This is a genomic window from Lelliottia jeotgali, from assembly GCF_016771845.1.
GTDB classification, from domain to species: Bacteria; Pseudomonadota; Gammaproteobacteria; order Enterobacterales; family Enterobacteriaceae; genus Enterobacter; species Enterobacter jeotgali.
Map to the genome: position 1 here is coordinate 1 of NZ_JAENMQ010000009.1, position 115,343 is coordinate 115,343.

The 115,343-nt window shown below is 53.3% G+C and carries 106 protein-coding genes, 3 tRNA genes and 2 rRNA genes (1 of these 111 running past the window's edge); 57 read left to right on the forward strand and 54 right to left on the reverse strand.

Annotation, left to right across the window (positions count from 1 at the left end; translation table 11 throughout):
• Positions 1-3 precede the first annotated feature (3 nt).
• The 3 genes from rrf (JBO43_RS15870) to rrf (JBO43_RS15880) all read left to right on the forward strand — a co-directional run bounded on the left by rrf (JBO43_RS15870) (position 4) and on the right by rrf (JBO43_RS15880) (position 366).
• Positions 4-119 (forward strand): 5S ribosomal RNA (rrf, locus tag JBO43_RS15870).
• A gap of 14 nt (positions 120-133) precedes the next feature.
• Positions 134-209 (forward strand) — tRNA-Thr (locus JBO43_RS15875).
• 41 nt (positions 210-250) lie between these two features.
• A 5S ribosomal RNA gene (gene rrf, locus JBO43_RS15880) occupies positions 251-366 on the forward strand.
• Positions 367-465: 99 nt separating this feature from the next.
• Here the strand turns inward: rrf (JBO43_RS15880) and JBO43_RS15885 are convergent.
• The 7 genes from JBO43_RS15885 to JBO43_RS15915 form a co-directional block, all read right to left on the reverse strand.
• A complete protein-coding gene (locus JBO43_RS15885; protein WP_202674699.1) occupies positions 466-1,224 on the reverse strand; it encodes an amino acid ABC transporter ATP-binding protein in 759 nt (252 codons plus the stop codon).
• Positions 1,225-1,231: 7 nt separating this feature from the next.
• A complete protein-coding gene (locus JBO43_RS15890) occupies positions 1,232-2,335 on the reverse strand; it encodes an amino acid ABC transporter permease (protein ID WP_103947075.1) in 1,104 nt (367 codons plus the stop codon).
• A 9-nt stretch (positions 2,336-2,344) separates the two neighbouring features.
• Complete coding sequence (locus JBO43_RS15895) at positions 2,345-3,526, reverse strand: amino acid ABC transporter permease (RefSeq protein ID WP_103948822.1); 1,182 nt, start codon at positions 3,524-3,526, stop codon at positions 2,345-2,347.
• A gap of 68 nt (positions 3,527-3,594) precedes the next feature.
• Complete coding sequence (locus tag JBO43_RS15900; RefSeq protein WP_095283646.1) at positions 3,595-4,620, reverse strand: amino acid ABC transporter substrate-binding protein; 1,026 nt, start codon at positions 4,618-4,620, stop codon at positions 3,595-3,597.
• A 478-nt stretch (positions 4,621-5,098) separates the two neighbouring features.
• The gene (locus JBO43_RS15905; protein WP_059177272.1) at positions 5,099-5,320 is read right to left on the reverse strand and encodes a lipoprotein; all 222 of its coding nucleotides are present in this window, start codon (positions 5,318-5,320) and stop codon (positions 5,099-5,101) included.
• A 236-nt stretch (positions 5,321-5,556) separates the two neighbouring features.
• Positions 5,557-8,667, reverse strand: a complete 3,111-nt coding sequence (locus JBO43_RS15910; RefSeq protein ID WP_103948823.1) for an efflux RND transporter permease subunit — start codon at positions 8,665-8,667, stop codon at positions 5,557-5,559.
• A gap of 11 nt (positions 8,668-8,678) precedes the next feature.
• Complete coding sequence (locus JBO43_RS15915; protein ID WP_095283644.1) at positions 8,679-9,818, reverse strand: efflux RND transporter periplasmic adaptor subunit; 1,140 nt, start codon at positions 9,816-9,818, stop codon at positions 8,679-8,681.
• 391 nt (positions 9,819-10,209) lie between these two features.
• Here JBO43_RS15915 and envR point away from each other — a divergent pair, with 391 nt between their 5' ends.
• A complete protein-coding gene (gene envR, locus JBO43_RS15920; protein ID WP_103947071.1) occupies positions 10,210-10,857 on the forward strand; it encodes an acrEF/envCD operon transcriptional regulator in 648 nt (215 codons plus the stop codon).
• Here envR and JBO43_RS15925 read toward each other — a convergent pair.
• The 13 genes from JBO43_RS15925 to acuI all read right to left on the reverse strand — a co-directional run bounded on the left by JBO43_RS15925 (position 10,852) and on the right by acuI (position 22,945).
• Positions 10,852-12,936, reverse strand: coding sequence for a putative bifunctional diguanylate cyclase/phosphodiesterase (locus JBO43_RS15925; protein WP_202674700.1), 2,085 nt, complete (start codon positions 12,934-12,936; stop codon positions 10,852-10,854). The two genes, envR and JBO43_RS15925, sit on opposite strands and share 6 nt — an antisense overlap.
• A gap of 145 nt (positions 12,937-13,081) precedes the next feature.
• Positions 13,082-13,246, reverse strand: a complete 165-nt coding sequence (locus JBO43_RS15930; protein ID WP_103947069.1) for a DUF2556 family protein — start codon at positions 13,244-13,246, stop codon at positions 13,082-13,084.
• A 180-nt stretch (positions 13,247-13,426) separates the two neighbouring features.
• Complete coding sequence (fis, locus tag JBO43_RS15935; RefSeq protein WP_003855228.1) at positions 13,427-13,723, reverse strand: DNA-binding transcriptional regulator Fis; 297 nt, start codon at positions 13,721-13,723, stop codon at positions 13,427-13,429.
• Between the two features lie 25 nt (positions 13,724-13,748).
• On the reverse strand, positions 13,749-14,714 hold the full coding sequence (dusB, locus tag JBO43_RS15940) for a tRNA dihydrouridine synthase DusB (RefSeq protein ID WP_095283640.1): 966 nt from the start codon (positions 14,712-14,714) through the stop codon (positions 13,749-13,751).
• A gap of 397 nt (positions 14,715-15,111) precedes the next feature.
• The gene (gene prmA / locus JBO43_RS15945; protein WP_095283639.1) at positions 15,112-15,993 is read right to left on the reverse strand and encodes a 50S ribosomal protein L11 methyltransferase; all 882 of its coding nucleotides are present in this window, start codon (positions 15,991-15,993) and stop codon (positions 15,112-15,114) included.
• A gap of 11 nt (positions 15,994-16,004) precedes the next feature.
• Complete coding sequence (gene panF / locus JBO43_RS15950; protein ID WP_095283638.1) at positions 16,005-17,456, reverse strand: sodium/pantothenate symporter; 1,452 nt, start codon at positions 17,454-17,456, stop codon at positions 16,005-16,007.
• Positions 17,446-17,688 (reverse strand): YhdT family protein, encoded by a 243-nt coding sequence (locus tag JBO43_RS15955; protein WP_103948824.1) that lies wholly within the window; start codon positions 17,686-17,688, stop codon positions 17,446-17,448. Before JBO43_RS15955 ends, panF begins: the two co-directional genes overlap by 11 nt.
• Positions 17,689-17,756: 68 nt before the next feature.
• Positions 17,757-19,106 (reverse strand): acetyl-CoA carboxylase biotin carboxylase subunit, encoded by a 1,350-nt coding sequence (accC, locus tag JBO43_RS15960; RefSeq protein ID WP_095283636.1) that lies wholly within the window; start codon positions 19,104-19,106, stop codon positions 17,757-17,759.
• 10 nt (positions 19,107-19,116) lie between these two features.
• Positions 19,117-19,584: an acetyl-CoA carboxylase biotin carboxyl carrier protein gene (gene accB, locus JBO43_RS15965; RefSeq protein WP_095283635.1), complete on the reverse strand. Its 468-nt coding sequence runs from the start codon at positions 19,582-19,584 to the stop codon at positions 19,117-19,119.
• Positions 19,585-19,605: 21 nt separating this feature from the next.
• Positions 19,606-20,058, reverse strand: a complete 453-nt coding sequence (aroQ, locus tag JBO43_RS15970; RefSeq protein WP_095283634.1) for a type II 3-dehydroquinate dehydratase — start codon at positions 20,056-20,058, stop codon at positions 19,606-19,608.
• Between the two features lie 234 nt (positions 20,059-20,292).
• Positions 20,293-20,892 (reverse strand): protein-methionine-sulfoxide reductase heme-binding subunit MsrQ, encoded by a 600-nt coding sequence (gene msrQ, locus JBO43_RS15975; protein WP_202674701.1) that lies wholly within the window; start codon positions 20,890-20,892, stop codon positions 20,293-20,295.
• A complete protein-coding gene (msrP, locus tag JBO43_RS15980; RefSeq protein WP_202674702.1) occupies positions 20,892-21,893 on the reverse strand; it encodes a protein-methionine-sulfoxide reductase catalytic subunit MsrP in 1,002 nt (333 codons plus the stop codon). Before msrP ends, msrQ begins: the two co-directional genes overlap by 1 nt.
• Positions 21,894-21,970: 77 nt before the next feature.
• Positions 21,971-22,945, reverse strand: coding sequence for an acrylyl-CoA reductase (NADPH) (gene acuI, locus JBO43_RS15985; RefSeq protein ID WP_095283631.1), 975 nt, complete (start codon positions 22,943-22,945; stop codon positions 21,971-21,973).
• Between the two features lie 195 nt (positions 22,946-23,140).
• On the opposite strand from acuI, the gene csrD reads away from it, so the two are divergent.
• The 8 genes from csrD (at position 23,141) to tldD (ending at position 35,294) form a co-directional block, all read left to right on the forward strand.
• Positions 23,141-25,081: an RNase E specificity factor CsrD gene (gene csrD / locus JBO43_RS15990; protein ID WP_202674703.1), complete on the forward strand. Its 1,941-nt coding sequence runs from the start codon at positions 23,141-23,143 to the stop codon at positions 25,079-25,081.
• A gap of 170 nt (positions 25,082-25,251) precedes the next feature.
• On the forward strand, positions 25,252-26,295 hold the full coding sequence (gene mreB / locus JBO43_RS15995; RefSeq protein WP_000913396.1) for a rod shape-determining protein MreB: 1,044 nt from the start codon (positions 25,252-25,254) through the stop codon (positions 26,293-26,295).
• Positions 26,296-26,353: 58 nt separating this feature from the next.
• Positions 26,354-27,370, forward strand: a complete 1,017-nt coding sequence (gene mreC / locus JBO43_RS16000) for a rod shape-determining protein MreC (RefSeq protein WP_095283629.1) — start codon at positions 26,354-26,356, stop codon at positions 27,368-27,370.
• Positions 27,370-27,858, forward strand: a complete 489-nt coding sequence (gene mreD, locus JBO43_RS16005; protein WP_095283628.1) for a rod shape-determining protein MreD — start codon at positions 27,370-27,372, stop codon at positions 27,856-27,858. Before mreC ends, mreD begins: the two co-directional genes overlap by 1 nt.
• Positions 27,859-27,867: 9 nt before the next feature.
• Positions 27,868-28,461 (forward strand): Maf family protein, encoded by a 594-nt coding sequence (locus JBO43_RS16010; RefSeq protein WP_103947063.1) that lies wholly within the window; start codon positions 27,868-27,870, stop codon positions 28,459-28,461.
• Positions 28,451-29,920, forward strand: coding sequence for a ribonuclease G (gene rng, locus JBO43_RS16015; protein WP_095283626.1), 1,470 nt, complete (start codon positions 28,451-28,453; stop codon positions 29,918-29,920). Before JBO43_RS16010 ends, rng begins: the two co-directional genes overlap by 11 nt.
• Positions 29,921-29,963: 43 nt before the next feature.
• Complete coding sequence (yhdP, locus tag JBO43_RS16020; RefSeq protein ID WP_202674704.1) at positions 29,964-33,761, forward strand: AsmA2 domain-containing protein YhdP; 3,798 nt, start codon at positions 29,964-29,966, stop codon at positions 33,759-33,761.
• 87 nt (positions 33,762-33,848) lie between these two features.
• Positions 33,849-35,294, forward strand: coding sequence for a metalloprotease TldD (gene tldD, locus JBO43_RS16025; protein WP_095283624.1), 1,446 nt, complete (start codon positions 33,849-33,851; stop codon positions 35,292-35,294).
• Between the two features lie 62 nt (positions 35,295-35,356).
• Here the strand turns inward: tldD and JBO43_RS16030 are convergent, their stop codons facing one another.
• Together JBO43_RS16030 and aaeR are read right to left on the reverse strand one after the other, a co-directional pair.
• Complete coding sequence (locus JBO43_RS16030; RefSeq protein ID WP_103947061.1) at positions 35,357-35,971, reverse strand: YagU family protein; 615 nt, start codon at positions 35,969-35,971, stop codon at positions 35,357-35,359.
• A gap of 153 nt (positions 35,972-36,124) precedes the next feature.
• Positions 36,125-37,051, reverse strand: coding sequence for an HTH-type transcriptional activator AaeR (aaeR, locus tag JBO43_RS16035; protein WP_095283622.1), 927 nt, complete (start codon positions 37,049-37,051; stop codon positions 36,125-36,127).
• Between the two features lie 181 nt (positions 37,052-37,232).
• Here aaeR and aaeX point away from each other — a divergent pair, with 181 nt between their 5' ends.
• The 5 genes from aaeX (at position 37,233) to JBO43_RS16060 (ending at position 42,261) form a co-directional block, all read left to right on the forward strand.
• Entirely contained in the window at positions 37,233-37,436 is a 204-nt protein-coding gene (gene aaeX / locus JBO43_RS16040) for a p-hydroxybenzoic acid efflux pump operon protein AaeX (protein WP_095283621.1), read from the forward strand.
• A 7-nt stretch (positions 37,437-37,443) separates the two neighbouring features.
• On the forward strand, positions 37,444-38,376 hold the full coding sequence (gene aaeA, locus JBO43_RS16045; protein WP_095283620.1) for a p-hydroxybenzoic acid efflux pump subunit AaeA: 933 nt from the start codon (positions 37,444-37,446) through the stop codon (positions 38,374-38,376).
• 5 nt (positions 38,377-38,381) lie between these two features.
• The gene (aaeB, locus tag JBO43_RS16050) at positions 38,382-40,349 is read left to right on the forward strand and encodes a p-hydroxybenzoic acid efflux pump subunit AaeB (RefSeq protein WP_095284396.1); all 1,968 of its coding nucleotides are present in this window, start codon (positions 38,382-38,384) and stop codon (positions 40,347-40,349) included.
• Between the two features lie 136 nt (positions 40,350-40,485).
• On the forward strand, positions 40,486-41,940 hold the full coding sequence (locus JBO43_RS16055; RefSeq protein WP_202674705.1) for an NAD-dependent succinate-semialdehyde dehydrogenase: 1,455 nt from the start codon (positions 40,486-40,488) through the stop codon (positions 41,938-41,940).
• A 48-nt stretch (positions 41,941-41,988) separates the two neighbouring features.
• Positions 41,989-42,261, forward strand: a complete 273-nt coding sequence (locus tag JBO43_RS16060) for a barstar family protein (protein ID WP_095283618.1) — start codon at positions 41,989-41,991, stop codon at positions 42,259-42,261.
• Positions 42,262-42,328: 67 nt separating this feature from the next.
• On the opposite strand, the gene yhcN-B is transcribed toward JBO43_RS16060, so the two are convergent.
• The 3 genes from yhcN-B to argR all read right to left on the reverse strand — a co-directional run bounded on the left by yhcN-B (position 42,329) and on the right by argR (position 43,814).
• On the reverse strand, positions 42,329-42,595 hold the full coding sequence (yhcN-B, locus tag JBO43_RS16065) for a DUF1471 family stress response protein YhcN-B (RefSeq protein WP_095283617.1): 267 nt from the start codon (positions 42,593-42,595) through the stop codon (positions 42,329-42,331).
• A gap of 106 nt (positions 42,596-42,701) precedes the next feature.
• Entirely contained in the window at positions 42,702-42,965 is a 264-nt protein-coding gene (yhcN, locus tag JBO43_RS16070; RefSeq protein ID WP_095283616.1) for a peroxide/acid stress response protein YhcN, read from the reverse strand.
• Between the two features lie 378 nt (positions 42,966-43,343).
• On the reverse strand, positions 43,344-43,814 hold the full coding sequence (argR, locus tag JBO43_RS16075) for a transcriptional regulator ArgR (RefSeq protein ID WP_095283615.1): 471 nt from the start codon (positions 43,812-43,814) through the stop codon (positions 43,344-43,346).
• A 405-nt stretch (positions 43,815-44,219) separates the two neighbouring features.
• Here argR and mdh point away from each other — a divergent pair, with 405 nt between their 5' ends.
• On the forward strand, positions 44,220-45,158 hold the full coding sequence (mdh, locus tag JBO43_RS16080; RefSeq protein ID WP_095283614.1) for a malate dehydrogenase: 939 nt from the start codon (positions 44,220-44,222) through the stop codon (positions 45,156-45,158).
• Between the two features lie 57 nt (positions 45,159-45,215).
• Here mdh and degS read toward each other — a convergent pair whose 3' ends face one another.
• The 3 genes from degS to zapG form a co-directional block, all read right to left on the reverse strand.
• Positions 45,216-46,283, reverse strand: coding sequence for an outer membrane-stress sensor serine endopeptidase DegS (gene degS, locus JBO43_RS16085; RefSeq protein ID WP_095283613.1), 1,068 nt, complete (start codon positions 46,281-46,283; stop codon positions 45,216-45,218).
• An 88-nt stretch (positions 46,284-46,371) separates the two neighbouring features.
• Complete coding sequence (gene degQ, locus JBO43_RS16090; RefSeq protein WP_095283612.1) at positions 46,372-47,739, reverse strand: serine endoprotease DegQ; 1,368 nt, start codon at positions 47,737-47,739, stop codon at positions 46,372-46,374.
• Between the two features lie 170 nt (positions 47,740-47,909).
• Entirely contained in the window at positions 47,910-48,308 is a 399-nt protein-coding gene (gene zapG / locus JBO43_RS16095; protein WP_095283611.1) for a Z-ring associated protein ZapG, read from the reverse strand.
• Positions 48,309-48,497: 189 nt separating this feature from the next.
• On the opposite strand from zapG, the gene zapE reads away from it, so the two are divergent.
• The 10 genes from zapE to nanQ all read left to right on the forward strand — a co-directional run bounded on the left by zapE (position 48,498) and on the right by nanQ (position 57,050).
• Entirely contained in the window at positions 48,498-49,628 is a 1,131-nt protein-coding gene (gene zapE / locus JBO43_RS16100) for a cell division protein ZapE (protein WP_202674706.1), read from the forward strand.
• A gap of 289 nt (positions 49,629-49,917) precedes the next feature.
• Positions 49,918-50,346 (forward strand): 50S ribosomal protein L13, encoded by a 429-nt coding sequence (gene rplM / locus JBO43_RS16105; RefSeq protein ID WP_095283609.1) that lies wholly within the window; start codon positions 49,918-49,920, stop codon positions 50,344-50,346.
• A 15-nt stretch (positions 50,347-50,361) separates the two neighbouring features.
• The gene (gene rpsI, locus JBO43_RS16110) at positions 50,362-50,754 is read left to right on the forward strand and encodes a 30S ribosomal protein S9 (RefSeq protein ID WP_064543072.1); all 393 of its coding nucleotides are present in this window, start codon (positions 50,362-50,364) and stop codon (positions 50,752-50,754) included.
• Between the two features lie 313 nt (positions 50,755-51,067).
• Complete coding sequence (sspA, locus tag JBO43_RS16115) at positions 51,068-51,706, forward strand: stringent starvation protein SspA (protein WP_015960645.1); 639 nt, start codon at positions 51,068-51,070, stop codon at positions 51,704-51,706.
• A 5-nt stretch (positions 51,707-51,711) separates the two neighbouring features.
• Positions 51,712-52,209 (forward strand): ClpXP protease specificity-enhancing factor, encoded by a 498-nt coding sequence (sspB, locus tag JBO43_RS16120; RefSeq protein ID WP_095283608.1) that lies wholly within the window; start codon positions 51,712-51,714, stop codon positions 52,207-52,209.
• A gap of 111 nt (positions 52,210-52,320) precedes the next feature.
• Positions 52,321-53,103: a transcriptional regulator NanR gene (gene nanR, locus JBO43_RS16125; protein WP_095283607.1), complete on the forward strand. Its 783-nt coding sequence runs from the start codon at positions 52,321-52,323 to the stop codon at positions 53,101-53,103.
• 122 nt (positions 53,104-53,225) lie between these two features.
• A complete protein-coding gene (nanA, locus tag JBO43_RS16130; RefSeq protein WP_202674707.1) occupies positions 53,226-54,119 on the forward strand; it encodes an N-acetylneuraminate lyase in 894 nt (297 codons plus the stop codon).
• 113 nt (positions 54,120-54,232) lie between these two features.
• The gene (locus tag JBO43_RS16135) at positions 54,233-55,720 is read left to right on the forward strand and encodes an MFS transporter (protein ID WP_103947057.1); all 1,488 of its coding nucleotides are present in this window, start codon (positions 54,233-54,235) and stop codon (positions 55,718-55,720) included.
• Positions 55,717-56,592 (forward strand): N-acetylmannosamine kinase, encoded by an 876-nt coding sequence (gene nanK, locus JBO43_RS16140; protein ID WP_103947056.1) that lies wholly within the window; start codon positions 55,717-55,719, stop codon positions 56,590-56,592. The genes JBO43_RS16135 and nanK overlap by 4 nt, the downstream gene beginning before the upstream one ends.
• On the forward strand, positions 56,589-57,050 hold the full coding sequence (gene nanQ, locus JBO43_RS16145; protein ID WP_202674708.1) for an N-acetylneuraminate anomerase: 462 nt from the start codon (positions 56,589-56,591) through the stop codon (positions 57,048-57,050). The genes nanK and nanQ overlap by 4 nt, the downstream gene beginning before the upstream one ends.
• Before the next feature lie 32 nt (positions 57,051-57,082).
• Here the strand turns inward: nanQ and JBO43_RS16150 are convergent, their stop codons facing one another.
• Positions 57,083-58,501 carry a glutamate synthase small subunit gene (locus tag JBO43_RS16150; protein WP_095283602.1) on the reverse strand — a complete coding sequence of 473 codons (1,419 nt, stop codon included), beginning with the start codon at positions 58,499-58,501 and terminating at the stop codon, positions 57,083-57,085.
• Positions 58,502-58,510: 9 nt separating this feature from the next.
• Positions 58,511-62,971, reverse strand: coding sequence for a glutamate synthase large subunit (gene gltB / locus JBO43_RS16155; protein WP_202674709.1), 4,461 nt, complete (start codon positions 62,969-62,971; stop codon positions 58,511-58,513).
• A 684-nt stretch (positions 62,972-63,655) separates the two neighbouring features.
• Here gltB and JBO43_RS16160 point away from each other — a divergent pair.
• Entirely contained in the window at positions 63,656-64,600 is a 945-nt protein-coding gene (locus JBO43_RS16160; RefSeq protein WP_157738433.1) for a tRNA modification radical SAM protein MnmL/YtqA, read from the forward strand.
• Here JBO43_RS16160 and JBO43_RS16165 read toward each other — a convergent pair.
• Positions 64,577-66,079 carry a helicase HerA-like C-terminal domain-containing protein gene (locus tag JBO43_RS16165; RefSeq protein ID WP_095283599.1) on the reverse strand — a complete coding sequence of 501 codons (1,503 nt, stop codon included), beginning with the start codon at positions 66,077-66,079 and terminating at the stop codon, positions 64,577-64,579. The two genes, JBO43_RS16160 and JBO43_RS16165, sit on opposite strands and share 24 nt — an antisense overlap.
• Positions 66,080-66,216: 137 nt before the next feature.
• Here JBO43_RS16165 and JBO43_RS16170 point away from each other — a divergent pair, with 137 nt between their 5' ends.
• Entirely contained in the window at positions 66,217-67,854 is a 1,638-nt protein-coding gene (locus JBO43_RS16170; protein WP_202674710.1) for a dihydroxyacetone kinase subunit DhaK, read from the forward strand.
• Between the two features lie 92 nt (positions 67,855-67,946).
• On the opposite strand, the gene ahr is transcribed toward JBO43_RS16170, so the two are convergent.
• The 5 genes from ahr to pepA form a co-directional block, all read right to left on the reverse strand.
• The gene (ahr, locus tag JBO43_RS16175; RefSeq protein ID WP_202674711.1) at positions 67,947-68,966 is read right to left on the reverse strand and encodes an NADPH-dependent aldehyde reductase Ahr; all 1,020 of its coding nucleotides are present in this window, start codon (positions 68,964-68,966) and stop codon (positions 67,947-67,949) included.
• A gap of 83 nt (positions 68,967-69,049) precedes the next feature.
• Complete coding sequence (locus JBO43_RS16180; RefSeq protein ID WP_202674712.1) at positions 69,050-69,553, reverse strand: GNAT family N-acetyltransferase; 504 nt, start codon at positions 69,551-69,553, stop codon at positions 69,050-69,052.
• Positions 69,554-69,676: 123 nt separating this feature from the next.
• Positions 69,677-72,532, reverse strand: a complete 2,856-nt coding sequence (locus JBO43_RS16185) for a valine--tRNA ligase (RefSeq protein ID WP_103948838.1) — start codon at positions 72,530-72,532, stop codon at positions 69,677-69,679.
• Positions 72,532-72,975 (reverse strand): DNA polymerase III subunit chi, encoded by a 444-nt coding sequence (gene holC, locus JBO43_RS16190; protein ID WP_095283594.1) that lies wholly within the window; start codon positions 72,973-72,975, stop codon positions 72,532-72,534. Before holC ends, JBO43_RS16185 begins: the two co-directional genes overlap by 1 nt.
• Positions 72,976-73,093: 118 nt before the next feature.
• Positions 73,094-74,605 (reverse strand): leucyl aminopeptidase, encoded by a 1,512-nt coding sequence (gene pepA / locus JBO43_RS16195; RefSeq protein ID WP_095283593.1) that lies wholly within the window; start codon positions 74,603-74,605, stop codon positions 73,094-73,096.
• A gap of 266 nt (positions 74,606-74,871) precedes the next feature.
• On the opposite strand from pepA, the gene lptF reads away from it, so the two are divergent.
• The 5 genes from lptF (at position 74,872) to mtgA (ending at position 81,131) form a co-directional block, all read left to right on the forward strand.
• Positions 74,872-75,972 (forward strand): LPS export ABC transporter permease LptF, encoded by a 1,101-nt coding sequence (gene lptF, locus JBO43_RS16200; RefSeq protein ID WP_095283591.1) that lies wholly within the window; start codon positions 74,872-74,874, stop codon positions 75,970-75,972.
• Entirely contained in the window at positions 75,972-77,054 is a 1,083-nt protein-coding gene (gene lptG / locus JBO43_RS16205; RefSeq protein WP_095283590.1) for an LPS export ABC transporter permease LptG, read from the forward strand. The genes lptF and lptG overlap by 1 nt, the downstream gene beginning before the upstream one ends.
• A gap of 136 nt (positions 77,055-77,190) precedes the next feature.
• Positions 77,191-79,524, forward strand: a complete 2,334-nt coding sequence (gene arcB / locus JBO43_RS16210; RefSeq protein ID WP_103948839.1) for an aerobic respiration two-component sensor histidine kinase ArcB — start codon at positions 77,191-77,193, stop codon at positions 79,522-79,524.
• Positions 79,525-79,755: 231 nt separating this feature from the next.
• On the forward strand, positions 79,756-80,409 hold the full coding sequence (elbB, locus tag JBO43_RS16215) for an isoprenoid biosynthesis glyoxalase ElbB (protein ID WP_202674735.1): 654 nt from the start codon (positions 79,756-79,758) through the stop codon (positions 80,407-80,409).
• Positions 80,406-81,131, forward strand: coding sequence for a monofunctional biosynthetic peptidoglycan transglycosylase (gene mtgA / locus JBO43_RS16220; RefSeq protein WP_095283588.1), 726 nt, complete (start codon positions 80,406-80,408; stop codon positions 81,129-81,131). Before elbB ends, mtgA begins: the two co-directional genes overlap by 4 nt.
• A gap of 8 nt (positions 81,132-81,139) precedes the next feature.
• On the opposite strand, the gene npr is transcribed toward mtgA, so the two are convergent.
• The 11 genes from npr to JBO43_RS16275 all read right to left on the reverse strand — a co-directional run bounded on the left by npr (position 81,140) and on the right by JBO43_RS16275 (position 89,059).
• Entirely contained in the window at positions 81,140-81,412 is a 273-nt protein-coding gene (gene npr, locus JBO43_RS16225) for a PTS phosphocarrier protein NPr (protein ID WP_095283587.1), read from the reverse strand.
• Positions 81,409-82,263: an RNase adapter RapZ gene (rapZ, locus tag JBO43_RS16230; protein WP_095283586.1), complete on the reverse strand. Its 855-nt coding sequence runs from the start codon at positions 82,261-82,263 to the stop codon at positions 81,409-81,411. Before rapZ ends, npr begins: the two co-directional genes overlap by 4 nt.
• 45 nt (positions 82,264-82,308) lie before the next feature.
• On the reverse strand, positions 82,309-82,800 hold the full coding sequence (gene ptsN / locus JBO43_RS16235; RefSeq protein WP_095283585.1) for a PTS IIA-like nitrogen regulatory protein PtsN: 492 nt from the start codon (positions 82,798-82,800) through the stop codon (positions 82,309-82,311).
• A gap of 82 nt (positions 82,801-82,882) precedes the next feature.
• On the reverse strand, positions 82,883-83,170 hold the full coding sequence (gene hpf, locus JBO43_RS16240) for a ribosome hibernation promoting factor (protein WP_095283584.1): 288 nt from the start codon (positions 83,168-83,170) through the stop codon (positions 82,883-82,885).
• Between the two features lie 22 nt (positions 83,171-83,192).
• Positions 83,193-84,626 (reverse strand): RNA polymerase factor sigma-54, encoded by a 1,434-nt coding sequence (gene rpoN, locus JBO43_RS16245; protein WP_095283583.1) that lies wholly within the window; start codon positions 84,624-84,626, stop codon positions 83,193-83,195.
• A 47-nt stretch (positions 84,627-84,673) separates the two neighbouring features.
• Positions 84,674-85,399, reverse strand: a complete 726-nt coding sequence (gene lptB / locus JBO43_RS16250; protein ID WP_059177326.1) for an LPS export ABC transporter ATP-binding protein — start codon at positions 85,397-85,399, stop codon at positions 84,674-84,676.
• 6 nt (positions 85,400-85,405) lie between these two features.
• Positions 85,406-85,960, reverse strand: a complete 555-nt coding sequence (lptA, locus tag JBO43_RS16255) for a lipopolysaccharide ABC transporter substrate-binding protein LptA (RefSeq protein WP_095283582.1) — start codon at positions 85,958-85,960, stop codon at positions 85,406-85,408.
• Positions 85,929-86,504, reverse strand: a complete 576-nt coding sequence (gene lptC / locus JBO43_RS16260) for an LPS export ABC transporter periplasmic protein LptC (protein ID WP_095283581.1) — start codon at positions 86,502-86,504, stop codon at positions 85,929-85,931. Before lptC ends, lptA begins: the two co-directional genes overlap by 32 nt.
• Positions 86,501-87,067 (reverse strand): 3-deoxy-manno-octulosonate-8-phosphatase KdsC, encoded by a 567-nt coding sequence (kdsC, locus tag JBO43_RS16265; RefSeq protein ID WP_095283580.1) that lies wholly within the window; start codon positions 87,065-87,067, stop codon positions 86,501-86,503. Before kdsC ends, lptC begins: the two co-directional genes overlap by 4 nt.
• Positions 87,068-87,081: 14 nt before the next feature.
• Positions 87,082-88,068, reverse strand: a complete 987-nt coding sequence (gene kdsD / locus JBO43_RS16270) for an arabinose-5-phosphate isomerase KdsD (RefSeq protein WP_095283579.1) — start codon at positions 88,066-88,068, stop codon at positions 87,082-87,084.
• Positions 88,069-88,081: 13 nt separating this feature from the next.
• Positions 88,082-89,059 (reverse strand): calcium/sodium antiporter, encoded by a 978-nt coding sequence (locus JBO43_RS16275; protein WP_202674713.1) that lies wholly within the window; start codon positions 89,057-89,059, stop codon positions 88,082-88,084.
• A gap of 227 nt (positions 89,060-89,286) precedes the next feature.
• On the opposite strand from JBO43_RS16275, the gene mlaF reads away from it, so the two are divergent.
• The 7 genes from mlaF to murA all read left to right on the forward strand — a co-directional run bounded on the left by mlaF (position 89,287) and on the right by murA (position 94,079).
• On the forward strand, positions 89,287-90,099 hold the full coding sequence (gene mlaF / locus JBO43_RS16280) for a phospholipid ABC transporter ATP-binding protein MlaF (protein ID WP_095283577.1): 813 nt from the start codon (positions 89,287-89,289) through the stop codon (positions 90,097-90,099).
• A gap of 6 nt (positions 90,100-90,105) precedes the next feature.
• The gene (mlaE, locus tag JBO43_RS16285) at positions 90,106-90,888 is read left to right on the forward strand and encodes a lipid asymmetry maintenance ABC transporter permease subunit MlaE (RefSeq protein ID WP_095283576.1); all 783 of its coding nucleotides are present in this window, start codon (positions 90,106-90,108) and stop codon (positions 90,886-90,888) included.
• Positions 90,889-90,892: 4 nt separating this feature from the next.
• A complete protein-coding gene (mlaD, locus tag JBO43_RS16290) occupies positions 90,893-91,456 on the forward strand; it encodes an outer membrane lipid asymmetry maintenance protein MlaD (RefSeq protein ID WP_202674714.1) in 564 nt (187 codons plus the stop codon).
• A gap of 3 nt (positions 91,457-91,459) precedes the next feature.
• On the forward strand, positions 91,460-92,095 hold the full coding sequence (gene mlaC / locus JBO43_RS16295; protein WP_095283575.1) for a phospholipid-binding protein MlaC: 636 nt from the start codon (positions 91,460-91,462) through the stop codon (positions 92,093-92,095).
• On the forward strand, positions 92,095-92,388 hold the full coding sequence (gene mlaB / locus JBO43_RS16300) for a lipid asymmetry maintenance protein MlaB (protein ID WP_103947048.1): 294 nt from the start codon (positions 92,095-92,097) through the stop codon (positions 92,386-92,388). The genes mlaC and mlaB overlap by 1 nt, the downstream gene beginning before the upstream one ends.
• A gap of 125 nt (positions 92,389-92,513) precedes the next feature.
• Positions 92,514-92,768: a BolA family iron metabolism protein IbaG gene (gene ibaG / locus JBO43_RS16305; RefSeq protein WP_095283573.1), complete on the forward strand. Its 255-nt coding sequence runs from the start codon at positions 92,514-92,516 to the stop codon at positions 92,766-92,768.
• Positions 92,769-92,819: 51 nt separating this feature from the next.
• Positions 92,820-94,079 carry a UDP-N-acetylglucosamine 1-carboxyvinyltransferase gene (gene murA / locus JBO43_RS16310; protein ID WP_095283572.1) on the forward strand — a complete coding sequence of 420 codons (1,260 nt, stop codon included), beginning with the start codon at positions 92,820-92,822 and terminating at the stop codon, positions 94,077-94,079.
• Between the two features lie 63 nt (positions 94,080-94,142).
• Here murA and sfsB read toward each other — a convergent pair whose 3' ends face one another.
• Both sfsB and ispB read right to left on the reverse strand, forming a co-directional pair.
• Positions 94,143-94,430: a DNA-binding transcriptional regulator SfsB gene (sfsB, locus tag JBO43_RS16315; protein ID WP_095283571.1), complete on the reverse strand. Its 288-nt coding sequence runs from the start codon at positions 94,428-94,430 to the stop codon at positions 94,143-94,145.
• Between the two features lie 229 nt (positions 94,431-94,659).
• A complete protein-coding gene (ispB, locus tag JBO43_RS16320) occupies positions 94,660-95,631 on the reverse strand; it encodes an octaprenyl diphosphate synthase (protein WP_095283570.1) in 972 nt (323 codons plus the stop codon).
• A 257-nt stretch (positions 95,632-95,888) separates the two neighbouring features.
• On the opposite strand from ispB, the gene rplU reads away from it, so the two are divergent.
• From rplU to cgtA, 4 genes are all read left to right on the forward strand, one after another.
• Complete coding sequence (gene rplU, locus JBO43_RS16325; RefSeq protein ID WP_095284390.1) at positions 95,889-96,200, forward strand: 50S ribosomal protein L21; 312 nt, start codon at positions 95,889-95,891, stop codon at positions 96,198-96,200.
• A gap of 19 nt (positions 96,201-96,219) precedes the next feature.
• Positions 96,220-96,477 carry a 50S ribosomal protein L27 gene (gene rpmA, locus JBO43_RS16330; RefSeq protein WP_004385076.1) on the forward strand — a complete coding sequence of 86 codons (258 nt, stop codon included), beginning with the start codon at positions 96,220-96,222 and terminating at the stop codon, positions 96,475-96,477.
• Positions 96,478-96,573: 96 nt separating this feature from the next.
• Positions 96,574-97,539: a DMT family transporter gene (locus tag JBO43_RS16335; protein WP_095283569.1), complete on the forward strand. Its 966-nt coding sequence runs from the start codon at positions 96,574-96,576 to the stop codon at positions 97,537-97,539.
• A gap of 15 nt (positions 97,540-97,554) precedes the next feature.
• Complete coding sequence (gene cgtA / locus JBO43_RS16340) at positions 97,555-98,733, forward strand: Obg family GTPase CgtA (RefSeq protein ID WP_095283568.1); 1,179 nt, start codon at positions 97,555-97,557, stop codon at positions 98,731-98,733.
• 44 nt (positions 98,734-98,777) lie between these two features.
• On the opposite strand, the gene pmrB is transcribed toward cgtA, so the two are convergent.
• From pmrB to dacB, 3 genes are read right to left on the reverse strand one after another with little or no spacing between them, the layout of a single operon-like run.
• Positions 98,778-99,821 carry a two-component system sensor histidine kinase PmrB gene (pmrB, locus tag JBO43_RS16345; protein ID WP_095283567.1) on the reverse strand — a complete coding sequence of 348 codons (1,044 nt, stop codon included), beginning with the start codon at positions 99,819-99,821 and terminating at the stop codon, positions 98,778-98,780.
• Entirely contained in the window at positions 99,818-100,480 is a 663-nt protein-coding gene (gene pmrA, locus JBO43_RS16350) for a two-component system response regulator PmrA (RefSeq protein WP_095283566.1), read from the reverse strand. The genes pmrB and pmrA overlap by 4 nt, the downstream gene beginning before the upstream one ends.
• A 2-nt stretch (positions 100,481-100,482) precedes the next feature.
• Positions 100,483-101,916 carry a serine-type D-Ala-D-Ala carboxypeptidase gene (dacB, locus tag JBO43_RS16355; RefSeq protein WP_095283565.1) on the reverse strand — a complete coding sequence of 478 codons (1,434 nt, stop codon included), beginning with the start codon at positions 101,914-101,916 and terminating at the stop codon, positions 100,483-100,485.
• Between the two features lie 247 nt (positions 101,917-102,163).
• Between dacB and greA the strand changes: the two genes are divergently transcribed.
• A complete protein-coding gene (greA, locus tag JBO43_RS16360; protein ID WP_095283564.1) occupies positions 102,164-102,640 on the forward strand; it encodes a transcription elongation factor GreA in 477 nt (158 codons plus the stop codon).
• A 151-nt stretch (positions 102,641-102,791) separates the two neighbouring features.
• Here greA and yhbY read toward each other — a convergent pair whose 3' ends face one another.
• Positions 102,792-103,085, reverse strand: a complete 294-nt coding sequence (gene yhbY / locus JBO43_RS16365) for a ribosome assembly RNA-binding protein YhbY (protein ID WP_095283563.1) — start codon at positions 103,083-103,085, stop codon at positions 102,792-102,794.
• Between the two features lie 126 nt (positions 103,086-103,211).
• Here yhbY and rlmE point away from each other — a divergent pair, with 126 nt between their 5' ends.
• The 6 genes from rlmE (at position 103,212) to JBO43_RS16395 (ending at position 108,807) form a co-directional block, all read left to right on the forward strand.
• Positions 103,212-103,838 carry a 23S rRNA (uridine(2552)-2'-O)-methyltransferase RlmE gene (rlmE, locus tag JBO43_RS16370; RefSeq protein WP_095283562.1) on the forward strand — a complete coding sequence of 209 codons (627 nt, stop codon included), beginning with the start codon at positions 103,212-103,214 and terminating at the stop codon, positions 103,836-103,838.
• Positions 103,839-103,940: 102 nt separating this feature from the next.
• Positions 103,941-105,878 carry an ATP-dependent zinc metalloprotease FtsH gene (ftsH, locus tag JBO43_RS16375; protein WP_095283561.1) on the forward strand — a complete coding sequence of 646 codons (1,938 nt, stop codon included), beginning with the start codon at positions 103,941-103,943 and terminating at the stop codon, positions 105,876-105,878.
• Between the two features lie 96 nt (positions 105,879-105,974).
• A complete protein-coding gene (folP, locus tag JBO43_RS16380) occupies positions 105,975-106,823 on the forward strand; it encodes a dihydropteroate synthase (RefSeq protein ID WP_103948842.1) in 849 nt (282 codons plus the stop codon).
• Positions 106,816-108,153 (forward strand): phosphoglucosamine mutase, encoded by a 1,338-nt coding sequence (glmM, locus tag JBO43_RS16385; protein WP_095283559.1) that lies wholly within the window; start codon positions 106,816-106,818, stop codon positions 108,151-108,153. The genes folP and glmM overlap by 8 nt, the downstream gene beginning before the upstream one ends.
• 224 nt (positions 108,154-108,377) lie before the next feature.
• Complete coding sequence (secG, locus tag JBO43_RS16390; RefSeq protein WP_095283558.1) at positions 108,378-108,710, forward strand: preprotein translocase subunit SecG; 333 nt, start codon at positions 108,378-108,380, stop codon at positions 108,708-108,710.
• 10 nt (positions 108,711-108,720) lie between these two features.
• Positions 108,721-108,807: transfer RNA gene (locus JBO43_RS16395), tRNA-Leu, on the forward strand.
• A gap of 171 nt (positions 108,808-108,978) precedes the next feature.
• Here JBO43_RS16395 and argG read toward each other — a convergent pair.
• Positions 108,979-110,325, reverse strand: a complete 1,347-nt coding sequence (argG, locus tag JBO43_RS16400) for an argininosuccinate synthase (protein WP_095283557.1) — start codon at positions 110,323-110,325, stop codon at positions 108,979-108,981.
• Positions 110,326-110,666: 341 nt separating this feature from the next.
• On the opposite strand from argG, the gene JBO43_RS16405 reads away from it, so the two are divergent.
• The 4 genes from JBO43_RS16405 to infB form a co-directional block, all read left to right on the forward strand.
• Positions 110,667-110,743, forward strand: a tRNA-Met gene (locus tag JBO43_RS16405).
• Positions 110,744-110,950: 207 nt separating this feature from the next.
• The gene (gene rimP / locus JBO43_RS16410) at positions 110,951-111,403 is read left to right on the forward strand and encodes a ribosome maturation factor RimP (protein WP_146052591.1); all 453 of its coding nucleotides are present in this window, start codon (positions 110,951-110,953) and stop codon (positions 111,401-111,403) included.
• Between the two features lie 28 nt (positions 111,404-111,431).
• Positions 111,432-112,919 carry a transcription termination factor NusA gene (gene nusA, locus JBO43_RS16415; protein WP_095283555.1) on the forward strand — a complete coding sequence of 496 codons (1,488 nt, stop codon included), beginning with the start codon at positions 111,432-111,434 and terminating at the stop codon, positions 112,917-112,919.
• A gap of 24 nt (positions 112,920-112,943) precedes the next feature.
• Positions 112,944-115,343, forward strand: the 5' portion of a protein-coding gene (gene infB / locus JBO43_RS16420; protein ID WP_202674715.1) for a translation initiation factor IF-2. Its footprint extends 294 nt past the window's final position; only the first 2,400 of its 2,694 coding nucleotides appear in the window; its start codon is at positions 112,944-112,946; its stop codon lies beyond the right edge, outside the window.

A 115,343-nucleotide genomic window follows, 5' to 3' on the forward strand; every position in this document is an offset into this window, starting at 1 on the left:
TTGCCTGGCGGCTTTAGCGCGGTGGTCCCACCTGACCCCATGCCGAACTCAGAAGTGAAACGCCGTAGCGCCGATGGTAGTGTGGGGTCTCCCCATGTGAGAGTAGGGAACTGCCAGGCATCAAATTTAGCGTGCTGATATGGCTCAGTTGGTAGAGCGCACCCTTGGTAAGGGTGAGGTCCCCAGTTCGACTCTGGGTATCAGCACCACTTAATACGTGGTTGAAGTTCGGCAATAGTAAAAGAATTTGTCTGGCGGCTTTAGCGCGGTGGTCCCACCTGACCCCATGCCGAACTCAGAAGTGAAACGCCGTAGCGCCGATGGTAGTGTGGGGTCTCCCCATGTGAGAGTAGGGAACTGCCAGACATCAATTAAGTGAAAAGGCCATCCGAAAGGATGGCCTTTTTGCATTTGTTCCTCTGAAAATTTGCCCAGTAGCAGTACACCACTGAGCAATGAAGACGATTAATGAATCACCTGCGATAAGAATGCGCGTGTACGCTCAGATTTCGGATTAGCAAAGAACTCATCAGGTGGTGCTTGTTCAACAATTTCTCCGCGATCCATAAAGATCACTCTATCTGCAACTGTTCTGGCAAAGCCCATTTCATGCGTAACACAGAGCATAGTCATTCCCGATTGAGCTAAACCAATCATCGTGTCGAGTACTTCTTTAACCATTTCAGGGTCGAGCGCTGAAGTCGGTTCATCAAACAGCATAATTTTAGGTTGCATACACAGTGAGCGGGCAATTGCCACACGCTGTTGCTGCCCGCCCGAAATTTGTCCCGGAAATTTGTTTGCGTGCTCAGCAATACGGACACGTTCCAGGTAATGCATTGCCAGCGCTTCAGCTTCCTTTTTAGGCATCTTCCTGACCCAAATTGGGGCCAGAGTAAGGTTCTGTAACACCGTCAAATGCGGGAATAAATTGAAATGCTGGAACACCATACCGACTTCCTGACGGGCACGTTCGATGTTTCGAATGTCCTCATCCAGCTCTATCCCATCAACGACGATACGTCCTTGCTGATGCTCCTCAAGATGGTTAATACAGCGAATGGTGGTAGATTTTCCTGAACCTGAGGGGCCGCATAAAACAATACGCTCGCCCTGTTTGACCTTCAGGTTGATGTCTTTCAGGACATGAAACTGACCATACCATTTATTCACATTTTCCAGCGTAATCATCGCGTCGGCCGGGGCCATAGTTATTTTGCTCATAAGTTCCTCATTGCGGTGTACGCCCGGTGTTAAAGCGCTTCTCCAGGTGTTGGCTGTAGCGCGACATGCTGAAACAGAAAATCCAGTAAACAAGTGCTGCAAAAACATAACCTTCAGTCGACATGCCGAGCCAGACGGGATCGACTGTGGCCTGTTGTACACTGCTGAAAAGATCAAACAATCCGATAATGATCACCAGACTCGTGTCTTTAAAGAGTGCGATGATGGTGTTCACAAGCCCTGGAATAACCAGCTTCAAGGCTTGGGGTAAGATCACCAGCCCCTGCATTTTCCAGTAACCGAGCGCCAGTGATTCGGCCGCTTCGTACTGACCTTTTGGCAGCGCCTGTAGGCCACCTCTAACCACCTCTGCAACGTAAGCTGACTGGAATAAAACGACGCCCACCAGTGCGCGAATCAGTTTGTCGATTGTTGTGCCTTCTGCCATAAACAGCGGCAGCATGACCGAGGACATGAACAGCACGGTAATCAGCGGTACACCACGCCAGAATTCAATAAAAATAACTGAAAGAGTACGTACTACTGGCATGGCTGATCGACGTCCCAGTGCCAGCAAGATACCCAAAGGTAGCGCCCCGGCGATCCCCACGGAGGCAATGATCAGCGTGAGAGTTAATCCCCCCCATTGGCGAGTTTCGACCCGCTCAAGTCCCAGTATTCCGCCATATAGCAACAACCACACAATCAGCGGATAAATCACTGCCCAACAAGCAATATAGCGTCCACGACGTGGCAGGGTTTTGAAGAACATCGGGGCGATCGACAGCAAACCCGCAATCAGTGCCAGATTGATACGCCAGCGTTGATCATGTGGATACAGACCATACATAAACTGGCCAAAACGCTCATGGATAAACACCCAACAGGCACCCGCTTTGGTACAGTCCGCCCGCGTTGAGCCTACCCAGTTTGCCTGCAAGAAAGCCCAGTTCAGCAGCGGAGGAATCAGCTCCCACATCAACCACAAGCTGACAATTGTCAGCAGACTGTTACTCCAGGAGGAGAACAGATTTTTGCGTGCCCAGGCGATGAAACGCCAGCTTCCGGTGCTGGACGGACGCGAGGGGTGTGACAATACGGCTTTTGTCATCATGGTTCCTTAGCGCTCAACCAGGGCGATGCGACGGTTATAGATATTCATCAGCAATGAAATTGTCAGGCTGATAATCAGGTAGACGGACATGGTGATGGCAATAGTCTCAATCGCTTGTCCGGTCTGGTTAAGTACGGTTCCGGCGAACAGAGAAACCATGTCGGGATAACCAATCGCGGCAGCCAGCGAGGAGTTTTTGACAATATTCAGATACTGGCTGGTCAGCGGCGGGATGATCACACGTAAGGCCTGAGGAATGATCACCTGGCGCAGCGTTACTGGGTTGGGTAATCCGAGTGAACGTGCGGCTTCGTGCTGACCATAAGGAACCGCCTGGATTCCTGAGCGAATAATTTCAGCAATAAAGGCAGAGGTATAAATGGACAGCGCAAGCGTCAGAGCAGCCAGTTCAGGAATAAGGACCATCCCTCCCTGGAAGTTAAAACCTCGCAACTGCGGAATGTCCCAGTGTAAAGCGGCACCGAATACCCAGTGGGCCAGTAGAGGCAAACCAACGATCAGTAATGCCCCGATTGGCCAGGTTCTGCGAAGTTGCCCGGTTTTAATCTGAAGTGAGCGGTTATAACGAAACAGCCCAATCGTAATTGCTACCGCGATAACAAATGCAGCGATAAACGCATACAGACCTTCGCCAGCCAACGGTGAGGGAATATATAAACCCCGGTTGCTCAGGTAAAAGAGATCTAAAGCATCAACGGCCTGTCGTGGTCCGGGCAGATTGCGTAATACGGCGAAATACCAGAAGAAGATCTGCAGTAGCGGGGGGATATTGCGAAACGTCTCGATATAAATTGTCGAGAGTTTACGTAATAGCCAGTTCTCAGAAAGACGCGCAAGCCCGAGAAAAAAGCCCAGCAAGGAGGCAAATACAATGCAGAGAGCAGAGACCAGCAGAGTATTCAGTAAACCGACAAGAAACACCCTGCCGTATGTATCGCCTTCTTGATAATCAATCAAATGCTGCACAATTCCGAATCCGGCACTACGATCCAAAAACGCAAAGCCAGAAGTAATACCGCGATTGCTCAGATTGGTAACAGTGTTATGAATCAAATAAACCGCAACAACAACAACGGCGACGATAGCTATTATCTGGAATAGCCATGCGCGAACCGAGGGATGAGAAAAGGAAAGTTTTCCTTTTACGGCTAAGCGGCGATGGGACATAAAGAAACCTCGGTAACCATGACTCTGGACGGGGCACCGCAAATGCAGTGCCCGTTACAGCTAAATGCTTAACGCACCGGCGGAGCGTACTGAATACCACCGTTATTCCAGAGGTTGTTCTGGCCACGTTTGATCTTCAGCGGGCTTTCCGATCCAACGTTGCGCTCAAAGATCTCTGCATAGTTACCGACATGTTTGATGATGTTATAAGCCCATTTATTATCGAGCTTCAGATCCTTGCCGAAATCACCTTCTTTACCCAGAAGATGCGCCATATCCGGTGTCGTAGGGTTTGCGGCTTTCTCGTCGACGTTTTTAGAATTGATACCCATCTCTTCGGCATTCAGCATGGCGAACAGCGTCCAGCGAACAATGGAGAACCAGTCTTCATCACCACGGCGAACGACCGGGCCGAGAGGCTCTTTGGAGATGACTTCAGGCAGAACAATCCATTCCGCCGGGTTGCTCAGTTTAATTCGCAGGGCATAGAGCTGGGACTGATCGGAGGCCAGCGTATCGCAACGGCCTGACTCCAGGGCTTTTGCTGATTCATCAGAACGGTCGAAAGTCACCGGCGTGTATTTCATGTTGTTGGCTTTGAAATAGTCGGCGACGTTCAGTTCGGTATCGGTTCCCGCCTGAATACAAACGGTTGCTCCGTCGAGTTCTTTCGCGCTCTTCAGCCCCGCTTTGTTGTGGGTCAGGAAGCCGATGCCATCGTAGTAAGTCACACCGGTAAAGGACATCCCCATCCCCGCATCACGTGACGAAGTCCAGGTTGTATTACGAGAAAGCATGTCCACTTCGCCCGATTGCAGCGCGGTAAAACGCTCTTTCGCCGTCAGTGGGGTATATTTTACTTTTGTGTCATCCCCGAAAAGGGCTGCTGCAACGCCACGGCAAACATCGACATCAATGCCAGTGAACTTTCCGTTCGCATCGGCATAAGAGAAGCCCGGTAACCCATCACTAATACCGCATTGGACAAAACCTTTCTTTTTAACGGCATCAAGTGTTGTACCGGCATGAACCTGTCCCGCTACAGCAAACAACATGCCGGCGGCGGCCAGGCTGGCTATCATCGTCTTTTTCATAATGCATCCTGTGTGGCGAAATTTATCGTTATAGAAAGTCGTTTTAAAACGCTTTGACCTGTCTGTGGCGTTGGCCGACGTTTATAAAGCAAACGTAATGCCAATTTTGCGCTCGGCAGAAAAAGGGAGAATTGAACGCATAATGCAGAGTGTAGACAGGGATAAATAAATCGAGCGCCCCGAAATGGTGCGAAATCACAACCTACGCCACAAATCAGAGCAAAAGTTGATAACCCGGAAGCTAATTAAGAGAGGTAGTTTCTGACGTGAATATTGGCAGGATATTAAATGCCATTGAATTGTGAAAAGTATCACGCCTGAAAATGAAATAAACAAATCATCGCAAAAAAGATGTGAGAAGAATCAGACATTAATAAATTAACGCAGAGGGGAATGGGGAGTTTTTTTAACGTATTGAAAAAATACTGCACTGGTTTGAAGCAAAAGCGCGGATTTGCCGCGCTTTTGCAGGAAAACATTATTTAGTTAACGCGACGATACCTAACGTCAAGCCTGCGATAGCCGCAGCACCACCGGCGATTGCCCCTGCAGTCTCCCAGTTATCCTGGGTGGTGCCTTTCATACAGGTATTGGTATGAACCAGACGACCCTGATCGTCATATACCGGCACACACGGAGAGTCGTGCGCACATCCGGCGAGAAGCGCAGCGAGGGTTGCAACGCAAATGAATCTTTTCATGATGTTACCTCAGAATAAAAACTGGCTCGCAATAAAATCGAAAGTGGATTTATCGAGCTGGCGTTTATTTTACCACTACACCCATCTGCACTGACAGGATGAATAATCTCAAAATATGTGGTTTGTAAAAATCGTGGAGGAAATAACTTAGCAGTAAAAATACAATGATAATTCGCGTGCTAATTTTTGAATTAAAGAAAGAAGAAAAGGCGCCGAATGACGCCTTTTGAATTGATTTACTTAGGATTGCGATTAAATCGTCTTCTTACGACCACGAAAAATACAGGGACGAAGAAGATTGCGAGAAGGGTCGCAGACAGCATCCCCCCCATAACGCCTGTCCCTACGGCATTTTGCGCACCGCTCCCTGCACCCTGGCTGATAACCAATGGCAGCACACCGAGGATAAATGCCAGTGATGTCATCAGAATCGGGCGAAGGCGCATACGTGAGGCTTCAAGCGTGGCCTCAATGACTCCTTTCCCTTCTTTTTCCATCAGGTCTTTCGCAAACTCCACAATCAGAATGGCGTTCTTCGCGGAGAGGCCGATGGTGGTGAGAAGCCCTACCTGGAAATAGACATCATTATTCAGCCCACGCAGCGATGCACCAAGTAGGGCACCAATAACGCCCAACGGCACAACCAGCATAACGGAGAACGGAATGGACCAACTCTCGTAAAGCGCTGCCAGGCACAAGAATACGACGATCAGTGAAATAGCGTACAGCGCCGGGGCCTGGTTGCCAGAGAGGCGTTCCTGATAGGACATTCCCGTCCAGTCGAAGCCAATCCCGGAAGGTAGTTTCTGGGCGAGTGACTCCATTAAGACCATCGCTTCGCCGGTACTCTTGCCCGGTGCAGCTTCGCCGAGGATTTCCATGGATGGCATCCCGTTGTAACGCTCAAGTCGCGGCGAGCCTGAAATCCAGCGCGAGGTACTAAACGCAGAGAAAGGCACCATTTCACCGTTTGCACTGCGTACGTAGAGGTTATTGATATCACCTGGCAACATACGGAACTGTGCGTCGGCCTGTGCGTACACTTTTTTCACACGACCATGATCGATAAAGTCATTTACGTATGTACCGCCGAGTGCGGTAGAGACGGTCTGGTTGATATCCGACACGCTGACACCCAGAGCCTGGGCTTTCTCCTGATCAACATCCAGTTTGAACTGCGGCGTATCCTCCAGTCCGTTTGGACGCACACGTTCCAGCAGTTCCGGGTGCTCTTTAACCATACCCAGCAGTTGGTTACGTGCTTTTGTCAGTTCAGTATGACCCAGGTTAGCCTGGTCGATAAGCTCAAAGTCAAACCCTGTCGCCGTACCCAGTTCGATAATCGCGGGCAAGTTGAAGGGGAAAATCATCCCATCTTTAATCTGGCTGAAAGCTTTGGTTGCGCGGCTAACAATGGCTCCCACGCCGTTTTCAGCTCCAGGACGCTCATCCCACGGTTTGAGGCTTACAAAGGCGATACCGGAGTTTTGCCCCTGACCGCTAAAGCTAAACCCGTTAACCGTAAAGACTGATTCTACGTTGGCCGCTTCCTTGGTTTGATAATACTGTTGTACCTGATCCAGTATCTGCTGTGTACGCGTTTGCGTGGCACCAGCTGGCAACTGGACCATGGTCATAAATACGCCCTGATCCTCATCCGGAAGGAAGGAGGTCGGAAGGCGCAAAAACAATACAGCCATTCCACCCACAATCAGTACATACACCACCAGATAACGTCCGGTTTTGCGTAAAATCCCACTCACGCTATTGCTGTAATGCTCCACGCTCTTATCAAAGAGGTTGTTGAACCAACCAAAGAAACCGCCTTTTGCATGATGTTCTTCTGACGGCGGTTTGAGCAGCGTGGCGCAGAGTGCGGGTGTCAGAATCAGTGCGACCAAAACAGAAAGCGCCATTGCCGAGACAATAGTCAGCGAGAATTGGCGGTAGATTGCACCCGTAGAGCCGCCAAAAAAGGCCATCGGGACAAACACCGCAGAAAGCACCATTGCGATACCGACCAGCGCCCCCTGGATTTGCTCCATGGATTTCTGTGTCGCCTCTTTTGGCGGTAGTTTGTCTTCCACCATGACGCGTTCGACGTTCTCAACGACCACAATAGCATCGTCAACCAGCAAGCCTATCGCCAGCACCATCCCAAACATCGTCAGCGTGTTGATTGAAAACCCGAATGCTCCAAGAACGGCAAAAGTCCCTAATAACACGACGGGTACAGCGATCGTGGGGATCAGCGTGGCGCGCAGATTTTGCAGGAACAGATACATGACGAGGAAGACCAGAATGATCGCCTCAAACAACGTTTTGACCACTTCATGAATGGATATCTTCACGAATGGCGTGGTGTCGTACGGATAAACGACTTTCAGTCCTTGTGGGAAGAAGGCCTGTAATTCTGCCAGTTTTGATTTAATCGCAGCGGCGGTGTCCAGCGCGTTTGCGCCCGTCGCCAGCTTGATGCCCAGACCGGTGGCTGCCTGGCCGTTGATCTTCGTGACCATATTGTAGTTTTCACCGCCCAACTCAATACGGGCCACATCTTTCAGATGCACCATCGAGCCGTCCTGATTCACCTTCAGTGTGATCTTGCTGAACTCTTCCGGTGTTTTCAGGCGTGTTTGAGCGATGATCGAGGCGTTCAACTGCTGACCTGGTACCGAAGGCGTACCGCCCAGTTGCCCGGCCGCAATCTGGTTGTTTTGGGTTTTAAGCTGATTGATGACATCCAGCGGCGTCAGCTGATACTTATTCAGGGCGTTGCTGTCGAGCCAGATGCGCATCGCATACTGTGCGCCAAACAGCTGCACATCGCCCACGCCAGAGGTACGACTGATCGCGTCTTTCACGTTGGATGCGACATAATCGGAGATATCATCCTGCGTCAGACTTTTGTTATCTGAAACAAAACCCGCAACCAGAAGGAAGCTGCTGCTGGATTTCTCCACACCGATCCCTTGCTGCTGAACTTCCTGTGGCAGCAATGGCATCGCCAGCTGGAGTTTATTCTGAACCTGTACCTGCGCGATATCAGGATCGGTACCCGACTGGAAGGTCAGAGTGATGGTCACGTTACCGGCAGAATCGCTGGTGGAGGACATGTACATCAGATTATCGATACCGTTCATGTTCTGTTCGATAACCTGTGTAACGGTATCTTGCACCGTTTGCGCATCCGCGCCTGGGTAAACGGCCGTAACGGCAACAGCAGGCGGAGCGATGGTGGGATACTGCGCCACCGGCAGCTTGAGAATTGCCAGTCCGCCCGCAATCATCAGAATGATGGCAAGCACCCAGGCGAAAATCGGCCTTTGAATAAAAAAGTTAGCCATTGATTAATCCCTTAACTGGCTTTAGCGGCGGCGGAATCAGGCGTGGCGACCACAGTGGCGCCGGGATGTGCCTTTTGCAGACCGCTGACGATAACGCGATCACCTTCTTTTAAACCGTCAGTGATCAGCCAGCGATCGCCAATGGCCTGAGGTGCTACAACGCTACGCATTTCAACCTGCTCTTTTGCATTCACCACCAGAACAGTGGCATCCCCGCGTGGTGTACGGGTCACGCCCTGCTGTGGAACCAGAATGGCATTTGGCTGCACACCTTCATCAATGCGAGCACGTACAAACATCCCCGGCAACAGCATATGCTGCGGGTTTGGGAAGACGGCGCGAAGGGTAATGGAACCTGTGCTCTCATCAACGGTGACATCAGAGAATTGCAACGTCCCTTTTTGCGGGTAGGGCTGACCATTTTCCATCAGCAGTTGAACGCTACTGGTGCCATCGCCTTTTTGCAGGCTGGACTGTTTCAGCTGCATAAAATCATTGCTCGACTGCGTTACATCCACATAGATCGGATCAAGTTGCTGCACGGTTGCCAATGCCGAGGATTGACCGTTGGTCACCAGCGCTCCTTCGGTGACGCTGGATTTACCGATTCGCCCATTGATCGGTGATGACACTTTGGTATAGGCGAGATTGATACGTGCGGTCTCGACGCCAGCCTGAGCGGCAATGACGCTCGCATCAGCCTGCCTGGCGTCTGCCACTGCCTGGTCGTATTCTTGTCGGCTGACATATTGTGTGCCAACCAATGGGACATAGCGTTTCACGGTTAAATGAGCGATGTTCGCCGCTGCTTCGGCTTTCCCCAGGTCGCCTTTCGCGCTGTCATAGGCAGCCTGATAGGTCGCAGGATCGATCTGGTAAAGCGAATCGCCAGCTTTAACGTCACTGCCTTCGATAAAGTTACGGCGTAAAACAATGCCATTTACCTGCGGGCGAACTTCAGCCACGCGAAAAGCATCCGTGCGCCCCGGAAGCTCTGTTGTCACCGCCAGCGGAGCACTTTTCACGACATAAACAGTTACCTGAGGTGCCTGTGTGCTGTGTTGCGAGTTATCAGAACCATCACAGCCAGCAAGCAGTGCGGAGCAGACAATAAAACCGGATAAGGGTAAAAGCCTGAAGTGTTTCGTCATTACTGTTCCTTTAAAAAACAATAAACTGATATTTGCCGTGAAGTCGTGAATGAATGTCGCGGGGCAAAGAGTCAGAAATCCAGCGCACATCATAATGAGGTGTGTTGCGGTTGTTTAATTTATAAGTGCGGCGCACGTTTAATTAAGATAAAAACCAGAGCCCGGCATGACGAATCAACGATATAGTGATGAGGAAAAACGCACTGATTTAAATATTATCCAGGGTTACTTATATGTTTCGTGAATTAAATTAGTCTGATTTATTCGTGGTAATTATTGATTCGGTTAATTGACTTTTTTTGTTCAGAATAACCTTTCCTTTTAGGGAATACTCCCACGACTGCGTGTTTTCATTCACGTAGAGAATCGTTCTGGTGACGGGTGAGAATCTATGGCGCGTAAAACAAAAGAAGATGCACAAAAAACACGACAGCAGCTGATAGAAGCCGCCATTGTCGAGTTCTCGACGCGCGGCGTGGCAAGCACTACGCTGACGGATATCGCTGAGGCAGCCGGTGTTACGCGCGGGGCGATTTACTGGCACTTTTCCAGCAAGTCGGAAATCTTTAATGCTATCTGGGATCAGCAACTGCCGTTATGCGACTTAATTTTTGACCAGCTTTCACTGACGAATAATGATGATCCGCTGTGTGTTCTTCGAGAACGGTTTATCGCGGCGTTGCAATATATTTCTCGAACTCCCCGGCAGCGAGCACTTTTACAAATTCTGTATCACAAATGTGAATTTAATAACGAAATGACATCAGAGTGCGAAATTAGACGAAGAATTGGTTTTAATTATGACAATGTCCGTATGCTGCTGGAAAAAGGGCTGGCGTGGGGAATCATTTCTCCACAAATGAATATTGATCTTACGTTGATTGTTTTCCACGGCTTCTTTAGTGGATTAATCAAAAACTGGTTAATGAACAGTGAGAATTATAACCTCTATCAGCAAGCCCCCGCGCTGGTGGATAATATCCTGGCGACGCTAAATATTACACGCGTACCGCCAGTGACTTATCCTGTTGCCTCATGATGGTAGGTGGTATTTTATCTCATCAACATTATTGCACAGCTCTTCGACGGTTTGTGGTGTTACAGGCTTGCCTAACAAATACCCCTGAAGCGTATTACAGCCAAGTTCAGTGAGGAATTGCTGCTGAGCTTCCGTTTCTACGCCTTCTGCGACCACTTTCAGGTTCAGCGTTTTCGCCAGGGCTACAATCGCCGAGACGATAGTGGCATCATCACTTTTCCCGCTCAGATCTTTCACAAACGCACGATCGATTTTCAGCTCGCAGGCGGGCAACTGCTTCAGATACAGCAGGCTGGAATAGCCTGTACCAAAATCGTCAATTGAGGCTTTCACACCGGCATTCGTTAGCGCCGTTAAGATCCTGACACTTTCCTCTGGGTTGTGCATCGCGGTGGTTTCTGTCACTTCCAGAATCAAAGATTCAGGCGGAACGCGATGAAGCGCCAGACAGTCAAGGACAGTATTGACCAGCGTGGGTTGCTCAAACTGAAGCGTGGACAAATTCACCGCCATCGACCAATCTTTGTGACCCTGAAGATGCCACTCGCGGAGCTGGCGGCAGGCTTCGTTTATCACCCAGTTACCCATCGGGATAATCAGCCCGGTTTTCTCTGCCAGTTGCAGGAATACATCAGGAGACAGCAGTCCTTGTTTCGGATGCTCCCAGCGCAGCAAAGCCTCAAAGCCCAATATTGGGCCAGCAGGTGCATGGAATTTCGGCTGATAGTGCAGGCGCAGTTCATCGCGATCGATGGCCAGCCACAGATCGTTCATCAGTTGTAAATGGGTTTGCGCCAGCGTGTTCATCGACGGCTGGAAGAAGTGGTAGCCGTTACGGCCCATGTGCTTAGTGTGATACATCGCCGCGTCGGCGTTAAACATCATTTCGCGATCGGTTTTACCGTCGTGCGGATAAAGGGCAATACCGATACTGATAGTGACGACCAGCTCGTAAGGCTCGACGTTGAAAGGGCTGTCGATGGTACGGACCAGCGCGCTGGCAAGCGAGGCTGCATCATCCGGTCCGCCAACTTCCGCCAGCAGGACGAATTCATCACCGCCGATGCGGGCGAGGGTATACTGGCCTTTCAGCGGCAGCAGAAGCCGCTCGGTGACAGCGATCAAAAGTTTATCGCCAGTATCATGGCCATACGCATCGTTCACCGCTTTGAATCCATCGAGATCCATAAACATCAGCGCGAAGTGTGTGCCTTCACGATCAGCCTTGCTGATTGCCTGATCGAGCCGATCTTCCAGAAGGACGCGATTGGGTAAGCGCGTTAGAGTATCGTGAAGCGCCAGCTGGGCAAGTTCTCGGTTAGCTTCAGCAAGGGATGAGGCCAGCAGAGCGGTTCGGGCCTGGAGCCTGGCATCCAGCATGGAAACCAGTAAAGTGATGCCGAGAATAGAGAGGGCCACTACGCTCACCAGCACCGCCAGCCAGCTGCCGTTAATACCGTGATGGTGTATTAATGTAGATGGCGGGAATTGCGCCGCTTTCATGCCTGCATAATGCATACCCGCAATTGCGATACCCATCGTCACGGCCGCGCCTAGTCGCATCACCGCAACTTGTGCCGCTTCGTGACGCAAACGAAACGTGAGCCACAACGCCGCAAGTGAAGCGGCCAGCGCAATGACAACAGAGATAGCGACCCAGAGGTTGTCCCAGATAATGCCTGGCGTCACTTCCAGTGCAGCCATGCCGGTGTAATGCATGGCGACAATGCCTGCCCCCATAACTAATGCGCCGGGCAGTAAGCGTCGTAATCGCAGTTGTTCTCCGCTGACCAGCCAAAGCGCAAACATCGAAGAACCGATCGCGATGAACATCGAGAGCACCGTCATCACTGGGCTATAGCTCATGCTCATGGAGAGCTCCATCGCCAGCATGCCGATGAAATGCATTGCCCACACGCCGATCCCCATCGCCACGCCGCCACCCGCTAGCCAGACGCGTGCAGCGACGCCCTGACTTCCCGCGACGCGCGCGGCCATATTGAGTGCGGTATAGGCTGCGAGGATGGCAACAACAAAGGAGACAGCAACGAGGATTGGGTTGTATTGGCTAACCAGCATGGTGGGCTTAACTCATTCTCAGTGAGACGTTATGCAATAGCGCCTGAAAAGGGCAGTGACATTATCATCGTATCGGAATGGCGAAAAGGCTTTTAAATCCCCGTTTTTAATGGGTGATAAGCTCTTTATTGCTGATGTTCGCTGCTTAATCGAGGTCTGAACAATTCACCAGTTTGAGCGGGTTCACCGAATTCATATTGCGACACTGATCGGTTTCGGTGCTCAGTAACTCAATCCACTGGATCAGCAGTGCATCAAAGATGAAAACCGTGACAGCAAATACAACCAGCCACCAGTATTTACGAATCATTGTGTCGTTCCGGTCAGAAAGAGGTCCAGTGAGGTGGTGGAAATATACATGAAAAGCAGGCGTTTAAAAGCGGGAGAAGACAGGGTTTACAAACTCTTGACGTTCAGATTTCAGACAATAAAAAAGGCGCGTCCCCATGCCGAGTAGCGCCTTTTTAAACAAGCAGTTAGCTAATCGAAATTAGTTCATGCCGTATTTTTTCAGCTTCTTACGAAGAGTACCACGGTTGATACCCATCATCAGGGCAGCGCGGGTTTGGTTACCGCGGGTGTATTGCATCACCATGTCCAACAGTGGCTGTTCAACTTCAGCCAATACCAGCTCATACAGATCACTAACATCTTGACCATTCAGTTGAGCAAAATAGTTCTTCAGTGCCTGTTTTACCGAGTCACGGAGGGGTTTTTGAGTTACCTGATCCTGAGAGTTAACGGTAGAAACGGTCAGTACGTCAGAATTTACGCGTTGTTCGAACATAGTTCTGTCAGCTCTTTATTTCTGTTTACGCAAAATTTTCGAAGTATGCCTCCAACGCCTCCAGCTGTACGCTGGCATCCTCTATGGCGTTGAATGTGCGCCGAAACTGGTCATTTGGAGCGTGCTCCTGGAGATACCAGGAAACGTGTTTACGCGCAATTCGGTACCCTTTTGCCTGACCATAAAAGTCATGCAGTTCCCGAATATGCGAACAAAGCAAGCGCTTAACCTCTGCCAGAGGCAGGGGAGCAAGCAACTCTCCAGTGTCCAGATAATGCTGGATTTCCCGAAAGATCCAGGGTCTTCCCTGAGCCGCACGTCCTATCATCAGAGCATCTGCCCCTGTATAGTCGAGCACAGCCCTGGCTTTTAGCGGGTCAGTTATGTCGCCATTCGCGATAATCGGAATGGAAACTTTCTGCTTAACTGCCCGAATGCTGTCGTATTCCGCATTGCCGTTGAACAAACAGGCGCGAGTGCGTCCATGAATGGTCAGGGCCTGGATACCACAGTCTTCGGCCAGTTGGGCAATTTCTACACAGTTACGGTGTTCCGGCGCCCAACCAGTGCGAATCTTTAACGTAACGGGAACGTCCACTGCGTTAACCACCACCGACAAAATCGACTTCACCTGATCGGGGTATTGCAACAGGGCTGAACCTGCAAGCTTGCGATTCACCTTTTTTGCCGGGCAACCCATATTGATATCAATAATTTGGGCGCCACTTTCAACGTTAATACGCGCGGCTTCCGCCATTTCTTCAGGATCACTTCCGGCAATTTGCACGGTGCGAATACCTGGCTCATCAATATGCACCATCCGAAGACGGGACTTGTCGCTTTCCCAAACCTGCGGGTTAGACGACATCATCTCGGAAACGGTTAATCCTGCTCCCATCTCGTAGCACAGCGTCCTGAACGGCCGGTCGGTAATACCTGCCATAGGTGCTGCGATCAGTCGATTTCTGAGCTGGTAGTGTCCGATGCGCATGAGTTAAGAAATGACCATACTGTGACTGCAAGGCGGCGTATATTACGCATTTTTTGCACGAGATGAAAGGCCAAACTTTGAACAATCCGCTATTACAGATCAATGAATTGCTGTTCAGCACCTACTGGGAAAATTATTAACTATTTAAATCATTGCCTTAAATGATTGTGACTATTTTATCACCGCTTACAAATTCCCGTAACTTCTCATCATTTCTGCATAAATGAATCACTTATTCGGGATAATCTGCTGTTTTAAGCAGCAGATTGTCGGCCTTCTTTGCGATCGGCGTCTCATTTTAGAACATGATCATGATGAATAAGATGGACGTATTCTGAGCAATTTTAGGGAAACGAAGCAGGCGTGGTCATCGAAAGACCACGCCATAAACACCAACTTACTTTTTACGACCGGTGATGCGGCACCACTCTTCTTTCTCGATGACCGGATCGAGAGCGAAGAGATCGGCGTACGCTTCGCACACGCTCTCAGCCTGGCTGGCAAGAATCCCCGACAGGCCCAGCAGACCGCCCTCAACGGGCAGCACGCTGATTAATGGTGCCAGTTCGCGTAACGGGCCAGCAAGAATGTTAGCAACCACCACATCGGCTTTCATGACCTCTGGCTGGCCATCCGGTAAATACAGCTCAAGGCGATCGGAAACGCCGTTGCGCTGCGCATTATCGCGACTGGCCTGGATCGCCTGCGGATCGATATCGATCCCGATGGCTTTCGCAGCACCCAGTTTCAGGGCCGCAATCGCCAGGATCCCGGAACCGCAGCCGAAGTCGATCACGGTTTTGCCTTCCAGATCCAGCCCGTCAAGCCACTGCAGGCACAGAGAGGTTGTCGGGTGGGTACCTGTACCGAACGCCAGGCCCGGATCCAGCATCACGTTCACGGCGTTAGCGTCCGGCACATCGCGCCAGCTTGGGCAGATCCACAGACGTTTACCGAATTGCATTGGATGGAAGTTATCCATCCACTCGCGTTCCCAGTCTTTATCTTCCAGTTGCTCAATCTTATGCACAAAGCCAACGCCCAGCAGCGGATGATTCTCAAGGATCGCCACCACTTCTTTCATGTCGGTTTCGGCATCGAACAGGCCGATGACATCAGTATCACCCCACAGACGGGTTTCGCCTGGCAGCGGCTCAAACACCGGTGTGTCATGCGTATCCTGGAAAGTAATGGAAACTGAACCCGCTTCCATTAACGCGTCACTCAGTTCTTCGGCATTTGCACCGGTTGTGTTCAGTTTTAATTGGATCCACGGCATGGCAAAACTCTTTATTTATCAGTAGAAATCACGGCTGCCTGTGGGACGGGTTGACCGAAACGGTTCCCCACCACAAACGCCAGCAAACTTAGCAGTAACGAAGGCACAATCGGATGGAAGCCCAGATACTGAATTTTAAACGTGGCGAGCACTGCATACAGTACGCCACCGACAATCATTCCGCTGAGCGCACCCGCAGCATTAGCGCGTTCCCAGTACAGGCCCAGCACCAGCGGCCACAGGAACACCGCTTCCAGCCCGCCGAACGCCAGCAGGTTGAGCCAGATGATCATCTCCGGTGGGCGCCACGCGGCCAGCATCATCAGAATGCCAAGCACCAGCGTTGTCCATGTCGAAATGCGCTTCAGGCGGTGCTCATTGTGTATTTTAGCCGGAGTCGCGCTGAGCCACAGATCTTTAATGATGGTGGCCGATGCCTGCAACAAGTGCGCATTGACGTTGGACATGATCGCCGCCATCGGCGCGGCCAGGAAAAGCCCGGCGGCCCACGGCGGTAGCACCTGCACCATTAACGTCGGGATCACCTGATCAGGCACGGTCAGATGCGGCAAAATGGCGCGACCCAGTGCGCCCGCGAGATGCATTCCCAGCATCAACAGAGACACTACGATCGTACCGATGATTATCCCACGGTGAACGGCTTTGCTGTCTTTATAGGAGATACAGCGCACCGCCGTATGGGGCAGGCCGATGACACCAAAACAAACCAGAACCCAGAATGAGGTCATAAAAGCTGGGGTGAGAATATCGTCGGCACCGTGCGGACTCACCAGTTTCGGGTCAATCTGCTCGAGGGTTTCCACCGCGTTATGCAGGCCGCCCGCCGCGTAAATTACGCCGACCAGCAGCACCAGGGTGCCAATCAGCATCACCATGCCCTGCATCGTGTCGTTGAGTACGCTGGCACGGAAACCGCCAAATGCGGTGTATAGCGCGATGGTAATACCGAAGATCAACAGCCCATTTTCGTATTTGATACCCGCCGCCGTTTCCAGCAAACGCGCGCCGCCGATGAACTGCACGGCAATCGCGCCGACGAAGGCAACCAGCAGGCTGACGCTGGCAATCCACACCACCGCGCGGTTCTGATAGCGGGCCTGCAACATGTCATTCAGGGTAATCGCGTTATAGCGTCTGGCGAGAATGGCGAATTTCTTGCCCAAAATACCGAGCGACAGCCAGATCGTCGGGACCTGAATCATCGCCAGCAGCACCCAGCCGAGCCCGTATTTATACGCCGCACCTGGCCCGCCAATAAAAGAGCTGGCGCTGACATAGGTGGCGGTCAGCGTCATCGCCAGTACAAATCCGCCCATCGAACGACTTCCCAGGAAATATTCACTGAGAAACGAGCCGGTGCTGCGCTTGCGCATGGCGTAAGCCGAGAGGCCAAAGACAACAAAGAGATAGATAATCAGAACGGCGATGATTTCAGTTTGCATCGCTATCCTCCAGAGAGATATCGCGGAAGATAAAACGCACCATCAGCCAGCACAGCAGCGTAAAGACCAAAGGCATCAGCAGACAGGCCATTTCAAACCAGTGCGGCAGGCCGGTGAATCCGGGGGCCGAATCAGGTAAGTAAGCGGTTACTAACCATGCGGCGAGATAGAGAAGGGTCAGCCACAGCGCCCAGCGCGCTTCTTTATGGGCTTGAACAAAACGCTTGTCCATTTTAAGTCCCTTGTGGATGAATAAATAAAAAAGGCCGGAATCTCCGGCCTTTTAACGCTAATGCGGTCTTACTTTTCGTGAAGGCCGAGTTTCTTCTCAAGATAGTGGATGTTAGTCCCACCATTCTGGAAGTTCTCATCGTTCATGATACGAACCTGCAGATCCACGTTGGTTTTAATACCATCGATGATCAGCTCCTGCAGGGCGTTCTTCATGCGGGCAATCGCCACATCACGGTTCTCGCCGTAGCAGATAAGCTTACCGATCATTGAGTCATAGTACGGTGGCACAGTGTAGCCAGCGTAGATATGAGATTCCCAACGCACACCAAAGCCACCCGGCGCGTGGAAACGCGTGATTTTACCCGGGCTCGGCAGGAAGGTGTTCGGGTCTTCGGCGTTAATACGGCACTCGACCGCATGACCTTTCACCACAACTTCTTCCTGCTTGATGGACAGCGGTTGACCCGCCGCGATACGCAGCTGTTCTTTGATCAAGTCAACGCCGGTAATCATTTCAGTCACCGGGTGTTCAACCTGAATACGGGTGTTCATCTCAATGAAGTAGAACTCGCCGTTTTCGAACAGGAATTCGAACGTACCAGCACCGCGATAGCCGATATCGACGCACGCTTTGGAGCAACGCTCGCCGATGTAGCGACGCAGTTCCGGGGTAATGCCCGGTGCTGGTGCTTCTTCGACCACTTTCTGGTGACGACGCTGCATGGAGCAGTCACGTTCAGCCAGATAGATAGCGTTACCCTGACCGTCAGCCAGCACCTGAATTTCGATGTGGCGTGGGTTTTCCAGGTATTTTTCCATGTATACCATGTCATTGCTGAAAGCGGCTTTCGCTTCAGCTTTGGTCATGGAGATGGATTGCGCCAGGTCTGCATCGCTACGTACAACGCGCATACCACGACCGCCGCCGCCGCCGGACGCTTTGATGATAACCGGGTAGCCAATGCGTTTAGCATGAGCGCGGTTTGCATCCATATCGTCGCCCAGAGGGCCGTCAGAACCTGGTACGGTCGGAACGCCTGCTTTTTTCATCGCGGTGATTGCGGACACTTTATCGCCCATCAGGCGGATAGTGTCAGCTTTCGGGCCGATGAAGATAAAGCCAGAGCGCTCAACCTGCTCAGCAAAATTGGCGTTCTCAGAGAGGAAGCCATAACCCGGATGGATTGCCACCGCGCCGGTGATTTCAGCGGCGCTGATGATAGCCGGGATATTCAGATAACTTTTTACGGACGGAGCCGGGCCAATACAGACCGTCTCATCCGCCAGTAATACGTGTTTTAAATCGCGATCCGCGCTTGAGTGCACAGCGACAGTCTTAATGCCCAGTTCTTTACAGGCACGAAGGATTCGCAGTGCGATCTCGCCACGGTTGGCGATGACAATTTTATCCAGCATGTTCGCCTCGTTACTCGATGACGACCAGCGGCTCGTCAAATTCTACCGGCTGACCACTTTCGACCAGAATCGCTTTAACAATGCCTGACTTGTCAGCTTCGATCTGGTTCATCATTTTCATGGCTTCAACGATACACAGGGTATCGCCTGCATTGACTTTCTGACCCACTTCGCAGAACGCTTTAGCGTCCGGGCTTGGCGTGCGGTAGAAAGTACCAACCATCGGGGAACGTACGATGTGACCACTGATTTCTGCGGCTGCTGCAGCCGGCGCTTCTGCGGCCGGAGCGACTGCGTTAGACAGAGCAGGCTGCTGCTGCATCACAGGTGCAGCATAAGCCTGCTGCATGACCGGGAAGCTAGCGGCTGGCGCTGCACGGCTGATGCGTACAGACTCTTCGCCTTCAGAAATTTCCAGTTCGGAGATGCCTGATTCTTCAACCAGCTCGATCAGTTTTTTAATCTTACGAATATCCATGAGTGGGTTCCGTACTCTTGTTTAGTGTGATTGTGACAGGCGTTTTACCGCTGTCTGTAAAGCGTATGAATAACCGTCAGCACCCAGTCCGCAGATAACGCCGGCGGCGATATCCGACAGATACGAATGGTGGCGGAACGGCTCTCGTGCATGCACATTGCTCAGGTGGATCTCGATAAACGGGATGCTCACCGCAAGCAGTGCGTCGCGGATAGCAACACTGGTGTGCGTAAACGCGGCCGGATTAATCAGGATATAGTCCACAGTGTCTTTAGCCTGATGAATACGGTCGATGAGTGCGTACTCCGCATTTGACTGAAAATGGTCAAGACTCACGTCAAGCGCCGCTGCTTCCGTACTAAGACGGTTAACAATTTCGCTTAAGGTCAGCGTGCCGTACTTCTCGGGTTCGCGGGTTCCGAGCATATTCAGGTTCGGTCCGTTCAAAACTAAGATGTGCAACTTTCCAGTCATTGTGCCGCTATCTCCTGCGATTCTCGGGTAAAAAACAAAATATACCTTCGATGCGCAATTGTCACCTTTTCAGGGAGTGAAAATCCCCTTCAGGAAAACCAAGGTCGCACATTATAACGATTTCGTAGCATTTAGCAGCTAAATACTGGTCTTATCAGGGAAGATTATCAACCGCAATTGGAAAAAGATTCGCGGTTGATAAGTAATCTGCGGGAATACGCACAGTTTCGCGAACTATCGCCACCACTGGCGGAACTTCTTGTAACGCCATGCCAAAAGCCCTAAAGCAAGCACAGCGTAGATGATGGGCTGAGGGGATAAAATCTTCACTGACCACAGATAATGTATCGGCGCCAGGATCGCCACAAGATAGACGAAGTTATGCAAAAGTTGCCAGCGGCGGCCCAATTTTCGCTGGGCAAACTGCGTCGATGTCAGCGTCAGCGCCAGTAAAATCACCCAACTGATAATCCCTAGCGTCAGATACGGACGCGATACCAGTTCGCTGCCAAGTAGCGCCAGATTGTTAATCCCCAGCTCCAGCAACGTATAGCTGGTGAGATGTATCGTCGCCCAGGCAAAGCACCATAAACCTAAAAGGCGGCGGGTGCGTATCAATAATGGCTGTTTAGCGTAGCGTGCGAGGGGCGAAATCAGCAAGGAGGCCAGTAAAAATTTCAGAGCCATCCTACCGGTAAAGTGTTGAATATCTTTGGCCGGGTCGGCGCTGAAATAGCCCTGACTGGCAGCCCAGAATAGCCATATAAAAGGAAGCAACCCGGCCAGGTGCAATAGCACTTTGAGCCAGATTACCTGTTTAGCAGTTAAGCGCACTAAAAATTCTCCCGCAAATTGAGCCCGCGATAGAGCGAGGCGACTTCATCGGCGTAGCCGTTAAACAGCAACGTCGGCTGGCGTTTAACGTCCAGCGCACCGCCAGAACCGATAAAGCGCTCGGTGGCCTGGGACCAGCGCGGATGATCCACATGCGGGTTCACGTTCGCAAAGAAACCATATTCATTCGGCGCGGCGAGATTCCAGGTGGTCGGCGGGCGCTCTTTGGTCAGCTTAATGCTGACGATCGATTTGATGCCTTTAAAACCATATTTCCACGGCACAGTTAAGCGGATGGGCGCACCGTTTTGCGGTGGTAAGGCTTTTCCGTAAACGCCAACGGTCAGCAGCGTCAGCGGATGCATCGCCTCATCGAGCCGCAATCCTTCGACATAAGGATATTCCAGCCCGCCGCCGATAAACCGGTCTTTCTGCCCTGGCATTTGCTCCGGTGAGTAAAGCGTCTGGAAGGAGACATATTTAGCATCGCTGGTGGGTTCGGCCATTGCCAGCAGCTTGTGCAGTGGGAAACCGATCCACGGTACTACCATCGACCACGCCTCGACGCAGCGCATCCGGTAAATACGCTCTTCAAGCGGGAAACGGGTAGTGAGATCGTGATAATCAAAGGTGAGCGGTTTGGCGACTTCACCCTCAATTTTTAAGGTCCAGGGATCGGTTTTCATGCTGCCCGCGTTCGCGGCGGGATCGGCTTTATTAAGACCAAACTCATAGAAATTGTTATAGCCCGTGACTTTATCTTCCGGCGTCAGCGGCAGTTTATTTTGCCATTGAGCGGGTTTGGTAAAGGTTAGCGGCTGGCCTGAGGGCGCTTTCGGACGATCGTTGCCTTTAAACCAGTCGAGCAGGTCGGCATGGGCAGTTGGAGAAAGTGAAAGGGCGGTGGCGCTAATGCCAAGCATCTTCAGGATCTGGCGGCGCTGTAACATAAAGACAGATTCGGCCGTAACATCGGCTTCCGTCAGTTTTCTGGTTTTCATGGCATCCTCCGTCATGCATTTTTCTAAGCATGACGGAGGAGTTGAGTTAGCGCGAATATGTCACGAAAATTTGAAGATTACGCAATCTTCACCAGTGCGCGACCGTGGAACTGGTTGCTCATGATTTTGCTGGCGTATTCTGGAGCCTGTTCAAGCGTAATTTCGGTGGCGCTTTGGCTGAAGAACGACTCCGGCAAATCACGTACCAGACGCTCCCATGCCTGCGCACGACGCGCGGCTGGCGTCATCACAGAATCCACGCCCTGTAGACGGACATTGCGCAGAATAAATGGCATCACGGTGGTCGGCAGGGCAAAACCTCCCGCCAGACCACAGGCCGCGACACAACCGCCATAGTTCATTTGCGCCAGCAGTTTTGCCAGTACTTTATCGCCCACGGTATCTACCGCGCCTGCCCAAACCTGTTTTTCGAGCGGACGGGTTTCAGCAAACTCATCGCGTCCCAGAATACGATTAGCGCCTAAGGAGCGCAGATAATCGTGGGTACTTTCGCGCCCGGTAACAGCCGCGACCTGATAGCCTAATTTGTGCAACAGCGTAACAGCCGTACTGCCCACGCCGCCGCTGGCGCCGGTCACGACGATTTCACCGGAGTCGGGGAGAACGCCTGCATCCTCCAGCGCCATCACGCACAGCATGGCGGTAAAACCCGCGGTACCGATAATCATTGCTTTACGGCCGTCCAGGCCTTTCGGCATCGGGACCAGCCAGTCGCCGTTAACACGCGCCTGTGAAGCGAGGCCACCCCAGTGGTTTTCACCGACACCCCAGCCGGTCAACAACACCTGCTGCCCGGCGTGAAAACGAGGATCTTCGCTCGAATGCACACGACCGGCAAAGTCAATTCCCGGAATCATCGGAAAATTGCGGATGATTTTACCGGTGCCAGTGATCGCGAGGGCATCCTTGTAATTCAGGCTGGACCAGTCGATATCCACAGTCACGTTCCCCTCCGGGAGACGGTTTTCCTCAAGGGATTGAACCGACGCCAGAGTTTTGCCGTCTTGCTGTTCTAAGATCAAAGCCTGCATACAGATGTCCTCACTAAGCATGGTGATTGGAAAATAATTTCTGGAGACTATACTCGCTCATTGAAACGCTATGCCGATTTAACGCAATAAATTGCCAGATACACCAGGTTTGGTAGTATGCCCCGACCAAATGCAAGTTAGCACTTACTTGCTCTTTAACTGCTTCCCCCATCAACCAACGGAGTGATCTCAAGGATGCGATTAACGACGAAATTTTCAGCTTTTATTACGCTGCTGACGGGGCTGACTATCTTCGTCACCCTGATGGGGTGCTCGCTGAGCTTTTATATTGCGATTCAGGACAAGCTGGGCAACCGTTTACAGTCCGTAGCATCAGTCATTGATTCGCGTCTTGTGACCTCGACTTTACCTACGCTCTCACAGCAACTGGATGAACTGATGGTGCCGGTGGATATTGTGCACATCGACATCCTTCAGGGTAGCAAAGTTGTTCTGAGCCATGCGCGTCAAGGCAGTTATCGTCCGGCGGGGACTCTGGCGCAGTATCGCGAAATGACGGTCCATTCATTAAAAAGCCCTGGGATGACCATTAGGCTAGTCTATCAGGATCCGATGGCGAACTATTTCCGCTCGCTGATGACGACCGCACCGCTGACCGTCGCCGTGGGCTTTATTGTGGTGCTGATTTTTTTGGCGGTGCGCTGGCTGCGGCGTCAACTCTCCGGGCAAGAACTGCTGGAATCGCGGTCGGTGCGCATCTTAAACGGCGAACGGGGCGCGAAGGTGCGTGGTTCGGTCTACGAATGGCCTTCTCGAACCAGCAGTGCGCTGGATGTTCTGCTCTCGGAAATTCAGTTTGCCAGCGATCAGCGCAGTCGGATGGATACGCTCATTCGGTCATACGCCGCTCAGGACAACAAAACCGGCCTGAACAATCGTCTTTTCTTTGATAATCAACTGGCGACGCTGTTGGACGACACTGAGAAAGTGGGTGCGCATGGCGTCGTGATGATCATTCGTCTACCTGATTTTGATTTATTGCGCGATACCTGGGGCCGAACGGTGGCTGAAGACCATCTCTTTACGCTCATTAATCTATTATCGACCTTTATTATGCGTTATCCCGGAGCGCTACTGGCACGCTATCATCGTAGCGATTTTGCTGTGCTACTCCCGCACCGCACGTTGAAAGAGGCCGAAAGTATTGCCAGCCAGTTACTCAAAGCGGTCGATGCCCTGCCGCCAACCAAAATGCTCGATCGTGATGATATGGTTCATATCGGCATTTGCGCCTGGCGCGGTGGGCAACACACTCTTCAGGTGATGGAACATGCCGAAGCCGCCACGCGTAATGCGGTGCTGCAAGGTGCAAACGGCTGGGCGGTGTATGACGATTCCCTGCCGGAAAAAGGACGGGGTAATGTGCGCTGGCGTACGCTTATTGAGCAAATGCTCAGCCGTGGTGGGCCGCGCATTTATCAAAAACCCGCAGTGATGCGAAACGGGCAGGTTCACCATCGTGAATTACTGTGTCGCATTTTTGACGGTACGGAAGAGGTGGTCTCCGCTGAATATTTGCCGATGGTGCTGCAGTTTGGTCTTTCAGAAGAGTACGACCGCCAGCAAATTACGCGCCTTATTCCATTTTTATCTTTCTGGCCGGAGGAAAATCTGGCATTACAGATAACCGTAGAGTCGCTGATTCGCCCGCGTTTTCAGCGTTGGCTGCGTGATGTGCTGATGCAATGTGAAAAATCGCAGCGAAAACGCATTATTTTTGAACTTGCAGAGGCAGATGTCTGTCAACACATCAGCCGCTTACAACCGGTCGTTCGTCTGATGAACGCACTCGGCGCTCGTGTTGCTGTGACACAAGCGGGTTTAACGCTAGTGAGTACCAGTTGGATCAAGGAGCTGGATGTTGAGCTGTTAAAACTGCATCCGGGGCTGGTCAGGAATATTGAAAAACGCACGGAAAACCAGCTTTTAGTTCAGAGTCTGGTTGAAGCATGCAAGGGAACGCAAACGCAAGTTTTCGCCACGGGCATACGTTCACGTAGCGAATGGCAGATGTTGACGGAGCGCGGTGTGGCAGGTGGTCAGGGGGATTTTATTGCTTCCTCTCAGCCGCTTGACAGCAATGTGAAAAAATATTTGCAAAGATACTCTGTTTGACCTGCCGTTTGATTTGTTTTCACGTAGAATATCGCGCCTGTAGCTCTGAGTATGGCGAGCATAAATTTTCACCGTAGCAGATGATTTTTGCGCCTTGTCGCTGCTGCGTGTGGTTGGTAAAGTAAGCGGATTTCATTTTTCCGCCCCAGCTTTCAGGATTATCCCTTAGTATGTTGAAAAAATTTCGTGGCATGTTTTCCAATGACCTGTCCATTGACCTGGGTACTGCGAATACCCTGATTTATGTAAAAGGACAAGGCATCGTATTGAATGAGCCTTCCGTTGTGGCCATTCGTCAGGATCGTGCCGGCTCACCGAAAAGTGTGGCAGCCGTAGGACATGATGCGAAGCAGATGCTGGGTCGTACCCCAGGCAACATCGCCGCGATCCGCCCGATGAAAGACGGCGTTATCGCTGACTTCTTCGTCACCGAAAAAATGCTCCAGCACTTTATCAAACAGGTTCACAGCAATAGCTTCATGCGCCCAAGTCCGCGCGTGCTGGTCTGTGTACCGGTCGGTGCGACTCAGGTTGAGCGTCGTGCAATCCGTGAGTCCGCTCAGGGTGCTGGTGCGCGTGAAGTCTTCCTGATTGAAGAGCCAATGGCTGCAGCAATCGGTGCAGGCCTGCCGGTTTCTGAAGCAACCGGCTCTATGGTGGTGGATATCGGTGGTGGTACCACTGAAGTCGCCGTCATCTCCCTGAACGGTGTGGTTTACTCCTCTTCCGTGCGTATTGGTGGTGACCGTTTCGACGAAGCCATCATTAATTATGTGCGCCGTAACTACGGCTCTCTGATCGGTGAAGCCACCGCAGAGCGTATTAAGCACGAAATCGGTTCTGCTTACCCTGGCGACGAAGTCCGCGAAATAGAAGTGCGCGGTCGTAACCTGGCTGAAGGCGTTCCGCGCGGCTTTACTCTGAACTCCAACGAAATCCTCGAAGCGCTGCAAGAGCCGCTGACCGGTATCGTGAGCGCGGTGATGGTTGCGCTGGAACAGTGCCCGCCGGAACTGGCTTCCGACATTTCAGAGCGTGGGATGGTTCTGACTGGTGGTGGTGCGCTGCTGCGTAACCTCGACCGCCTGTTAATGGAAGAGACAGGTATTCCTGTCGTAGTTGCAGAAGATCCACTGACTTGCGTAGCCCGTGGTGGCGGCAAGGCGCTGGAAATGATCGACATGCACGGCGGCGACTTGTTCAGCGAAGAGTAGTCGGTATGAGAGGGTAGCGAAGGCTACCCTTTCTCTGACACGAGAATACGCATAGCCTATGAAGCCAATTTTTAGCCGTGGCCCGTCGCTGCAGTTTCGCCTGATCCTGGGGGTGCTGGTAGCGCTTGGAGTCATCATCGCCGATAGCCGCCTTGGTATGTTCAGCCAGATCAGAACATACATGGATACCGCCGTCAGTCCTTTCTATTTTGTATCAAACGGTCCCCGTGAATTACTCGACAGCGTTTCTCAAACCTTGTCGTCACGCGATCAACTCGAGCTTGAAAACCGTGCATTGCGTCAGGAACTGCTGCTGAAAAACAGCGAACTGTTGATGCTGGGTCAATACCGCCAGGAAAACGCCCGTCTGCGTGAACTGCTGGGCTCACCGCTGCGTCAGGACGAGCAAAAAATGGTGACTCAGGTGATCTCCACCGTCAACGATCCGTACAGCGATCAGGTGGTTATCGACAAAGGTAGCGTGAACGGTGTTTACGAAGGCCAGCCGGTCATTAGTGACAAAGGCGTTGTGGGCCAGGTGGTTGCTGTCGCCAAGCTCACCAGCCGCGTCCTGCTGATTTGTGATGCCACTCATGCGCTACCCATTCAGGTACTGCGTAACGACATCCGTATTATTGCAGCCGGTAATGGTTGTACGGACGATCTGCAGCTCGAGCATTTGCCCGCTAATACCGATATTCGTGTGGGGGATGTTCTGGTGACTTCCGGTCTCGGTGGTCGTTTCCCTGAAGGGTATCCGGTAGCGGTTGTCTCTTCCGTGAAGCTGGATACGCAACGCGCTTATACCGTGATTCAGGCTCGTCCGACCGCGGGCTTACAGCGTCTGCGTTATTTGCTGCTGTTGTGGGGCGCCGATCGTAACGGCATTAACCCGATGACGCCGGAAGATGTGCACCGCGTCGCCAATGAACGCTTAATGCAGATGATGCCGCAGGTTCTGCCAGCGCCTGATTCAATGGGGCCACCTGCGCCGGTTCCGGCACCTGCTACCGGATTAACGCAGCCACCTCCGGATGCGCCGCTGCCGCCACAAATCTCCCAGGGAGGGCAGTAGTGGCAAGCTATCGTAGCCAGGGGCGCTGGGTTATCTGGCTCTCGTTTTTTATCGCGTTATTGCTGCAAGTCATGCCCTGGCCGGACGACATTCTCGTTTTCCGGCCAAACTGGGTGCTGCTCATTTTACTCTACTGGACCCTGGCCCTGCCGCACCGCGTAAATGTGGGAACGGGTTTTGTGATGGGTGCCATACTGGATCTCATTAGTGGCTCTACGCTTGGCGTGCGCGCCTTGTCGATGAGTATTATTGCGTACCTCGTCGCACTCAAATTCCAGCTTTTCCGTAACCTCGCGCTCTGGCAACAGGCGTTGGTGGTGATGTTGTTGTCCCTCGCCGCAGATATCATTGTTTTCTGGGCTGAGTTTTTAGTGATCAACGTCTCTTTCCGACCGGAAGTGTTCTGGAGTAGTGTAGTAAACGGTGTGCTCTGGCCGTGGCTGTTCCTGCTGATGCGTAAAGTTCGCCAGCAGTTTGCCGTGCAATAAAAGGTTTCTATGACTGCTTTATATCTTGCCTCTGGTTCCCCGCGCCGTCAGGAGTTACTCACTCAACTGGGTATCACTTTTGAACGTATCGTCCCTGGTATTGAAGAAAAACGGGACGATGGCGAAAGCGCACAGCAGTATGTGTCGCGTCTGGCACGGGAAAAAGCCCAGGCGGGCGTGGCGCAAACGCCGCGTGATTTGCCGGTGCTGGGGGCAGATACCATCGTGATTCTCAACGGTGAAGTACTGGAGAAACCGCGTGACGCTGAACATGCGGCGCGTATGCTGCGCAAATTATCCGGACAAACGCATCAGGTGATGACGGCGGTGGCCCTGGCGGACAGCCAGCAGGTGCTGGATTGTCTGGTGGTCACAGATGTCACGTTCAGAGTGCTTACCGATGAGGAAATCGCCGGCTATATCGCCAGCGGTGAACCTATGGATAAAGCAGGTGCATACGGTATTCAAGGGTTGGGTGGCTGTTTTGTCAGGAAGATTAATGGCAGCTATCACGCCGTAGTCGGCTTACCGCTGGTGGAAACGTATGAGTTGCTGAGCAATTTTAACTCACTGCGTGAGGGAAGGGATAATTATGACGGCTGAATTGTTGGTAAACGTAACGCCATCGGAAACCCGAGTGGCCTATATTGATGGCGGCATTCTTCAGGAAATTCATATTGAGCGCGAAGCGCGACGCGGAATAGTAGGCAATATCTACAAAGGTCGTGTCAGTCGTGTACTACCGGGTATGCAGGCGGCATTTGTAGATATTGGCCTTGATAAAGCGGCGTTTCTGCATGCCTCGGACATCATGCCTCATACCGAATGTGTGGCGGGCGAAGAGCAAAAGCAGTTTACCGTTCGCGACATCTCCGAACTGGTCCGTCAGGGGCAGGATCTCATGGTCCAGGTGGTGAAAGATCCCCTCGGCACCAAAGGCGCCCGCCTGACAACAGACATCACTTTACCCTCCCGCTATCTGGTCTTTATGCCGGGTGCGTCGCACGTCGGTGTTTCTCAGCGCATTGAAAGTGAAAGCGAGCGCGAACGCCTGAAAAAGGTGGTGGGCGCTTACTGCGACGAGCAGGGCGGATTCATCATTCGTACGGCGGCAGAAGGGATCAGCGAAGACGATCTGGCGTCCGACGCAGCCTATCTGAAACGCGTCTGGACCAAAGTCATGGAGCGTAAAAAACGCAACCAGACGCGCTACCAACTGTATGGCGAACTGGCGCTGGCCCAGCGCGTATTACGTGATTTCGCTGATGCACAGCTCGACCGAATCCGTGTGGATTCGCGCCTGACCTACGACGCATTGCTGGAATTTACCGCCGAATACATCCCCGAGATGCCTGGCCTGCTGGAGCACTACTCTGGCCGTCAGCCGATCTTCGATCTCTACGACGTTGAGAACGAAATCCAGCGCGCGCTGGAGCGTAAAGTTGAGCTCAAATCCGGCGGATATTTGATCATCGATCAAACCGAAGCCATGACCACCGTGGACATCAACACCGGCGCATTTGTCGGCCATCGCAATCTCGACGATACCATTTTCAACACCAACATCGAAGCGACGCAGGCCATTGCGCGCCAGCTTCGTCTGCGCAATCTCGGCGGGATTATCATCATCGACTTTATCGATATGAATAACGAAGATCACCGCCGCCGCGTCCTGCATTCCCTGGAGCAGGCACTGAGCAAAGATCGGGTCAAAACCAGTATCAACGGCTTCTCACAGCTGGGCCTGGTAGAGATGACCCGCAAGCGCACGCGCGAAAGCGTCGAACACGTGCTGTGCAACGAATGCCCGACCTGCCACGGACGCGGCACGGTAAAGTCCGTGGAGACGGTGTGCTACGAAATCATGCGTGAAATTGTCCGCGTGCATCATGCTTACGACTCCGATCGTTTTCTGGTCTATGCTTCCCCTGCAGTGGCTGAGGCGCTGAAAGGCGAAGAGTCGCACGCGCTGGCGGAAGTGGAAATCTTTGTCGGCAAACAGGTAAAAGTACAAATCGAACCACTCTACAGCCAGCAGCAGTTTGATGTGGTGATGATGTAAGACGCAGCATAGCTGCAAGAGAACGGCTGACAAGGAGAGATGCGTGAGGCGATTGCCAGGAATTTTACTGCTTACAGGGGCAACGCTTGTCGTCATTGTCGCGTTGCTCGTGAGCGGGCTGCGCCTCGTTTTACCGCATCTCGACAGCTGGCGCCCGCAGGTGCTGGCAAAAATAGAAAGCGCAACCGGCGTTCCCGTTGATGTCAGCCAGCTGAGCGCAAACTGGCAAAACTTCGGCCCGACGCTGGATGTGCGCGATATCAATGCCACCCTGAAAGACGGCGGCTACCTCAAAATTAAACGCGTGACCCTGGCGCTGGATGTCTGGCAAAGTCTGCTGCACATGCGCTGGCAGTTCCGCGATCTCACCTTCTACCAGCTGCAGTTTTTAACCAATACCCCACTGAGCAATAGCGAAGACAGCAAAGGTATTGAGACCAACCGCATCAGCGATCTTTTCCTGCGTCAGTTCGATCATTTCGATCTGCGCGACAGCGAAATCAGCTTCATCACGCTCTCCGGGCAAAGGGCTGAACTGGCGATCCCACAGCTCACCTGGCTCAACGGTAAAGATCGTCATCGCGCCGAAGGGCAGGTCAATCTCTCCAGCCTGAACGGGCAGCACGGCATCATGCAGGTGCGCATGGATCTGCGCGACGACAACGGGTTGCTGAACAAGGGTAAAGTCTGGCTGCAGGCCGATGATGTTGATGTAAAACCGTGGCTCGGTAAATGGATGCAGGACAACGTGGCGCTGCAGCGGGCGAGATTTAGCCTTGAAGGCTGGCTGACGCTGGCCGATGGTGATATTGCCGCCGGTGATGTCTGGTTGAAGCAGGGCGGTGCGGCGTGGAAAGGTGAAAACCAAACCCACGATATGTCCGTCGATAACCTAACTGCCCATGTGACGCGCCAGGGGGCCAACTGGCAATTCACGATCCCGGATACGCGCATCACAATGGACGGAAAAGCCTGGCCGCGCGGTGCGTTAACGATGGCGTGGGTGCCTGAGCAGGAAGTTGGCGGCGTGAATAACAAACGCAGCGACGAGCTGCGCATTCGCGCCAGTCATCTCGATCTGGAAAGTCTCGACGGTTTGCGCCCGATTGCGAACCGCATGTCTTCCGCGCTGGGGGAAGTCTGGCAAGCTACGCAGCCGAGCGGGCAGATTGACACGCTGGCGCTGGATATCCCATTGCAGGCCACTGAAAAGACGCGCTTTCAGGCTTCCTGGAAAGCGCTTGCCTGGAAGCAATGGAAACTGCTCCCTGGAGCCGAACATTTTGATGGCAAGCTTGAAGGCAGCGTTGAAGACGGCAGACTGACGGCGCTAATGACCGATGCCAAAATGCCGTACGAAACGGTTTTCCGCGCGCCGCTGGAAATCGAAAAAGGCGCGGCGACGCTCAACTGGCTGAAGAACGATAAAGGTTTCCAGCTGGATGGCCGTGATATCGACGTCAAAGCGACCGGCGTTCACGCGAGCGGTAATTTCCGCTATTTGCAGCCCGCTGGAGATGAACCCTGGCTGGGCATTCTGGCAGGTATCAGCACCGATGATGGTGGTCAGGCCTGGCGCTACTTCCCGGAAAACTTGATGGGCAAAGCGCTGGTGGACTACCTGAGCGGAGCGATTCAGGGCGGTCAGGCCGATAACGCCACGCTGGTGTACGGCGGTAATCCGCATCTGTTCCCCTATAAACACAACGAAGGTCAGTTCCAGATTCTGGTTCCGCTGCGCAATGCTACCTTCGCCTTCCAGCCGGACTGGCCCGCGCTGAAAAACCTCGATATTGAGCTGAACTTCCTCAACGATGGCCTGTGGATGAAGACGGACAGCGTCGCACTCGGCGGCGTCACTGCCAGCAATCTGACGGCGGTAATTCCTGATTATTCAAAAGAAAAGTTGCTGATCGATGCGGACATCAATGGTCCGGGTAAAGCCGTTGGCCCTTATTTCGAAGACACACCGCTCGACGACTCGCTGGCTGCGGCGCTACAACAGCTGCAAATTGACGGCGATGTGAATGCCCGTTTGCATCTGGATATCCCGCTGGATGGCGAAATGACCACCGCAGAAGGCGACGTGGTTCTGAACAACAACAGCCTGTTTATCAAACCGCTCGACAGCACGCTCAAGAATCTGAGCGGTAAGTTCAGCTTTGTGAATGGCAACCTGAAGAGCGACCCGCTGAAAGCGACCTGGTTTAATCAGCCGCTCAATGTTGATTTCAGCACCACCGAGGGTGAAAAAGCCTATCAGGTTGCGGTGAACATGGACGCGAACTGGCAGCCTGCGCGCATGGACGTCCTGCCAAAACCGGTGGCTGAATCTATCGACGGGACGGTGGCCTGGAACGGCAAAGTGGCTATTGACCTACCGTATCGCGGAAGTGCGCACTATAAGGTCGATGTGACTGGCGATCTGAAGAATGTAAGCAGTCACTTACCTGCGCCGCTGGATAAGAAAACCGGGCAGCCATTGCCGATGCAAATAAACGTACAAGGCGACCTGAACAGTTTCGAGCTGACCGGCAATGCCAGCGGTAAAAATCATTTCAATAGCCGCTGGTTACTCAATCGCAAGTTAACGCTCGACAGAGCTATCTGGACCACGGATAGCCGCACTATTCCCCCGTTACCTGAGCAGCCGGGCGTTGAACTGAATCTGCCGCCAATGGATGGCGCAGAATGGCTGGCGATGTTTAACAAGGGCGTCGGGCAAAATGTCGATCAGGCGGCGCAGTTCCCGCAGCGCATCACTGTCCGTACTCCGGCTCTGACCCTGGGTGGGCAGCAGTGGAATAATCTCAGCATTGTCTCTGAACCGACGCTTAATGGATCGACTGTAGAAGCGCAGGGGCGTGAAATTAACGGCACGCTGACGATGCGTGACAACGCCCCGTGGCAGGCGGCGATTCGTTATCTCTACTATAACCCGACGACGGCAGCGAAAGGGCAAACGGGAACGGATTCGCCATTAGCCGAAGTTTCAAAAGTGGATTTCAGCGGCTGGCCTGATTTACAGCTGCGCTGCGCAGAATGCTGGCTCTGGGGGCAGAAATACGGCCGCATCGACGGTGACTTTAGTATTCAGGGCAATACCCTTAGCCTGGCAGGGGGCCTGATTGATACCGGTTTTGGCCGACTGACGGCAGACGGTGAATGGGTGAACGGTGCAGGCGACCAGCGCACCTCGCTGAAGGGAAAAGTAAAAGGCAATAAGCTGGATGCTGCGGCTAATTTCTTTGGCGTCAGCACCCCGCTACGCGGTTCTTCTTTTGATGTGAATTACGATCTGCACTGGCGCGCTGAGCCGTGGAAGCCGGACGAAGCGTCTCTCAACGGCATCCTGAAAACCAATCTGGGCAAAGGCGAGATCGCCGACGTCAGTACCGGCCATGCCGGGCAGTTGTTACGCTTGCTGAGTTTCGATGCGCTGCTGCGCAAACTGCGCTTTGACTTTAGCGACACCTTCAGCGAAGGGTTCTATTACGATTCCATTCGCAGCACGGCGTGGATCAAAGACGGCGTACTCCACACGGACGATACGCTGGTGGATGGCCTTGAGGCCGATATCGCCATGAAAGGCTCCGTCAATCTGGTGCGCCGAGAGCTGGACCTTGAGGCTGTGGTTGCGCCGGAAATCTCAGCGACCGTCGGCGTCGCAGCGGCGTTCGTGGTGAACCCGATTGTCGGCGCGGCGGTATTTGCCGCCAGCAAGGTGCTGGGGCCGTTGTGGAGCAAAGTATCAATCCTGCGTTATCGCATCACAGGTCCGGTTGATAAGCCGCAGATTAATGAGGTGCTCCGTCAGGCGCGCAAAGAAGCACAGCAATGATTTGACGCGGGCAAGTAATTGCCCCACTCTCATAAATAATGAATTTATTTACCGCCAACTGGCGGCAACGAACGAGTAGCAAAAACGATGAGTCTGAACCTGGTAAGTGAACATTTGCTCGCAGCGAACGGCCTGAGTCATCAGGACCTGTTTTCCATTCTCGCCCAACTGACCGAGCGCCGCCTCGATTACGGCGATCTCTATTTCCAGTCGAGCTACCACGAATCCTGGGTTTTAGAAGACAGCATCATTAAAGATGGCTCCTATAACATCGATCAGGGCGTTGGCGTTCGCGCCGTGAGCGGTGAGAAAACCGGTTTTGCCTATGCCGATCAAATTAGCCTGACCGCGCTTGAGCAAAGCGCCCAGGCGGCACGCACCATCGTACGTGAAACGGGCGATGGCCGCGTGAAAACGCTGGGCGAAGTGCAGCACACAGCGCTGTATACCAGCATCGATCCGCTGCAAAGCATGAGCCGCGAAGAGAAGCTGGATATCTTGCGCCGCGTAGACAAAGTGGCGCGTGCTGCGGATAAACGCGTGCAGGAAGTTTCTGCCAGCCTCAGCGGTGTGTATGAACTCATTCTGGTTGCCGCTACTGACGGTACTCTGGCGGCGGATGTGCGCCCGCTGGTTCGTCTGTCTGTGAGCGTGCAGGTGGAAGACGACGGTAAACGCGAGCGCGGCTCCAGCGGTGGCGGCGGTCGTTTCGGCTATGACTGGTTCCTGGCCGACGAAGACGGTGAAGTGCGTGCGGATGCCTGGGCGAAAGAAGCTGTGCGTATGGCGATGGTCAATCTCAATGCGGTAGCAGCACCCGCCGGTACGCTGCCGGTCGTCCTTGGCGCGGGCTGGCCTGGCGTGCTGCTGCACGAAGCGGTCGGTCACGGTCTGGAAGGCGATTTTAACCGTCGCGGCACCTCTGTGTTCAGTGGTCAGATGGGCGAACTGGTGGCCTCTGAGCTGTGTACCGTTGTGGATGATGGCACCATGACCGATCGTCGTGGCTCAATCTCCATCGACGATGAAGGGACGCCAGGACAGTACAACGTGCTGATCGAAAACGGCATCCTGAAAGGTTACATGCAGGACAAACTCAACGCGCGCCTGATGGGCGTCGCACCTACCGGTAACGGCCGTCGTGAGTCCTACGCGCATCTGCCGATGCCGCGCATGACCAACACCTATATGCTGGCGGGTAAGTCCACGCCGCAGGAGATTATCGAATCGGTGGATTACGGTATCTTCGCGCCAAACTTCGGCGGCGGTCAGGTGGATATCACCTCCGGCAAGTTTGTCTTCTCAACGTCAGAGGCCTATCTGATTGAGAAAGGCAAAGTCACCAAAGCGGTGAAAGGTGCCACGCTGATTGGTTCCGGTATCGAAGCGATGCAGCAGATTTCGATGGTCGGCAACGATCTGAAGCTGGATAAAGGCGTGGGCGTCTGCGGTAAAGAGGGCCAGAGTCTGCCGGTTGGCGTCGGTCAGCCGACGCTGAAAGTGGACAACCTGACCGTCGGCGGTACGGCCTGACCTGAACAATCCTGAAAAAAATGGCGCGCCTCAATAAGGCGCGCCATTTTTTTATGTGACGCTTATCGGACGCTGTTCAGCGGTATCTCAGGATCGGGCTCACGCGTGATGCGGTTGCGTAAATCACGACGAATAATTTCGATCGACCAGAACCAGACCAGGTGTCCCACAATCTCGGAAACGTGTTCGTACCAGGGCAGAGTAAACAGCGGCGGTGTCAGCCCCATCAGCGGGAATGAAATCATATGGACAAAAATCTGCGCTAATGCCCCAGCGAATAACCCCTGCCAGAGTTTTATTTTCGGGAAGACTTCTGCCACAACGCAATAGCCTACAGCGAACACGATGGAGAAAATAATATGTGTTACGCCAACCCAGTTAAATACATGCCCAGCAAATGAATAAACCGCTGCGTTTGGATCGACGACGCCCAGCCAGTCACGCAGGAATACATAGGGAGGATTGAGGAAATTACGCGAGCAATCAATTTGGCTGGCTGCTCTGATTAATTGTTCTGGTCCACATGCAGCGCTGAATAAATCGGTTGGACTGCGTGGAGGAAGTGGGACCTCTGCGCCCCATTTGACAAAGGCCGAGACGATTCCGGCGATCAGCCCAATGAACGCGGCAAGCCCATAGCGCCTGCGTGAAGGCGGTGTTTGTTCAAACAGATTCATTTTTATTCCTTGTTTAAATAATTCCTGAGTAACATTATTTTTATAAAGTATATTTTTAACAAATAAATAACTCCTGATACCCAAATACGATAAATGGCAAATGGCGAAGGTGTCAATTCGCCATTATTAATAGAATTGAGTGAAATATCTTAATTATTCCTTCCTTCTGCCTCGCATTCCCTGATACAACTCCGCCACTTCGACAAAATAATCTGTCAGATAATTAATGCACACCTGAACCTTGAGCGGCAGTTTGTCCTTTTCAGTATACAGGGCATACACCGGGCGCGGGTCGGACTGATAGCGTGGGAACAGGATCTCAAGCTCGCCGCTGTTGATCTCATTGATCACCCACATCAGCGGTACGTAGGCAATGCCCGCACCAGCAACCAGCCAGCGGGAAATGGTCATCGGATCGTTAGTCACAAATCGCCCTTGCGGCAGCAATTTTGTGGAAAGCCCTTCCGGGGCGATCAGCTCAAACTCGTTGTCCGGGCGCACGCTGTATTCCAGCCATGAATGATTGCTCAGATCGGCGGGTTTTTCCGGCACCCCAAACTGCGCCAGATAATTTTTTGAGGCGCAGACCACCATCGGCATACTGCCCAGACGGCGCGAAAACAGGCTGGAGTCCTGTAACGCGCCGACGCGGATCACCACATCCAGTCCGTCGGCGATCAGGTCCGGTGCGGGGATGCCGGTGACTAAATTGACCGCCAGTCCTGGATACTCTTTGAGCATTTCTGCCGTCATACTGGCGAGGACATTTTGTGCCATAGTTGAAGAACACCCGATCCGCAGCGTGCCGATAGGCGTGTTATTGAATGCGTAGAGTTGTTCATGCACGTCCTGGACTTCGTGCAGCATCCGACGACAGCCCTGGTAATAAATTTTGCCTGCCTCCGTCAGCCCAATGCTGCGGGTGCTGCGGTTCAGCAGTTTGACCTGCAGCTCATCTTCCAGTTTTGACACCGTCTGGCTGATGGAGGAAACACTCATTTGCAGCTGGCGGGCAGCGGCGGTAAAGGAGCCAAATTCGACGACTTTGGCAAACACAGACATGCGCTTTAAACGTTCCATTGTTCACTCTGGCTTAAAAGTGATTTAGATCACATATTATAGATAACAGCATAACAGTTACGTTAATATATTATTACTGACATAACAGCTTCACCATTCCCGCCCGGCTTTTCTTGCCCTTCAGCGATGGTGTGAGCTAAACAAAAAACTGTCGCCTGCTCGCTCTCAAATCAAGGTCAACATGAGTCTGTTTCCCGTTATCGTGGTGTTCGGTCTGTCGTTCCCACCGATTTTCTTCGAACTAATTTTATCACTGGCGATTTTCTGGCTGGTGCGCAAGGTGCTGGTCCCGACCGGTATCTACGACTTTGTCTGGCACCCTGCACTGTTTAATACCGCGCTGTATTGCTGCCTGTTTTACTTAATATCGCGCATGTTTGTCTGAGGTAGATGTGAAAACACTAACAAGAAATATCTCCCGTACCGCCATTACCGTGGCGTTGGTAGTCCTGGCGTTCATCGCTATTTTCCGCGCCTGGGTGTTTTATACCGAGTCGCCGTGGACGCGCGATGCGCGTTTCAGCGCTGACGTCGTGGCGATCGCACCGGATGTCGCCGGGCTTATCACTGCGGTTAATGTGCGTGATAACCAGCTGGTGAAGAAAGATCAGGTGCTTTTCACCATTGATCAGCCGCGCTACCAAAAAGCCCTCGAAGAAGCTGAAGCAGACGTCGCTTATTACCGCGCACTTGCCACGGAAAAACGCCGTGAAGCTGGACGACGCAATCAGCTTGGCGTTCAGGCCATGTCGCGTGAAGAGATTGACCAGTCCAATAACGTTCTGCAAACCGTGCTCCATCAGCAGTCAAAAGCAGAAGCCACGCGTGATCTGGCGAAACTGGATCTGGAACGCACAGTGATCCGTGCGCCCTCTGACGGCTGGGTGACTAACCTCAACGTCTACACCGGGGAATTTATCACCCGCGGCTCGACCGCCGTGGCGCTGGTGAAACAGCACTCTTTCTACATTCTTGCCTATATGGAAGAGACCAAACTCGAAGGCGTGCGTCCAGGCTACCGCGCTGAAATCACGCCGCTCGGCAGCAACCGCGTGCTCAAAGGCACGGTGGATAGTGTCGCCGCTGGCGTCACTAACTCCAGCGCGACGCGTGATAGCAAAGGGATGGCAACGGTCGATTCTAATCTTGAGTGGGTTCGTCTGGCGCAACGCGTGCCGGTGCGCATTCGTCTGGATGAAGAGCAGGGTAATCTGTGGCCGGCCGGCACGACCGCGACGGTGGTGATCACGGGCGAAAAAGACCGCGATGCCAACAACGATTCTCTGTTCCGCAAAATCGCGCATCGTCTGCGTGAGATTGGTTGATTGTGATGGGTATTTTTACCATCGCCAGCCAGCATGTACGCTTCGCCGTTAAGCTGGCGTGCGCCATCGTGCTGGCGCTGTTTGTCGGTTTCCACTTCCAGCTGGAAACACCGCGTTGGGCGGTACTGACGGCAGCGATAGTTGCGGCGGGCCCCGCTTTCGCGGCAGGCGGCGAACCTTACTCTGGTGCTATCCGCTATCGCGGTATGCTGCGTATTGTCGGGACCTTTATCGGCTGTATCGCGGCGCTGACGATCATCATCACCATGATTCGCTCCCCGCTGATGATGCTGATGGTGTGCTGTATCTGGGCGGGTTTTTGTACCTGGATCTCTTCCCTGGTCAAAGTGGAAAACTCCTACGCCTGGGGGTTGTCCGGGTATACCGCGCTGATCATTGTTATCACCATCCAGACTGAACCTTTGCTTGCCCCGCAGTTCGCGCTGGAGCGGTGTAGCGAAATTGTCATCGGGATCGTGTGTGCGATTGTCGCCGATCTGCTTTTCTCGCCGCGATCCATCAAGCAAGAGGTCGATCGAGAGCTGGATGCCCTGATTGTTGCCCAGTATCAACTGATGCAGCTCTGCATTAAACACGGCGACAGTGACGAGGTGGATAAAGCCTGGGGCGCTTTGGTTCGCCGCAGCACTGCGCTGGAAGGAATGCGCAGTAACCTGAATATGGAATCCTCCCGTTGGGCGCGCGCTAACCGGCGTTTAAAAGCGCTCAATACGGTATCGTTAACGCTGATTACCCAGGCGTGCGAAACCTATCTTATTCAGAACACACGCCCGGAAGCGATCACTGAGACGTTTCGTGAGCTGTTCGAGGAACCGGTTGAAACGGTGCAGGATGTCCATAAACAGCTGAAGAGAATGCGCCGGGTGATTGCCTGGACGGGTGAGCGCGAAACGCCCGTCACCCTTTATAGCTGGGTCGGAGCGGCGACGCGCTACTTGTTGCTTAAACGCGGGGTGATCAGCAATACCAAAATCAGCGCAACCGAAGAAGAAGTCCTGCGTAGCGAAGTGGTTATCAAGGCCGAGTCGGCAGAGCGTCATCATGCAATGGTTAACTTCTGGCGCACTACGCTGGCCTGTATGCTCGGCACGCTGTTCTGGCTGTGGACGGGCTGGACCTCAGGCAGTGGCGCGATGGTCATGATTGCGGTAGTGACCTCGCTGGCGATGCGCTTGCCCAATCCGCGCATGGTGGCCATCGATTTCCTTTACGGCACCCTTGCCGCGTTGCCCCTCGGCGCGTTCTATTTTCTGGTGGTGATCCCATCAACACAGCAAAGCATGCTGCTGTTGTGTATCAGCCTGGCGGTACTGGCGTTCTTTATTGGTATCGAAGTGCAGAAACGCCGCCTGGGATCGCTGGGTGCGCTGGCCAGTACCATTAATATTCTGGTGCTGGATAACCCGATGACTTTCCACTTCAGTCAGTTTCTCGACAGCGCGTTAGGCCAGCTGGTGGGCTGTTTCCTGGCGATGATGGTGATTCTGCTGGTGCGCGATAATTCGCAGGCGCGAACCGGACGTGTGCTGCTGAATCAATTTGTCTCGGCAGCTGTTTCCGCGATGACGACCAACACCGCGCGTCGAAAAGAGAATCATCTGCCCGCGCTGTATCAGCAGCTGTTTTTACTGCTGACCAAATTCCCTGACGATATCGGCAAGTTCCGCCTGGCGCTGACGATGATCATCGCGCACCAGCGTCTGCGTAATGCGCCTGTACCGATCAACGACGATCTGTCGGCGTTTCACCGTCAGCTTCGTCGCACGGCGGATCATGTGATTTCTGCGTCGAGCGACGATAAGCGTCGCCGCTATTTTGCCCAACTGCTGGAAGAGCTGAACATCTACCAGGAGAAACTGCAGGTATGGGAAGCACCGCCGCAGGTGACGGAGCCGGTACGGCGTCTGACGGATGTGTTGCATCGGTATCAAAACGCGCTCACCGACAGCTAAAGGTGGAGCAGAACCTGTAGGCCGGGTAAGCGCAGCGCCACCCGGCAAACTCCCGCACAAACCGACGCCAAAAGCGTCGGTTTTTTTGTGGCTATACTTAATCTGGCAGGCTCTTAAACCCAGATCAGGAGGACACATGACCACCCAGGCACTCCAGGACAATGCGCTTTTTCAAACCGGATATCTGGTAGACGGCATATGGAAAACGCTGGATACCACCTTTGATGTGCTCAACCCGGCAACGGGCGATGTCGTCGCCAAAGTCGCAAAAGCAGGTAAAAAAGAGACGGAAGAGGCTATCGCAGCAGCGAGCCGCGCCTTCCCCGCATGGCGAGCGAAAACAGCAAAAGAGCGTTCAACGATCCTTTATCGCTGGTACGAACTGATTATTGAGAATAAAAGCTGGCTTGGACGGCTGATGACCACCGAACAAGGCAAACCGCTGAAAGAGGCAGAAGGGGAAGTCGAGTACGCCGCCAGCTTCATTCAGTGGTTTGCTGAGCAGGCGAAACGCGCTAACGGCGAAATCATTCCCCCGATCAAACCTGGCTCGCGCATCCTGGCGACACGTGAACCTATCGGTGTTGTCGCGGCTATCACACCGTGGAATTTCCCGATGGCGATGCTGACGCGAAAACTTGGCCCGGCGCTGGCCGCAGGTTGTACTGGCGTGATCAAACCCGCCAACAACACGCCGCTCAGTGCCTTTGCTCTGCTAACGCTGGCAAAAAAAGCAGGCGTTCCAGACGGGGTTCTCAATGCCGTCGCCGGGAATACTCATGAGATCAGCGATGCGATCATGGCCAGCCACGAGGTGCGCAAAATTTCGTTTACCGGCTCTACCGCCGTCGGCAAAACGCTGGTGCGTAACGCCGCAGAAACCATGAAAAAAGTGTCAATGGAGCTCGGGGGTAATGCACCTTATATCATCTTTGAAGATGCCGATATAGATGCTGCCGTGAAAGGGGCCATCGCCAATAAATTTCGCAATGCCGGACAGGTGTGCGTCAGCGTGAACCGCTTCTTCATTCAGGAATCCGTCTATGACACCTTTGTGGCAAAACTTGCCGAGGCGGTGACCGCGCTGAAAGTGGGCAACGGTCAGGATGAGGGCGTGGTCGTTGGCCCGCTGATTGAACGTGCCGCCGTCGATAAAGTGCGAGAGCACGTGGAAGATGCGGTGGCGAAAGGTGCTACGGTACTGGCGGGCGGTAAACCGCATTCGCTTGGCGGCAACTTCTGGCTGCCGACCGTGCTGGGGGATTGCCACGAAGGGATGAAGCTGGCCGAGGAAGAGACTTTTGGCCCGGTTGCAGCTTGCTTCCGCTTTACGTCTGAAGAGGAGGTCATCCAGCGAGCCAACAACACGCCGTATGGCCTGGCCGCCTATTTCTATACGCAAAATCTGTCGCGCGTTTTCCGCGTTTCGCAGGCCATTGAGAGCGGAATGATCGGGATTAACGAATGTGCGGTATCGACTGAACTCGGCCCGTTCGGCGGGGTGAAAGAGTCGGGCCTGGGTCGAGAAGGCTCGGTGTTAGGGCTGGAGGAATTTCTGGAAGTGAAAACCCTGCATATCGGGGGATTATAATCATCGTCAGGGCGGCGTAAGCCGCCTGTCTGGACGGGGTGGCGGGCAATGAATATCACTACTTTTGATTTTGATGAAATCGACAGTCAGGAAGACTTTTATCGCGAATTTTGTCGTGCTTTCGGCTTAGAACGGGGAAGGGTCACGGACCTGGATTCCCTTTGGGATGTGGTCATTGGCGACGTTTTGCCCATGCCGCTTGAAATAGAGTTTATCCATTTACCGGATAAGCTGCGCCGACGTTTTGGCGCGCTGATTCTGCTGTTTGATGAGGCGGAAGAAGAGCTGGAAGGGCAATTACGTTTTAATGCTCGTCACTGACAGGCAAAATAAAAAAGCCCCTGACAAGGTGTCAGGGGCAAGTCGTATGATGAGATACGACGAGGGTTTATTTGTACAGTTCAGCCGTTGCATGCCAGTGGTCACCTTCGTTCAACTCGGTGACACGATAGCTGCTGGCGCCTGCTTTTTCAGCTTTAGCGGCTAATTCCTGACGGATATCCATCGGAGAGCCTGCTACTGAAGAAACGGAGATGCTACCCATTGATTGCAGATTTTGCGCTTGCTCTGAATTCACCTGATGCACAGCTGCGCTGGCACCGAAAGAGAGAACGGAAGCTAAGCCAAGGGTTGCGATGATTAATTTAGTGTTCATAGTCGTACTCCTAAAATGTGTTTCCTCAACGGCGAGAAGGGTTATACCGCTATTTTTATGCCTGGTGCCGTTGAGTGGATAATGTCGTTACTACACTCGATATAACTTATTTGTACAGCTCAGCCGTTGCGTGCCAATGGTCGCCAGAACGCGCTTCGACGATGCGATAAGAAGACGCACCTTGTTCTTCAGCTTTTTTGTTCAGCATCTCGTGCATGTCCATTGGAGATGTACCGATTGCACCGACAGAAATGGTGCCGATTGCCTGACGGGATTGTGCCTGGTCAGCGTTAATAGAATCGGCAGCAAATGCACCGAATGACAGGACTGACAGGACGCTCAGGGCTGCAACAGTAGTTTTGATTTTCATGATTCTTTACCTCGTCGATTTTATTGGGGTCTTTCGTTTCGTGACCCTCATCACAAAATCAAGTATACACTAGTCACGCCAAAAATTAATACCACGCTAATTGTTTCATGGGTAATTACGTGTTAACCAGTCACGTTTTTATAACCAAATTGCATAAAATCGGTCGTTTTTTCGTCACATAATGCCGATATATCTAAAAAAATCATATGGATATGAAACTTTGATTTTTTGTGCGATTTGTTGATTTATGATTCACTGGATGAATGAAAAGAGGCAGAGAAAAGCACTATTTGCAAAAGTAACGGCAACAGATTAGGGAAGTGAGCGAAGCGGAGGGAGACGATTCCCCGCCGCCTCAGCGGCAGGGTGGGTAGGTGTTTACAGCTCTTGCTCGAACAGCGTCAGGATAGCTTCGTAGAGATCTTTAACGGAGAAACCATTCGCCGGGGTCGTAAAGATGGTGTCATCACCTGCAATGGTACCGAGGATACCTTCCGCTTTACCCAGAGAGTCCAGCAGGCGGGCAATTAGCTGCGCGGCGCCAGGGCTGGTATGGATAACGACCACTGCGTCGTTGAAATCAATATCCAGCACCAGATTCTTCAGAGGGCTAGAGGTGGTCGGTACGCCCAGTTCGGCTGGCAGGCAGTAGACCATTTCCATTTTGGCATTGCGGGTACGTACCGCACCAAATTTGGTTAACATACGGGAGACTTTCGACTGATTAATGTTCTCGAAACCTTGTTCCTGTAAGGCCAGGACAATCTCTCCCTGAGAACTGAATTTCTCTTCTTTGAGCAGCGCTTTAAACGCCTTCACTAATTCTTCTTGTTTTGACGAGCTACGCATAAGTCACCCGGAATATGACGAAAGAAACACCATTATTATGCATGTAAATGAATTTTTATGCAAATTATCTGCCCGGAGTTAGGCTGAATTAATGTTATGAAAGGGAGTGATTTTATCAAATTTCGTTATCAGAAAACATGCCTGGGTCACGGCGCGTAAATAACCTTAAAAGTAAATTAAATGTTATCAAAATGATGTTGTTTTGCTGGCGAGTGAGGGTGTATTGTAACCACCGTCTTGATTGGCTACTTCGTTGCCGCTATTTACTGGAAGCATAGTGGTAGAGGCGAAAGGCGCGTGACCTCAAATTCTTTAGCTACGAAAATTGTAATTATTTACCTGCTGAATTACTGTCGCCGCAACGGAGTAACAGATATTAAAGTTAACCATAATAAGGAGTTTAGGATGAAAGTTGCAGTCCTCGGCGCTGCTGGTGGTATCGGCCAGGCGCTTGCCCTACTACTGAAAACCCAACTGCCTTCAGGCTCAGAACTCTCCCTGTATGATATTGCTCCGGTCACCCCTGGTGTCGCGGTTGACCTGAGCCACATCCCAACAGCTGTGAAAATCAAAGGCTTCTCCGGTGAAAACGCTCGTCCAGCGCTTGAAGGCGCAGATGTGGTGCTGATCTCCGCGGGCGTTGCCCGTAAGCCTGGCATGGACCGTTCCGATCTGTTCAACGTCAACGCCGGTATCGTGAAGAACCTGGTGCAGCAGATCGCAGAAACCTGCCCGAAAGCCTGTATCGGTATCATCACTAACCCGGTCAACACCACTGTGGCTATCGCTGCAGAAGTGCTGAAGAAAGCGGGCGTGTATGATAAGAACAAACTGTTTGGCGTGACCACGCTGGACATCATCCGTTCCAACACCTTTGTTGCTGAACTGAAAGGCAAACTGCCATCTGACATCGAAGTGCCGGTTATTGGTGGTCACTCTGGTGTGACTATTCTGCCGCTGCTGTCGCAGATCCCTGGCGTGAGCTTCTCCGAGCAGGAAGTAGCTGATCTGACTAAACGCATCCAGAACGCGGGCACCGAAGTGGTGGAAGCGAAGGCGGGTGGCGGTTCTGCGACTCTGTCTATGGGCCAGGCTGCGGCTCGTTTCGGTCTGTCTCTGGTTCGTGCGCTGCAAGGCGAGAAAGGCGTAGTAGAATGTGCGTATGTGGAAGGTGACGGCGAACACGCCCGCTTCTTCTCACAGCCGCTGCTGCTGGGCAAAAACGGCGTTGAAGAACGTCAGTCAATCGGCAAGCTGAGCGCGTTTGAACAACAAGCGATGGAAGGCATGCTCGATACGCTGAAGAAAGATATCACCCTGGGCGAAGAGTTCGTTAACAAGTAAGCGAATGCCAGGCGATAAAAAACCGGAGCCATAATGACTCCGGTTTTTTTATGCGGATTAGTTGGTCGCCGGGTATTCCTGAATCGTGACCTGAATCGTCAGCTTCTTATCATTACGCATGACTTCCACCGGTATGATCGACCCAGGACGAATTTCCGCGACCTGATCCATCGTTTCCAGGGCGGACACCGCTGGTGTGCCATTCACCGAAACGATCACGTCATTCACCTGAAGGCCCGCCGCCGCTGCCGGACCGCCTGGCGTAACTTCATTGACGACGATGCCCTGAATCTGATCGATTCCGCCACCCTGCGTATGCAGTGGCGCAATTTCACGCCCACCAATCCCGATATAACCACGGATCACGCGACCGTCGCGGATCAGCTTGTCCATAATTTTGTTGGCCAACTGGAAGGGTATCGCAAAGCCGATACCTTCCGGCGTTTCGCCGTCGTTACTTTTATCAAACGACAGGGTGTTGATACCCATCAGTTCGCCCAGCGAATTCACCAGCGCACCGCCGGAGTTCCCGTGGTTAATGGAAGCATCCGTTTGCAGGAAGTTCTGTCGCCCTGATGGGTTCAGGCCGATACGACCGGTGGCGCTGATGATCCCCTGAGTGATGGTTTGCCCCAGGTTATACGGGTTACCGATGGCCATCACCACATCGCCGATATGCGGCGTGCGTTTACGGTTAATCGGAATCACCGGCAGGCCACCGGTGGCCGTGATTTTGAGCACTGCCAGATCGGTCAGGCTATCGGAACCGACCAGAAGCGCTTCAAAGACACGTCCATCCTGCAGGGCAACAATTATCTGATCGGCGTCGTTGATCACATGCTTGTTGGTAATGATGTAGCCGCGCTCGTCCATTATCACGCCGGATCCGAGCGTGCGGATCTCCAGCTGATTATTCGCCGAGCTGTTGAGGCCACGGTTATAAACGTTCACTACGGCAGGCGCAGCACGGCGAACGGCCTGGTTGTAACTCACCGGCGTCTCATCGGTACTGTCGAACTGCGGCGCCGCCAGCTTATTGAACTGTCGTAAAGAGGGCATTGCAGCCAGTAACAATCCGCCAACGACTAAACCGATGGCGATCGAACGAAATAGCTTAAGAAACATGATGCGGGCGTCGTTAATTTAGGAACGGTTGCAGCATAACATGACTTATCCGGACATCACATGCAGCGGTGATGTCCGGAGGTCAATGCTAGCGTAACAAGATGTAGAGCGTGTCGCTGCCACGGACGATTTGCAAAGCGATGACCGTCGGTTTGCTTTCAAGCACTTTGCGCATTTCTGCGATCGATTGCACGCGGTTGCGGTTCACGCCGATAATCACGTCGTCCTGATGCAAACCTGCCTGCGCGGCCGGGCTGCTCTTTTCGACGCTCTCAATGGTGATACCTTTTGTGCCGTCTTTCAGCTGTCCGTCGCTCAGTGCCGCACCTTGAAGTGCAGGGGCAATAAGCTCGGCGCTGGCCGATGATGACGTGCTTTTATCCAGCGTCACTTCGACGTCCAACGGTTTGCCATCGCGCAGCAGACCGAGTTTCACTTTGGTCCCCGGTTCCGTGGTGGCAATGCGTGAGCGCAGTTCGGCAAAGCTGCTGAGCGGCTTACCGTTCAGGCTGACAATCACATCACCCGATTTCACGCCCGCTTTTGCTGAGCCTGAATTTGCCAAAACTTCGCTGACAAAAGCCCCGCGTTGAACGTTGAGGTTGAACGCTTTAGCGATATCAGCGCTCATCTCCAGGCCTTTGATGCCCAGTAAACCGCGTTTCACTTCGCCGGATTCAATCAGCTGCTGTGCCAGCGTTTTGGCCATATTACTTGGGATAGCGAACCCGATGCCGATACTGCCACCGCCAGGGGCGAGGATGGCGGTGTTAATCCCGATCAGCTCACCGTTAAGGTTCAACAATGCCCCGCCGGAGTTGCCACGGTTAATAGAGGCATCAGTCTGGATAAAGTTTTCCAGCCCTTCGAGATTCAGGCCGCTGCGCCCCAGTGCCGAGACAATTCCTGAGGTCGCTGTTTGGCCTAAACCAAAAGGGTTGCCGACGGCCACGGCGAAATCGCCGACGCGCAGTTTGTCGGAATCTGCGATCACAATTTGCGTCAGATTGCTCGGGTTTTGAATTTGCAGCAGCGCGATATCACTCTGGTCGTCGCCGCCAATTAATTTGGCGTCAAATTCACGACCATCGTTCATCTGCACGCTGATTTTATCGGCCTGGCTGATGACATGGTTGTTGGTTAAAACGTAGCCTTTTGCCGCGTCAATCACCACGCCGGAGCCGAGGCCTTCAAACGGTTGTGCCTGCTGATCCGGACCTTCCTCACCAAAATACTTTTTAAGCTCTTCGGGCACGCGCTGGCTTTGTGCCGCTGTGCCTTCCACCTTCACACTCACTACCGCAGGCAGCACTTTTTCAAGCATAGGCGCCAGGCTTGGAATTGCCGCCGCACCAGGCACCTGCGAAGGAAGCGCAGCGGCCGCAGGCCAGGACGCCGTCAAAGATAACCCGACACTTAACGCTAACGCGCTTAACAGCTGGTTTTTTTTCTTCATTGATGCTGGCTCTCGTTGCCTGGAGTAAAGGAAAAATGGCCCAAAAACAGTTTGATGTTATTGAATTTTAAACCACTGAACAATGAGGTAATTGATTAAATAATAGCTGGGAAGGGAAAGAAAGGACGGGCGCAATGTTTGCGCCCGTGAAATATATTGCAGATGTGCGATTAATCGCGTTTTGCGCCACCGCGCAGCAGGCCAGATGCGCCGTCGGAGTAATCACGCGGCATTTGTACGGGTGCCTGATCGTTACTGGCTTCAGACTCCGCCAGACGGTTGCGGAACGGGTTGGTGTCGCCACTCAATTCCGGCAGCAGGCTGCTGGAGCTTTTTGCCATGTGCTGATACAGCTGGCGGTAATCGGTCGCCATGTTGTCCAGCAGTTCAGCGCTACGGGCAAAGTGACTGACCAGCTCTTCACGGTACTCTTCCAGCTCCGCTTTGTTTTTTTCCAGCTCATACTGCAGCGACTGTTGCTGACGCAATTTGCGATTTCCAAAACGCATGGCCACGGCACCGATGGCGATACCGACGACTAAACCAATTAGCGCATATTCCCAGGTCATGAACTTCTCCCGTTGTCTTGTTGTTCCGTAGGGTAGTGGCTCGGCTCCTGCCTGTGCCTGATTATGCCACTATAACCGCTATTTCTTCAGAAGTGGAATCCTGACGTATCATCGCGTACTGTAGAACGGCCTTTTTTTCGCCAGTCGCGCAGTCTGGCGAGGTTTAATTGAAGGAATAACAACAAGATTATGCAAAACCTGTCCCCCACATCGCGTTACCAACAAGCCCTGGAAGAGGGCACTCACCAGCCCGATGACGTCCAGCGTGAAGCCGTTAATCGCCTGAATGTTATCTATCAGGAATTAATCCACGAAACATCCGCACCTGCTGCCACGCAGAGCGGCGGTCTGAAAGCCGCGTTTGGTCGATTGTTAGGTAAAAAAGAGCCGCAAACTGCCGCGCCGGTTCGTGGCTTATATATGTGGGGTGGTGTCGGTCGAGGGAAAACCTGGCTGATGGACATGTTTTACCAGAGTCTGCCGGGTACGCGTAAACAACGTCTGCATTTCCACCGCTTTATGCTGCGCGTCCATGAAGAGCTGAACGCCCTGCAGGGGCACAGCGATCCGCTAGATATCATCGCCGAGCGATTTAAAGCCGAAACCGACGTTTTGTGTTTCGATGAGTTTTTTGTCTCCGATATCACCGACGCCATGCTGCTGGGCGGCCTGATGAAAGCGCTGTTTGCGCGCGGAATTACGCTGGTGGCGACGTCGAACATTCCGCCGGACGACCTTTATCGCAACGGTTTGCAGCGCGCGCGTTTCCTGCCAGCTATCGAGGCCATCAAAGAGCACTGCGACATTATGAATGTCGATGCGGGCGTGGACTATCGCCTGCGAACGCTGACTCAGGCGCATCTGTGGTTGTCTCCCCTGGATGACGAGACGCGTCATCAGATGGACAAACTCTGGCTGGCGTTGGCCGGGGCGAAGCGCGAAAAAGCCCCTGAGCTGGAGATCAACCATCGCCCGCTGCAAACGTTGGGTGTCGAAAACCAGACGCTTGCCGTCTCTTTCGACACGCTGTGTGTCGATGCCCGCAGTCAGCATGACTATATTGCGCTTTCGCGCCTGTTCCATACGGTGATGTTGTTTGATGTCCCGACTATGACGCCGCTGATGGAGAGTGAAGCCCGCCGTTTTATCGCGCTGGTGGATGAGTTTTATGAGCGCCATGTGAAGCTCGTCGTGAGCGCCGCGGTGCCGCTGTATGAGGTGTATCAGGGGGAACGACTGAAGTTTGAGTTCCAGCGCTGCCTGTCACGCCTGCAGGAGATGCAAAGCGAAGAGTATTTGAAACGTGCTCACATGCCATAAATGCCATCTACTCCCCGTGGGAGAGGGGCTGGGGGTGAGGCCATCAGCCCGCGCAGAGGCTATGCACGAAAACCTTGCGACTAATCACATTTAAGGGTCGATCTTTGACCTCGACTTCTCTATAATCTTGCGACCCCACGTTACGAGAAGGTTTTTTTCCCAAAACTTTCTATGTGCTGGCATAGGCTATTCGAAGGGGTAGGTTTGCCGGACTTTGTCGTGTGAGCCTCAACTTTTAAACGTTTGGGTGTTCACCAACGTGTAACTTATTTATTTGGGTAAGCTTTTAATGAAAACTTTTACAGCTAAACCAGAAACCGTACAGCGCGACTGGTATGTTGTTGACGCGACCGGTAAAACTCTGGGTCGTCTGGCTTCCGAACTGGCTCGTCGCCTGCGCGGTAAGCACAAAGCGGAATACACCCCGCACGTAGACACTGGTGATTACATCATCGTTCTGAACGCAGAAAAAGTTGCTGTAACCGGCAACAAGCGTGAAGACAAGGTGTACTACCATCACACCGGCCACATCGGTGGTATTAAACAAGCGACCTTTGAAGAGATGATTGCCCGCCGTCCTGAGCGTGTGATTGAAATCGCGGTTAAAGGCATGCTGCCAAAAGGCCCGCTGGGTCGTGCTATGTACCGTAAACTGAAAGTTTACGCAGGCAACGAGCACAACCACGCGGCACAGCAACCGCAAGTTCTTGACATCTAATCGGGATTATAGGCAATGGCTGAAAATCAATACTACGGCACTGGTCGCCGCAAAAGCTCCGCCGCTCGCGTGTTCATCAAACCGGGCAGTGGTAAAATCGTAATCAACCAACGTTCTCTGGAACAGTACTTCGGTCGTGAAACTGCCCGCATGGTAGTTCGTCAGCCGCTGGAACTGGTCGACATGGTTGAGAAATTCGATCTCTACATCACCGTTAAAGGTGGTGGTACTTCTGGTCAGGCTGGTGCGATCCGTCACGGTATCACCCGCGCTCTGATGGAGTACGACGAGTCCCTGCGTGGCGAACTGCGTAAAGCTGGCTTCGTTACTCGTGATGCTCGTGAAGTTGAACGTAAGAAAGTCGGCCTGCGTAAAGCACGTCGTCGTCCTCAGTTCTCCAAGCGTTAATCTTTTTTCTGCTTTGGCAGAAAGATTGGCGAAAAACCCGCTTCGGCGGGTTTTTTTATGGATAATCCGACGGTTATCCACAGTATTTATTTGATTCTCAGCTCTTTTTCCGCATTTCCAGAATCCCCTCACCACAAAGCCTGCAAAATCTGGTAAACTATCATCCAATTTTCTGCCCAAATGTCAGTGAATACACGATTTTTGTTCGATTTATGAGCGATGGCGTTTGTTCCTGGGATGGGTAACAAATCACATCTGGCTGGCCCGCGTGGCCGGTAGCAGTAATATTCTGAATATATACCTGGAGGTTTTCATGGCTGTCGCTGCCAACAAACGTTCGGTAATGACGCTGTTTTCTGGTCCTACTGACATTTATAGCCATCAGGTTCGTATCGTGCTGGCCGAGAAGGGTGTCAGTTTTGAGATCGAGCATGTGGAGAAGGATAACCCACCTCAGGATCTTATCGATCTCAACCCGAACCAGAGCGTACCAACGCTGGTGGATCGCGAGCTGACCCTGTGGGAATCCCGCATCATTATGGAATATCTGGATGAGCGATTCCCTCATCCGCCGCTGATGCCGGTTTATCCGGTTGCGCGTGGTGAAAGCCGCCTGTACATGCAGCGTATCGAGAAAGACTGGTACACCCTGATGAACGTTATCGTTAACGGTTCATCATCTGAAGCAGACGCGGCCCGTAAGCAACTGCGTGAAGAGCTGCTGGCTATTGCTCCGGTGTTTGGCCAGAAGCCATTCTTCCTGAGCGACGAGTTCAGCCTGGTGGATTGCTATCTGGCTCCGCTGCTGTGGCGTCTTCAGTCACTGGGCGTAGAGTTCAGTGGTCCTGGCGCGAAAGAGCTGAAAGGCTACATGACTCGCGTATTTGAGCGCGATTCTTTCCTCGCATCTCTGACAGAACCGGAACGCGAAATGCGTCTTGGTCGAGGTTAACGATTGTGGAAATGTCACAGCTGTCTCCACGCCGTCCGTATCTGCTGCGTGCCTTCTATGAATGGCTGCTGGACAACCAGCTTACGCCGCACCTGGTAGTGGATGTGACGTTGCCGGGCGTGAGCGTTCCGATGGAATACGCGCGTGATGGGCAGATAGTCCTGAACATCGCGCCACGTGCGGTGGGTAATCTTGAGCTGGCTAACGACGAAGTGCGCTTCAACGCGCGTTTCGGCGGTATTCCGCGTCAGGTTTCTGTGCCGCTGGCTGCCGTACTGGCAGTGTATGCACGTGAAAACGGCGCGGGTACTATGTTTGAGCCGGAAGCGGCCTATGACGAAGACGTCGCCAGTCTCAACGATGAAGACGGCTCCACCGCCAGCGAAAGCGAAACGGTGATGTCGATTATCGATGGCGACAAGCCGGATCACGATAACGACAACGATCCTGATGACGATCCGCCGCCGCGCGGTGGCCGTCCAGCGTTACGTGTTGTGAAATAACTAAACAGGCCCGATGGGCCTGTTTTGCTTTCAGGGGTTTTCGCCCCGCTAAAAATCCTGTGTTATGATGAATCGTTGTCACTGATTGTCACTCTTCTGACCCGAGTCTTTATGAAACCATTTGATCTTCAGGCGGAAAATTCTACCGAAACCCTTGGCCGCAGTTTGCGTCGTCGCCCGCTGGCGCGTAAAAAACTCTCCGACATGGTGGAAGAAGAGCTGGAGCAGATGATCCGCCGCCAGGAGTTTGCCCAGGGTGAACAACTCCCTTCCGAACGCGAACTGATGGAATTCTTCAACGTCGGCCGCCCTTCGGTGCGAGAAGCACTGGCCGCACTGAAGCGTAAAGGACTGGTGCAAATCAACAACGGTGAACGCGCCCGCGTCTCAATGCCCTCAGCCGATACCATCATCAGTGAACTCTCCGGCATGGCGAAAGATTTTCTCACCCAGCCGGGTGGCATCACTCACTTTGAACAGCTGCGTCTGTTTTTCGAGTCCAGCCTGGTGCGTTACGCGGCGGAATACGCCACGGATGAACAGGTTGAACGCCTGTCGAAAGCGCTGGAAATTAACAGTCAGTCGCTCAACGACAATGCGCTGTTTATCCGTTCTGACGTCGATTTCCATCGGGTGCTGGCCGAAATCCCCGGTAACCCAATCTTCATGGCGATTCATGTCGCATTGCTTGACTGGCTGATTGCCGCCCGACCAAAAGTCTCCGACGCCGAGCTATATCAGCATAACGACGTCAGCTATCAGCAGCATATTGCAATTGTTGACGCCATTCGCCGCCGCGATCCGGACGAAGCCGATCGTGCGCTGCAAACTCACCTCAATAGCGTTTCCGCCACCTGGCACGCCTTCGGCCAGGGATCAAAAAAGAAAAAATAACGATCCTTTAGTGAAGCAGATCGCAATATAAGCGTTCTGTATGGCATTGCTGCATATTTGATCTGGTATAACAGGTATAAAGGTATATCGTTAAAACAGACCAAACATCACTTGAGGTATCTATGGCAAAGCAATTACGTGGCGTAATGGCCGCACTCCTGACTCCGTTTAATGCACAGCAGGCGCTGGATAAAGACAGCCTGCGCCGTCTGGTGCAGTTCAATATTCAACAGGGAATCGATGGCCTGTACGTGGGTGGCTCAACGGGTGAAGCCTTTGTGCAAAGCCTCATCGAGCGTGAGCAGGTACTGGAGATCGTGGCGGAAGAGGCGAAGGGTAAGGTCACGCTTATCGCCCATGTCGGGTGCGTCAGTACAGCGGAGAGCCAGCAGCTCGCGGCGGCGGCCAGCCGTATTGGTTTCGACGCTGTGTCAGCGGTCACACCGTTCTACTATCCCTTCAGCTTTGAAGAACATTGCGACCACTACCGTGCAATTATTGATTCGTCGGATGGTTTGCCGATGGTGGTGTACAACATCCCGGCGCTAAGCGGAGTGAAGTTATCTCTCGAACAAATTAATACGCTGGTCACGCTGCCGGGCGTTGGTGCACTGAAACAGACCTCTGGCGATCTTTTCCAGATGGAGCAGATCCGCCGGGCGCATCCGGATCTGGTGCTTTATAACGGCTACGACGAGATCTTTGCCTCCGGTTTACTGGCTGGCGCGGATGGTGGGATTGGTAGTACGTACAACATCATGGGCGCGCGTTATCAGGCGATCGCCAGCGCGATCCGTGAAGGGGACAACGCCACTGCGCAGCGCCTGCAAAGCGAGTGCAACAAGGTTATTGATTTGCTGATTAAAGTCGGTGTTTTCCGTGGCCTGAAAACCGTACTGCATTACATGGATGTGGTCTCCGTCCCGCTGTGCCGCAAGCCGTTTGCCCCGGTGGCCGAGCAATATCTGCCGGAACTCAAAACTCTCGCAGAGCAACTCATGGCTGAGCAGCGCTAATCCATTGCCGGATGGCGCTTCGCTTATCCGGCCTACAAAAAACATTGCCCGTAGGCCGGATATGGCGAAGCCGCCATCCGGCAATACGCCCAAGAGATCGTCGGGAGAGTGAAATGAGTATTTCTACCCAAAGCATCCCGTGGTACCGCCATCTTTCCCGCCCGCAGTGGCGCGCCTTCTCCGCCGCCTGGCTGGGATATTTGCTCGATGGCTTTGATTTTGTGTTGATGGCGTTGGTGTTAACAGAAGTCAAAAGTGAATTTGGTTTAACGACGGTCGAGGCGGCAAGCCTGATCTCAGCCGCCTTTATCTCGCGCTGGTTTGGCGGCTTACTGCTCGGCGCAATGGGCGATCGCTACGGGCGCAAACTGGCGATGATCACCAGTATCGTGCTCTTCTCCTGCGGCACACTGGCGTGCGGTTTCGCACCCGGCTACATCACCATGTTTATTGCTCGTATGGTGATCGGCATGGGGATGGCGGGCGAATACGGGTCCAGTGCGACCTATGTCATCGAGAGCTGGCCGAAACATCTGCGTAATAAAGCCAGCGGCTTCTTAATCTCCGGTTTTTCCATCGGTGCGGTGGTCGCGGCGCAGATTTACAGCCTGGTCGTCCCCGTGTGGGGCTGGCGCGCGCTGTTCTTTATCGGCATCCTGCCGATCATCTTTGCCCTGTGGCTGCGAAAAAATATTCCCGAAGCAGAAGACTGGAAAGCGAAGCACGAGGGCAAAGCGCCGGTGCGCACAATGGTCGATATTCTTTATCGCGGCAAGCATCGTCTGATCAATATTGTGATGACACTATTCGCGGGAACTGCGCTGTGGTTCTGCTTTGCTGGAGAGCTGAATAATGCCGGTCTGGTAGTGATTCTGGGGCTGTTGTGCGCCTGCGTATTCATCAGCTTTATGGTGCAAAGCAGCGGCAAGCGCTGGCCGACGGGCGTGACCTTGATGGTCGTCGTGCTCTTCGCGTTCCTCTATTCGTGGCCGATTCAGGCATTGCTGCCAACCTATCTGAAAACAGATCTGGCCTATGACCCGATGACGGTTGCGCATGTTCTGTTCTTCAGCGGCTTTGGTGCGGCGGTGGGGTGCTGCGTGGGTGGTTTCCTCGGCGACTGGCTGGGTACGCGTAAAGCGTATGTCTGCAGCCTGTTGGCCTCGCAGCTTCTGATTATTCCGGTGTTTGCCATCGGCGGGTCCAATATCTGGGTGCTTGGCCTGCTGCTGTTCTTCCAGCAGATGCTGGGACAGGGGATCTCCGGAATCTTGCCGAAGCTGATTGGCGGCTACTTCGATACGGATCAGCGTGCGGCGGGGCTGGGCTTTACTTATAACGTCGGCGCACTGGGCGGTGCGATTGCCCCGATAATTGGTGCACTGCTGGCACAGCGTCTTGAGCTGGGTACGGCGCTGGGTTCTCTGTCATTCGGTCTGACGTTTGTGGTTATCCTGCTGATTGGTCTCGATATGCCGTCGCGCGTTCAACGCTGGGTCCGCCCGGAAGCGCTGCGCACGCATGATGCGATTGATGGTAAACCGTTTAGTGGTGCCGTTCCGTTTGGCAGCATCAAAAGCCAGCGCGAGGCGGTGAAATGACCACGTTAGCCATTGATATCGGCGGAACAAAACTCGCAGCCGCGCTGATTGATGATGCGCTGCACATTCGTGAAAGGCGCGAAATGCCGACGCCCGCCAGTAAAACGCCCGACGCGTTGCGCGAAACACTGCAAGCGCTGGTGGAACCGCTAATACCATCGGCGCGGCGTGTGGCGATCGCTTCGACAGGGATTATCCGCGAGGGCACGTTGCTGTCGATTAACCCCCATAACCTGGGCGGTTTACTGCACTTCCCACTGGTGCAGACATTGGAGTCGATAACCGGTTTACCTGCGATGGCGGTGAATGATGCGCAGGCAGCGGCGTGGGCCGAATACCATGCGCCAGAGATAGACGCACAGAATATGGTGTTCATCACTGTCTCAACGGGCGTGGGTGGGGGTGTCGTGCTAGATGGCGAGTTGCTGACGGGCGAAGGAGGGCTTGCCGGACATCTGGGTCATACGCTTGCCGATCCGCACGGCCCGGTGTGCGGCTGTGGTCGCCGTGGATGCGTAGAAGCGATCGCCTCTGGCCGGGGTATTGCCGCCCGAGCGCAGGGCGATCTGGCCGGTCTTGATGCAAAAGCCATTTTCGATCATGCACAGCGCGGGCATCAGCCAGCCCGCGAGCTGGTTGCTCATTCTGCACAGACGCTGGCGCGGCTCATCGCCGATGTCAAAGCGCTGACGGATTGTCAGACCGTCGTGGTGGGCGGCAGCGTCGGGCTGGCAGCGGGGTACTTGTCGCAGGTGGCTGAGTTTCTGGCGCAAGAGCCATCGGTTTATCACGTCAATCTTCGTCCGGCCTGGTACCGCCACGATGCGGGTTTACTGGGCGCGACACTTTTGTCCCAAGGAGCACAACAATGATGATGGGGAAAGCCAGTGCGCTGTCGGGATTGCATCCCGTATTAGCAAATGCACTGACGCAGGCCATCGCAGCCTGGCCGCAGGACAAAGCGCCGGGGCGTTACGAACTGCAGGGCGACGATATCTTTATGAACGTAATGACGTTTGCCACGCAGCTGCCGGAGCAGAAAAAAGCCGAACTGCATGAGCAATACATTGATATCCAGCTGCTGCTGGCAGGAGAGGAGCGCATTCTGTACGGCGTGGCAGGCTCTGCACGTCAGTGCGAGGAGATGCATACTGAGGAGGATTATCAGCTCTGCAGTGCTATCGAAGGGATGCAGCGACTTGATTTGACACCCGGCATGTACGCAGTCTTTATGCCCGGCGAACCGCACAAACCTGGCTGTGTGGTGAAGGAAATGGAAGAGATAAAGAAGGTGGTTGTTAAGGTGCGCGTGAGTTTAATGAGCGCATAAAAAACCGGATGGCATTGCCATCCGGTTCATTTTTACACTTCCAGGTAGTTCATAATCCCGTCAGCCGCTTTACGGCCTTCAGCAATCGCAGTGACCACCAGATCCGAACCGCGAACGATATCGCCACCGGCGAAGATTTTCGGGTTGCTGGTCTGGAAGGCGTTCTCGTTGCCTTCCGGCGCAATCACACGGCCCTGGGAATCCAGCTCAACGCTGTGCTTCGCCAGCCACTCCATGCTGTGCGGGCGGAAACCAAACGCCATGACGACTGCATCAGCCGGAACCACATGCTCAGAGCCAGCCACGATTTCAGCACGACGACGGCCTTTGGCATCCGGTGCGCCCATCTCGGTACGCGCCATCTTCACGCCGCTGACTTTGCCGTTGGCATTCACTTCAATACCCAATGGCTGGACGTTGAACTGGAACTCAACACCCTCTTCGCGCGCGTTTTTCACTTCGCGTTTAGAGCCTGGCATGTTCTCTTCGTCACGACGGTAAGCACAAATCACGTGCGTCGCGTCCTGACGAATCGAGGTACGTACGCAGTCCATCGCGGTATCCCCACCGCCCAGAACCACCACGCGTTTGCCTTCCATAGTGACGTACGGCTCAGCGGCGGTTTCACCGAAGCCCATCATCTGTTTGGTGTTAGCAATCAGGAACGGCAGGGCGTCAAACACGCCCGGTGCGTCTTCGTTTTCCAGCCCACCGCGCATCGACTGATAAGTGCCGACGCCAAGGAAGACGGCATCGTAATCTTTCAGCAGATCGTCGATCTGAATGTCACGGCCCACTTCGACATTCAGTTTGAACTCAATGCCCATGTCGGTGAAGATTTCGCGACGGCGGGTCATCACCTCTTTTTCCAGCTTGAAGGCCGGAATACCGAAGGTCAGCAGGCCGCCGATCTCTGGATGACGATCAAACACCACCGCTTTGACGCCGTTGCGGGTCAGCACGTCGGCACATGCCAGACCTGCCGGACCTGCGCCGATGATCGCCACACGTTTGTCCGTCTGACGCACGCCAGTCATGTCCGGACGCCAGCCCATCTCGAAGGCTTTATCATTGATATAGCGCTCGATGTTGCCGATGGTCACTGCGCCAAACTCGTCGTTCAGCGTACAGGAACCTTCGCACAGACGGTCCTGCGGGCACACGCGACCACACACTTCCGGCAAGGTGTTGGTCTGGTGCGACAGTTCAGCCGCTTCGAAAATACGTCCTTCGTTGGCCAGCTTCAGCCAGTTCGGGATGTAGTTATGTACCGGGCATTTCCATTCGCAGTACGGGTTGCCGCAGGACAGGCAGCGATCTGCCTGTGCCTTGGCCTGGCCTTCTGAAAACGGCTCGTAAATTTCAACAAATTCAATTTTGCGGATCTTCAGCGGTTTCTTTGGCGGATCAACGCGCTGCAGGTCGATAAACTGGTATACGTTCTGACTCATTGCTACCCCTTACTGCGCCTGCACACGCAGCTCTGCTGCGCTACGACTACGGTGACCCAACAGTGCTTTAACATCGCTGGACTTCGGTTTAACCAACGCGAATTTCGCTGAGAACGCTGGCCAGTTCGCCAGGATCTCTTCCCCACGCGAAGAACCGGTATGCTGCACATGCTCAGTAATCAGACCGCGCAGGTGTTCTTCGTGGATCGCCAGTGTGTCAACGTCCAGCACTTCGACCAGTTCCGGGTTAACGCGTTTGCGGAACTCACCGTCTTCGTCCAGGACGTAGGCGAAGCCGCCCGTCATACCTGCGCCGAAGTTAACGCCGGTTTTGCCCATTACGCAGACAATCCCGCCGGTCATGTATTCACAACCGTTATCGCCGATGCCTTCTACGACGGTAATAGCACCGGAGTTACGCACCGCAAAGCGCTCGCCAGCCCGGCCTGCAGCAAACAGACGCCCGCCGGTAGCACCGTACAAACAGGTGTTGCCGATGATGCTGGCTTCATGGCTGCGGAATGCTGAACCGATCGGAGGACGCACTGCCAGTAAACCGCCCGCCATGCCTTTGCCGACGTAGTCGTTGGCATCGCCGGTCAGGTACAGTTCAACGCCACCCGCGTTCCAGACGCCGAAGCTCTGACCCGCAGTCCCGCTGAAGTGCGCGATAATCGGATCGGCTGCCAGCCCCTGATCGCCATGAGTTTGCGCAATATAACCAGAAAGCGTCGCGCCCACAGAACGGTCGGTGTTGCGGATATCAAACCAGAACGTTTTGCTCTGTTTGTCATCAACATACGGTTTCGCCTGTTGCAACAGCTGTGCGTTCAACACGCCGTTATCGAACGGTGGGTTAGTCTCGGTGCAGTAAACGGCTTTGCCTGGATGCGGCTCGGCAGTTTCCAGCAGTCGTGACAGCTCCAGTTTCTGCTGCTTCGCCGTAAAGCCTTCAAGCTCTTTCAGCAGGTCGGTACGGCCAATCAAATCGACCAGACGCTTCACACCCAGTTGCGCCATCAGCTCGCGGGTTTCGCGGGCGATGAATTCAAAGTAGTTGGTCACTTTGAACGGCAGGCCGTGGTAGTGGTTCTTACGCAGTTTTTCGTCCTGAGTTGCCACGCCCGTTGCGCAGTTATTCAGGTGACAAATACGCAGGTATTTACAGCCCAGCGCCACCATTGGCCCAGTGCCGAAGCCAAAGCTCTCTGCACCAAGAATTGCGGCTTTGATGATGTCGAGACCGGTTTTCAGGCCGCCATCCACCTGCAGGCGAATCTTGTGACGCAGGCCGTTGGCCACCAGCGCCTGTTGTGTCTCCACCAGGCCCAGCTCCCACGGACAACCCGCGTATTTCACGGAGGAGAGTGGGCTTGCGCCCGTGCCGCCGTCATAGCCCGCGATGGTGATCAGGTCTGCGTAGGCTTTTGCCACACCGGTGGCGATGGTGCCGACGCCCGGTTCGGAAACCAGCTTCACGGAGATCATCGCTTTCGGGTTGACCTGTTTCAGGTCGAAAATCAGCTGCGCCAAATCCTCGATAGAGTAGATATCATGGTGCGGCGGCGGGGAGATCAGCGTCACGCCCGGCACCGAGTAGCGCAGTTTGGCGATGTACGGCGTGACTTTGTCACCCGGTAGCTGACCGCCTTCGCCCGGTTTTGCACCCTGAGCGACTTTAATCTGAATCACGTCGGCGTTGACCAGGTACGCTGGTGTGACGCCAAAGCGACCAGAGGCCACCTGCTTAATGCGCGACACTTTGTTGGTGCCATAGCGCGCAGGATCTTCGCCGCCTTCGCCGGAGTTGGAGTTACCGCCAATGCTGTTCATCGCCTCGGCCAGCGCTTCGTGCGCTTCCGGGCTGAGTGCGCCGATGGACATCGCTGCGGTATCGAAACGTTTATACAGTTCGCTTGCCGGTTCAACGTCATTAATGCTGACGGTTTCGCCGTCCGGATTCACCGCCAGCAGATCGCGCAGCGTCGCCGCCGGGCGTTCGTTAACCAGTTTTGAATACTGCTGATAATCGCTGTATTCGCCGCTCTGAACCGCCTGTTGCAGGGTGCGTACCACGTCCGGGTTGTAGGCGTGATATTCGCCGCCATGCACGTATTTCAGCAGACCGCCCTGATCCAGAGGTTTACGCGCCAGCCAGGCGCGCTTCGACAGATTCAGCAGGTCCTGCTGGAAGTCTGAGAAACCGGCACCGCCGATACGGCTAATCACGCCCTGGAAGCACAAATCAGCGACGTCATCATGCAGACCGACCGCTTCAAACAGCTTCGAGCAGCGGTAAGAGGCAATCGTCGAGATGCCCATTTTGGACATGATCTTGTACAGGCCTTTGTTGATGCCGTTACGGTAGTTCAGCATCACGGTGCGGTAATCTTTTTCGATCGCTCGACCGTCGACCAGCTTCGCCAGCGTTTCGTACGCCAGGTACGGATAGATAGCCGTCGCGCCAAAGCCCAGCAGCACGGCAAAGTGGTGCGGGTCGCGGGCGCTTGCGGTTTCTACGATGATGTTGGCATCGCAGCGCAGGTTTTTATCCACCAGACGGGTCTGGATAGCGCCCACCGCCATCGGTGCCGGAACCGGCAGGCGATTTTTGGCAATATTACGGTCGGACAGCACCAGCAGAACGGTGCCGTTACGCACCATCTGCTCAGCTTGATCGCACAGGGCTTTCACCGTCTCTTCGAGGCTCGCTTCGGTCACGTCAAAGGTAATATCGAGCGTGTCGGCGCGGTAGTGCTCCTCGGTCATGGTGGTGAGCTGTTTGAAATCGGAGTACAGCAGAATCGGCGACTTAAAGCTCAGGCGGTGCGCCTGGCCTTCGGCTTCGCAGAAGACGTTCATCTCGCGGCCAATGCTGGTGGCCAGCGACATAACGTGGGCTTCACGCAGCGGATCGATTGGCGGGTTTGTCACCTGCGCAAACTGCTGACGGAAGTAGTCGTACACGATGCGTGGCTGGCTGGAGAGCACGGCAAATGGCGTATCGTCACCCATCGAACCGACCGCTTCCTGGCCATTTTCACCCAGTACGCGGATGACGGAATCCAGCTCTTCAGCGCTGTAGTTAAACTGTTTCTGGAAACTGGCGAGCGTATCGTCGTCCATTTCACGGCTGCCAACATCTTCGTCCGGCAGATCTTCGAACGGCACCAGGCGGCGGACGTTTTTCTCCATCCACTCTTTGTAAGGATGACGGATTTTCAGATCATAATCGGTTTCGGCTGAGTGCAGAATACGGCCCGCACGAGTATCGATAACCATCAGTTCGCCTGGGCCGACGCGGCCTTTTTCGACCACTTCGTCAGGCTGGTAATCCCAAATCCCGACTTCGGAGGCGCAGGTGATCAGCTTGTCTTTAGTGATGACGTAGCGCGCCGGGCGCAGACCGTTACGGTCGAGGTTACAGGCTGCGTAGCGTCCATCGGACATCACGATGCCCGCCGGGCCGTCCCACGGCTCCATGTGCATGGAGTTAAAGTCGAAAAATGCGCGCAGATCCGGGTCCATATCTGGGTTGTTCTGCCAGGCTGGCGGAACAAGCAGGCGCATCGCACGCACGATATCCATCCCGCCGGCCAGCAGCAGTTCAAGCATGTTATCCATCGAGCTGGAGTCGGAACCCGTTTCGTTAACGAACGGCGCGGCATCATGCAGATCCGGGATCAGCGGGGTCTGGAACTTATAGGTACGCGCACGCGCCCACTGGCGGTTACCAGTGATGGTGTTGATCTCACCGTTGTGCGCCAGGTAGCGGAACGGCTGAGCCAGCGGCCAGCGAGGAACGGTGTTAGTGGAGAAGCGCTGGTGGAACAGGCAAATGGCCGATTCCAGACGCAGGTCCGCGAGGTCCAGGTAGAAGCGCGGCAGGTCAGCCGGCATACACAGACCTTTATAGATGTTCACCAGGTTCGAGAGGCTACAGACGTAGAACTCTTTATCATCCTGCAAACGTTTTTCGATACGGCGACGGGCAATAAACAGACGGCGTTCCATATCGCGTGGACGCCAGCCCGCAGGCGCATTCACAAAAATCTGTTCAATACGAGGCAGCGAGGAGAGGGCGATTTCACCGAGCACCCCTTCATTGGTTGGCACATTGCGCCAGCCGACAATCGACAGGGTTTCGCGTTGAAGTTCTTCTTCGACGATGCGGCGTGAGGCGGCAGCTTTTTCAGGATCCTGATTCAGGAACAGCATGCCGACAGCGTAGTTTTTGGCTAAACGCCAGCCGCGTTCTTCCGCAACGATTCGGAAGAAACGATCCGGTTTTTGTAGCAGCAAGCCACAACCATCGCCGGTTTTACCATCAGCGAGGATTGCACCACGGTGCTGCATACGGGCCAGTGCGTGTATAGCGGTACGCACTACCTTGTGGCTAGGTTCGCCTTCTATGTGGGCGATCAGGCCGAAACCACAGTTATCCTTCTCAAGGGATTTATCGTACAACATATCAGTGAACCTCCCCAGGCTCTTCGGGATTCCTATCTGGACCGTGGCGCACAGGCACAGAAAGAGCGCGGCGACGGGGTTTGCGTTTCATACGCGCACCTCGCATTCGCCCTCTTCATTTCCATTTCGCACAGGTCAAACAAGTTTGAGGACTTGCTTCAGAGGGAATCTCAATTACTGCATAAATATGATGAGCAGGCTGCTCATCCAGAAAGCTTCCAGCGGATTTCCAACTTATCGGGAATTGATACACAGGTCAAATGGCAATCTTATTTATACAAAAATGTGCTAAAGGGGTATTAGTTAATTGAATATAAAGGAATTTTAACGATTTTTACATCCACAAAAGCCAAGGGGATGCTCCTGGGGAGTGTGATCTGACTCACTATCTGAAAGCGGTATTATCCCTTTACCGTGCTGAATGGCTGAATTTTTGCAGGATAATAATCTGGCGCTGGCGATCAGGACGCATAATCACACTGTTTTACAGCTGTGATGCGATAAGTGAAAAAATCCATCAGAACATAAGGAAAAGTAATTGCCAGGGTGATGAATGAAATTGCAGTAATAGTGAGTTTTTATTCAAATGAATAATAGCCGTCCAGGGCGATTGATCCAGGTCATCGCCGACAGAGGCTAAAAGTGGCAGGCTTGTCCCCTTTCTCCGGGACGGTCTATCAGATTATGCAGTTACAGAAATTAGTCAATATGTTTGGTGGGGATCTTTCACGTCGCTACGGGCAAAAGGTCCACAAGCTCACGCTGCACGGCGGTTTCAGCTGCCCAAATCGCGACGGCACCATCGGGCGTGGTGGCTGTACTTTCTGTAATGTGGCTTCTTTCGCTGACGAGGCGCAGCAGCATAATTCTATTGCGGAGCAGCTCTCTCATCAGGCGAGCCTGGTCAACCGCGCAAAACAGTATCTGGGCTATTTCCAGGCCTACACCAGCACCTTTGCTGAAGTGCAGGTATTGCGCTCGATGTATCAGCAAGCTGTGAGCCAGGCGAATATCGTCGGTTTGTGTGTCGGTACGCGCCCGGACTGCGTACCGGAAGCGGTGCTGGATTTACTCAGCGAATATAAAGATCTGGGGTATGAAATCTGGCTAGAGCTGGGATTACAGACCGCGCATGACAAAACGCTGCACCGCATTAATCGTGGTCACGATTTTGCCTGCTATCAGAAAACCACCCGACTGGCGCGTGAACGCGGGCTAAAAGTATGCTCCCACCTGATTGTCGGCCTGCCGGGAGAAGGGCAGCAGCACGGCCTGGAAACGCTTGAAAGAGTCGTTGAGACAGGCGTGGATGGCATTAAACTCCATCCGCTGCATATCGTGACGGGCAGCACGATGGCGAAAGCCTGGGAAGCCGGGCGATTAAACGGCATCGCGCTGGAGGAGTACACCGTGACGGCTGGCGAAATGATTCGTCACACGCCACCGGAGGTGATTTACCACCGCATTTCCGCCAGCGCTCGTCGCCCAACGCTTCTCGCGCCGCTGTGGTGCGAGAACCGCTGGACGGGGATGGTCGAACTGGATCGCTATCTGAACCAACACGGCGCACAAGGCTCAGCGCTCGGCACGCCGTGGATCTCTCCGCTATCGGCGGCGACCGCCCAGTAAACTTCCCAGCATGCCGCGCACTATCTGATTCGTCACCTGCCGCGCGGCGCTTTTCGCCATCGTCTGCACCACGCCATCGCGTTTACCGCCGCGTGGTCCTGTAGTGCCAAACAGAATATCTTTCAGCCCGCCGAGAATGCCGTCATCCACGGCTACGTTTTCGCCTTTAGTCGCTGGGGATTGCTGCTGTTCGGTGCTCGCCTGAACGCCTTTCTGTAGCCTCTCGAACGCAGACTCTCGATCTACTTCATCCTCGTACTTGCCGTAGACTGGTGAGTGGTTGATTAAGGCGTTACGTTCATCGTCCGTCACCGGCCCCATTCGTGAGAATGGCGCAATCACCATCGCACGCTCAACGACCGACGGGCTGCCTTTGGCATCAAGGAACGAAATCAGCGCTTCCCCAGTACCCAGCGCCTGAATCGCCGCTTCGGTATCAAATGCCGGGTTGGCACGCATGGTTTGCGCCGCTGCTTTGACGGCTTTCTGATCTTTCGGGGTAAAGGCACGCAGGGCGTGCTGCACGCGATTCCCTAACTGCCCAAGAACGTTATCGGGAATGTCGGAAGGGTTCTGCGAGACAAAATAGACGCCAACCCCTTTTGAGCGGATCAGGCGGATTACCTGCTCAATTTTATCCAGCAGCACTTGCGGCGCGTCGCTGAACAGCAAATGCGCCTCATCAAAGAAGAACACGATCTTTGGTTTATCCAGATCGCCCGCTTCCGGCAGCTGTTCATAGAGTTCAGAGAGCATCCACAACAGGCTGGCGGCGTAGAGCTTTGGCATCTGGTAAAGCTTCTCGGCGCTCAGAATGTTGATGATCCCTTTGCCGTTACTGTCGGTGCGCATCCAGTCTTTGATATCCAGCATCGGCTCGCCAAAGAAATGCTCTGCGCCTTGCTGTTCGAGGGTTAGCAGTCCGCGCTGGATAGCGCCTACAGATGCCGGGCTGATGTTGCCGTACTGATTCTGGAAGGATTTGGCGTTATCTCCGATGTACTGAGTAATGGCGCGCAGATCTTTGAAATCGAGCAGCAGCAGGCCCTGATCATCGGCAATGCGGAAGATGATGTTTAACACGCCAGACTGGACGTCGTTAAGATTCAACAACCGCGCCAGCAGCAGCGGGCCAAGATCTGAGACGGTCGCGCGCACCGGATGGCCTTTCTCGCCGAAAATATCCCACACCACCACAGGATTCGCCTGTGGTTGCCAGTCAGTGACACCTATGTTTTTCAGCCGCTCAAGCAGTTTTTCCGACGCCGTGCCCTCTTGGGCCACGCCGGTTAAATCACCTTTTACGTCGGCCATAAAAACCGGCACGCCGTGACTTGAAAAAGACTCCGCCAGTTTTTGCAGGGTGACGGTTTTACCTGTCCCGGTAGCGCCGGTAATCAGCCCGTGGCGGTTCGCCATGCCTGGCAGTAAGAACAGCTCTTTATCCAGCGTCCGGGCAATCAGCAATGGTGTACTCATGGTGCGCGTCCTCTCTTTGTCCTGCGTCGAGTATAGGCAACCTGACGGCAAATTGACTCAGTAAATTCCTGACTTTGCGGCGCATTACCCAGCGCAGACTATGCTTTTGCATACGATTCACAAAAAGTTGGAAGGCTATGTCCAGATTCTTTTTTAATGACCGCAAACAGCTGGTCAATGACGCCATTGAAGGCATACTGATTTCCGCGCCGCACGGTAATTTGGTCAAACTCGATATCGATCCGGCCATCCGAGTGGTGGCACGCAGCGACTGGGATAAAAGTCGGGTGGCGGTGATTTCTGGCGGGGGTTCCGGTCACGAACCCGCCCATGCCGGTTTTGTCGGTAAGGGCATGTTGACCGCTGCGGTGTGCGGCGATCTGTTTGCCTCGCCGAGCGTGGATGCGGTGCTGAACGCCATCGTGGCGGTGACGGGCGATCGTGGCTGTCTGCTGATCGTCAAAAATTACACCGGCGATCGTCTTAACTTCGGTCTTGCAGCGGAAAAAGCCAAACGCTACGGGCTGAAAGTGGAGATGGTGATCGTTGCCGATGATATCGCCCTGCCGGATAACAAGCAGCCACGCGGGATTGCGGGTACGGCGTTGGTCCATAAAATCGCCGGTTATGCGGCGGAAAAAGGTAAATCGCTAAGCGACGTCCGGGCTATTGCACAGCAGGCCTGCGATAACCTCTGGAGCCTGGGCGTGGCGATGCAGACCTGTAATCTACCGGGTAGTGACGACGAAGAGGGGCGTATTAAGCAAGGACATGTCGAGCTGGGTCTGGGTATTCACGGCGAGCCGGGTGCTTCGGTGGTCGATACGCAAAACAGCAAAGCCATTATCGATACGCTGATAGCACCGCTAAAAGAAAAGGCGGGGGATGGGCGGTTTGCTGTGCTAATTAACAACCTCGGCGGCGTGTCGGCGCTGGAGATGGCGCTGCTGACAAAAGAGCTGGCGCATTCCGCGTTGCAGGATCAGATTGCATATTTGATTGGCCCTGCGCCGCTGGTGAGTGCGCTGGATATGAAGGGCTTTTCCCTGTCGTTGCTCAAGCTGAATGAGACCTTCGAGCAGGCGCTGAATGAGCCTGTCGAAACCCTCGGCTGGCAAAAGCCAGTGGCATTTGCACCACTGCGTACGGTGCAGCATACGGCTATTCAGGATCGCGTGGAGTATGCGCCGTCTGAAAATGCTCAGGTGGCAGCATTAGTGGCGGGCGCAACGCAAACACTGGTCGATCTGGAAAATCGGTTGAATGCCCTGGATGCTAAAGTGGGTGACGGCGATACGGGGTCGACCTTTGCGCAAGGCGCGCGGGATATTGCGCAGTTGTTGCAAGAGAAGCAACTGCCGCTCAACGATGTGCCGAAACTGCTGCTGTTAATCGGCGAGCGGCTGGCGACGGTGATGGGCGGATCGAGCGGCGTGTTGATGTCGATCTTCTTTACCGCCGCCGGGCAAACGCTTCATGACGGCAAACCGCTGGCGGAGGCCTTGCTGAGTGGGTTGGCGCAAATGAAGCAGTACGGCGGGGCAGATCTCGGCGATCGTACATTGATCGACGCGCTGCAACCGGCGCTGGAAGCGTTACAAACAGGCGATATTCAGGCTGCAGCTCAGGCGGCGAAACAGGGCGCGGAAGCAACTGCCAGCATGCAAAAAGCCGGAGCTGGGCGTTCGTCGTACGTGAATAAAGAAAATCTGGAGGGTGTCACCGATCCAGGTGCGGTGGCGGTGGCAGAGGTGTTTGCTGTAATGGCGAAGTAGTTAAAAAAATGCCCGGTGGCGCTACGCTTACCGGGCCTACAAAACCTAACCGTAGGCCGGGTAAGGCGCAGCCGCCACACGGCAATTTAGTCTTAGAAGTCCGCTTTCAACACCACGCGGTAACGGGCTTTACCGTCACGTACGTGCTGGATGGCTTCGTTGATTTTCGACATCGGATACAGTTCGGTGGTGGGTGCCACTTTGGTGCGGCCCGCGAACTTCATCAGTTTGCGCAATTCATATGGTGTACCTGTGGCTGAGCCGGACACGCTGCGATCGCCGCCGATCAGGGTGAATGCCGGAACCGGAAGCGGCTTCAGCACCGCACCGACGGTATGGAAATTCCCGCCATAGGCCAGCGCTTCAAAATACGGTTGCCAGTCGAGATCGACGTTCACGGTGTTGATGATCAAATCGAATTGACCTGCCAGGGCTTTCAGCAGTTCAGGGTCGCGGCTATTGACCACCTTATCAGCCCCCATCGCCAGCACTTCTTTCTCTTTCGCCGGATTGGAGCTGAATGCGGTGACTTCGCAACCCATTGCATGCAGCAGCTTAATGGCGATGTGACCTAAACCGCCAATACCAATCACGCCGACGCGGCTGGTGGCGGTGACATGATGCATCAGGAGTGGTTTGAAGACGGTGATACCGCCGCACAACAGCGGACCTGCGGATTCAATATCAATGCTGTCCGGGAGCGGAATGACCCACTGCCAATCGGCGCGCAGCTTGTCGGAGAAACCGCCTTTATTAAGGATGGTGGGAACTGCGCCTTCCAGACAGTTGATCTGGTTGCCGCTGATACAGGCATCGCAATGGCCGCAGCTACGGGCGGTCCAGCCAATGCCGACGCGCTGGCCAATTTTAAGCCCTTTATCCTGAGCAGCGGTACCGAGTGCGACCACGCGGCCGATCACTTCGTGTCCGGCAACCAGTGGATAGCTGGAGAAGCCCCATTCGTTGTCGATCATCGACAGATCCGAGTGGCAAATCCCGCAATAATCGACCTGCACTTCGACGTCTTCTGCCTTCAGCTCGCCCGCATCGTATTCGTACAGTTCAAGTTCTGCACCTGCCTGCGGCGCGGCATAGCTTTTTATCTTCGACATCGTCTTTCCCCTGTTTTGGTGTGAACTGAGAGTGTAGAGCATTCAGTTTACAGCCGCTTAACAGAAGAGGGCAGGAAAGGGATTTACAGAGTTTTCAGCATCCTGACTTCGCAATCGACGTGTCCGGTGCAGCCCAGTGGTGCATCGATATGTTCAAAGCCCAAATGTTCATACAAGCCGATAGCTTCTTTGAGGAAGGCAGTGGTTTCGAGGTAGCAGCGTTTGAAGCCCTGTGAGCGGGCATGATCGAGCGCCAGAAGTGCCAGCTTTTTCGCCAGGCCTTGTCCGCGAACGGTCGGCAGGAAGTACATTTTTTGCAGCTCGCAGATATCCGGCTCACTACAGCTCAGCGGGGCAATGCCGCCTCCGCCGACGACCTGGCCGTTTTGTTCAATCACCCAGTAGGCATGGCCCGGCTGGCTGTAGAGTTTAAACAACTCATCGAGGTTGGGATCGGCAACGGTATAGCCCTTATCGGCCGTAAGACCGTACTCAGCAGACACTTCACGGATAACCGCAGCGATATCGGCGTTGTCTTGCACTGTAATCCGGCGCATAGCCGCAGCGACGGGGGGAATCACGCTCATAGCATTACTCATGACAAAAATTGACACACAACTGCAGTTAATAGCACCGCAGAAAGGGGAGTGCAAGCGAGGATATTTCAGGAAGGATGCCCCTTACCTGCGAACAGGTAAGGGGCAGAGACATTACAGCGCAGCGATAACCGCCTGCTGCTCAATCAGCTTCGCTTTCGCATCGGCGAAGGCCACCAGACGTTCACGCTCTTTGGCGATAACCGCTTCAGGAGCACGGGCAACGAAACCTTCGTTAGACAGTTTGCTCTCGATTTTCCCGATTTCCAGTTCGACTTTGGCGACTTCTTTTGCCAGACGAGCCAGTTCGGTTTCTTTGTCGATAAGCCCTGCCATTGGGATCAGCAGCTCGGCGCCTTCGATGATTTTGGTCACGGAGACCGGACCTTTGTCATCGGCTGGCAGCACGGTGATGCTTTCCAGACGTGCCATGTTCTGCAGGAAGCTGCTGTTCTCGGTCACGCGACGCACCGCGGCTTCGCTGCAACCGCGCAGCAGCAGTTCCAGCGGTTTGCCTGGAGAGAGGTTCATCTCGGCACGAATGTTACGGATTGCCACAATCGCCTGTTTCAGCCATTCGGTATCGGATGCTGCTGCTTCATCAACCTGCGCTGCATCGAATTCCGGGAATGGCTGCAGCATGATGGTATCGGCAGTAATGCCTTTGATAACCTTCACACGCTGCCAGATGGTTTCGGTGATGAACGGGATGATTGGGTGCGCGAGGCGCAGCAAACCTTCCAGAACGGTAATCAGCGTGTTACGCGTGCCGCGCAGTTCCGCTTCGTTACCGCCGTTCATGACCGGCTTGGTCAGCTCCAGATACCAGTCGCAGAACTGGTTCCAGGTGAATTCGTACAGAATACCTGCCGCGATATCAAAGCGATAAGTATCCAGCGCTTCACGGTACGCTTTGATAGTCTGGTTGAATTCCGCCAGGATCCAGCGATCCGCCAGAGACAGGGTCATTTCGCCGCCGTTGAAGCCGCAATCCTGATCTTCAGTGTTCATCAGCACGAAGCGGCTGGCGTTCCACAGCTTGTTACAGAAGTTGCGATAACCTTCCAGACGTTTCATATCCCAGTTGATGTCGCGACCGGTAGAGGCCAGCGCCGCCAGGGTGAAACGCAGGGCGTCGGTGCCGTGTGGCTCGATACCGTCCGGGAATTGCTTCTCGGTGCGCTTGGCGATTTTCTCTGCCAGCTGCGGCTGCATCATGTTACCGGTACGTTTCTCCAGCAGGTCTGCCAGTGAAATCCCGTCAACCATATCCAGCGGATCGATAACGTTACCCTTGGATTTGGACATCTTCTGACCTTCATCATCACGAATCAGACCGGTCATGTAGATGGTCTTGAACGGAATCTGCGGCTTGCCGTCTTCATCTTTGATGAAGTGCATGGTCATCATGATCATGCGTGCAATCCAGAAGAAGATGATGTCAAAGCCAGAGACCATCACGCTGGTCGGGTGGAACTGGCGCAGCGCGTCGGTGTTTTCCGGCCAGCCGAGGGTGGAGAAGGTCCACAGGGCGGAGGAGAACCAGGTGTCCAGAACGTCGTCGTCCTGGCGCAGGGCCACGTCGGCACCCAGGTTGTTTTCCAGACGGACTTCTTCTTCGGTGCGGCCAACGAATACGTTGCCGTCGTTGTCATACCACGCCGGGATACGGTGACCCCACCACAGCTGACGAGAGATACACCAGTCCTGAATATCACGCATCCAGGAGAAGTACATGTTTTCGTATTGCTTCGGTACGAACTGGATATCACCGTTTTCAACCGCTTCAACCGCCGGTTTCGCCAGCACGTCAGCGCGGACGTACCACTGATCGGTCAGCATTGGTTCGATTACCACGCCGCCACGGTCGCCGTAAGGCACGGTCAGATCGTGAGGTTTGATCTCTTCCAGCAGGCCGAGCGCGTCAATAGCCGCCACAACGGCCTTACGCGCAGCAAAACGTTCCAGTTTCTGGAATTCAGCCGGGATGTCAGACGAGTAAACGTCAGACTCTTCGCCTTTGGTATCGTACACTTCCGCGCTTTCACGGATATCACCGTCAAAGGTCAGAATGTTGATCATTGGCAGGGCGTGACGACGGCCCACTTCGTAGTCGTTGAAATCGTGCGCCGGGGTGATTTTCACGCAGCCGGTGCCTTTTTCCATGTCAGCGTGTTCGTCGCCCAGAATTGGAATGCGGCGATTCACCAGTGGCAGAACCACGAACTTGCCGATCAAATCTTTATAGCGTGGATCTTCCGGGTTTACGGCCACGCCGGTATCGCCCAGCAGGGTTTCCGGACGGGTGGTTGCAACCACCAGGTAATCTTTACCGTCTGCGGTTTTTGCGCCATCGGCCAGTGGATAGCGGATGTGCCACATGGAGCCTTTAGACTCGCGGTTTTCAACTTCCAGGTCAGAGATCGCGGTGCGCAGTTTCGGGTCCCAGTTCACCAGGCGTTTGCCACGGTAAATCAGGTCCTCTTTGTACAGACGGACGAAGACTTCTTTCACGGCGTTGGACAGGCCTTCATCCATGGTGAAGCGCTCACGCTCCCAGTCCACGGAGTTGCCGAGACGGCGCATCTGACGGGTAATGGTGCCGCCAGATTCCGCTTTCCACTGCCAGATTTTGTCGATGAACGCCTCGCGACCGTAGTCGTGGCGGGTTTTACCTTCTTCAGCGGCAATCTTACGTTCCACCACCATCTGGGTAGCAATACCCGCGTGGTCAGTACCAGCCTGCCACAGGGTATTTTTGCCCTGCATGCGCTGGTAACGGATCATGGTATCCATGATGGTTTGCTGGAAAGCATGACCCATATGCAAACTGCCGGTGACGTTCGGCGGCGGGATCATGATGCAGAAGGACTCTTTGCTTTCATCGCCATTAGGCTTGAAATAGCCCTGCTCTTCCCAGTGCTCGTAAAGCGGCTGTTCGATATCTCGTGGGTTGTATGTCTTTTCCATTATTTCCAGGTTGCCGTATTCAGGTTAAAACCAGCCAGGCGGTACGCTTTGTAGCGTTCGCGCGCCAGTTGTTTCAGAGAATCTTCGTGAGGGACAAAGTCTACCACTTCTGTGAAAGCGGTGGCAAAATCTGCAAAGCCGATACGCAGGCTGATCAGAATATCGCGCGCGCTGCTGTTACGCTTTTGCGGCCAGGCGATTTCCACCGGTGCGCCGCCGCGCGGACCTTCTCCCGACAAATTATGCGGAACAAAACTTTCGGGCGGCCTTGCCCACAGGGCTTCATCGAGTCGAATCGCCTGCGCTTCATCTTCGCAGGCGATCAGAACGCGTTTACCGCTGCGCCAACGTTCTGCGGCAATTTCACACACCAGCTGCTCGACGGCGCTTAAGCCATCGATGGTGTTGTCGTTGTCCAGAAGGTAGAACGTTGCATTCTTCATATATGGGGCTTCTTTGGGTGACTTTAAACGGGTTGCCCGGTGGCGCTGCGCTTACCGGGCCTACGGTTACGAGCCATATTGTATGCCGGGTAGCGAAGCCGCCACCCGGCATTTAACATCACTCTTCGCCGTTAAAACCGGCGCGGTTGAGCAGGAACTGTGACAGCAGAGCGACCGGACGACCGGTTGCGCCTTTGGCTTTGCCGGAGCGCCATGCGGTGCCCGCGATATCCAGGTGCGCCCAGTTGTACTTGCGAGTAAAGCGCGCCAGGAAGCAGCCTGCGGTAATCGCTCCGCCAGGACGGCCGCCAATGTTGGCCATGTCCGCGAAGTTAGACTCCAGCTGTTCCTGATACTCATCGCCCAGCGGCAGACGCCACGCACGGTCACCCGCTTGCTCGGACGCGCCGATAAGCTCATGAGCCAGCGGATTGTGGTTCGACAGCAGGCCGGTGATGTGATGGCCGAGGGCGATCACACAGGCACCGGTCAGCGTTGCCACGTCGATCACCGCTTCAGGGTCAAAGCGCTCAACGTAAGTCAGTACGTCGCACAGCACCAGACGGCCTTCGGCGTCAGTGTTCAGCACTTCAACAGTCTGGCCGGACATCGTGGTCAACACATCACCGGGGCGATATGCGCGACCGCCTGGCATGTTTTCGCAGCCCGCCAGAACGCCAATAACGTTAATTGGCAGCTGAAGTTCTGCGACCATCCGCATTACGCCGTAAACCGCTGCCGCGCCGCACATGTCGTACTTCATCTCATCCATGCCTTCGGCAGGCTTGATGGAGATACCACCGGAGTCAAAGGTCAGCCCTTTGCCGACCAGCACGATAGGGCGCGCGTCTTCGGACGGATTGCCTTTGTACTCAATGACCGACATCAGCGATTCATTTTGCGAACCATTACCGACGGCGAGATATGAGTGCATCCCCAACTCTTTCATCTGCTGTTCGCCGATGACGCGGGTGACGACGTTTTTACTATAGGTATCTGCCAGCTGACGCGCCTGCGAAGCCAGATAACCGGCGTTGCAGATGTTTGGCGGCATGTTGCCGAGGTCTTTCGCGGCCTTGATACCGGCGGCAATCGCCAGACCGTGCTGAATGGCGCGTTCACCGCTGGTTAGCTCGCGACGAGTCGGGACGTTAAAGACCATCTTACGCAGCGGACGACGCGGTTCGCTTTTGTTGGTCTTCAACTGATCAAAACTGTAGAGGCTCTCTTTCGCGGTCTCAACGGCCTGACGTACTTTCCAGTAAGTGTTGCGACCTTTGACGTGCAGTTCGGTCAGGAAGCAGACGGCTTCCATTGAACCTGTATCATTCAGGGTATTGATGGTTTTCTGAATGACCTGCTTGTACTGGCGCTCATCAAGCTCGCGCTCTTTGCCGCAACCAATCAGCAGAATGCGCTCGGACAGCACGTTGGGAACATGGTGCAGCAACAGCGTCTGCCCAGGTTTGCCTTCCAGTTCGCCACGGCGCAGCAGGGCGCTGATATAGCCGTCACTGATTTTATCGAGTTGTTCGGCGATCGGGGAGAGTCGGCGTGGTTCAAAGACGCCCACAACGATACAGGCACTCCGCTGTTTCTCCGGGCTACCGCTTTTTACACTGAACTCCATGCACTACGCTCCTGAATCTTAAAGACAACGACGGCTGCTACGGATAGAATTGAAACCTTTCGTAACTCATGTCCGCTGTTGTGGTGACTTCGTGTTAATCTTACGTTACTACGGTTTCGACACGTCAAAAATTATCCTGAAGCGCGACACCGCCGGGTTTTTTAATCTTAGCGATGTTTTCGACGACTCAAGAGAATAAATGACGTTTAAGCCATGAAACAAGCAATTTTCCAGCAAAGAGACGGGTTTTTACGGGCGTATTTAAAGTGATAATCATAAGATATCTGGTGCGGGAGACGCTCAAAAGCCAGCTGGCGATCCTTTTCATCTTACTTCTGATCTTTTTCTGTCAGAAGTTAGTCAGGATCCTTGGCGCGGCGGTAGACGGCGAAATCCCAACAAATCTGGTGCTTTCTCTGCTCGGATTAGGCGTGCCTGAAATGGCGCAGCTTATTCTGCCGCTTAGCCTTTTCCTCGGCCTGCTCATGACGCTGGGGAGACTCTATACTGAAAGTGAAATCACGGTCATGCACGCTTGCGGCTTGAGTAAAGCCGTGCTGGTGAAGGCCGCGATGGTGTTGGCGTTATTCACGGGTATCGTTGCGGCGGTGAACGTGATGTGGGCCGGGCCGTGGTCATCCCGGCATCAGGATGAAGTGCTGGCAGAAGCCAAAGCGAACCCTGGCATGGCGGCGTTAGCGCAAGGCCAGTTCCAGCAAGCCACTGATGGCAGTTCGGTACTCTTTATTGAAAGCGTTAACGGTAGCACCTTCAACGATGTTTTCCTGGCGCAAATCCGCACCAAAGGCAATGCTCGCCCATCCGTTGTAGTGGCGGATTCCGGTCAGCTCTCGCAGCGTAAAGACGGTTCTCAGGTGGTGACGCTGAACAAAGGCACCCGCTTTGAAGGCACTGCGCTGCTTCGTGACTTCCGTATTACCGATTTCCAGAACTATCAGGCGATTATTGGCCATCAGAACGTGGCGCTCGATCCGACGGATACCGAGCAGATGGACATGCGGACCCTGATGAATACCGATACCAACCGCGCTCGAGCAGAGCTGCACTGGCGCCTGACGCTAGTATTCACGGTGTTTATGATGGCACTGATGGTCGTGCCGCTGAGCGTGGTCAACCCGCGACAGGGCCGTGTACTGTCTATGCTCCCGGCTATGTTGCTGTATCTGGTGTTCTTCCTGCTGCAAACGTCAATTAAGTCTAACGGCGGCAAAGGTAAACTCGATCCGATGATTTGGACGTGGGTGGTCAACGGCCTGTACCTGTTGCTGGCAGTGGCATTAAACATGTGGGACAGCGTGGCGATGCGTCGCGTGCGTGCCAGCTTCACGCGTAAAGGAGCGGTGTAATGCAGGCGTTTCGCGTTCTAGACCGCTATATCGGTAAAACCATTTTTACCACCATCATGATGACGCTGTTCATGCTGGTGTCGCTCTCCGGCATTATCAAGTTTGTCGACCAGCTGAAAAAGGCCGGGCAGGGGAGTTATGACGCACTGGGCGCCGGGATGTACACCATTCTGAGCGTACCGAAAGATGTGCAGATTTTCTTCCCGATGGCTGCGCTGTTAGGTGCATTGCTGGGGCTGGGCATGCTGGCCCAGCGCAGCGAGCTGGTGGTGATGCAGGCTTCTGGTTTCACCCGTATGCAGGTTGCGATGTCGGTGATGAAAACCGCAATCCCATTGGTCTTGTTGACTATGGCCATTGGCGAGTGGGTGGCACCGCAGGGCGAGCAGATGGCGCGTAATTATCGTGCGCAAGCCATGTACGGCGGCTCTTTACTCTCTACGCAGCAAGGGCTGTGGGCGAAAGACGGTAACAACTTCGTTTATATCGAACGGGTGAAGGGCGATGACGAACTGGGCGGCGTGAGCATTTACGCCTTTAACGAACAGCGTCGTTTGCAGTCCGTGCGTTATGCCACGACGGCGAAATTCGATCCGGCGAAGAAGCTGTGGCGTCTGTCGCAGGTGGATGAATCCAATCTGCAGGACCCTAAGCAAATCACCGGTTCACAAACCGTTTCAGGCACCTGGAAGACCAATCTGACGCCAGATAAGTTAGGTGTGGTGGCGCTGGACCCGGATGCGCTGTCGATCAGCGGTTTGCATCAATACGTGAAGTATCTGAAGTCGAGCGGCCAGGATGCCGGGCGTTATCAGCTCAACATGTGGAGCAAAATCTTCCAGCCGATGTCAGTTGCAGTAATGATGCTGATGGCGCTGTCGTTTATCTTTGGGCCATTGCGTAGCGTGCCGATGGGTGTGCGCGTGGTCACTGGTATCAGCTTTGGTTTTGTCTTCTACGTGCTGGACCAGATCTTCGGTCCACTGACCCTGGTATACGGTATTCCTCCGTTGATTGGCGCGCTGTTACCGAGTGCCTCGTTCTTCCTGATAAGCCTCTGGCTGCTTCTCAGACGCTCCTGATCGTACAGTTTCCTCACTCCCGCATCGCCGGGAGTGAGGCTCTCTCCTGATTCACTCCGCACTTTTTCACACAACCTTCAACGCCTTGCCCCGAATTTGAGTATTATTGAGCGATGAAGTCGTGAAGGGATCCCCTATGAAGCAAATTCGTATGCTTGCGCAGTACTACGTCGATCTGATGATGAAGCTCGGCCTGGTACGTTTCTCACTGCTGTTAGCTCTGGCGCTGGTGGTACTGGCGATTGTCGTGCAGATGGCTGTCACTATGGTGCTGCACGGCCAGGTCGAAAGTATCGACGTTATCCGCTCGATCTTCTTTGGTCTGCTGATCACCCCGTGGGCGGTCTACTTCCTGTCGGTGGTGGTGGAACAGCTGGAAGAGTCGCGCCAGCGTCTATCACGGCTGGTGCAAAAACTGGAAGAGATGCGCGAGCGTGACCTGAAGCTTAACGTCCAGCTCAAAGACAATATTGCGCAGCTGAATCAGGAAATCTCGGATCGTGAAAAAGCAGAGGCTGAACGTCAGGCAACGCTTGAACAGCTGAAGGTGGAGATGAAAGAGCGTGAAGTCACGCAAATCCAGCTTGAACAACAATCCTCTTTCCTGCGTTCTTTCCTCGACGCTTCACCGGATCTGGTTTTCTATCGCAATGAAGATAAAGAGTTTTCCGGCTGCAATCGGGCGATGGAGCTGCTAACAGGGAAAAGTGAAAAACAGCTGGTTCACCTCAAACCGCAGGATGTCTATTCTGAGGAAGCGGCGGCCAAAGTTATCGAAACCGACGAAAAGGTGTTCCGTCACAACGTCTCGCTGACTTACGAACAGTGGCTGGATTATCCCGACGGGCGTAAAGCCTGCTTCGAAATCCGCAAAGTGCCGTATTACGATCGCGTGGGCAAGCGCCACGGGCTGATGGGCTTTGGCCGCGATATTACCGAGCGTAAGCGCTATCAGGATGCACTTGAGCGCGCCAGCCGCGACAAGACCACCTTTATCTCCACGATCAGCCATGAGCTGCGTACACCGCTGAACGGCATCGTTGGCCTGAGCCGTATTCTTCTCGATACTGAGCTGACCAGCGAGCAGGAAAAGTATCTCAAGACCATCCATGTTTCTGCGGTGACGCTGGGGAATATTTTCAACGATATTATCGATATGGATAAGATGGAACGCCGTAAAGTTCAGCTGGATAACCAGCCTGTAGACTTTACCGGGTTCCTCGCCGATCTGGAGAACCTTTCCGGGCTCCAGGCGCAGCAAAAAGGGCTGAGGTTTGTACTGGAGCCTTCGCTGCCGTTGCCGCATAAGGTGGTGACGGACGGGACGCGTCTGCGTCAGATCCTGTGGAATCTCATCAGCAACGCCGTCAAGTTCACCCAGAAAGGGGAAGTGGTGGTGCGTATTCGCTTTGACGAAGGGGATATGCTGCACTTTGAAGTCGAAGATTCCGGCATCGGTATTCCGCAGGAAGAGCAGGACAAAATCTTCGCCATGTATTACCAGGTGAAAGACAGCAATGGCGGTAAACCGGCGACGGGAACCGGGATCGGCCTGGCAGTATCGCGCCGTCTGGCGAAAAGTATGGGCGGGGATATCACCGTATCCAGTCAACAGGGCAAAGGCTCTCTCTTTACGCTGACGGTCCACGCTCCGGCGGTTGCTGAAGAAGTTGAAGACACCTTCGAAAATGACGATTTGCCGTTACCTGCATTGCACGTCCTGCTGGTCGAAGATATTGAGCTGAACGTGATTGTCGCGCGTTCCGTGCTGGAAAAACTGGGCAACAGCGTGGATGTGGCGATGACCGGTACCGCCGCGCTGGAGATGTTCACGCCTGGCGAATATGACCTCGTGCTGCTGGATATTCAGCTACCAGATATGACCGGGCTGGATATTTCGCGCGAACTGACGCGTCGTTACGCTCGCGATGAGCTGCCGCCTCTGGTGGCACTGACTGCCAACGTGCTGAAGGACAAAAAAGAGTACCTCGATGCCGGCATGGACGATGTGCTCAGCAAGCCGCTGGCAGTGCCCGCCCTGACCGCCATGATCAAGAAATTCTGGGACACCTGTGATGAAGAGGAAAACATGATGACGCCTGTAGAGAGTGAAAAAGCACAATCGCTTCTGGATATCGCCATGCTTGAGCAGTACATCGAACTGGTGGGTCCAAAGCTGATTACCGATGGCCTGGCGGTGTTTGAGAAAATGATGCCGGGTTATTTAAGCGTGCTGGAATCCAATCTGACGGCTCGCGACCAGAAAGGCATTGTCGAAGAAGGTCATAAAATCAAAGGTGCTGCTGGATCGATCGGATTGCGCCATTTGCAGCAGTTGGGCCAGCAGATCCAGTCTCCGGATTTACCCGCATGGTGGGATAACGTGGGTGAGTGGGTTGAGGAGATGAAACAAGAGTGGCAAAACGACGTGAATGTGCTGAAAGCGTGGGTGGAAAGTACAAAAAAATGACCCCGGTTAGACCGGGGTGCGCGAAATACTGCGCCAACACCAGGGAAATCGTGGCCGCGCCGGATTTTTTGTGTTTTTTTCGCATGGACGCTGCCTGAAAATTTAGGCCGCACGCAGATAAGATAGCAAATCTTAAATGATTTGTTACGGGAATCAGTGAAATGTGTGAAGCATAGCGTTTTAATCAGAATTATTAATATGCTTCAAACAGTTGAAGAGAAGGGCGGCAAAATGAAAAAGGTGGGTGTAGTACTGAGCGGATGCGGCGTTTATGACGGCGCAGAAATTCACGAATCAGTTCTGACGCTGCTCGCGCTGGCGAAGCAGGGCGCAGAAGCAGTGTGTTTTGCGCCGGATAAAAATCAGCTGGATGTCATCAATCATCTTACCGGTGAGCCGATGTCCGAAACGCGTAATGTTCTGATTGAAGCGGCGCGTATCGCTCGCGGCAATATCCAGCCTCTGGCACAGGCCAGCGCCGATGAACTGGATGCTCTGATCGTGCCTGGTGGTTTTGGCGCGGCAAAAAATTTGAGCAATTTTGCGAGCCAGGGCAGCGAATGTCGGGTCGATGACGGGCTTAAAAATTTAGCCCAGCTGATGCACGCTGCAGGGAAACCGCTGGGTTTCATGTGCATCGCCCCCGCGATGTTGCCTAAAATTTTTGATTTCCCGCTGCGCCTCACTATCGGCACCGATATCGATACGGCTGAGTTGATCGAAGAGATGGGCGGTGAGCACGTGCCTTGCCCGGTGGAAGACATCGTTGTCGACGAGGACAATAAAATCGTCACCACTCCAGCGTATATGCTGGCGCAAAACATCGCGGAAGCGGCAATCGGTATTGAGAAGCTGGTTGAACGTGTACTGGTGCTTTCCCGGTGAGTAAAAAAAGGTCGCCAGTCGGCTGGGTGAAACGCATTTTGCTGCGAGCAGTGCTGGTTCTGGCCGTCTTTTGGGGCGGTGGTATCGCACTATTCAGTATTCTGCCGGTGCCGTTTTCTGCGGTAATGGTAGAGCGGCAGCTCGGCGCGTGGCTGACGGGCGATTTCAGCTATGTGGCGCACTCTGACTGGGTGAGTATGGACGAGATTTCCCCGTGGATGGGGTTGGCGGTGATTGCGGCAGAAGATCAGAAATTCCCGGACCACTGGGGTTTTGATATCTCTTCGATTGAAAAAGCGCTGGCGCATAATGAGCGCAACGAAAACCGCGTGCGCGGCGCGTCGACGCTCTCTCAGCAAACGGCGAAAAACCTGTTTTTGTGGGATGGACGAAGCTGGGTGCGAAAAGGGCTGGAAGCTGGCCTGACGTTGGGCATGGAGACGGTGTGGAGTAAAAAACGCATCCTGACGGTGTACCTGAATATCGCCGAGTTTGGTGATGGCGTGTTTGGCGTCGAGGCGGCAGCACAGCGCTATTTCCACAAACCCGCCAGTCGCCTGACGATCTCCGAGGCTGCACTTCTGGCGGCCGTTCTACCCAACCCAATTCGCTTTAAAGCGAATGCCCCGTCAGGGTATGTCCACAGCCGCCAGGCGTGGATTATGCGCCAGATGCGCCAGCTAGGCGGGGAAGCGTTTATGACGGGGAATAAATTGTATTAGATGAGGACTCAGTCCTCATCAAATCCGGCGTTGAACAGCGCGACCACCGCTGCCAGCGCTTCCACTTCCTGCGGGCCGGTCGCTTCTACTTCAATCTGACGTCCTTTTGCCGAATCCAGCATCAGCAGCGCAATCACGCTATTGGCTTCAGCCTCGGTGCCTTCATCGTTACGCAGCAGCACTTCAGCGTCAAATCCCTGCATCAGTTCAAACAACTTCATCGCCGGGCGGGCGTGCATGCCCAGCTTATTGGTGATTTCAACAGTATGTTTTACGGTCATGTTTTACGTTTTTCCAGCGTGCGATGGCGAGACTGAACGTTTTTACCGCGTGAGCGGAAATAATCAGCCAGCTGCTCGGCAATATACACCGAACGATGTTTACCGCCGGTACAACCAATCGCCACGGTCAGGTAGCTGCGGTTGTTGGTTTCCAGCATAGGTAACCATAGCTCAAGGTAGCTTCGCGTCTGGTAAATAAAATTGTGAACTTCTGTGTGTCGGTCGAGGAACGCGGCCACTGGCTTGTCCAGACCGGTCATCGGACGCAGTTTTGGGTCCCAGTGCGGGTTCGGCAGGAAGCGTACGTCGAACACATAATCTGCATCGATCGGAATACCGTGTTTGAAGCCGAAGGATTCGAACACCATCGTCAGCTCACGCTCGCGTTTGCCCAACAGGCGGGTACGCAGCATTTCCGCCAGCTCATGCACCGACATCTCGGAGGTATCGACAATCAGATCCGCGCGGGAACGCAGCGGTTCCAGCAGGTCGCTCTCTTCGTCGATGGCGCTTTCAAGCGACAGATTCTTGCTAGACAGCGGGTGCAAACGACGGGTGTCGCTGTAGCGACGAATCAGCGTGTTACGGTCAGCGTCCAGGAACAGCAGCTGAGGCGTGAAGTTCTCCGGCAGGCTGTTCATCGCCTGCTCGAAAATTTCCGGGGATTCCGGCATATTGCGCACGTCGATACTGACGGCGGCAGAAATCTGCCGGTCCGCGAGCGTTCGCGCCAGGTCGGGCAGCAGAACCACCGGGAGGTTATCGACGCAGTAAAATCCCATATCTTCGAGCGCTCGCAGGGCCACGGATTTACCCGAGCCAGAACGACCGCTGACGATCATCAGCACCATGTTCCGTTTCTCCTCACGACTGCAGATGTGAAGGCCATCGCCTGGTTACGCATCATCCTGATTGCCTTCCGCTTCGGTGATAATTTGGTACAACTCTTCATCACTTTGGGCTGCGCGCAGACGGCGGCAAATGGTTTTATCTGCCAGACGTTTAGCCACCAGCGAAAGCGTATGCAGATGGGTTTTGGTCTGGTCAGCGGGCACCAGTAACGCGAACAGCAAATCAACCGGCTGGTTATCAATCGCATCAAAGGCGATTGGCGTTTCGAGCTGCACAAAGACGCCCACGGCGCGCAATGTGTCTTCTTCCAGTTTGCCATGCGGAATGGCAATGCCATTGCCGATGCCGGTACTGCCCATTTTTTCACGGGTCAGAATAGCTTCGAACACCACCTGAGGCGGCAGGCTTAACTGTTTTGCAGCCAGTTCACTGATAATTTCCAGAGCCCGTTTTTTGCTCTGACAGTGAACGCCACTGCGGGTACATTCCTGGTTAAGGACACTACTCAATTGAAGCGAGGAATCGTTGTTCATCATAATTTCACCTAAGCGCTAACTGTACAAATGGCCTGTTGTGTTTCACAACAGGCCGCCCTGCACCCGTTAACTGCCCGGACAATTAGTGTTGTTTCAGTTTATCTTTATGTTTATTAAGCTGTCGTGCCAACTTGTCAATCAAGCCGTCGATAGCCGCATACATGTCTTGCCCTTCCGCACTGGCATGGATTTCACCCCCGTTTATATGCAGGGTTGCATCCGAGATATGAGTCACTTTCTCCACTTTCAACACAATGTAGACCTGATTGATCCTCTCGAAATACTGTTCAAGCTTGGCGAATTTCGTATTCACAAAATCGCGTAAGGCTTCAGTGATCTCGACGTTGTGTCCTGTGATGTTGAGCTGCATAGTGTCTTCCTTATCAGTTGGGTCAAACCAGTTGTTTACGCTGGTTAGACGGCGGAATGGATAAAGACTCTCGATACTTCGCAACAGTTCGACGTGCCACCATAATACCCTGGTCGGACAGCATGGTGGTTAACTTACTGTCACTCAGTGGCTTCGCGGGGTTTTCCGCTGCGATCAACTTCTTCACCAGTGCTCGAATAGCCGTTGACGAGGCTTCGCCGCCGCCTTCGGTATTCACATGGCTGGAGAAGAAATACTTAAGCTCAAAAATGCCGCGCGGGCTGTGCAGATACTTCTGCGTGGTCACGCGCGAAATGGTCGATTCGTGCATCTCAACGGCCTGGGCGATATCCGCCAGCACCATCGGTTTCATAAACTCTTCGCCCTTTTCAAAAAACGCCTGCTGCTGTTCCACAATACAGCGACTGACACGTAGCAACGTATCATTTCGGCTCTCAAGGCTTTTGATCAGCCATCGCGCTTCCTGAAGATTGCTACGAATATATTGATTGTCGGAGTCGTTGCGCACGCTGGTGCACATGGAGGCGTACTGCTGATTAATTTGCAGGCGAGGAATGCTGTCGGAGTTCAGTTCTACCGTCCAGCGTTCGTTGTGCTTTCTGACCAGAACGTCAGGAATCACGTATTCAGGTTCGCTGGTCTGGATAGATTGTCCGGGGCGTGGGTCAAGCGACTGAATCAGATTGACCGCCTCTTTCAACACGTCCTCTTTGAGGCGCGTGACACGCATCAGGGATCGGAAATCATGATTCGCCAGCAGATCTAAATGTTCGCTGATGATCAGTCGGGCTTCATCAATCCACGGTGTTTCTTTTGCAAATTGTGAAAGTTGGATCAACAGGCAATCACGCAGATCTTTTGCCGCCACGCCGACCGGGTCAAAACGTTGGATGCGTTTCAGAACCGCTTCGATCTCATCAAGATCGATATCGCCGTTGCCGACGCTCTCAAGAATGTCTTCCAGAGAGACGGTCAAATAGCCCGTATCATCCACGGCATCCACAATGGAGGTGGCAATCGCGCGATCGGTTTCGGTGAAAGGCGTGAGCTCCACCTGCCACATCAGGTAATCCTGTAACGACTGGGTGGTTTCGCCCTGATAAACCGGAAGTTCGTCATCCTGGTAATCAGCACGTGTGCCGGAAGGGGTTCCGGCGGTGTAGATTTCATCCCAGCTGGCGTCTAACGGTAACTCGTCCGGCATCTCTTTTTGTTCGAGAGCATCTGCCGTATCAAGGGATTCGGTGTCCTGCTTTTCCTGGGTATCTACCTCGTCATGAAGATCGGTTTGCTCCAGCAGAGGATTGCTGTCCAGCGCTTGCTGGAGTTCCTGCTGAAGTTCTAACGTGGACAACTGCAACAGACGGATCGCCTGTTGTAGCTGTGGCGTCATCGCCAGTTGCTGGCTGAGCCTTAATTGCAAACCTTGCTTCATGTTCAGAGCGTTTTTCCCCGCTTTGGCGTGACTTAACCTCTACCCTATCAGAGTCTGAAGTCTTCCCCAAGGTACACACGCTTCACATGCTCGTCTTCGAGAATTTCTAACGGAGTGCCGTGGGCGATTAAATGGCCCTGGCTGACGATATAAGCACGTTCACAAACCGCCAACGTTTCACGTACGTTGTGGTCAGTGATGAGCACTCCGAGGCCGCTGTCGCGCAAATGCTCGATAATACGCTTGATGTCGATAACGGAGATTGGATCGACGCCCGCAAAAGGTTCATCCAGCAGGATAAATTTCGGATTTGCTGCCAGGGCACGGGCTATTTCGACGCGGCGGCGTTCACCACCGGAAAGGGCCTGGCCCAGGCTGTCGCGTAAATGTTCGATGTGGAACTCTTCCATCAGCTCATTTGCACGATCCTGACGCTGCTCAGAGGTCAAATCGTCACGGATTTGCAGAACCGCCATCAGGTTGTCGAACACGCTCAGGCGGCGGAAAATCGACGCTTCCTGCGGCAAATAGCCAATACCGCGACGGGCACGCGCATGCAGTGGCAGAAGACTGATGTCTTCATCATCAATGATAATGTTGCCAGCATCGCGCGGGACAATCCCGACCACCATATAAAAGGTGGTGGTTTTACCCGCGCCGTTTGGACCCAACAGGCCAACGATTTCGCCGGAGTTCACGGTCAGACTGACATCTTCCACGACGCGGCGGCCTTTATAGGCTTTGGCGAGGTTCTTTGCAGTTAAAGTTGCCATAACGAATTAGTTACTCTTTTTCTGTGCCGGGGCCTGGTCTTTGTTCTTGTCTTGCAGCTGAGACGGAACCAGAACGGTGGTGACGCGCTTACCTTTGTCGCTGAATGCCTGCATTTTCTGCTCTTTCACCAGATACGTGATCTTATCGCCGGTGATGTTGCTATCCAGCTGTTCCAGATAGGCATTTCCGGTCAGGATGACGAGATCTTTCGCCAGCTCATAGTGCATATGAGATGCATGGCCTTTCACTGGCTTGCCGTTATCCTGCATTTGATAGAACGTTGCCGGATTGCCGTAGCCATCAATAATCTCTTTGCCCTGCTCGCCGCCCGGACGGGTGACAACCACTTTATCGGCATTGATTTTGATCGTGCCTTGGGTCATGACGACGTTGCCAGTGAAGGTGACGACGTTACCCTGCATATCAAGCGACTGCGTGTCAGATTCGATATGAATCGGCTGCTCAGTGTCGCCCGTCACAGCAAGCGCGGGGAGACTGGCGGCCAGCAGCGCGCTGGCAATGATAAATTTAAGGCTGAGTTTGTTTGTTTTGAATTTCATAGGAGGTTCTAACCTTTTCAATCAGCTCGGCGTTTTTGCTGCGTAAGTTCCCGCGCATTCTTAAACCGCTGGAATTAAATGTTGTGCCGTATAACGTCACCAGATCCTGCGACGTGACATCCTGGGTGACCAGGTTTATCTGGGCGTTATCCGTAGTAATTTTGCGCAGTTGAGAGTCTGGCGTCAGAGCATTGACTTCAACATGACCATACAGATAAAGCATACGGTCATTCGTCAATTTTGCCCGGTCAGATTTAATCGACCACGTCGGAATTTTGTTGGTATCAAATGTGGTCATCACCGGTTGGGTGAACCACGAGATACCGTCATCGGAAAAATATTCTACATGCTGCGCAATCAGACGGTAGTTCAGGGCACCTTCCGGGCTATAAACTACCGTATCGCTGTGATCGCTTTTGTAGGTTGGGTCGTTGGTATTAACGACTTCATCGGGCGTATCGTCGCGGTCAGCGATATTCACGCCAATCAGGACCAGCACGGCCAGTGAAAGCAGAATGATAACCCAACGTCTGGTTTTACTCATATCGATTGCCCTTTGGCCTCATCAAGCTTACCCTGCGCCAGCAACAATAAATCGCATACTTCACGAACGGCGCCGCGACCGCCATTGATCCGGGTGACATAGTCAGCGCGCGGGATCAAAAGAGGATGGGCGTCGGCAACGGCGATACTCAAACCGACTTCGGCCATGACTGGCCAGTCGATCAGATCGTCCCCAACATAGGCTACGTTCTCAGGTGCGATGGCAAGCTTCGCCAGTAAATCCCTGAACGCTACCATTTTGTCGGATTGGCCTTGATACAAATGGGTGATGCCCAATGTTTCGCAGCGATCTTCTACCAGTTTAGCCTTACGCCCGGTGATGATAGCAACTTCGATACCGGATGTGATCGCACAGCGAATTCCGTAGCCGTCGCGTACATTAAAGGCTTTCAGCTCTTCGCCATTATTGCCCATAAAAATTAAGCCATCGGACAGTACGCCATCAACATCCAGAATCAGCAGGCGGATTTTTTCTGCCTGCGCCATCATTTGCGTACTGACTGGGCCATAACAGGTTGCAAGGGATGCACCCGCATTACTCATTGTCTTATCCTTCATTACACTACGCCTGCGCGCAGAAGATCATGCATATGTACCACACCCAGCAGTTGGTCGCCATCGGCAACCATGGTTGAGGTAATATGACGAGACTGCATCAGGTTTAGAACTTCAACCGCCAGCGTTCCGGGACGCACCCGGATCCCGCCGGGTGTCATGACGTCGGCGATGCCTAAAGTGCGCACGTCAACGCCCATATCAAACACACGACGTAAATCACCGTCGGTGAAGATCCCTTCGATCTTCATCAGGTCGTCACAGATGACCGTCATACCGAGGTTTTTACGCGTGATCTCCAGTAAGGCATCACGCAGCGAGGCGTCTTTGCTGACGTGAGGGATCTCTGCGCCAGTGTGCATAATATCGTTCACCCGCAACAGAAGTTTACGTCCTAGCGCGCCGCCTGGGTGGGAAAGGGCGAAATCTTCTGGGGTGAATCCACGCGCTTCGAGCAGGGCTACGGCGAGCGCATCACCCATCACCAGCGCCGCGGTGGTACTGGAGGTCGGTGCCAGGCCAAGCGGGCAGGCTTCTTTCGGCACTTTTACGCACAGGTGAACATCCGCCGCGCGCGCCATGCTGCTTTCTGGGCGGCTGGTCATGCAAATGAGCGGAACGTGCAGACGTTTCAGCACGGGGATCAGCGCCAGTATTTCGTTGGATTCGCCGGAGTTGGACAGCGCAATAACCACATCCTGCGGCGTAACCATTCCGAGATCGCCGTGCGCCGCTTCACCTGGATGCACGAAGAAAGAGGATGTTCCGGTACTGGCAAAGGTCGCGGCCATTTTGCGGCCAATGTGACCCGATTTGCCCATCCCCATCACCACGACTTTGCCCGAACAGGAGAATATTTTCTCGCATGCATGAGTAAAGTCCTGATTAATATATTGATCTAACTGCGCCAGACCTTCACGTTCAATCTCCAGAACTTCTTTGCCTGCTTTCTGAAAGTCAAAACCCGGCTGCAATTCTATTTGCGACATAATGCGTTTCCGTTTACCCAGAGAGAAGAGGCGACAGCCAGTACAGCATCGCCATCCATACGATAAAACCACCCGTCAACAAGACGCCAGCCCCTTTGCCTATCTGTTGTTTCCGCCGCCAGCAGAGCAGGGCGAAAATCACGCTGACTAACAGCATCACTCCGTAATCGCGGGAGAAAGCCAGCGGATTAAAGGCCCCTGGCGCAATCAGCGCGGGTAAACCCATTACGATCGCGATGTTGAAGATATTCGAGCCAATGATATTGCCAATCGCAATATCACCTTCGCCTTTGCGTGCGCCCGCTATCGCTGTGGCCAGTTCTGGCAAGCTGGTGCCGATCGCAATCACGGTCAGGCCAATGGTCAGTTCGCTGATTGCGAAATAGTTGGCCAGCACCGTGGCGTTATCGACGACCATGCGGGTGGACATCGGCATAATAATAAGTGCAACACCCAGCCACAGCAGGGCAACGGGCAAAGTGCCTTCACGCGGAAGTTCAGCGACTTGTTCACGTGTCAGGCTGTCATCACCTTGTTTTTCCGCCAGTCGGGCGATTTTAACGATATACAGCAGCCAGATGATCGCCAGCGCCAGCAGTAAAATGCCGTCGTCAAAGGTGAGTTGCCCATCATAAAGCACATACCCTGCCAGCAGGCTGACAATTAACATTAGCGGCAATTCGCGGCGCAGAACATCAGAATCCACGCGAAATGGATGCAGCAACGCAGCGAGGCCAAGAATCAATAAAATGTTAACGATATTAGAGCCGATTGCCGTTCCGATGGCGAGATCGATCTGACCGTGAAGCGAGGCGGAAGCGGAGACGATAATTTCCGGGAGCGATGTTCCCACGCTCACCACCGTCATCCCGATAATCAAAGGCGGTATACCAAAGAGTCGGCAAAGGATGGATGCGGCAAAAACCAAACGGTCAGCACTGTAGACCACCAACAGTAAACCAATTATTAACAGTGCCGTTGCTAAAAGCATCAAAAATCCTTTATTCAGGTATACTCGCCGGTCCACTGAGAATGAATCTCTGGCGCCGCATGCAGTCTGTAGACGTAACGAATTCCTAATTTTGACTTTATGCGCCGGAAAAGTAAAACAAATGCCAGCTTTCGCTAACCTGCGCGGATAATATTCTGTAAAAATGTCGGGTTTAAGGCTGAATTAAGCGCCATGCTTAACCTTAACGGGAAAGAAAGGAACTTTAAATGAGCCAAACGATGGCGAATTTAGTCGATGTCCGTGACGTTAGCTTCTCGCGCGGCAATCGATTGATATTTGAAGACATCACGCTGACGGTGCCACGGGGCAAGATCACGGCGATCATGGGCCCCTCTGGTATCGGTAAAACCACGCTGCTGCGTTTGATCGGTGGACAGATCCCACCGGATCATGGCGAGATTCTCTTCGACGGTGAAAATGTCCCGGCGATGTCTCGCTCACGCCTGTATACCGTCCGTAAGCGAATGAGCATGCTGTTTCAGTCGGGCGCGTTATTCACCGACATGAATGTCTTTGATAATGTCGCTTACCCGCTGCGTGAACATACCCGTTTGCCTCCTGAACTGCTGAAAACGACGGTGATGATGAAGCTTGAGGCGGTGGGCCTGCGTGGGGCAGCAAAACTCATGCCTTCGGAGCTTTCAGGCGGGATGGCGCGTCGCGCTGCGCTGGCGCGCGCAATTGCTCTGGAACCGGACTTAATCATGTTCGACGAGCCCTTCGTTGGTCAGGACCCTATTACTATGGGCGTGCTGGTGAAGCTGATTTCAGAACTGAACAGCGCGCTGGGTGTCACATGCATCGTGGTTTCGCACGATGTGCCCGAGGTGCTGAGTATCGCGGATTACGCTTACATTGTGGCGGATAAAAAAATCGTCGCCCACGGTGGCGCTCAGGCGTTGCAAAACAACAGCGATCCGCGCGTTCGTCAGTTCCTTGATGGGATTGCCGATGGTCCCGTACCGTTCCGCTATCCGGCGGGCGACTATCATCATGATTTACTGGGAATAGGGAGTTAAGCGCTGATGCTGTTAAATGCGTTGGCCGCCCTTGGACACCGTGGCATAAAAACCATCAGGACGTTCGGGCGTGCCGGGTTGATGTTATTCAATGCGCTGATGGGTAAGCCGGAATTCCGTAAGCATTCCCCGCTGCTGATACGTCAACTCTATAATGTCGGCGTGTTATCGATGCTGATTATCATCGTGTCGGGTCTGTTTATCGGCATGGTTCTTGGGCTGCAGGGCTATCTGGTTCTGACGACTTACAGTGCGGAAACCAGTCTCGGTATGCTGGTGGCGCTTTCGCTGCTGCGCGAACTTGGCCCGGTTGTAGCGGCGCTGCTTTTCGCCGGTCGAGCGGGTTCTGCGTTAACGGCTGAAATCGGTCTGATGCGCGCAACGGAACAGCTCTCCAGCATGGAGATGATGGCGGTCGACCCGCTGCGTCGCGTGATTGCTCCGCGCTTCTGGGCCGGGGTTATCTCTCTGCCGCTGCTGACCATCCTGTTTGTGGCCGTCGGCATTTGGGGCGGTTCATTGGTTGGCGTCCAGTGGAAAGGTATTGATGCTGGTTTCTTCTGGTCCGCGATGCAGGACGCTGTCGATCTGCGTATGGACCTGGTGAACTGCCTGATTAAGAGCGTGGCGTTTGCCGTGACTGTGACCTGGATTGCGTTGTTCAATGGTTATGACGCGATACCAACTTCTGAGGGCATCAGTCGCGCCACCACGCGCACTGTGGTTCATTCGTCGCTGGCCGTACTTGGCCTGGATTTTGTGCTCACCGCACTGATGTTTGGGAATTGAGTTCATGCAAACAAGAAAAAGTGAAATTTGGGTAGGTCTGTTTCTGTTGCTGGCACTGCTGGCTGCGCTGTTTATCTGTCTCAGAGCGGCGGATATCACCTCCATTCGGACTGAACCCACTTATCGTCTCTATGCGACTTTCGATAATATCGGGGGTCTGAAGGCACGTTCCCCGGTGCGTATTGGCGGTGTGGTGATTGGCCGCGTCTCAGACATCACGCTGGATGACAAAACCTATCTACCGCGCGTCGAAATGGACATCGAAGAGCGCTACAACCACATTCCGGATACCAGTTCTCTGTCTATTCGTACTTCTGGTCTGCTTGGCGAGCAGTACCTGGCGCTGAATGTCGGCTTTGAAGATCCGGAGCTGGGAACGTCTATCCTTAAAGATGGCGGCGTGATTCAGGATACGAAATCGGCCATGGTGCTGGAAGATATGATTGGTCAGTTCCTTTACAGCGGTAAAGGCGATGACAAAAAGTCCGACGATGCCCCTGCACAGACTGAAGGCCCAACTGACGTCGCGCCGACCCCTGGCACGACGAATTCATCTCAGGAGAAGTAATTCATGATTAAACGACTGTTAATGGTTGCCATGCTGGTGATTGCCCCATTGACCGCAGCGACCGCAGCGGATCTGAGCAACCCCTACAAACAGATGGACGAAGCGGCGCAAAAAACCTTCGATCGCCTGAAAAACGAACAGCCTAAAATCCGTGCAAACCCGGATTATCTGCGTGAAGTGGTTGATCAGGAACTGCTGCCGTATGTGCAGGTGAAATACGCCGGTGCACTGGTGCTGGGCCGTTACTACAAAGATGCGACTCCTGCACAGCGTGACGCTTACTTTGCTGCATTCCGTGAATACCTGAAACAAGCTTACGGCCAGGCGCTGGCGATGTACCACGGTCAGACGTATCAGATTGCCCCGGAACAGCCGTTGGGCGACGCGACTATCGTGCCAATCCGTGTGACGATTATCGATCCGAATGGCCGTCCGCCGGTTCGCCTGGATTTCCAGTGGCGTAAAAACACCCAAACGGGCAACTGGCAGGCGTATGACATGATCGCTGAAGGGGTGAGCATGATCACCACCAAGCAGAACGAGTGGAGCGATCTGCTGCGTACCAAAGGCATTGATGGCCTGACCGCGCAGTTGAAATCAATCTCCAGCCAGAAAATTTCTCTGGATGAGAAAAAGTAATGACGCAGCCCTTTAGCTGGTCGCGCGAAGGCGACAAACTGATGTTGTCGGGTGAGCTCGACCAGGACCTGCTGATTCCGCTGTGGGATGCCCGTCATGAAGCCATGCAGGGCGTTGCGCTGATTGATTTAAGTGGCGTCACGCGAGTGGATACGGCAGGTGTTGCGCTGCTGGTCCATCTGGTCGCTGAAGGTAAAAAGCACGGAAGGGCGGTCTCGCTTTCTGGTGCCAGCGAAAACGTTGTCACGCTTGCGCAGCTGTACAATCTGCCCGAAGACGTTTTACCTCGCTAATATTTTCAGTGCGTTACTTCTGAAAGCCTCGACTGTTTCATCGTCGGGGCTTTTTGCCTGTTTAAGCCTGCGCCACTTTGCTCTAAGATGTTGGGCTTGTTTCACTACCCGATGATTTAGAACCCATGGAAAATCATGAAATCCAGACAGTGCTGATGAACGCACTCTCCCTTAAGGAAGTCCACGTCACTGGCGATGGCAGTCACTTTCAGGTTATTGCTGTGGGTGAGATATTCGACGGCATGAGCCGTGTGAAGAAACAGCAGGCTGTCTACGCGCCGCTGATGGAATACATTGCGGATAACCGCATCCATGCTCTGTCGATCAAAGCCTATACCCCGCAAGAGTGGGAACGCGATCGCAAGTTAAACGGTTTTTGAGCTGAGGGTATTGAGCCCGCAGCACGGTTGAATTCATAAGAGAGCATATTGATGGACAAATTTCGTGTACAGGGGCCGACGCGTCTCCAGGGCGAAGTCACAATTTCCGGCGCCAAAAACGCCGCGCTGCCGATCCTCTTCGCTGCACTGCTTGCGGAAGAGCCGGTAGAAATTCAGAACGTACCGAAACTGAAAGATATCGATACCACCATGAAGTTGCTCACTCAACTGGGCACCAAAGTGGAACGTAACGGTTCAGTATGGATCGACGCCAGTAACGTTAACAACTTCTCCGCACCGTATGATCTGGTGAAAACCATGCGTGCATCCATCTGGGCGCTTGGCCCGCTGGTGGCACGTTTTGGTCAGGGGCAGGTTTCTCTGCCTGGTGGCTGCGCCATCGGTGCGCGTCCGGTTGATCTGCACATCTTCGGCCTGGAGAAATTGGGCGCGGATATCAAGCTGGAAGAAGGTTACGTGAAAGCCTCCGTCAATGGCCGCCTGAAAGGTGCGCACATTGTGATGGACAAAGTGAGCGTAGGCGCGACCGTCACCATCATGTCAGCAGCAACGCTGGCGGAAGGCACCACGGTTATTGAAAACGCTGCGCGCGAGCCTGAAATCGTCGATACCGCGAATTTCCTCGTAGCGCTGGGTGCGAAGATTACCGGTCAGGGTACCGATCGTATCACCATCGAAGGCGTTGAGCGCCTGGGCGGCGGCGTGTATCGCGTTCTGCCAGACCGTATCGAAACGGGTACCTTCCTGGTCGCAGCGGCTATTTCTGGCGGAAAAATCGTTTGCCGTAATGCACAGCCGGACACGCTGGATGCGGTTCTGGCAAAACTGCGTGATGCCGGTGCTGATATCGAAGTCGGTGAAGACTGGATCAGCCTTGATATGCACGGCAAACGTCCGAAAGCGGTTAACGTGCGTACTGCACCGCACCCGGCTTTCCCGACGGATATGCAGGCACAATTTACGCTGCTGAACCTGGTGGCGGAAGGCACTGGTTTCATCACTGAAACTATTTTCGAAAACCGCTTTATGCACGTACCGGAACTTATCCGTATGGGCGCGCATGCAGAAATCGAAAGCAACACGGTCATTTGCCACGGCGTGGAAACACTGTCTGGTGCGCAGGTGATGGCAACAGATCTGCGCGCATCGGCGAGTCTGGTGCTGGCGGGTTGTATTGCGGAAGGCACAACGACTGTGGATCGTATCTATCACATCGATCGTGGCTATGAGCGTATTGAAGATAAACTGCGTGCGCTGGGTGCAAACATCGAGCGTGTGAAGGGCGAGTAATCGTTCCTGCAGCCCCCTGCCAGTATGGCCGGGGGGTTTGCTGTTCCTGCCTGTGTAAAAGCGTCAGATCTGGCGCTCTTTTTCCTCTGCTTTCTTGCGCATCATGCGTGTTCTGTCGATAAATTCGTGCGTAATAGGATCATGGTAACGTGATGGCCAGATCACCCAGGGCTGCGTTTCAAGCGCAGTGGCAATAATCAATTCTCCTTTTGGCCACGGGCGGGTTAACGCGTTTGCAAGCGTTGAAGAACTTAACCCACTGCGCCGTGATTCTGCTGCCAGAGAGGTCCCTCTTTTCCGCAGGGCGGCAATAATGTCGGCAGAATGCCAGTCAATAAACTTCCTATCCATAAGCTGTTCCCTGATTCAAATGCGTCCACGTCATTTTGGCTGGACTGACGGTGGCTATTATACCTTCTTCGAACAACGGTTCTAAAAAGTTCGCATAATAGAAATCAATATTCAGATTATGACAGGGCTTTATTCATGCGGCCTGTAAGCTGATTATTTAACGTGAATAGATGCTTTGCTGGAGCTTATTGGAAGCTCCCCGCTAATTTAACGGGGAGCAAAGAGGGGGTTAACGATCGCGCTGAACAGCAATGTGAGCGAGCCCAATAAGTGCATCACGCCACGGGCTGTCTGGTATCACCTGGATGGCGGCGATGGCTTTATCCGCTTCTTCTTCTGCACGCTGGCGCGTCCATTCAAGCGATCCACAGATTGCCATTGTTTCCAGTACAGGTTCCAGAAGGTGTCGGCCGTTTCCTTGTTCGATAGCCTCGCGGATGAGCTTCGCTTGATCCGGCGTTCCGTTGCGCATGGCGTGCAACAGCGGCAGAGTCGGTTTGCCTTCATTCAGGTCATCACCGACGTTTTTACCGAGGGTTTCGCCATCCGCACTGTAATCAAGCAAATCATCAATCAGCTGGAACGCGGTGCCCAGATAGCGACCATAGTCCTGCAGTCCACGCTCTTGCTCCTCAGAGCAGCCTGCCAGAATGCCGGAGCACTGAGCAGCGGCTTCAAACAGACGCGCAGTTTTGCTGTAAATAACGCGCATGTAGTTTTCTTCGGTGATGTCCGGGTCATTGACGTTCATCAGCTGCAGGACTTCGCCTTCAGCGATAACGTTGACGGCCTCTGACATCACTTCCAGCACTTTCAGCGAGCCGAGACGAGTCATCATCTGGAAAGCGCGGGTATAGATAAAATCGCCCACCAGAACGCTGGCTGCGTTGCCAAAGGCGGCATTCGCGGTGGCTTTACCGCGACGCATGTCGGATTCATCCACCACGTCATCATGAAGCAGCGTCGCGGTGTGGATAAACTCAATCAGGGCCGCAATATTGACGTGAGCATTACCTTGATAGCCAACGGCCCTCGCGGCCAGTATGGCAATCATTGGGCGGATACGTTTACCGCCGCCACTGACGATGTAATAACCCAACTGATTGATGAGTTGAACATCAGAGTTGAGTTGCTCCAGGATTGCTGCATTCACACCCGCCATATCTTGCGCGGTTAACTCGTTGATTTTTTCTAAATTCATCGCAAAAGCCGGGCTTCTTATTCTGTTTAGCGCATGACTACTGGGCTAACGAAGGTTTCGGTTTATCAATAGTATTGTTGATTGTACTGAAAAAACGGCTCAGATAAACGTTAGCGTACGCGTTGTGTTTTTTTTCTTCATGTATTGATGGTAGCACTTGTCAAAGGCTCGCGTTTTGCGTAATATTCGCGCCCTATTGTGAATATTTATAGCGCACTCTGAATCACACGAGGATGTGCGCGGAAGCGGAGTTCTATATGTACGCGGTTTTCCAAAGTGGTGGTAAACAACACCGAGTAAGCGAAGGTCAGACCATTCGCCTGGAAAAGCTGGACATCGCAACTGGCGAAGCTGTTGAGTTCGCTGAAGTTCTGATGATCGCAAACGGTGAAGAAGTCAAAATCGGCGTTCCTTTCGTTGATGGCGGCGTTATCAAAGCTGAAGTTGTTGCTCATGGTCGTGGCGAGAAAGTTAAAATCGTTAAGTTTCGTCGTCGTAAACACTACCGTAAGCAGCAGGGCCACCGTCAGTGGTTCACTGATGTGAAAATTACTGGCATCAGCGCCTAAGACCTGAGGAGAGATTTAAATGGCACATAAAAAGGCTGGCGGCTCAACTCGTAACGGTCGCGACTCAGAAGCTAAACGTCTTGGCGTTAAGCGTTTCGGTGGCGAATCTGTTCTGGCGGGTAGCATCATCGTTCGTCAACGTGGTACCAAATTCCACGCTGGCAACAACGTAGGTTGCGGTCGTGACCACACTCTGTTTGCTAAAGCAGACGGTAAAGTGAAATTTGAAGTTAAAGGCCCGAACAACCGTAAATACATCAGCATCGTTGCTGAGTAAGTTTTTCGTGGTCCGGTAACGGATTAAAGCCCCGCAACGTGTTGCGGGGCTTTTTACATTGAAAGGCTGCAAAAATTTTCTGCAGGGAAAATGGGCATGAAACAGCAGGCTGGCATCGGCATTATTCTGGCACTCACTACAGCGGTGTGCTGGGGAGCGTTGCCAATCGCCATGAAGCAGGTCCTCGAAGTGATGGAGCCGCCTACGGTGGTGTTTTATCGCTTCCTGATGGCCAGTATTGGCCTCGGCGCGATTCTGGCGATAAAAGGTCGGCTGCCACCTCTGCGGATTTTCCGTAAGCCGCGCTGGCTGGTGCTGTTAGCTATCGCGACAGGGGGTCTGTTCGGGAACTTCATCCTGTTCAGCTCTTCTCTGCAATATTTAAGCCCTACAGCGTCTCAGGTGATTGGCCAGCTTTCGCCGGTCGGTATGATGGTGGCCAGCGTCTTTATCCTCAAAGAGAAGATGCGGGGCACTCAGGTCATCGGGGCAATTATGTTGCTGTGCGGTCTGGTGATGTTTTTCAACACCAGCCTGTTTGAGATATTTACCCGACTGACGGATTACACCTGGGGTGTGATCTTTGGTGTCGGGGCAGCAACGGTCTGGGTGAGTTATGGCGTCGCGCAAAAGGTGTTATTGCGCAGACTTGCCTCACAGCAGATCCTCTTTTTGCTGTACACTTTGTGTACGATAGCACTACTGCCTTTAGCGAAACCGGGAGTCATTTCCCAGCTTAGCGACTGGCAACTGGCGTGCCTCATTTTTTGTGGACTGAACACGCTGGTCGGTTATGGCGCGCTGGCCGAAGCGATGGCGCGTTGGCAGGCAGCACAAGTGAGCGCGTTGATTACGCTCACACCGCTGTTTACGCTGTTATTTTCAGATTTGTTATCAATGGCCTGGCCCGATTTCTTCGTCAAACCGATGTTAAACCTGTTGGGTTATCTCGGTGCGTTTGTCGTGGTTGCGGGCGCGATGTATTCCGCCATTGGTCATCGTCTTTGGGGACGTTGGCGCAAAAGTGAAGCGGTTGTAGTTGTCCCCCGCTCAGGCGAATGATTTACGGAGAGTAAGATGAAGTTTGTTGATGAAGCAACGATCCTGGTTGTTGCAGGTGATGGCGGTAATGGTTGCGTAAGCTTCCGCCGTGAAAAATACATTCCTCGTGGCGGCCCTGATGGCGGCGACGGTGGCGACGGTGGTGACGTGTGGTTAGAGGCGGATGAAAACCTCAACACGCTGATCGACTACCGTTTTGAAAAATCTTTCCGCGCCGAGCGTGGTCAGAATGGTCAGAGTCGTGACTGTACTGGTAAACGCGGTAAAGACGTGTCGATCAAAGTACCGGTCGGTACGCGCGTTATCGATCAGGGTACGGGCGAAACCCTGGGTGACATGACCAAACACGGTCAGCGTCTGATGGTGGCGAAAGGGGGTTGGCACGGTCTGGGTAACAGCCGTTTCAAATCTTCCGTTAACCGTACTCCGCGTCAGAAAACGATGGGTACACCGGGTGATAAGCGCGACCTGCAGCTTGAGCTGATGCTGCTGGCGGATGTGGGTATGCTGGGCATGCCAAACGCCGGTAAATCGACCTTCATTCGTGCGGTTTCTGCGGCTAAACCGAAAGTGGCGGATTATCCGTTCACGACCCTGGTGCCAAGCCTGGGTGTTGTCCGTATGGATAACGAAAAGAGTTTTGTGGTTGCAGACATTCCGGGTCTGATCGCGGGTGCTGCTGAAGGTGCGGGTCTGGGTATTCGCTTCCTGAAACACCTTGAACGTTGCCGCGTGCTGTTGCACCTCATCGATATCGATCCAATCGACGGTTCTGACCCGGTTGAGAATGCGCGGATCATCATCGGTGAGCTGGAAAAATACAGCGACAAGCTGGCTGAAAAACCACGCTGGCTGGTCTTTAACAAGATCGACCTGATGGATAAAGCGGAAGCTGAAGCCAAAGCGAAAGCCATTGCTGAAGCGATGGGCTGGGAAGATAAGTTCTATCTGATCTCCGCAGCAAGCCAGATGGGCGTGAAAGATCTTTGCTGGGACGTGATGACCTTCATCATCGAAAACCCAATCACTCAGGCAGAAGAAGCCAAGCAGCCTGAGAAAGTTGAGTTTATGTGGGATGACTATCATCGTCAGCAGCTTGAAGAACAAGAAGTTGAAGTCGAAGACGACGAAGACTGGGATGATGACTGGGACGAAGACGACGAAGAAGGTGTCGAATTCATCTACAAGCACTAATCCGCTAAGAAGCCCCCGAAAGGGGGTTTTTTTTAACTCACTTTTTAACTTAATGTTGAGGGCAGCCAGCAGCTGGCGATTAACCCGCCTTCAGGCGCATTATCCAGCGTCAGAGTGCCACGATGCAGCTGCACAATTCGCTGAACGATGCTCAGCCCCAGCCCGCTGCCGCCATAACGTTGATCGAGACGGCGGAACGGCTCGGTAATCGAATGCCGATGTGCTTCGTCAATGCCAGGGCCTTGATCGATTACGCTGACTTCGGTTCCCCCATCATGTTCGGTGAGCTTCACTTCGATGGTGGTACCTGCAGGACTGTAGCGCGCTGCATTTTCCAGTAAATTACGCAGCATCAAACGCAGTAATACCGCATCGCCCTGGACCGTCAATGGGCTTTGTTCGGGCCAGATAATGCGGTGATCTTTCGCCTCATGCTCCAGAGTCAGCGGGGCAATAATATGCTCAGTCCAGGTCACGGTATCATAATGACCGCTCGCCAGCGCTTGTCCCGCGCGCGCCAACATCAGCAATTGTTCGACCGTATGCATCAACTGATCGATACGATTAATCAACGTGGTGGCCTGTGACGAGCCTGACTGCGCCATTAATTCCAGATGAAGCCGAATACCCGCCAGCGGCGTTCGCAGCTCGTGGGCCGCATCAGCGGTGAATAAGCGCTCCTGCTGGATGGTGTGGTCCAGACGGGCCAGTAGCTGGTTAAGCGAGGTCGTGACCGCGCCGATCTCTTCCATATCGGAATACACGGGCAGAGGCGTGAGATTATCCGCCGAACGGTTGGCAAGGCTGTCGCGAAGTTTGTTGAGCGGGCGCGTTATCCAGGTGATAGCCCAGAAAGAGAAGAGCAGGGTGAAACCGACCATCACAAGCGAGGGCACCAGCAGCGAAGCGATGGCTTCGCGGATCTCTTTCTCAACGTGCTGGTTACGCGCTTTCGCGGATAACGTCTCGCTAACCAGAAAGCCGATTTGCTCGCGACTTTCATGCCACAGCCAGATAACGCTAATCAACTGGAAAAATAACAGAATGACCGCCAGCAAAACCATTAATCGCCGACGCATACTGTTCATTTTTGAGTCTCCAGACGATAACCGACGCCGCGAACGGTTTTGATGCGGTCTTTGCCAAGTTTGCGCCGCAAATTGTGGATATGCACTTCAAGGGTGTTGGAGCCGGGATCGTCCTGCCAGGAATAGATATCCTGCTGGAGTGTTTCGCGGTGGACTGTTTGTCCGGTACGCATTATCAGGCGAGTCAGCAGGGCAAACTCTTTCGGGGTGACTTCTACAGGCTGAGAATCGCGGATCACTTGCTGAGTTTGTAAATTCAGCGTGAGATCGCCATCGGTAACCAGGTTGTCACTGTGGCCCTGATAGCGACGAATCAGTGCGCGAACGCGAGCCTGTAATTCCGCCAGAGCAAAGGGTTTCACCAGATAGTCGTCTGCGCCGGAATCCAGGCCATTGATTCTGTCTTCCAGCGCATCTCGTGCGGTGAGAATCAGTACTGGATTTTCAACACCACGGCGACGCCACTGATTCAGCAACGTAGCGCCATCTTTATCGGGCAGCCCTAAATCAAGGATCACCAGACTGTACTCGCCACTTTGAATCAGCGAGTCAGCCTCTGCCGCAGTTGCAGCACAATCTAGCGCGTATCCTTCGTTAGCCAGCGCCAGCGCTAGCCCTTCCTGTAATAACAGGTCGTCTTCGACAATGAGTAATTTCATCGCTAGTTATTCTGGTAAATGTCCTTGTAAAGCCTGCTTTCGAAACGCACCAGAGGGATACGGCGATTACGCTGGTCGCTCGGTTCGACGGCATAGCCAGAAAGATATTGCACAAACGCCATGCGTTGGCCGCTCGCCGTCGTGATGAAACCGGCAAGGTTGTAAACGCCCTGCAGTGAACCGGTTTTGGCAGAAACTTTGCCGTCTACGCCAGCGGCGTGAAGGCCTGCGCGGTATTGTAGAGAGCCATCGTAACCCGCAAGCGGGAGCATTGAGATGAAGTTTAGCTCAGTGTCATGCTGCGCAATGTACTGAAGAACCTGCATCATTGTTGCAGGTGAGATCAAATTATGGCGCGAAAGGCCGGAACCATCGACAGCAATAGTGTTACCAAGATCGATCCCAGCCTGCTGGCGCAGGATCTGGCGGACGGCATCAGAGCCTGCGCGCCAGGTTCCAGGAACACCGAAGCGGGCGTGACCAATCATTCGGAATACGGTGTCGGCAATCATGTTGTCGGACTTTTTCAGCATAATCTTAAGCAGATCGTGCAGCGGCGCAGACTGTTTACTGGCAATCACCGTTCCCGGTTCATTCGCCAGCGTTTGGCGCAGCAACGTGCCGGAATAGGTGATACCCGCTTGTTTCAACTCATCTTTCAGGATGGCACCTGCGTAGCTTGCACCATCCTGGATGGCAAAGGCCAGCGGCAGCGGGTCGGTACGCTGTGTGAGGCAGCCGGTCAGCGTGAAGCGGTTGAGATCGCCGGGAACCACATCCAGCTCGCAATATTGCGCATCAGGCGAGCCTTTCGCCAGGGTGCGAACCTGGCTGAACATCGTGACCGGATAGTAGGAGGCCACGCGGATAAACGCCAAATCATTGGCTTTAGGCGCGCTGTAAAGCGAGACAGAGAAGCAGTTGCGATCAACGATAGCGGCGGCGGGTGGGGCGCTAAAGCACTGAGTCATGTCATTCCACGGCCAGCCTGGCGCTTTATCGTGACTGGCAAAAATGGAGGTATCGATCAGCACGTTACCGTCGATTTTTTGCACGCCTGACTTTTTCAATACCGCGACCATATTGCGGATATCCTGGCGCTTAAACGTCGGATCACCGCCAAAACGGGCGATCAAATCACCTTTCAGGACGCCGCCATCTACGCTACCTTTGCTCTCAAGCGTTGTGGTGAAACGAAAATCTGGCCCCAGCTGCAGCAACGCGGCCAGAGCAGTAATCACTTTCTGAGTACTGGCGGGGAGCGCCATTTGCTGGCTGTGATAATCAATCTCCGGCGCCTGGGCACCCACTTTTTGCACCATTAGCGCAAGGTTAGCGCCAGCTGGGAGTTGATTAATATACTCATCAACATTCGCTGCCTGGACAGTGAACGCCACACTGGTAGTCAATCCGATGATAAATCTGGAAAATCGCATAATCCCGCGCTAACAACCCGTAAACAAACCGTCATACTACGGTGCAACGCCCTGTAAAGTAAACGATGACCCATAGTGAACTTCGCGGTAAAATGCGCATCAAATTGAAAAATTGCTGCTGACCTGGAACTTTGCTTCCGGGTCAGTTTTCTTTTGCTCCCGACCTGTGACAGGCTTTGACGCCTGCGAGGCCGGAAGTCGGAGTGAGTACGTCGCTCCCAACAGGAATGTTTAAGAGGTATAACAAATGCAAGCTATTCCGATGACCTTACGTGGTGCTGAAAAACTGCGCGAAGAACTGGATTTTCTGAAATCTGTTCGCCGTCCTGAAATCATCGCTGCTATCGCGGATGCACGCGAACACGGTGACCTGAAAGAGAATGCGGAGTATCACGCCGCGCGCGAACAGCAAGGCTTCTGCGAAGGCCGTATTAAAGATATCGAAGCGAAACTGTCTAACGCGCAGGTTATCGATATCACTAAAATCCCGAACAATGGTCGCGTGATCTTTGGTTCCACCGTGAAGGTGCTTAACCTCGATAATGACGAAGAGCAGGCATACCGTATTGTGGGCGATGATGAGGCTGACTTTAAACAGAACCTCATCTCCGTTAACTCACCGATTGCACGTGGCCTGATTGGCAAAGAGCAGGATGATGTGGTTGTTATCCGCACGCCAGGTGGCGAAGTGGAATACGAAATTCTCAAGGTTGAGTACCTGTAATTCGCATCTGCACGCAGTTGTTGATACATTGTAAAGAAAGGAAAAAGGCCGCATAGCGGCCTTTTATCAACTCTCAGAGCATGGCATTTTGCTCACCTGCTAAAGGAAATCCCTCGTTTTACACTGAAAAAGTGTTCGATTCGGGATATTCTTAGCGTGGCAGCGAGATTTTACGCTCTTTAGACGGACGATAGAGCACCAGCGTTTTACCGATAACCTGTACGTTACAGGCACCAGTATTGCGCACGATAGCTTCCACGATCAGGGTTTTAGTGTCTCTGTCTTCAGAGGCAATTTTCACCTTAATCAGCTCGTGGTGCTCCAGCGCTTGTTCGATCTCGGCAAGCACCCCTTCGGTCAAACCATTATTGCCAAGCATGACTACAGGCTTGAGTGGATGTGCCAGACCTTTAAGGTGCTGTTTTTGTTTAGTACTCAGATTCATCGTATATTTTTGCTTACGTTGGGATTGAAAACGGTTCATTCTACCGCCATCTCCCTTATATCGCCAAATAGCTGCGTAGAAATTTACGTCGAAGGCAGGTTACGATGAACCAGGACGGAAAGTTAAATGACAGGTAAAAAGCGTTCTGCCAGCTCCAGCCGCTGGCTCCAGGAACACTTTAGCGATAAATATGTTCTTCAGGCACAGAAAAAGGGGTTACGTTCCCGTGCCTGGTTTAAACTTGATGAAATACAGCAAAGTGACAAACTCTTTAAACCGGGAATGACGATAGTTGACCTCGGTGCTGCACCTGGCGGATGGTCCCAGTATGCTGTTACGCAAATTGGCGGACAGGGGCGAATCATCGCACTCGATCTTTTACCTATGGATCCGATTGTCGGTGTTGACTTCCTTCAGGGCGATTTTCGTGATGAATTAGTTCTGAAAGCATTACTCGAACGTGTAGGTGACAGTAAAGTTCAGGTTGTCATGTCCGATATGGCGCCAAATATGTGCGGAACACCGGCGGTGGATATTCCCCGTTCCATGTATCTGGTTGAACTTGCGTTAGAAATGTGTCGTGATGTTCTAGCGCCTGGTGGTAGTTTTGTAGTGAAGGTGTTCCAGGGCGAAGGTTTCGAGGAGTATCTTAAGGAAATTCGCTCCCTGTTTGCGAAGGTGAAAGTTCGTAAGCCGGACTCTTCCCGTGCTCGTTCACGTGAAGTGTATATTGTAGCGACCGGGCGGAAATGATAACCGGCTGACTTCGGACGAACGTTCGAAAGACACTGGATAGAGAGTCTCCTGACGCTGTTTTTAACACAGTTGTAATATGAGGTTAATCCCTTGAGTGACATGGCGAAAAACCTAATACTCTGGCTGGTCATTGCCGTTGTGCTGATGTCAGTGTTCCAGAGCTTTGGGCCCAGCGAGTCGAATGGCCGCAAGGTGGATTATTCTACCTTCCTGCAAGAGGTCAATCAGGACCAGGTTCGCGAAGCGCGTATCAACGGACGTGAGATCAACGTTACCAAGAAAGATAGTAACCGTTACACGACTTACATCCCGGTGAACGATCCTAAGCTGCTTGACAACCTTCTGACCAAAAACGTCAAGGTGGTAGGTGAGCCGCCTGAAGAGCCGAGCCTGCTGGCTTCAATCTTCATTTCCTGGTTCCCGATGCTGCTGCTTATCGGTGTCTGGATCTTCTTCATGCGTCAAATGCAGGGCGGCGGTGGCAAAGGTGCCATGTCGTTCGGTAAGAGCAAGGCGCGTATGTTGACGGAAGATCAGATCAAAACCACGTTTGCCGACGTCGCAGGTTGTGACGAAGCGAAAGAAGAAGTGGCCGAACTGGTTGAATACCTGCGTGAGCCGAGCCGTTTCCAGAAACTGGGCGGTAAGATCCCGAAAGGCGTTCTGATGGTTGGTCCTCCGGGTACCGGTAAAACCCTGCTGGCGAAAGCCATCGCGGGTGAAGCGAAAGTCCCGTTCTTTACCATTTCAGGTTCTGACTTCGTTGAAATGTTCGTGGGTGTTGGTGCATCTCGTGTGCGTGACATGTTCGAGCAGGCTAAGAAGGCAGCGCCGTGCATTATCTTCATCGATGAAATCGATGCCGTAGGCCGCCAGCGTGGCGCGGGTCTGGGCGGTGGTCACGATGAACGCGAACAGACTCTGAACCAGATGCTGGTTGAGATGGATGGCTTTGAAGGTAACGAAGGTATCATCGTTATTGCTGCGACTAACCGTCCTGACGTACTTGACCCGGCATTGCTGCGTCCAGGCCGTTTCGACCGCCAGGTTGTAGTTGGTCTGCCGGATGTTCGCGGTCGTGAACAGATTCTGAAAGTCCACATGCGTCGCGTGCCGCTGTCTCCGGACATCGATGCCGCTATCATCGCCCGTGGTACTCCAGGCTTCTCTGGTGCAGACCTTGCAAACCTGGTAAACGAAGCAGCGCTGTTTGCCGCTCGTGGAAACAAACGCGTTGTATCGATGGTGGAATTCGAAAAAGCGAAAGACAAAATCATGATGGGTGCGGAACGTCGCTCCATGGTGATGACGGAAGCGCAAAAAGAGTCCACGGCATACCACGAAGCAGGCCACGCGATTATTGGTCGTCTGGTGCCAGAGCACGATCCGGTGCATAAAGTGACCATTATTCCACGCGGTCGCGCATTGGGTGTGACGTTCTTCCTGCCAGAAGGCGATGCGATTAGCGCCAGCCGTCAGAAGCTGGAAAGTCAGATTTCAACGCTGTACGGCGGCCGTCTGGCTGAAGAAATTATCTACGGTGCAGAACATGTTTCTACCGGTGCGTCCAACGACATTAAAGTTGCGACAAACCTGGCGCGTAACATGGTGACCCAATGGGGCTTCTCTGAAAAACTCGGTCCGCTGCTGTACGCGGAAGAGGAAGGCGAAGTGTTCCTGGGCCGCTCTGTGGCGAAAGCGAAACACATGTCCGATGAAACTGCGCGTATCATCGACCAGGAAGTGAAGCTGCTGATTGAACGTAACTACGCTCGTGCACGTCAGCTCCTGAATGAAAACCTGGACATTCTGCACACCATGAAAGATGCATTGATGAAGTATGAAACCATCGATGCACCGCAGATTGATGATCTGATGGCTCGTCGTGATGTTCGCCCGCCAGCTGGCTGGGAAGACAACAACGGCGGCAGCAGCAACTCTGACAGCAATGGCACCCCGCGTGCACCGCGTCCGGTCGATGAACCGCGTACGCCAAATCCGGGCAATACCATGTCAGAACAGCTCGGCGACAAATAAGTCACCGCTGAAGATGTGTTTATCTTCACCTGAAACCCTGGAGCTTGCTCCGGGGTTTTTCATATCTGCATAACTCAAAATACCAGGGATTAAGCCATGAAACTTTTCGCCCAGGACACGACTCTCGATCTCTCACATCCTCATGTGATGGGCATCCTGAACGTTACCCCTGACTCCTTCTCTGATGGCGGCACGCATAACACACTGATTGAAGCGGTGAAGCATGCCAATCTGATGATTAATGCAGGTGCAACGATTGTTGATATCGGCGGCGAATCGACGCGCCCCGGTGCGGCTGATGTGAGTGTGGATGAAGAGTTGTCGCGCGTAATCCCCGTGGTCGAGGCTATCGCTCAACGTTTTGAAGTCTGGATTTCAGTCGACACGTCTAAACCGGAAGTCATTCGTGAGTCAGCGAGAGTGGGCGCTCACATCATCAATGATATCCGTTCGCTGTCTGAGCCGGGCGCGCTGGAAGCTGCCGCAGAAACGGGTTTGCCGGTTTGCCTGATGCATATGCAGGGCCAGCCAAAGACAATGCAGGAAGCACCAAAGTATTCTGATGTTTACGCGGACGTAAATCGCTACTTTATTGAGCAAATCGCGCGCTGTGAGCGTGCCGGTATCGCAAAAGAGAAATTGCTGCTCGACCCAGGATTCGGTTTCGGTAAAAATCTCTCCCATAACTATGAGCTGCTTGCGCGCTTATCGGAGTTCCACCATTTTGGTCTGCCGCTGCTGGTCGGGATGTCGCGTAAAACGATGGTCGGTCAGTTGTTGAATGTGGGCCCGAACGAACGTCTAAGCGGCAGTCTTGCCTGTGCGGTGATCGCGGCCATGCAAGGGGCTCACATTATTCGCGTCCATGACGTCAAAGAGACTGTAGAAGCTATGCGTGTGGTCGAAGCCACATTGTCAGCGAAGGAAAACAAACGCTATGAGTAATCGTAAATATTTTGGCACCGATGGTATCCGTGGACGCGTGGGTGATGCGCCTATTACGCCTGAATTTGTGCTCAAGCTGGGTTGGGCGGCAGGCAAAGTGCTGGCGCGTCACGGTTCACGTAAAATTATCATCGGTAAAGACACCCGTATTTCTGGCTACATGCTGGAGTCCGCGTTAGAAGCGGGGCTCTCAGCCGCCGGGCTTTCTGCTTCGTTTACGGGTCCAATGCCAACGCCTGCTGTCGCGTACCTTACGCGTACTTTCCGCGCTGAAGCCGGTATTGTTATCTCTGCTTCCCACAACCCGTTCTACGATAACGGCATCAAATTCTTCTCTATCGATGGCACCAAACTGCCAGACGAAGTCGAAGAAGCCATCGAAGCGGAAATGGAAAAAGAGCTGACCTGCGTTGACTCATCCGAGTTAGGTAAAGCCAGCCGCATTGTCGATGCTGCAGGCCGTTATATTGAATTCTGTAAAGGCACGTTCCCGAACGAGCTGAGTCTGAGCCATCTGAAAATTGTGGTCGATTGTGCCAATGGCGCGACCTACCACATCGCACCGAATGTATTTCGCGAACTGGGTGCCAAAGTCATTACGATCGGCTGCGAACCTGATGGCCTGAACATTAATGAAGAGGTCGGTGCAACCGACGTTCGTGCGCTGCAGGCCCGCGTGCTCGCAGAAAAAGCCGATTTGGGGATTGCGTATGACGGCGATGGCGACCGCGTCATCATGGTCGATCATGAAGGCAATAAGGTCGATGGCGATCAGATCCTCTACATCATTGCTCGTGAAGGACTGCGCCAGGGGCAGCTTCGCGGCGGTGCAGTGGGCACACTGATGAGTAATATGGGACTGGAGCTCGCGCTGAAACAGTTGGGTATTCCGTTTGCCCGTGCGAAAGTCGGCGACCGCTATGTGCTGGAAAAACTGCAGGAAAAAGGCTGGCGCATTGGCGCTGAAAATTCCGGTCATGTGATCCTGCTCGACAAAACCACCACCGGTGACGGTATTGTGGCCAGCCTTCAGGTTGTTGCTGCGATGGTGCGCAACCATATGAGCCTGCACGACCTGTGCAGTGGCATGAAAATGTTCCCGCAGATTCTGGTCAATGTGCGCTTTACCGCAGGAAGTGGCGATCCGCTGGAAACAGAAAACGTGAAGGCGGTGATGGCGGAAGTTGAAGCGGCATTGGGCAATCGCGGCCGTGTTCTGTTGCGTAAATCGGGTACTGAGCCTTTAATCCGCGTGATGGTCGAAGGTGAAGACGAGACACAGGTCACTGAGTTCGCTCACCGAATTGCTGATGCGGTAAAAGCTGCATAACTTTTCGCAGTAAGTGTTTAAAAAGGCGGCGCTTGCCGCCTCTATTTTGTTCGATGAAAGCGCTTTTGCTGTTTTTTTCCGCAGTTGATACAATGCGCTGAAATTGCCCTTGCGAAGGCCATTCGCTTTGGTTAGTATTCACACCCGCTTCAGTGGGAAACACAAATCCCGCTAAATTGGTCGAAGCATTGGTATGCGGCAAATCCGCAAGGAACAGGTTGATTATGTACGAAGCTCTTTTAGTTGTTTTCCTTATTGTAGCCATCGCTCTCGTAGCGCTGATTATGCTGCAGCAAGGTAAAGGCGCTGATATGGGAGCCTCCTTCGGAGCAGGCGCTTCCGGTACGCTGTTTGGCTCAAGTGGTTCTGCGAACTTCATGACCCGTACAACTGCGATTCTGGCTACGCTGTTCTTCATCATCAGTCTGGCGCTTGGTAATATCAACAGCAACAAGACCAGCAAAGGAAGCGAGTGGGACAATCTGAGTGCTCCGTCTAAAACTGAGCAGACTCAGCCAGCTGAACCGGCTAAGCCGACCAGCGATATCCCGCACTAAGTATTTCAGTACCGAGGTGGTGGAATTGGTAGACACGCTACCTTGAGGTGGTAGTGCCCTAACGGGCTTGTGGGTTCGAGTCCCATCCTCGGTACCAATATTCCAGAAGAAAGACGTCGAAAGACGTCTTTTTTTTCGTCTGTATCTTTTGCTTTTAGTGTTTTAGTAGGCCCGGTAAGCGCAGCGCCACCGGGCCTACGATGACTGCAAACTGCAACAGACAACAAAAAAGGCGCCATCAGGCGCCTTTTGCATTTCTTCTGAACGATTACTTCTTATCGCTGTGTTCCAGGTTTTCAACCTGTGGCAGGCCATTGCCGGAAGAGGCAGAGAGCAGGCCAGTTTCGATGTAGTTGAACAGCTTCTCACGAGTATCGGTAATATCCAGATTACGCATGGTTAACTGACCGATACGATCGTCAGGAGAGAATACAGAGTCACCTTTCTCCATAGTCAGACGCTCTGCTTTATAGGTCAGGTTGTCTGAGACGGTGTTGAGGATGGAATAGTCGTTACCACGGCGCAGTTCCAGCGTCACTTCGCCGGTGATCGCGCTCGCCACCCAGCGTTGCAGCGCATCACGCAACATCAATGCCTGCGGATCAAACCAACGTCCCTGATACAGCAGTTTACCCAACTGACGACCATGTGAATGATACTGCTCGATGGTATCTTCGTTGTGGATACCGGTCAGCAGGCGCTCATAAGCGATATGCAGCAGAGCCATTCCCGGCGCTTCATAAATGCCACGGCTTTTCGCTTCAATGATGCGGTTTTCAATCTGATCGCTCATGCCCAAGCCATGACGGCCACCAATGCGATTAGCTTCGAGCATCAGTTCCACATCGTCAGCAAATTTTTTGCCGTTCAAGGCGACAGGGTGACCGCGCTCAAAGCGTACCGTCACTTCTTCTGCCTGGATTTTGACGTTTTCATCCCAGAACTTCACGCCCATGATCGGGTTCACGATCTTCACGCTGGAGTTCAGGAACTCCAGATCTTTCGCTTCGTGGGTTGCACCCAGCATGTTGGAGTCGGTGGAGTAGGCTTTTTCAACTGACATCTTGTAGTCGAAACCGCAGGCGATCATGAACTCGGACATTTCATGGCGGCCACCCAGCTCGTCGATAAAATCGGTGTCCAGCCACGGTTTGTAAATCTGCAGTTCGGCATTGGTCAGCAGACCGTAACGGTAGAAACGCTCGATATCATTGCCTTTATAGGTGCTGCCATCGCCCCAGATGTTCACGCCATCGTCTTTCATTGCCGCAACCAGCATCGTACCGGTCACCGCGCGCCCCAGTGGCGTGGTGTTGAAATAAGTCAGACCGCCGGTGGTGTTATGGAAAGCACCACACTGAATTGCCGCGATGCCTTCAGCAACCAGCTGCTTACGGCAGTCAATCAGACGTGCGTTCTCTGCGCCATATTCCATGGCACGGCGAGGAATCGCATCATAATCTTCCTCATCCGGTTGGCCCAGGTTCGCAGTATATGCATAAGGAACCGCTCCCTTTTGGCGCATCCACAGCAGTGCAGCGCTGGTATCCAGGCCGCCAGAAAAAGCGATGCCAATACGTTGTCCTACCGGAAGATGCTTGAGAATCGTCGTCATAAAATAAAACCCTGCTTGATTGACTGATAAGAGACCGCTTTCGCTCTTATTGCATGGTTATGCAAAATAAGTGAGTTTTCATTTAATCATCTTTTGTCGATGACCGGAAGGGATTCGTGCATATTTTGTAAAAATTCCTTTGCTGCTGCCCGTTGCGGAGTGAGACGACAAAGACACACAAACATTTAACGCTATTCAGCGTAGCGCATGGAAACCAGGGTTGACAGCCGAATGCACTAACCAATATAATGCTTGCAGATTTTACGTCCCGTCCTCGGTACCAAATCCCAGCATTATTTGCATTTTTTACCCAAAACGAGTAAAATTTGCCACGTTTCAGGCGCGGGGTGGAGCAGCCTGGTAGCTCGTCGGGCTCATAACCCGAAGGTCGTCGGTTCAAATCCGGCCCCCGCAACCACTTTCCTATAAAGTTCTTTTTCAAATATACTGTGAAGGCTCAGAGCTTTCGTAGCTGGATTTGAAAAAATTCTTTCAGAAAGTGCTCCAGGCCGCAGTTGCGGCTATAGGGTTCAGTTATCTAAAGCCCCGATTTATCGGGGTTTTTTGTTATCTGACTACAGAATAACTGGGCTTTAGGCCCTTTTTTTATGTCTTGGGGGTGGGCTTGTCCACATTAGAGCAAAAATTAACAGAGATGATTACGGCACCGGTGGAAGCACTGGGCTACGAACTGGTCGGCATCGAATTTATTCGCAGCCGCACATCCACGCTGCGCATCTATATTGATAGTGAAGATGGCATCAATGTTGATGATTGTGCTGATGTCAGCCACCAGGTCAGTGCGGTTCTTGACGTTGAAGATCCTATTACTGTTGCCTATAACCTGGAAGTTTCCTCGCCTGGTCTCCATCGTCCAATGTTCACCGCTGAGCATTACACGAAGTATCTCGGTGAAGAAGTGACTGTTGTCCTGCGAATGGCTGTGCAAAACCGCCGTAAATGGCAGGGCATTATTAAGGCCGTTGATGGTGAGATGATCACGGTAACAGTCGAAGGCAAAGATGAAGTGTTCGCGCTGAGTAATATCCAGAAGGCGAACCTGGTTCCCCACTTTTAACAGTCTGGATTGAGGTGAAAAGCCCGCGATGAACAAAGAAATTTTGGCTGTTGTTGAAGCCGTCTCAAATGAGAAATCACTGCCGCGTGAGAAGATTTTCGAAGCGCTGGAAAGTGCACTGGCGACAGCAACCAAGAAAAAATACGAACAAGAGATCGATGTTCGCGTAGAAATCGATCGTAAAAGTGGTGACTTCGATACCTTCCGCCGTTGGGTGATTGTTGAAGAAGTGACCCAACCGACTAAAGAAATCACGCTTGAAGCGGCTCGTTATGAAGACGAAAGCTTCAACGTTGGCGAATATGTAGAAGATCAGATCGAATCTGTCACCTTCGACCGTATCACTACCCAAACCGCTAAGCAGGTTATCGTACAGAAAGTACGTGAAGCTGAGCGCGCGATGGTGGTTGATCAGTTCCGCGAACACGAAGGTGAAATCATCACCGGTGTGGTGAAGAAAGTTAACCGCGACAACATCGCGCTGGATTTGGGCAGCAATGCTGAAGCCGTTATCCTGCGTGAAGATATGCTGCCGCGTGAAAACTTCCGCCCTGGCGACCGTATCCGCGGTGTTCTGTACGCAGTGCGTCCAGAAGCGCGCGGTGCGCAACTGTTCGTCACTCGCTCTAAGCCAGAGATGCTGATCGAACTGTTCCGCATTGAGGTGCCAGAAATCGGTGAAGAAGTTATCGAGATCAAAGCAGCGGCCCGCGATCCGGGTTCTCGCGCTAAGATCGCGGTAAAAACTAACGACAAGCGTATCGACCCTGTTGGTGCTTGCGTTGGTATGCGTGGCGCACGTGTCCAGGCCGTTTCTACTGAGCTGGGCGGCGAACGCATCGATATCGTTCTGTGGGACGATAACCCGGCGCAGTTCGTGATCAACGCGATGGCTCCGGCTGATGTGTCTTCTATTGTCGTGGACGAAGATAAGCACACAATGGATATCGCCGTTGAAGCGGGTAATCTGGCACAGGCTATCGGTCGTAACGGTCAGAACGTACGTCTGGCTTCTCAACTGAGCGGTTGGGATCTGAACGTCATGACGGTTGATGACCTGCAGGCGAAGCATCAGGCTGAAGCCCATGCAGCGATCGATAACTTTACTAAGTACCTGGACATTGACGAAGATTTTGCCACTGTTCTGGTCGAAGAAGGTTTCTCTTCGCTTGAAGAACTGGCCTATGTGCCAATGAAAGAACTGCTGGAAATTGACGGTCTGGATGAAGCAACCGTTGAAGCCCTGCGTGAACGCGCTAAAAACGCACTGACCACCCTGGCGCTGGCTCAGGAAGAAAGCCTTGGCGATAACAAGCCGGCTGATGACCTGCTGAATCTGGAAGGTCTTGATCGTGCGATTGCGTTCAAGCTGGCTGCCCGTGGTGTTTGTACGCTGGAAGATCTCGCTGAGCAAGGCGTTGATGACCTGGCTGATATCGAAGGTTTAACCGACGAGAAAGCCGGCGAACTCATCATGGCCGCACGTAATATTTGCTGGTTCGGCGACGAAGCGTAATAAACTGTAGCAGGAAGGAACAGCATGACTGATGTAACTGTAAAATCGCTGGCTGCTGAGATTCAAACCCCTGTGGACCGCCTGGTACAGCAATTTGCTGATGCAGGGATCCCAAAGGCGGCTGATGACTCAGTGACTGCGCAAGAAAAACAAACCTTGTTAGCGCACCTGAACCGTGAACACGGTTCAACGCCTGACAAACTGACGCTGCAGCGCAAAACGCGTAGCACGTTAAATGTTCCTGGTACCGGTGGAAAAAGTAAATCGGTACAAATCGAAGTCCGCAAGACACGCACCTTTGTAAAACGTGATCCGCAAGAGGTCGAGCGCCTTGCAGCGGAAGAGCAGGCGCAGCGTGAAGCGGAAGAGCAGGCCCATCGTGAGGCAGAAGAAACAGCCAAGCGTGAGGCAGTATTAAAAGCTGAACGTGAGGCCGCAGAAAAAGCGAAACGCGATGCCAGTGATAAAGCAAAGCGTGACGCTGCGGAAAAAGACAAAGTGAGCAATCAACAGACTGACGATATGACCAAAACCGCCCAGGCAGAAAAAGCCCGTCGTGAAAATGAAGCAGCAGATCTGAAGCGTAAAGCGGAAGAAGAAGCGCGCCGTAAGCTTGAAGAAGATGCGCGTCGCGTAGCTGAAGAAGCTCGTCGTATGGCGGAAGAAAATGCTGGTGTTTGGGCAGAGCAAGAAAAAGAGAAAGGTGAAGAGGATAAGAGCGATTATCACGTCACCACTTCTCAGCATGCTCGCCAGGCCGAAGATGAGAATGACCGCGAAGTCGAAGGCGGCCGTGGCCGTACTCGCACGACAAAAGCAGCGCGTCCTCAGAAGAAAGGCAATAAGCACTCTGAAACCAAAGCTGACCGTGAAGAAGCGCGTGCCGCTGGTCGCGGTGGTAAAGGTGGCAAGCGTAAAGGTTCCTCTTTACAGCAGGGCTTCCAGAAACCTGCTCAGGCCGTTAACCGCGACGTTGTGATTGGCGAAACCATCACCGTGGGCGACCTGGCGAACAAAATGGCTGTTAAAGGCTCTCAGGTCATCAAAGCGATGATGAAACTGGGCGCTATGGCGACCATCAACCAGGTTATCGACCAGGAAACTGCTCAGCTGGTTGCTGAAGAAATGGGCCACAAAGTTATCCTGCGTCGTGAAAACGAACTGGAAGAAGCGGTCATGAGCGACCGTGATACTGGCGCAGCGGCAGAATCCCGCGCTCCAGTTGTGACCATCATGGGTCACGTTGACCACGGTAAAACCTCTCTGCTGGACTACATTCGTTCAACGAAAGTGGCCTCTGGCGAAGCGGGCGGCATTACTCAGCACATCGGTGCTTACCACGTTGAAACTGACAACGGTATGATCACCTTCCTGGATACCCCGGGTCACGCCGCGTTTACCTCTATGCGTGCTCGTGGTGCTCAGGCAACGGATATCGTTGTTCTGGTTGTTGCAGCTGACGATGGCGTGATGCCACAGACTATCGAAGCAATCCAGCACGCTAAAGCGGCGCAGGTACCGGTCGTTGTTGCTGTGAACAAAATCGATAAGCCAGAAGCTGACATGGATCGCGTTAAAAACGAACTGTCTCAGTACGGCGTTATGCCGGAAGAGTGGGGCGGTGAGTCTCAGTTCATTCCAGTTTCTGCGAAAGCAGGTACCGGTATTGATGACCTGCTGAACGCTATCCTGCTGCAGGCTGAAGTTCTGGAGCTGAAAGCCGTTCGTAAAGGCATGGCAAGCGGTGCGGTAATCGAATCCTTCCTCGATAAAGGTCGTGGTCCGGTAGCGACTGTTCTGGTCCGTGAAGGTACCCTGAACAAAGGCGATATCGTACTGTGTGGCTTTGAATACGGTCGCGTTCGTGCAATGCGCAACGAACTGGGTCAGGAAGTTCTGGAAGCAGGTCCATCTATTCCAGTGGAAATCCTGGGTCTGTCCGGTGTTCCGGCTGCCGGTGATGAAGTCACCGTTGTTCGTGACGAGAAGAAAGCGCGTGAAGTTGCACTGTATCGTCAGGGCAAATTCCGTGAAGTTAAACTGGCTCGTCAGCAGAAATCTAAACTCGAGAACATGTTCGCTAACATGACTGAAGGCGAAGTTCACGAAGTGAACGTCGTACTGAAAGCTGACGTTCAGGGTTCTGTGGAAGCAATCTCCGACTCTTTACTGAAACTGTCTACCGACGAAGTGAAAGTGAAGATCATCGGTTCTGGTGTCGGTGGTATCACCGAAACCGACGCAACCCTGGCAGCGGCGTCCAACGCGATTCTGGTTGGCTTCAACGTCCGTGCTGATGCTTCTGCGCGTAAAGTTATCGATTCTGAAAGCCTGGATCTGCGTTACTACTCCGTCATCTATCATCTGATCGACGAAGTGAAAGCAGCGATGAGCGGCATGCTGTCTCCAGAACTGAAACAGCAG

Bases quoted from the DNA above. Each gene is read 5' to 3' on its own strand.
- rapZ (WP_095283586.1), bottom strand. From the start codon at position 82,263: ATGGTGCTGATGATCGTCAGCGGTCGTTCTGGCTCGGGTAAATCCGTG.
- JBO43_RS15885 (WP_202674699.1), bottom strand. From the start codon at position 1,224: ATGAGCAAAATAACTATGGCCCCGGCCGACGCGATGATTACGCTGGAA.
- kdsD (WP_095283579.1), bottom strand. From the start codon at position 88,068: ATGTCGCAAATAGAATTGCAGCCGGGTTTTGACTTTCAGAAAGCAGGC.
- JBO43_RS15930 (WP_103947069.1), bottom strand. From the start codon at position 13,246: ATGATTCGTAAATACTGGTGGCTGGTTGTATTTGCTGTCACGGTTTTC.
- zapE (WP_202674706.1), top strand. From the start codon at position 48,498: ATGCAAAACCTGTCCCCCACATCGCGTTACCAACAAGCCCTGGAAGAG.
- acuI (WP_095283631.1), bottom strand. From the start codon at position 22,945: ATGCAGGCTTTGATCTTAGAACAGCAAGACGGCAAAACTCTGGCGTCG.
- rng (WP_095283626.1), top strand. From the start codon at position 28,451: ATGACGGCTGAATTGTTGGTAAACGTAACGCCATCGGAAACCCGAGTG.
- rlmE (WP_095283562.1), top strand. From the start codon at position 103,212: ATGACAGGTAAAAAGCGTTCTGCCAGCTCCAGCCGCTGGCTCCAGGAA.
- JBO43_RS16160 (WP_157738433.1), top strand. From the start codon at position 63,656: ATGCAGTTACAGAAATTAGTCAATATGTTTGGTGGGGATCTTTCACGT.
- dacB (WP_095283565.1), bottom strand. From the start codon at position 101,916: ATGCGATTTTCCAGATTTATCATCGGATTGACTACCAGTGTGGCGTTC.
- JBO43_RS16185 (WP_103948838.1), bottom strand. From the start codon at position 72,532: ATGGAAAAGACATACAACCCACGAGATATCGAACAGCCGCTTTACGAG.
- zapG (WP_095283611.1), bottom strand. From the start codon at position 48,308: ATGACCTGGGAATATGCGCTAATTGGTTTAGTCGTCGGTATCGCCATC.
- mreC (WP_095283629.1), top strand. From the start codon at position 26,354: ATGAAGCCAATTTTTAGCCGTGGCCCGTCGCTGCAGTTTCGCCTGATC.
- aaeR (WP_095283622.1), bottom strand. From the start codon at position 37,051: ATGGAACGTTTAAAGCGCATGTCTGTGTTTGCCAAAGTCGTCGAATTT.
- mlaD (WP_202674714.1), top strand. From the start codon at position 90,893: ATGCAAACAAGAAAAAGTGAAATTTGGGTAGGTCTGTTTCTGTTGCTG.
- ahr (WP_202674711.1), bottom strand. From the start codon at position 68,966: ATGTCGAAGATAAAAAGCTATGCCGCGCCGCAGGCAGGTGCAGAACTT.
- nanR (WP_095283607.1), top strand. From the start codon at position 52,321: ATGAAACCATTTGATCTTCAGGCGGAAAATTCTACCGAAACCCTTGGC.
- JBO43_RS15915 (WP_095283644.1), bottom strand. From the start codon at position 9,818: ATGACGAAACACTTCAGGCTTTTACCCTTATCCGGTTTTATTGTCTGC.
- argR (WP_095283615.1), bottom strand. From the start codon at position 43,814: ATGCGTAGCTCGTCAAAACAAGAAGAATTAGTGAAGGCGTTTAAAGCG.
- mlaE (WP_095283576.1), top strand. From the start codon at position 90,106: ATGCTGTTAAATGCGTTGGCCGCCCTTGGACACCGTGGCATAAAAACC.
- aaeX (WP_095283621.1), top strand. From the start codon at position 37,233: ATGAGTCTGTTTCCCGTTATCGTGGTGTTCGGTCTGTCGTTCCCACCG.
- pmrB (WP_095283567.1), bottom strand. From the start codon at position 99,821: ATGAACAGTATGCGTCGGCGATTAATGGTTTTGCTGGCGGTCATTCTG.
- dusB (WP_095283640.1), bottom strand. From the start codon at position 14,714: ATGCGCATCGGACACTACCAGCTCAGAAATCGACTGATCGCAGCACCT.
- JBO43_RS16055 (WP_202674705.1), top strand. From the start codon at position 40,486: ATGACCACCCAGGCACTCCAGGACAATGCGCTTTTTCAAACCGGATAT.
- lptB (WP_059177326.1), bottom strand. From the start codon at position 85,399: ATGGCAACTTTAACTGCAAAGAACCTCGCCAAAGCCTATAAAGGCCGC.
- envR (WP_103947071.1), top strand. From the start codon at position 10,210: ATGGCGCGTAAAACAAAAGAAGATGCACAAAAAACACGACAGCAGCTG.
- pepA (WP_095283593.1), bottom strand. From the start codon at position 74,605: ATGGAGTTCAGTGTAAAAAGCGGTAGCCCGGAGAAACAGCGGAGTGCC.
- rpmA (WP_004385076.1), top strand. From the start codon at position 96,220: ATGGCACATAAAAAGGCTGGCGGCTCAACTCGTAACGGTCGCGACTCA.
- pmrA (WP_095283566.1), bottom strand. From the start codon at position 100,480: ATGAAATTACTCATTGTCGAAGACGACCTGTTATTACAGGAAGGGCTA.
- mlaB (WP_103947048.1), top strand. From the start codon at position 92,095: ATGACGCAGCCCTTTAGCTGGTCGCGCGAAGGCGACAAACTGATGTTG.
- JBO43_RS16275 (WP_202674713.1), bottom strand. From the start codon at position 89,059: ATGCTTTTAGCAACGGCACTGTTAATAATTGGTTTACTGTTGGTGGTC.
- tldD (WP_095283624.1), top strand. From the start codon at position 33,849: ATGAGTCTGAACCTGGTAAGTGAACATTTGCTCGCAGCGAACGGCCTG.
- JBO43_RS15925 (WP_202674700.1), bottom strand. From the start codon at position 12,936: ATGCTGGTTAGCCAATACAACCCAATCCTCGTTGCTGTCTCCTTTGTT.
- JBO43_RS15910 (WP_103948823.1), bottom strand. From the start codon at position 8,667: ATGGCTAACTTTTTTATTCAAAGGCCGATTTTCGCCTGGGTGCTTGCC.
- greA (WP_095283564.1), top strand. From the start codon at position 102,164: ATGCAAGCTATTCCGATGACCTTACGTGGTGCTGAAAAACTGCGCGAA.
- nanQ (WP_202674708.1), top strand. From the start codon at position 56,589: ATGATGATGGGGAAAGCCAGTGCGCTGTCGGGATTGCATCCCGTATTA.
- lptA (WP_095283582.1), bottom strand. From the start codon at position 85,960: ATGAAATTCAAAACAAACAAACTCAGCCTTAAATTTATCATTGCCAGC.
- yhbY (WP_095283563.1), bottom strand. From the start codon at position 103,085: ATGAATCTGAGTACTAAACAAAAACAGCACCTTAAAGGTCTGGCACAT.
- JBO43_RS16335 (WP_095283569.1), top strand. From the start codon at position 96,574: ATGAAACAGCAGGCTGGCATCGGCATTATTCTGGCACTCACTACAGCG.
- kdsC (WP_095283580.1), bottom strand. From the start codon at position 87,067: ATGAGTAATGCGGGTGCATCCCTTGCAACCTGTTATGGCCCAGTCAGT.
- csrD (WP_202674703.1), top strand. From the start codon at position 23,141: ATGCGATTAACGACGAAATTTTCAGCTTTTATTACGCTGCTGACGGGG.
- murA (WP_095283572.1), top strand. From the start codon at position 92,820: ATGGACAAATTTCGTGTACAGGGGCCGACGCGTCTCCAGGGCGAAGTC.
- JBO43_RS15900 (WP_095283646.1), bottom strand. From the start codon at position 4,620: ATGAAAAAGACGATGATAGCCAGCCTGGCCGCCGCCGGCATGTTGTTT.
- mreB (WP_000913396.1), top strand. From the start codon at position 25,252: ATGTTGAAAAAATTTCGTGGCATGTTTTCCAATGACCTGTCCATTGAC.
- degS (WP_095283613.1), bottom strand. From the start codon at position 46,283: ATGTTTCTTAAGCTATTTCGTTCGATCGCCATCGGTTTAGTCGTTGGC.
- JBO43_RS16165 (WP_095283599.1), bottom strand. From the start codon at position 66,079: ATGAGTACACCATTGCTGATTGCCCGGACGCTGGATAAAGAGCTGTTC.
- mdh (WP_095283614.1), top strand. From the start codon at position 44,220: ATGAAAGTTGCAGTCCTCGGCGCTGCTGGTGGTATCGGCCAGGCGCTT.
- JBO43_RS16060 (WP_095283618.1), top strand. From the start codon at position 41,989: ATGAATATCACTACTTTTGATTTTGATGAAATCGACAGTCAGGAAGAC.
- panF (WP_095283638.1), bottom strand. From the start codon at position 17,456: ATGCAAACTGAAATCATCGCCGTTCTGATTATCTATCTCTTTGTTGTC.
- secG (WP_095283558.1), top strand. From the start codon at position 108,378: ATGTACGAAGCTCTTTTAGTTGTTTTCCTTATTGTAGCCATCGCTCTC.
- holC (WP_095283594.1), bottom strand. From the start codon at position 72,975: ATGAAGAATGCAACGTTCTACCTTCTGGACAACGACAACACCATCGAT.
- JBO43_RS15890 (WP_103947075.1), bottom strand. From the start codon at position 2,335: ATGACAAAAGCCGTATTGTCACACCCCTCGCGTCCGTCCAGCACCGGA.
- prmA (WP_095283639.1), bottom strand. From the start codon at position 15,993: ATGCCGTGGATCCAATTAAAACTGAACACAACCGGTGCAAATGCCGAA.
- ibaG (WP_095283573.1), top strand. From the start codon at position 92,514: ATGGAAAATCATGAAATCCAGACAGTGCTGATGAACGCACTCTCCCTT.
- JBO43_RS16030 (WP_103947061.1), bottom strand. From the start codon at position 35,971: ATGAATCTGTTTGAACAAACACCGCCTTCACGCAGGCGCTATGGGCTT.
- lptC (WP_095283581.1), bottom strand. From the start codon at position 86,504: ATGAGTAAAACCAGACGTTGGGTTATCATTCTGCTTTCACTGGCCGTG.
- mlaF (WP_095283577.1), top strand. From the start codon at position 89,287: ATGAGCCAAACGATGGCGAATTTAGTCGATGTCCGTGACGTTAGCTTC.
- arcB (WP_103948839.1), top strand. From the start codon at position 77,191: ATGAAGCAAATTCGTATGCTTGCGCAGTACTACGTCGATCTGATGATG.
- ptsN (WP_095283585.1), bottom strand. From the start codon at position 82,800: ATGATGAACAACGATTCCTCGCTTCAATTGAGTAGTGTCCTTAACCAG.
- gltB (WP_202674709.1), bottom strand. From the start codon at position 62,971: ATGTTGTACGATAAATCCCTTGAGAAGGATAACTGTGGTTTCGGCCTG.
- rplM (WP_095283609.1), top strand. From the start codon at position 49,918: ATGAAAACTTTTACAGCTAAACCAGAAACCGTACAGCGCGACTGGTAT.
- lptG (WP_095283590.1), top strand. From the start codon at position 75,972: ATGCAGGCGTTTCGCGTTCTAGACCGCTATATCGGTAAAACCATTTTT.
- cgtA (WP_095283568.1), top strand. From the start codon at position 97,555: ATGAAGTTTGTTGATGAAGCAACGATCCTGGTTGTTGCAGGTGATGGC.
- aaeB (WP_095284396.1), top strand. From the start codon at position 38,382: ATGGGTATTTTTACCATCGCCAGCCAGCATGTACGCTTCGCCGTTAAG.
- JBO43_RS16135 (WP_103947057.1), top strand. From the start codon at position 54,233: ATGAGTATTTCTACCCAAAGCATCCCGTGGTACCGCCATCTTTCCCGC.
- JBO43_RS16170 (WP_202674710.1), top strand. From the start codon at position 66,217: ATGTCCAGATTCTTTTTTAATGACCGCAAACAGCTGGTCAATGACGCC.
- ftsH (WP_095283561.1), top strand. From the start codon at position 103,941: ATGGCGAAAAACCTAATACTCTGGCTGGTCATTGCCGTTGTGCTGATG.
- argG (WP_095283557.1), bottom strand. From the start codon at position 110,325: ATGACGACGATTCTCAAGCATCTTCCGGTAGGACAACGTATTGGCATC.
- JBO43_RS15955 (WP_103948824.1), bottom strand. From the start codon at position 17,688: ATGGACAAGCGTTTTGTTCAAGCCCATAAAGAAGCGCGCTGGGCGCTG.
- nusA (WP_095283555.1), top strand. From the start codon at position 111,432: ATGAACAAAGAAATTTTGGCTGTTGTTGAAGCCGTCTCAAATGAGAAA.
- nanA (WP_202674707.1), top strand. From the start codon at position 53,226: ATGGCAAAGCAATTACGTGGCGTAATGGCCGCACTCCTGACTCCGTTT.
- accB (WP_095283635.1), bottom strand. From the start codon at position 19,584: ATGGATATTCGTAAGATTAAAAAACTGATCGAGCTGGTTGAAGAATCA.
- rpoN (WP_095283583.1), bottom strand. From the start codon at position 84,626: ATGAAGCAAGGTTTGCAATTAAGGCTCAGCCAGCAACTGGCGATGACG.
- yhcN-B (WP_095283617.1), bottom strand. From the start codon at position 42,595: ATGAACACTAAATTAATCATCGCAACCCTTGGCTTAGCTTCCGTTCTC.
- npr (WP_095283587.1), bottom strand. From the start codon at position 81,412: ATGACCGTAAAACATACTGTTGAAATCACCAATAAGCTGGGCATGCAC.
- sspA (WP_015960645.1), top strand. From the start codon at position 51,068: ATGGCTGTCGCTGCCAACAAACGTTCGGTAATGACGCTGTTTTCTGGT.
- yhcN (WP_095283616.1), bottom strand. From the start codon at position 42,965: ATGAAAATCAAAACTACTGTTGCAGCCCTGAGCGTCCTGTCAGTCCTG.
- JBO43_RS15895 (WP_103948822.1), bottom strand. From the start codon at position 3,526: ATGTCCCATCGCCGCTTAGCCGTAAAAGGAAAACTTTCCTTTTCTCAT.
- JBO43_RS16010 (WP_103947063.1), top strand. From the start codon at position 27,868: ATGACTGCTTTATATCTTGCCTCTGGTTCCCCGCGCCGTCAGGAGTTA.
- hpf (WP_095283584.1), bottom strand. From the start codon at position 83,170: ATGCAGCTCAACATCACAGGACACAACGTCGAGATCACTGAAGCCTTA.
- rpsI (WP_064543072.1), top strand. From the start codon at position 50,362: ATGGCTGAAAATCAATACTACGGCACTGGTCGCCGCAAAAGCTCCGCC.
- rplU (WP_095284390.1), top strand. From the start codon at position 95,889: ATGTACGCGGTTTTCCAAAGTGGTGGTAAACAACACCGAGTAAGCGAA.
- aroQ (WP_095283634.1), bottom strand. From the start codon at position 20,058: ATGACTGGAAAGTTGCACATCTTAGTTTTGAACGGACCGAACCTGAAT.
- nanK (WP_103947056.1), top strand. From the start codon at position 55,717: ATGACCACGTTAGCCATTGATATCGGCGGAACAAAACTCGCAGCCGCG.
- JBO43_RS16180 (WP_202674712.1), bottom strand. From the start codon at position 69,553: ATGAGCGTGATTCCCCCCGTCGCTGCGGCTATGCGCCGGATTACAGTG.
- accC (WP_095283636.1), bottom strand. From the start codon at position 19,106: ATGCTGGATAAAATTGTCATCGCCAACCGTGGCGAGATCGCACTGCGA.
- ispB (WP_095283570.1), bottom strand. From the start codon at position 95,631: ATGAATTTAGAAAAAATCAACGAGTTAACCGCGCAAGATATGGCGGGT.
- glmM (WP_095283559.1), top strand. From the start codon at position 106,816: ATGAGTAATCGTAAATATTTTGGCACCGATGGTATCCGTGGACGCGTG.
- fis (WP_003855228.1), bottom strand. From the start codon at position 13,723: ATGTTCGAACAACGCGTAAATTCTGACGTACTGACCGTTTCTACCGTT.
- degQ (WP_095283612.1), bottom strand. From the start codon at position 47,739: ATGAAGAAAAAAAACCAGCTGTTAAGCGCGTTAGCGTTAAGTGTCGGG.
- mlaC (WP_095283575.1), top strand. From the start codon at position 91,460: ATGATTAAACGACTGTTAATGGTTGCCATGCTGGTGATTGCCCCATTG.
- JBO43_RS16150 (WP_095283602.1), bottom strand. From the start codon at position 58,501: ATGAGTCAGAACGTATACCAGTTTATCGACCTGCAGCGCGTTGATCCG.
- sfsB (WP_095283571.1), bottom strand. From the start codon at position 94,430: ATGGATAGGAAGTTTATTGACTGGCATTCTGCCGACATTATTGCCGCC.
- msrP (WP_202674702.1), bottom strand. From the start codon at position 21,893: ATGAAAACCAGAAAACTGACGGAAGCCGATGTTACGGCCGAATCTGTC.
- elbB (WP_202674735.1), top strand. From the start codon at position 79,756: ATGAAAAAGGTGGGTGTAGTACTGAGCGGATGCGGCGTTTATGACGGC.
- folP (WP_103948842.1), top strand. From the start codon at position 105,975: ATGAAACTTTTCGCCCAGGACACGACTCTCGATCTCTCACATCCTCAT.
- JBO43_RS15905 (WP_059177272.1), bottom strand. From the start codon at position 5,320: ATGAAAAGATTCATTTGCGTTGCAACCCTCGCTGCGCTTCTCGCCGGA.